We start from the raw sequence: 113,427 nt of genomic DNA, 5'->3' as shown, positions 1-113,427 counted from the left end.
CCCGGCCTGCGGATACGGCGTGCGCGGAAACAGGTAAAGCTCCCGCATGAAAGCCGCGAGATTCGACTCCGGCAGCAGCTCCATCCAGGCGGGGTTCAGAATCCACGAATCGCAGACGAATGCGCGGATCTCCTTTTTGAAGTATTTGCGGAAAAACGCCGCCGCCTCCCGGAGCGATGCCCCGGCCAGCTCCGCCGTCATGCCGCCGCCGCCCGGGATATGGACGCTCGGCACCCATTCATGCGGAGTGAGTACCGGTTCGTACACCTCCAGATCGATCGTGCGGCGTACGCCCGGCAGAGCACGCCCCGAGGCCGGGTCGATCGGTGTGCCGGTCAGCATGGAGCCGTCCCATTCCAGAAAGGTCCGTTCCCCCCCTTCCTCCACCCGGAATCCGCCGCCGTCGATCCTCCAGTCGTCGCGGCAGAGCGCAAGCACGCCGCCGTCGGCCCGGCTGCGGTAGACGGCCGGAACCCAATCCGGCACGGTATGCACCAGATATTCGAAGCGGCCGACCCGGAAAAGCCGGCGCTCGATCGAAAAACGGAGCCAGTGGATCTGCTGCAGATTCGTCCCGGCAAAACCGTCGTGCGCGGCCTTGTAGATCGTGACGGTCCCGGCGATCCAGCCCGCCACGCCGCGCCAGCAGGACTCCGGCAGCCCGAGCTCCGCCTGCGACTTCCGGATGCGGGGCAGTGCCGCCAGCGCCAGCAGCAGCGAGAAGAGTCCGGCCCCCTCTTCCCCGAGACGCCCGACCGGCAGCGGCAGCCGCGCTCCGTCGGGACCCAGTTCGCCGCCGAGCAGCCAGCGGTCGAGCAGATTCGCATAGATGCGCAGCGCCGGATGTTTTTTCACCTCCGCGACAAGCGCGTCGACACGGGAAGCAGGTGATTCCCGGAGCCCGAGCAGCGGCTCGTATTCCCGGAAAAAACCGCCGTCGAGGAATTCCGGCATCGTTTCGAGCGCCGGGTCCTCCCTCCACCACGGCGCGAGCAGTTCGCCGACCTCCGGAGAAAAACCGCCGTCCTTTAAAAATTCCGTCAAATTCATTGTGTTTTCTCCTGATTTCCGCTTGAAATTACGGTAACTTCTGTTATTTTATAAAGATTGTTGATTTCATGCATAAGCAAAAGAACTTTGATAATATAACCTGCAAAACGGAGTTGTGCAAAATGAAAAAGGACATCCATCCGAAGTACGAAGATGCCGTCGTGACCTGCGCGTGCGGTGAAGTCTGGCATATCAAATCCACCCGCCCCGAGTACAAGGTCGGTATCTGCGCGAAGTGCCACCCGTTTTTCACCGGCAAGCAGAAATTCGTCGACACGGCGGGCCGTATCGACAAATTCAACCGCCGTTACAAGAAGGCGTAATCGCCGTTTTGAAACCGATTTCCCGGGCTTGCCGGAACGTCCGCGTTCTGCAAGCCCTTTTTTGAGTGACGGCCCCGGAGCATTCACCGCGCTCCGGCGGCCGTGAGTTCGGAATTGGAGCATTATGGAACCAGAAGACATCGCCGGATATATCGATAACCTGCGCGGCCGTTTCGCCGAGCTTGAGGAACGCATGGCCGACCCGGCCATCTACGCCAGGGGAGCGGAATTCCGCAGTGTTTCCCAGGAGCACCGCAAACTCGGCGCGCTCTTTGAAAAATTCGAAAGCTGGAAGAAGGCCCTCTCCGAACTCGCCGACAACCGCGAAATGCTGACCGTCGAGGAGGACGGCGAAATGCGCGACCTTCTCACCGCCGACATCGCGTCGCTCGAAGAAAAGTCGACGAAGCTCGAGGAAGAGATTCAGGTCTCCCTGCTGCCGCCCGATCCGAATGACGCCAAAAACATCATCGTCGAGATCAAACCGGCCGCGGGCGGCGACGAAGCCGCCCTCTTCGCGGGGGAGCTTTTCCGCGCTTATCTGCACTTTGCCGAAAAACAGGGTTGGAAGGTTGAGATTCTCGACCAGTCCGACACGGATCTCGGCGGCATCAAGGACGTGTCGTTCTCGCTCTCCGGATGCGACGTCTTTTCGCTGATGAAATACGAATCCGGCGTCCACCGGGTTCAACGGGTTCCGGCGACCGAGGCGGGCGGGCGCATCCACACCTCGACGGTCACGGTCGCGGTCATGCCGGAGGCCGAGGAGGTCGAACTCGACATCCGGCCGGAAGACCTGCGTTTCGACGTGTTCCGTTCGAGCGGCCCCGGCGGCCAGTGCGTGAACACGACCGACTCGGCCGTGCGGGTAACCCACATCCCGACCGGACTCTCCGTGGCGAGCCAGCAGGAGAAGTCCCAGCACCGCAACAAGGAGATCGCACTGCGCATTCTGTACGCCCGGATGCTTGAGCACAAACAGCAGGAAGAGGCCAGCAAGCAGGCCGCCGACAAACGCTCCCAGGTCGGCACCGGCGACCGCAGCGAGCGAATCCGCACCTACAACTTCCCGCAGAACCGCGTCACCGATCACCGCTACAACGTCAGTACCTTCGACCTGCCGAAGCTGATGGAGGGCGAGCTGAACCTGATTCTCGACCAGATTCTCATGATCGTCTGCGAACAGCGCCTCGAACAGCTCCGCCACGCCTGACCTCTCCCGAAAATGCTTTTTGCAGAACCGGCATTTCCCTGTCCGGTTCCGGCTTCGGGCGGTATGTCGACAAATTTCCTGTTTTTTTTGCCGAATTCCCTTGACATTGCGGGTCGATTCAGGTATAATTAACAGTGAATAATACAGTGACTAATACACAGCGAGATCAATATGAAGCCGGACAAACTGACCATCGTGCGGAACAAGATCCTCGATCTGCTGGAATCCGGCGAGGTTCCCGCGTGCGAAAAACTGCCGGTGACCCGCGACCTGGCGGCGGCGACCGGAATCTCCCTGCTCATCGTGCAGAGCGCAGTGGAGTCGCTGTCGAACGAAGGAGTGCTCTACAAAGTTCCGCGCCACGGCGTATACGTCCATCCGGATTGGCGGGACCGCGTCCTGCAGCGGAACGTCTTCTTCTTCGACCCGCTCTACGAACTGCCCTACCGCGAAGAGCTGATCGGCCGGATGAGGAGTGAATTTCCGAATCTCCGGGTGGTTACCGGCTTCCGGCGCGGAATCTTCGAACTGCGCACGACCGGATACCTGCAGTCGCATCATGCGGAATACGCGGACCTTACCGAAATCTTCCGGGCGGTGTTTCCCGACGATGCGGATTTCACCGGCACGCCGTTCGAAGCATGCCGGATGAACGGCAGGCAGATCGGACTGCCGCTGATTTTCTCTCCCCGCGTCATGTTCTACAATCCGAAGCTGCTCGCTGCCGCAAACGTGCCCGAACCGGTTCCCGGCTGGAGCTGGGAACAGTTCCGCACCTCGCTGGCAGCCTTCCGGCCGCTGCTGCCGCCGGAAAAACGCTACTATTGGAAAGCGGAACCGTTTCTCTGGATGAACTACATCCGGCGGGCGGGCGGAACGCTGATCGATCCCTCCGCCGCCGACCCGGTGCGGATCGATACGGAGGAGACGCGACGCGGACTTTCCGCCATTCGTACGCTCCTGCGGGAAAACGATATCCCGTTCGTACCGCAGCTGCCGAATTACTGGGAGCGTTTCATCGGCGGCGAACTGCCGTTCCTCATGCAGCCGCGCGAATTTCTGCCCCTGCTCGACCGCGCCGGCTGCCGGGACTGGAAAACCGCGCCGCTGCCGGCATTTCCCGGCGGAATCGACACCACGGTCCAGGCGACTGACATCTTCTGCGTCCGCCGCGAATGCGCCGACATGCACACGGCCGCCGGGCTGGTGCGGCTGCTGCTCGGCAAAAGCTTCCAGAACTACCTGGCCGGAATCCGTTACGGCATCCCGATCCGGATTTCCGCCATGCGGCGGTCGCTCAATCCGCTCGAGCCGGCCGACCGGCTTTTCCTGACGGAAATTCCGAAGATGACCACGACCTACAATCTCTACGACAGCACCCTGTACCACCTGGCGGTGACCGGCATCAACCGGATTCTGGCCGGAGAAAACGATATCGCCGGCGGGACCTCTGAACTGGCCGCCATGACCCGCACCTTCCTCAAACTGCGGCCGCCGGCCGGCCGCATCCCGCAGCAGGGTCCGGTCCGCAGCGAACTGTTTTTTTCATAAGCATGCCGGAGCCGAACCGGTTATCATGACAATCGAAACAGGAGGATGTACCGTACCGAAACAGATGCTGTCGACCTGAACAACCAACCATGACAAGACGAAAGGGACGATAATGAAAGCGGAAAAATTCACCCTGATCGAACTGCTGGTAGTTATTGCGATCATCGCGATTCTCGCTGCCATGCTGCTCCCGGCCCTCTCGCAGGCGCGGGAACGCGGGCGCAGCGCAAACTGCATCGGCAACCTGAAGCAGCAGGCAACGGCGCTGCGCTCCTATGCCGCGGACAACCGGGAAATTCTGCCGCCTTTTGACGGCGGCGGCGTGGCGGACATCGCCTGGCGTTATGTGAAATGGCAGGACTTCATTTATCCGTACATGGGTTACGGCGGCCCGGTGCGGCAGCAGATTTCCCTGAACGAAGACCATTCGCAGCCGCTGCCGCAGTTCGCCTGCCCGGCACAGGCGGACGATCTCATGTACCACTACGGCCTCAACTACTATCTGGGACAGGCCGAGAACGGCAGCGGAAAATGTTCCGGACACATCCTCAAGGTGAAATTCGCTTCGATGCGCATGCTGATCATGGACCGCGACGACGCCATGTCGAATTCGTCCTACCGCAAAAAAACCTATGTTCACGAAAATATGGCCTGGGAATCCGGGATGCCGGTGCCGCTTCTGCGGCATCCGCGCGGCAGCCGGAACGCGGCTTTCCTCGACGGCCATGTCGGAAACATTGATTATTATGCCATGCCGTCCAACCGCGAAACCTCGTTCTGGGGAGCCAATGCCGCAGCGAAAGGATACGCTTTCTGATGAAAATGCTGTTCTGTCTTCTGTTCTCCGCCGTACTGTCCGGCGTTCTGCCGGCCGCTGCCGCCGAACTGCCGGAAATCGTTTATGTCAGCCCGGGAGGCTCCGGCTCCCGGACCGGCGCCGATCCCGAAAACGCCTGCGCCTCCATCGCCGCGGCATGGGAGCTGGCCGCGCCGGGCGGAACGGTTTTCGTAGCCCCCGGCGTCTATGCCGATCAGAGTTTGGTCATCACCGCCGGCAACGGCGGACGCGAGGGAAAGGTCAAAAAACTGATCGGCCGGAAAGGCGCAGACGGCTATCCGCGCTTCACGGCAAACTGGGAAAAGCAGGAGCCGTCCAAAGGACGCGACTTCATTCAGCTTCGCAAAGGAGCCTCCCACATCGAAATCGACGGATTCCTGGTCACGGATTACCGGGAAGGCGTCATGGGGTTCGGCGACAACAGCAGTCTCGTGATCCGCAACTGCGACTTCACCCGCATCCGGGACGGCATTTACCTGAACGGAGGAACCGGAATCCGGATCGAAAACTGCACCATGACGGGCTTCTCCAAGCGCGGCGTGCGGCTGCAGGGCGGAATCACGCAGGCCGTTGTCCGCAGCGTCATCTCCGACGCCGGCGGCAGAGAGTTCGCCACGGAAAAATTCCAGATGTGTTTCGGCACGGGCGGCGTCAAAGGGACGATCGACTCGGATATCCGGTTTGAAGACTGCGTCGCCCGCAACGCCTATGACGATGCCGGAGACAAATACTGGAATGCGGACGGCTTCTGCGCCGAGGCGAACACCCGCAGCATCACCTGGGTCAACTGCCGCGCCTTCGACTGCACCGACGGCGGCTGGGACATCAAAACCCGCAACGCCGTACTGATAAACTGCATCGCCCTGCGCAACAAGCGCAATTTCCGCATCTGGGGCGATGCGGAACTCCGCAACTGCCTCGGCGGCTATGCGGAAAAGCGCGGCGGAAGCGGAACCGAAGCCGGACTTCACGTCTGCGGCGGCGGCAGGGCGGCGGCCGTCGGCTGCACATTCATCGGCAACGCGATCGCCGTGGATGCCGACCAGAAGGGCGAAGCCCGGCTTGCCGCATGTCTCATCGCTCCGACCACGACGGCGGCCGCGGCATTCACCGCCGAAACGGAGGCGAAAGTGGCCGGACTCGACACCTGCCGGCTCCTGACGCCCGAGGAGACCGCCGAAGCCCTGCCGCAGGCATCCGCCGGCCGGGACGGAATCGGCACCGCATTCGACGCGCCGCCCGGAGAAAAAGCGGGCTACCGGAACCGCGGCACGGAATGAATTCCGTTTTTCTGCGGCCCGGGCCTTGAAAGTTTTCCTCCGGAATGTTATGTTTCATTTCAGGCGTTCCAGCGCACGATACTGTTCGGCAAATGATTACAATACCGTGCATAATGCGGGAAACAGCCTGTTCCGCAAAAAAATCCGTGCAATATTCAGCCCGGACGGATCGGAGAGGAGGCGGATTATGATCTGGCAGGAGGAGTCGATTCCGGCGGTCCGGAATTTTTCCCTGAAACGTTATCTCGGGCGCTGGTACGAAATCGCACGGCTGCCCCACCGGTTCGAGCGGGGCATGTCCTGCGTCCGGGCCGATTACGCCGAAGCGGCGGACGGTCTGGTTGCAATCGAAAACAGCGGCGTGCGCAACGGAAAATTTCACAGCATCTCCGGCAAAGCCAGGCCGAAAGGCGACGAGACGGTCGGAGAGCTGATGGTCAACTTCTTCGGTCCGTTCGAAGGCGAATACCGCATCATCCGTCTCGACCCGGCGTACACGCGGGCGGTCGTTGCCGGAGCCGGCCGGAAATACCTGTGGTTCCTCGCCCGCGAACCGTATTTGAAGCTCGACGAACTCGAAGAGCTGCGCGAATTCGCCCTGACCAACGGTTTCGACATCGACGAACTCGAATATCCGCCGCAGCGGTTCTGCCTCGAAACGCCATGATTCACGCGACAGTCACCGTCCATGACCGGATGCAGCCGAATTACCGCTATCTCCTCTCCGAGCCGGAAGGGGAACACTTCGACGAACGTTTCTCCCCGGAACTGACTCCGAAAGAGATGCTCGCGCTCGGCGTCTTCGGCGGAAAATACATGACCGACTGCCGCAGCGAGTTCCCGGCCGACTGGTTCCGGGAGGCGCGGCTCTGCCCGGAGCGGCACGACCCGGCTCTGAACTGCTTCGGCGTCCTCGCATCGCAGCCGCTCTCCGTCTGGCGCGCAAAGGGGTGGATTCATCCCGACGACCCGCGCGGCTGGTTCCAGTGGTACTGCCGTTACTACCTCGGGCGGAGAAGCGGCGACGACGACCGCCAGATCCGGCGCTGGGCCGCCATGAGCCGCCATGTCGCGCAGCTCGTGAAAAACTGCCGCGCCGGAGACGCCGCCTGCCGCGCGCGCCAGCGGCAGGCGCTCCTGCAATGGGCCTACGACAGCCGCCGTTACTGAGCGCCGAGGCTCCGCCGCAGGCTCCGCAGCGAGTCGACGGGGTCACCCTCGCGGATTTCCAGAAACATCGGCGACGGGTTGACCCGGCCGCGCCGCCAGGCCAGAAACAGAGAAGCGAGCGAAATCAGCGTGCCGAACGGCTCCGTCAACGGCATATGGTTATGCAGAGTCCCGTCCCCGTCCTGCACGACCTGATGCAGATGGAAGCCGTTGATCTCATCGCCGAGCTCCGCATACCAGTCGCTGATCGTGTGGCGGCCCGCCAGCTCCCCGTTGTTGCGGGCATGGCCGAGATCGAAGTGAAAACCGATCCGCGAACAGCAGTCGAGCTTCCAGCGCAGAAGCTCGATCCACTCGCGGCACTCCTCCGGCACATAACCGAAATTGCGCGTCTCCGGCGCTTCGCCCGGAGTCAGGTGCAGATTTTCAATGCCGATTTCGATCCCGGCGTCGAGCAGCATGCGCGCGACCGGCTCCGCCGCCCTCTGCAGAGCCTCCGCCGCCCCGGGGAATTCCGCGGCGGCAATGCGCGGCACATGCCAGGTGACCCGCGAACAGCCGAGATCGACGGCCTGCTTCGCGGCCCGCCGCAGTTCCGGCACTCCGCGAATCTCTCCGTCCCGGAGCGCGAGGTCCGGAAGATGGAGCGAAAGGCAACCGCCGCCGCCGGCGCGCCATCGGCCGAGCGCGGCGCTCAGCGCCGGGTCCGACAGCGATTCCGCGCCGGCGTAACGCAGCTCGAACACCGGCATTCCGGCAGCCGTTCCGCGACCGAGAACGCCGACAGGGTCCTTCATGCCGGAACAGCCGAGCCTTGCGAAAAATGCGCTGCGCTCCGCCTCCGGCCAGACGCGCGGATCGGCGGCATCGAATACGACGTCCTCGCGCGCCGCGCCGTCGAACATCACAAGCGCCGGCGCGCCGCCCCGCGCTTTGTCGGGGTCAAGCCCGCGAACGAGTTCGATCCGCTCGAAGCTGCCGTCGATGTGCCGATGTCCGGCGGCAAGCCGGGCGACCCGGCCGGACGAAAACGCCCGTTCCAGCAGCCGCCGGTCCTCCTCCGGCCACGCATCGGGAGGACAGTGGGTCACGGCGAGTACGCCCGCCGGAACCGGACGCCCCAGCAGTACGCGCGCCTCCTCCGACAGCCGCCCCCGGGAGGTGTCGAGCAGCAGGAGCCCGTCATCCTCGACCGGAGTCCGCAGAATGTCCCGGACCCTCGCCCGTTCGACCGGAGTCCGAAGTTCGGCGTTGCCGGGCGTCAGCAGGAACGGGATGCCGGTGCTTTCAAGGCGGCGGCGCAGCCGTCCGGCGGCGCGAACCGTTCCTGTGGCGGTCAGGTCTCCGGCGCCGACGATGCGGTCGGCGCCCAGCCGGACCGCGGCCGAAAGAGCCCAGTCGAGCACCTCCTCTTTGACGGTACGCTCCGAATCCGGCAGATGCAGGTCGGCCAGCAGTGCGATTTTCATCTCCCTCCTCCTTTCGGACGGTCCCGGAGGGCCGCAATTAAAATAGAAACTCGTCCCCGTCGTGCGCCAGCGCAACCGGAAACGGCAGCGCCGAGGCCAGACGGCGGAACTCCGCCTCTCCCTCCCCGCCGTGCCAGCGGTCGGCGACATGCGTGCAGACCAGTTTGCGGACCGGCAGGGCACCCAGCACCTCCACCGCCCGTTCCAACGGAAAATGCGTGCATTCGCAGATGCAGCCGGCGGGCTGTTTGAACTCGCCTCGCGGAAAATCGGCGAAATCGAACCGGAGATCCCCGGTATAAATCACGCGGCTCCCCTCCGACTCGATACAGAAGCCGAAGCTCGGCACGCCGGAAAGCCCCTCGTTCTCCATATGCCGGGTCGGAACGGCCCGGACCGTCACGCCGTTTTCCCGGTACACGGCGCCGGGAGAGAGCACGTCGAACCCGACCAGCTCCTCCGGCGGCATCCGGTGCGTCGCGCGAAGGAAACCGAGAATCGCTTCGATACCGGCCTCCTCCGGCAGATGCACCGTCAGCCTCTGCCCAGGGACCGGATACTTGACGAACGACTTCAGCAGCCCCGGAATCCCGCCGATATGATCTTCATGCATATGGGTCACGAACAAATGCCGGAGCCTTCCGAACGGCACCCCGCGCCGGATCAGCAGCGCATTGACCGGAGCGCCCGCATCGAACAGAATTCCGCACTCCTCGGCGTCGAGCAGCGTCGACGTGTTGAAGCGTTCGCGCGTCGGATCGCCGTGGCTCGTGCCGAGGGTGACAAATTTCATCATAATTCCCTCTTCCCTTCTTCCGCCGGCATATCCGGCGACGGAAGCAGCCGCACCCTCCGCCCCCCGAACGGGAAGCGGATCTGAAACACGGTGCCTTTGCCGGGAATCGACCGCAGCCCGAATTCCGCGCCGTGTTCGCGGCAGATCCGCTCGACGACCATCGTGCCGATGCCGTTCCCGCCGGAACGGTTCGATTTGAAAGCGAGAAACATGGTGCTGAGCTCCTCCGGTGTGATGCCGCAGCCGGAATCGACGAACTCAACCGTCAGATACTCCGGATCGGCATAGCTCCGGATCAGCAGCGTTCCGCCGTTCTGCATCGCCTGTACCGCGTTGCGGATCACGTTGTAGAACACCTGCTTGAGCTGCCCGGCATCTCCCTGGACCGTCTGCTTGCCCTTCCCCCATTCGCAGGTGACGGTGACCAGCCGCGCCTCGATCTCCGGACGCATGAAGTTCAACACCTCCAGAACAAGTCCGGCAATATCCACCGGCGCAAACTGCGGCCTGCCCGGACGCAGCGCGGTCAGAAAGCCCTGAATGATGCTGTCGAGCCGCTCCACTTCGGATTTGCAGGCGTTGATCATATCCGCCGCCTCGCCCTTCGACAACTCCTCGCCGCCCGCAAAGGCGCGGTCGAGCATCTGCAAATTCAGATAGAGGCTGTTGAGCGGATTGCCGATCTCATGGGCGACGCCGGCCGCCAGCATCGATACCGCCTGCCCCTTTTCGTTCTCAAGATCGCTCATGGTGCGGGCGCGGCTCTCGGTCACGTCGCGGACGATCACCGTGGCAAGCGCCGCATCTTCCGGATACGGAACCAGATAGAATTGAATAAACCGGCGCACAGGATACATGATCTCGAGCTCCTGGCGCGCGACCTTCACCCACTCCTTTTCATCGGAGCCGAGAATCCGCAGCCAGTCGACCCCCTGCAGCAGCTGCGACACCCGGACTTCGGACAGGTCGTCCGGCAGCGCCAGAATCTCCCGCGCCGCCCGGTTGTGATAGCGGATCAGCAAATGGCGGTCGATCACGAGGATTCCCTCCTCGATCGCGTTGAAAACCGTCTCGAGAAATCCGCGTTCCTTCATGAGCCGCAGAATATACGCCTGCCGGCTGCCGGCGTCGATATCGTCGAGCCGGGCGCTGAAGCGATCCAGAAAATTTTTCGTTACCGCCATTTGCAATCATCCCTGTTTGGTGCCATACTATTATAATAGCATATTATGGTGGAATCTCAAACAGTTGAGGGAGATTATGCGTGCCTTTCCGACTTTTTCGCTGCTGGCGTCGGCCGTGCTGCTGTTCGGAGCGGCCGATGTGCCGCCGATTCCGTTCGAAGAGGAGACGGAGCGTCCGGCCGTCGCCGAAACCGGCCGGCTGCTCGAACTGAAGGATCCGGCGGCGGACAACCGAGGGAACACGCCGCCCGGCGCCCTCGCCTCGCTGGTCGCCAGGCCCGGCGTGGTCTACGACTGGGCGCCGTCGCCGGACCGGAGCCGCATCACGGGGGGCGCGGACCTGATCGACGCCTTCCTCTCCACCGATGAAACGCTGCTGGTCGTGCTCGAAAAGGTGGGCGGAAAAGAGGGGCCGAATGCGACGCGGGTGATCTGCTGCAACCTGCGCAACGGCAAGATCGTCCGCGGCTTCACGATTCCGGAGCGGAAGCTCGCCGGAGCCGCGCCGGTGCCGGGCAGCACGCTCTTCGTCGCCCCGCAGGCGGCGCAGGAGGCGTTCGAACAGCCGGACCGTCTGGTCTCCGTCGATCTCCGCAGCGGGAGGCTCCGGGAAGAGTCGCAGCCCTTCGAACGGCCGGTCCGTTCATTCGCCGTCACGGCGGGGAGCACCTACGTCACGCTTGAGGGCGGGGACTCCGTCCTGGCGATTCCGCACGAAGCGTTCACGGAGACTCCGAAGCAGATGAAAACCCTGGTTCCGGAGCCGCGCGTCGCCGCCTCTCCGGACGGTTCGCTCCTGATCGTCTACGGAAAGGGCCGGTGCGAAATTTACAGCACGGGGACGGAACCGCCGGAGCTGCTCTCGAGCCGGGAACTGCCGCCGGACTTCAATCCGGAGTGGGCGCTGCTGCCGGGCAACAGCGCGGATCTGCTGATCTTAGCGGAAAACTCCGGGCAAGCGCTGCTGTTCTCCGGCGAAATTTCCCGGCCGCTGACCGACAAATTCGCCGGGACCGGCTGCGTCCGGACGGCGGACCGGCTGCTGTTCCTCGCGCAGGATCCGAAGGAGGCGATCGGCGTTTACCATCTTCCGACCGAGGTCGTTCCGTCGATCACGGTTTCGCCGGGAGAGCTGCGCCCGTTTTCGCGCGGCCGGAACTTCCGGCTCTTCGTGCTGACGACGTCGGGAGAACCGGAACTGCTCCTGATCGACAGCCACGCCAACATCGCATGGCTGACGGTAAAACCGCGCCGCTGGCAGAAAGAACTGCTGTTCGCCGCCCCGAAATGAAGCTCCCGGCCGGGGCGGGATTCCGGGAAGCGCGGAACCTCCCCCCGGCGGGATAAAGGCGCACGCGGGAAATTTCAGATCAATGGGCAGTCGGTGCAGAATTCGCGGCGGCCGCATTGATCGCAATGGGCGCCGCGCCAGACGTCGTCGAACTGCGTTTCAAGCGGAACCAGCAACGCCGGATCGTCGGTCAGGATGCCGTTCTCGAAATTCCGGCGCGTCCGGCCTTTGGCCCCCATCCCGGCGCCGGTCAGGTTCGCGCTGCCGAAATAGGCGAGTCTTCCGTCGATGATGATGCATTTGAAATGGACGCGCGGGCAAAGCACCCGCTCAAGCCCCTCCCACAAACGCGGGTATTTATCGAAATCCTTCCGGAATGCCGGGCCGGGCTCCTTCGCGTGAATCAGCCGGATCTCGACATTTCTCCGCAGCAGCTCCGACAGAATCTGCAGAAACGGCACCATCGACGCGGCGCCCCTGCCCTGCTTTTCGACATACATGTCCTTGATATCGGCCGTGGCGATCCAGAGCCGCTCCTGCGCCAGCGGCACCGGCACGCGGATGACCTTCTCATAAATCTGCCTGTCCGCAACAAACTCTGTCACCGGCTGTTCTCCATGGCGTTCCGGAGCACGATGCCGGAGAGGATCGTGACCGTCACATCGTCAAGCGCACCGACAAACGGAATCGAATCCGGAATCAGGTCGACCGGCAGCAGCACCCAGACGACCGCCGCCAGCAGCGTGAAAATGACGCGCGGCCAGACCGAGAGCCCGCCGAGCAGCGTCTCGCAGCGGCAGAGGTTCGGCGCCGGAATCAGGAACACGCCGTCGGCGCCTCCCGACAGGTGCATGATCCGGTACTCGTAGAGAATCCGGCCGGTCAGCTCCGACGCGATGCAGCCGAACTCCGCGGCGGAAAAATTCCCGAGGGAGCCGTATTCACTTTTGACGATGCGCCGGACTCCCTCCTCCGAAACCCGGCCGTCCTCGCGTCCCTGCGCCGCGATCCGCAGAATCGCCCGCAGCGCCGATTCGTCGCACGGAGCGGCCGAAAGCCGGTCGACGACATTCTCGTAATAGACGATGCGGTCGCAGCGGCAGAACTGCAGCCCCATGCCTGCCAGCAGGCAGATCGTCCCTCCGAGCAGCCAGTCCGGCGCCGAACCTCTTCCGGCGAACACCGCGAAAAACTCGATCGCCAGCAGCAGAACCAGCAGCGACAGCCGCACCCCGGTCCGGCGGAAGCTCAGCGCTCCCATGACAACCATGAAGAACAGCGTGACCTGCCAGTTCGCAAAGAGGTCGCGAATCCAGAACGGAATGTACTCGAGCAGCCGGCCGATGCCGAGCCACTGCCGGAATTTCCCGATTCCGTCCACCGTCAGCGAGATCACTCCGACATCGGCCGGAGGCATGGAGGGCGCCGCCGTGATCCGGGCGACAAACAGAAAAGCGGGCAGGCACATCATGAACTGCAGCAGCAGGTTCGCGCCGCGCGGCGGCCCGAACAGCATCATCTCCCAGCAGAGCGCCGCCACAATCACAAAGGCGAGCAGCAGCGTCACCATTCCCTGCTGGTACGAGAAAGCGCCGCCGCGCAGGAAGAACGGGTCGCGGACCAGCAGCAGGAATCCGCCGAGATAGAACGCAAGCACCGCCCAGAATTTCCAGCAGCGGAAACCCGCAATGCCGAAATCGTTTCCGGCCGGTGCGCACAGCCACTCCCGCGCACGCCCGGCCGAAGCCGCCGCAAGACGTTTCATGGCAATCCCCCTTCCCCGGCGGGCAGCCGCCGCAGAATCGCCTCCCGCTTCGCCTCCAGAGGCATCCGCGCGGAATGCGGTTTCCCGCTCCAGTAAATTGTATTGAGCAGACTGTCCTGCTCCAGCAGCACGTCGAGAATGAAAAGCTGGAGCTTCAGAAAAGCGAGCGCGGAGCGGTCGTCCTCATGCTTCCGGGTCAGAAGCCACGCCTCCTCCCGCGCTTCGACGCCGGGTTTGCCGGCATCGTCGGGGAAAGCGGCCCCGCCCCGTCCGCCTTCCAGCATCCAGGCGAAAACCAGGAATTCGGCCTCCCACAGATCGAGCTGCTTCATGATCTCCGCCTCGTCGCCGGGCGGCGTTCTCAATTCCCGCACCTTGCCGCGCAGATCGCGCAGGTCGCCGATCGCCAGGCCGACTTCGCCGAGCCGCAGCCGCCAGTCCTCGCAGCGCTGTCTGCGGAGCGTGTCGTAAAACTCCCGGCAGCCGCCCAGGTGCCGCCGTTCGAGCAGAAGCTTGAAATAGCGCCACTGCAGATTGTCCGGATCGGCTTTCACCAGCTCCTCCGCGAACGACCGCGCCCGCGTCCAGTCCGTAAACCGCGAAACGGTCCGCCCGCACGAGACGAAGTAAATGTAGAACAGTTCATCCTGGCCGGCGAAGGAACGCTCCCACAGCATCACACCGAGCGGATCATTCAAGGTCCGGATCACCGCTTCGCCGCGGCCTGCGTCGAAGTCGGCCCGCGCCTTGCGGTAAAGCGCATAATACGGTGAATCCGGCATCAGGCGCGGCCCCTCGTAGCGCCATTCGAATTTGAACGGCAGCGCCGGCAGCGGCTTCGGGAAATACGCATGGACGAACCAGGCCGCTCCGGCCAGCGCCAGGGCGATCACGATCACCTCGACCCGCCGGTAGCCGCGCCGGGAATTTCGCTGCCGGGCAGCCACGGTCCCGGCGACGTCGGCGGGCAGACAGGCCGAAACCGCCTCCAGAAACGGGGCGGAGCCGGGCTCCGCCCGCCGTGTCTCCGGCAGGCGGACTTCGCCGTCCCGCGCGGCGGGAACACCGGCCGGGGCCGGACCGCCGGGAATATTTTCGAGCTTGTCGTGCATGGCCGATCATCCTGACTGAAAAGGCACCGGGTAAAAATACATCCCGGCGCGTCTTTTTACAAGCACCCCGACGCAGATTCCGGTGCCGGAAACAAAAAACGCGCCCGGGAGTCCGACTCCCGCGACGCGCCGGCCCATGTCCCGGAGCCGTTACCGGCTGAACGGCCTGATCATGCCGAGCAGGTCGTCCACCGAAGCGGTGGCCAGACACTCGACCGTGTCGGCGCCGCCGTAGTAGATCTTGACTTCGCCGCTCTCTTCGAGGATCATGCCTCCCGGGAAGATCACGCTGCCGCGGAACCCCTCGAGCTCATACTTCTCGGTCGCCCGGATGAGCGGCTCCGGCGCAAGGCCGATGACCTTCTGCGGATTCTCGAGATCGAGCAGCATAAGCCCGGCGAGGTACTCCTTGTTCCAGGTTGCGTCCGGATTATTCGCGGCCTCCCAGCCGAACAGATTCCGGTTCCTGTCCTTGTAAGTTGCATGGAAGGTGCAGAGCCATCCCTTCGGCGTCTTGACCGGCGGCGCGGCCGGACCGATCTTCGCGTTCGCGTACGGAACGTCCTCCATGCCGAGCACGAGCTCCGTATCGCCCCAGTAGCGGCAGTCCGGCGATTTCGACGACCAGATGTCGAATTTCTCCTGATAGCCGCGGCTGTATTCCGGGAACGGCCGCTCGAGCCGCATGAAAAGGCCGCCGATCTTTTCCGGGAACAGCACCATGTTGCGGTTGTCCGGCGCGGACATCGAAAGGATTTCGAACTTGTCGAAATCGTCGGTCACGGCGATTCCGCCGCGCACGCCGTGCCGGGTGTCGACCGCAAAGCAGAGATAGCAGCGACCGTCGATGACCGTCAGCCGCGGATCGTAAAAACGGATGATTTCGGGGCTGGAGTCGACGATCTGCGCCGCAACTTTCCACGGTTCCGGCTGCACGTCCCACTTCACGCCGTCATTGCTGTAAGCGATCCCGAGATTCGTGTACACCTTGCTGCGGTCGTAACCGCCCGCGGCAAAGCCGACGTCGTTGCGGAACACCATGACGTACCTGCCGTTGAATTTGCAGACTCCCGCATTGAAGATCAGCGAGGCATCGAACGGAATATCCGACGCCGACAATACCGGGTTGGAAGCGCAGCGAACCAGTGCCATCTTTCGGCTCCTTCTCTACATGGTAAGTATGAATTCCCTGGATATGAAACCGTTTCACATCCCTGCGGTATACTATAATGCCGAAAAACGGTTTTTCCAGCCGGGAAAACGGCTTTCCGGGAGAAAAGGTGAAATCGTCCCGGAATCGGCTTGACAAAACGGGAATTGTGATGTAAGTTCAATCCCATATGATTCAGGAACTAAACCCGGAAACAAACAGCAGCCATGGACAGAAAAACTTTAACAACCGTCACGCCCGATATCCGCGCCGCCTACAAGAAAGCCGTTCATCTCCCGAATGAGAATGAGCGGCTCCTCGCCCTGAAGGACCTGGTCATAGCGGAACCCGGGTTCGTCGAGGCCCGCAGCAAGCTCCGCGACCTAGAACGCAAGAAGATCATGAGCGTCTCCGGGCTCAGCCGCTTCTTCGCCCGTCTCGGCAGTCCGTCCGGCAAAGTGAAATCGCTGACCAAAAACAATCCGGTGAAGGCCATGGCGCTCTGCGAGGAGACGCTGGCCAAAACGCTCGACAACCTGCCGATCCTCAACCTCCTGGCCGAAGCCGCCGACAAGGCGAATGCCCCCTTCATCGCCGCGGAAGCGATGGAGCGCGCCGCGGAGCTGCGTCCGGACGAGTACCAGTATATGATTAAAATGGCGACCTACCTGCAGAAAGCAGGGCGCGCCGAAGAGGCGATGAAGCGTCTTCACGCCGTGGCGACCCATTATCCGGACAACAAGGAGATTCAGGACGCCTACCGTGCCGCGATCAATGCGGACGCCAAGCAGCGCGAGCAGGCCAAGAGCGTCGGCATGGCGGTCATTGAAAAGGGCGGCGGCTCCAACGCGATCGGCAGCCGCTCCGCTGCGATCCTCCAGCTGCTCGAAAACACCATTCACGATGCGGCGCAGGCCAAGCTCGTGGCGATCGAGCTGCAGAAGATCCTCGATGGCGGCGAGTCGATGGACGTCCGCCGCAAGCTCGCTTCGGCCTATATCATCATGGGCGAATTCGACAAGGCGATTCAGGAGCTCAACAAGGTCATCGCCTCCACCAGCGCCTACGACCCGACGCTCGACAAGCGGCTGGAAGAGGCCGAAATCGGCAAGATCGACAAGGAAATCGCGCAGATCAAGCGCCGCCCGCCGAAGGATCTTGAGGACCCGGCCGCCCGTATCGCCGAACTTCAGGCGGAACGCGACCAGCTGAGGCTCGACCACGCGCTGAGCCGCATCGAACACTATCCGAACGATATCGGCCTTGTGTTCGACCTCGGCAAGCTCCGGCTGGAGCGCGGCGAATACGATCTCGCCATCGAGCAGTTCATGGAGTCGCGCCAGTCGGCGCGCTGTGAAATCATCTCGCGCATGGCGCTGGCGGAATGCTATGAAAAACAGGGCAGATACGACGAAGCCGTCTCCGAGCTCGAAACCGTGCTTTCGGTGCTGCCGCGCCTCGACAAGGAGCGGCTGCCCACGACCTACTCCCTCGCGCAGATCATGGAGACAACCGGCAACAAAGAGCGCGCGCTCGCCTTGTACAAGGAGCTTCATGAGCTCGAACCGCGTTTCCGCGACGTGAGCGCCCGGATCAAGGCGCTCGAAGAGAGCAAGGCTCCGGCGGCGGAAGCGGCCGGCGAAGAAACTGCAAAGGAATAATCGCATGGCGGATCAATCGGTTCCCTCCGCATTCGAACTCGCGCTGCGCCTGATCGTCTGCCTGCTCTTTCCGCCGCTGGCGGTGATCGACAAGGGGTGCGGCGTCATTCTCCTGACGCTGCTGCTGACTTTGTTCGGCTGGATTCCCGGCACGATCTTTGCGATGGTCATCTGCCTGCGCCGCTGATCCGTCCTTTCGAGCGCACAGGGAGAGCCGCCCGGAATATTCCGGACGGCTCTTTTCCTGTCCGCACGCCCCGGATTATTTCAGCGCCGGCAGCATCCGCGAGGCAAGTTGGAGCGCGGCCGACGCGAGAGAATCCTTGGCTGCGATCACATAACTCGGCCCTGCGACGGTCTCCTTCTGGCGGTCGACAGCCAACACCTGCTCTTTTCCCTTATAAAGCGTCAGTTCGACCCGGGCCGTCGCACTGGTAAATCTCTGATAGTTCCCGGAATCGGCCGCCACGCCCTCCCCGATCAGCGCATAATCCGCTTCGGCCCGGCTGCCGACCACGGCAAACCCGAGCGTGACCAGCAGCTTCTTGATTTCGGTCTCCGCAGCCGGATCGGCGGCCGGCATCCCGATCGTCTCGGTGATTTTCACATACACCTTGCGGTTGTTCCCCTTGACGACGGCGGACAGCGCACCGGCGACGGAAAGCACGGTCCGCGGCGGCGGCAGAATGACAGCCCCTTTCGTCCGCAGCAAATCCGCGATTTTTTCGCACAGCTCCGGCACCAGGTCGGTCGCATCGACGATTCCATTGCTCGCGGCGGCCAGCACACGGCCGGTTTCGGTGCCGATCACCTTCGCCACGATGAAATTCTTGTCTCCGGAAGTGAAGACGGAACCGGCGACCAGCACCCGCGCACCGGTCAGCCGCCCGAGGTTGAGCCGGGACTGCGGATCGATCAGGCCGGAGGCCGAGAGCTGAAGCTCCGTCAGGATCTTCTCAAGTTCCGCGCGCTCGACCAGATCGAACTCCCCCCTGGACATCAGCTCGACGGAGATAAGCTCCGCGATCGACTTGCCGAGTTCCTCGTTCTGAACCCGCGTGCCGCGCGAGGAAAACGGCAGGACCGCGATCGTCGGAACCGGGATCGATGCCCCCGCCTCCGGCGCCGGAGGCGGTTCCTCCGCAGCCGGCAGCATCAGCACGGCTGTTATCGCCAATACAAGCGCACTCCAGAATTTTTTCATTTTTTCGCCTCCTTGACAATCTGTTGAATGATCAGCATATTCTCCGCACTGGATAAATCGAATCCGGGATCGAAGATGAATATTCTCTGATTCCGCGCGGTGGCGACTTCGATATAAGTCGCCCGCCCGCCCGTATCGACCCGGAAATCCTCTTTCACTTTCTGAACGGAAAGCGTTCCGGCATTTTTCGTGCGGTGCAGCGCCACCGTCCGCCAGTCGTCCGGAATTTTCCACGGCAGCCCGTTCCGGGGCGGGAAGAAAAAGACAACGGATTCTCCGGCCGCTCCGAACGAATCAGTAAATACGACTTGCGCCGCCGCCGCCTTCACGATCCCCGCCTCGGAAAGCGCAGCGCGGCGCGGCCCGGCCAGGGCCGTCCGCGCCCGCAGCCCCGGCAGAAGCAGCGGATGGTGAAAGACAAGATCGCGACTCCGGCCGTCCCACTCGATCACCGCCTCGACCCGACCGCCTTTCTCCAGCTCCGGCACCTGGACGGTGAGCTGCCCGGCTCCGACTCCGGAGCCCAGAATCCGCCCATGCCGGGTGCGGATGACGAACTCGCCCTTCACCTCGAAGGGCAAAAGCTGGGGGCGTCCCGCATAAAGGTGCGCGGCATTTTCCCCGGGTCCGGCGTCGGGTGCGGCCGCCCCGAAGACGAACAGGAACAGCAGCAAAAAACTCAAGCGCTTCATCGTCTCCTCCTATCCGGTTCTCCGCCCGGCCGAATGCCGGGGAGAGGGCTGTCTGCAAAATCCCGGGATGCCGTTCCGCATCCCATCATATCCTCACGAGCTCGCGCCGGATGCGAAGCCCGTTCAGCTTCGTCACGCGGGCCGAATCCGGCCCGGCCCCCACCACCAGCTCGGAAAGCTGCAGCTCCTTTCCGTCCGGTAGCCGCAGCAGCAGATTCGCGTCGAGCACGTCGGAGCCGTCACTGGCCTTCGTCGTCACGATCTCCCCCCTGAGCGCCTGCGTGTCGATCGCTGCAAAATCGTTTCCGCTGAATGCGAGTTCGAACTCGCCGCGGGGCGTCATATTCCTGTCGAAGACCGAAAGCCTGAGTATGCGGTCCGGCCGCTCCCCGGACTGCCGCGAAAACGTGAAAATCTCATCGCCGATATAACCGACGCCGACCTGTTCCTCGAAAAGAGAAACCGTTTCACGCAACCTGTCCGGCGCTTCCTTCACAAACCGGCTGCACCGGGAATCCAGTCCGGCGGCGGGCTGCCCATTCTCCGAAACCATTTCGACGACCACCAGACTGCCGAAAGCCAGCAGGACCGCGGCCGCCGCCGCAACGCGGAAGAAGCGCGTGCCGGTCCAGCCGTTCTTTCCGGCCGGCGCCTCGTGCCGGGCGCGCTCAAAAAACTCCCGCTTGAACGCCTCGGGCGGACCGAATGCATCGGTGCGCTTCTCCTTCAGACGCTCCAATCCCTTTTCCAGACAGTCCCTACTCATTGCAAACCTCTTTCATCGCCTTGCGCAGCAGCGTCTTGGCCTTGAATATTCTCTGATACAGCGTGTTGGCCGAACACCCGAGTCTGTCGGCGGCATCGGCTCCGTCGAGCCCGGAAAGGACGCCGACCTGGATCGCTTCCCGGTACAACTCCGGCAGTTTGCCGATCTCCAGCTCAAGCCTCCGGAACCGGTCCTCATCCGGCTCCTCCGCGGCATCGGCATTCTCGGCATATTGCGCAATCTTTTCAGCCTCGCGGCGGCGGTTGCGCAGAATATTGTACGACTCGTTGACCGTGATCCGGTAGATCCAGCTCGACATGCGCGAGCAGCCGCGGAACGTATCGAACTTCCGCCAGGCGGCCAGCATCGCCTGCTGAATCGCCTCATCCGCATCGGCGCAGTTTCCGACAATGCGGTACGCAACCGAGCGCAGCATCGGCAGATTCCGGTCTATGCATTCGTTAAAGCAGCTTTCCCGATCCATTCTCCATCCATATCGGCCGGATGCGGCCTTCGGCATTGTTTCCGATTTTCACTACCAGTAAGACGCAGCCCGGCCTGACTTTCTTATTTACGATATCACATTTTTCAAAAAAAAAGAACTTAATGACGATCCGATCTGGCAAAATCGCGTTTTCGGAGTATATTCCTGCACGCATGATCCACATGAATTCAACCCCGGGAAAGAAAAAACCGATGTCCCCTGCTCTGAAGCGTTTTGCCGCCCTGTCCGTTATTCCGTGCCTCGCCCTGTCCGGCTGCGTGTCGGACAAGGCAGAACCGGCTCCGCCGCCCGCCCCCGAAAGCAGCCCGGCGCCGGAAACATGCGTACCGGTTCAGCCGGAAACCGGACTCCACCCGCAGGCTGCGGAATTCCTCCGGCGGCAGCCGGCCGAACTCGCCGCGCGGCAGATGGAAGCGATCCGCGAAGCGCGCAACGGAAATCCCGCCGCGCTGGCCCCCTGGCGCCTGACCGAAGAACCGCTCCTGCCGGAGGGAGTGAAAATCCTGAATCTCGAATATGAATCCGAAGCAGGCCCGCGGGCTTTGCGACTCTTCCTGCCCGAATCCGCCGCCGAAACTCCCCGCGCCGCCGTCCTCTATCTGCACGGCGGCGGCTGGGTGCTCGGCAGCATACAGCGCTGTTCGTCGTTCTGCGCGGAGCTGGCGCTGAAAACCGGCGCGGCGGTCGCGGCGCCGGACTACCGGCTCGCCCCGGAAGCCCCCTGGCCCGCCGCCCTCGACGACGTGCTTGCCGCCTACAACTACCTGACCACGAATGCGGATGATTACAATATCGATCCGGACCGGCTCGTACTGGCCGGAGACAGCGCCGGCGGCCAACTGGCCGCCACCGCCGCCCTGAAGGAGTTCGAAACCACCGAGGAAAAACCGGCCGGCCTGATTCTGTTCTACCCGGTCGTGACGCTCGAGCCGGACAGCCGCGAGTCGTGGAAGCGCTGCGGCAAAGGCTTCAACCTCGATGCGGACCTGATGGAAGAATTCAACGCCGCCTATGTGCCGGACCCGGCCCAGCGGAAGGAACCGCTCGTCTCCCCGCTGAACGCCGCGCCGGAGAGCTTTCCGCCGGTTCTGCTCGTGACTGCCGAATACGATATCCTGCGCGATCAGGCGACGGATTTCGCGGCAGGGCTCCGCAAAGCCGGAGTGCCGGTCCGGGTGCGCCGTTACCGCGGAGCAGTTCACGGTTTCATCACCTTCCCGGGACTGGAGATCTTCTTCCGGCAGGGAGTGGAAGACGCTGCGTCATTCCTCGACGGGCTCGGCCGGTGAGCCGTCCAGCTTCCGCAGCGCCGCTTCGATCATCGGGCGGAAGCCGAAGAAGTCCGGCTCCGCCAGCGCCCGGCGATAGAGTTGCCGGGCCTCATCCCGCTTCCCCTGCCGCAGGGCGGTTTCCGCGCACAGAAAATAGTATTTGACCGACAGGTCGTCAAGCCGGGCCGGTTCGACCTGCCGCAGCAGCACCTCCGCACCGGCCGGATCGCCGCGCTCGAGCTCCAGCATCGCGCCGTAATAACGGAGCAGCGACGGATTAACCCGGCCGCCCGGCAGGGCATCGGCGATCAGACGTTCCGCCGCATCGTATTCACGCAGCTCGATCAGCCGGATCAGGAGATTCATCGCGGTGGATTCGCTGCCGCTCAAACGGTATCCCTCCACAAGCGTCGCCAGCGACTCCGCATTCACCCGGCCGCCCGGCTGCTCCAGCGCCAGGGCCCAGGCGACGAAATCGGAGGAGCGCCAGAACCGTCCTTTCGGGATCGGATTGATCAGAAATGCACCGGCCAGCACCGCCACAGCGATCACTCCCCACCGCCGGCGCGGCCGGGAGAACCCGATCCGCACAGCCTCCACCGCCAGCAGCGCGAACGGCGCCAGGAGGATCAGCCGGTAACGCCCCATCGGATGATTCGCGCAGATCGGCAGCGCCAGGGAAAACAGCGCCAGAAGAATCACTCCGTCCCGCTTCAGGAAGCGCCCCGAGACGACCGCCAGCACCATGCCGGCCAGGGCGAACGGCACCAGCAGCCCGGGACCGATCAACAGCTTCAGCTCCGGGAAATAGTCGCGGATGAAGTAGTAATTCAGATTGTCCGGAATTTCATGCGCCAGAAAAACGTTCGGCAGCCGCGAAAGAGCGTTCACCCCGATCCGGAAGAGAACCGCAACCGGCGAGGAGTTCACCGCCGGAGCCGGAGCCGCGGCGACTGCCTGATCCGCCGCCGGAGCGGCGGCATTGACGGTGGCGGAATAGCCGAATACATTGAAAAACGGCCCGTAATATTCCGAAAAATGCCAGTTGAACGCGCTGACGAGCACCCATACCGCCAGCACACCTCCGGCGACGGCCCCGACCCGGCGCAGCCTCCCCCGCCTCCAGGCGGCATAACCGCACCAGGCCAGCGCGGCGAACACCCAAAGCAGCGCGGTCGGCCTTCCGCAAGAAGCCAGGCCGAGAAGCGCGCCGGCCGTCAGCGCGTACGAAAGCGAAAAGCCGTGCTTCCGCGCCCGGAGAATCCCGGCCAGGCTCGCGGTAAATGCAAAAAGCTGCAGCGTCTCCTGCAGCATCGAAAGTTCATACATGGCCGCGGGCGCATAAAACGCGGCGATCAGGCCGGCCGCCAGAGCGGCGCGCCTTCGTCCCCAGAGCCGGAACGCGGCATAGGCGGTCAACACGGCCGTCGCCGTTCCGCACAGCAGCTGAATCACCGCCAGCGTCTCCACCAGATGCTCCGCGCCGCAGCAGAGGCGGATCGAGGCAATCAGAACCCGGTGAAGGGAAAAAAGCGGCCTGACCGCTCCGGTATCCCACGCGCCGTACCGCAGCAGCGACTGCATGTCCAGCCCCGGAACCAGATGGAAATTGCGCAGCGGCGAGGAGAGCCAGCCGATGAACAGCACAGCCCGCACCGCCAACGCCGCCGCGGCGACGACGCCGAGCGTCCGCCACTCCCGCCCGGCGGCAAGCCGGCGGGGTGGGGTATTGTCCGTTTGTTGTGACATAGTTCAGAAAATATAATCCGGCTTGCCCGGAATTGCAACCCTCCCGAGGAGCCCGGAAGCGCAATCCGCCGCAAAAAACGGCGCCCGGAACCGAACGGAAGGCTCCTGGAAAAAAAATCGCGGAAGGCTCTTGTATATTCGCCGGAGATGGCTATATTAAGAACGGTACGCCGGTTGCGGGCAATCGCGGCCGGAGCGGATTCATCTCCGTTCCGGTTGAGGAAAGTCCGGACTGCATAGAGCGGGGAGTCCTTTTGAAAAGAAGGATACTGCGGACGATACGCCGCAGGAAGGCCAGTGCAACAGAAAGGATACCGCCCGGAGCAATCCGGGTAAGGGTGAAAGGGTGGGGTAAGAGCCCACCGGGCGCGTCAGCGAGAGCGGCGCCGCATGGTAAACCCCTCCCGCAGCAAGACCAAATAGAGGGTGAGTCGCTGCTCGCGGCGTCAGGAACCCCGGGTTCTGGTCGCACAGACAGATGATTGCCCATTCGCCGCAGGGCGGAGGACAGAATCCGGCTTACAGCAATCTGCGTACCTCTTTGATTTGTTTTTTATTTGGGATATGGCAGATAAACCTTTCCGCGCCGGTCCCGGGCGGCGGAACGGAAGCGGGGCGCGAAATCGCCGCGATGCTTCCGATAAAGAACTGGAGATGTTGAAAAAAGATGGCAAAGTACGCAATCCTCAGTGACATCCACTCCAACTACGATGCATTGAAGGTCGTTCTGGAGAAATGCCGTGAGCTGGAAATCGACCATTATGTTTCGCTCGGCGACATCGTCGGCTACAATGCGGATCCGCAGCGTTGCGTGCGCGAGGTGTATGAACTGAACTGCGTGGCCCGGGTCCGCGGCAACCATGACGAGTACACCTCCAACGGCAACATCGAGATGTCCGGCTTCAATCCGCACGCGAAGAAGGCGATCGAGTGGACGCGCGCGCATCTCGACGAGGACGAACGCGCCTGGATCGGCAGCGCCCCGTTCCGCTCCACGATGCAGGAATGCAATACGACGCTCGTCCACGCAACGCTCGACTCTCCCGAAAACTGGGGATATATTTTCGACGCCCACCATGCCGCCGACAACTTCAACTACCAGTTCACCTCGCTGTGCTTCTGCGGCCACTCGCACGTGCCGGTCGCCTTCTGCAAAAAGCCGATCGCAACCAATCTCGAGGAGCTCGAAGAGTGGAACTACAACCCCGAGATCGAAGACGACAATTTCGATTACACGCTGGCCGACGAACTTCCGGTCGAAGTGAAAGTCGGTTATAAATATCTGTTCAACGTCGGCAGCATCGGGCAGCCGCGCAACCGCGACCCGCGCGCCAGCTTCGCCGTACTCGACACGGTGTCGCGTTACGTCACGCGCTACCGGCTGCCGTACGACATTGCGAGCCAGCAGCAGAAGATCCTCGACGCCGGGCTGCCCGAACGCCTTGCGCTGCGCCTCGCCAACGGCAGCTAGAACCGGATGCCCGGATGAATCCCCGATTCAAGTGAAAAAAACGGTAAAACGCATTCTGGTGGTCAAGCCGAGCAGCCTGGGAGACATCCTGCATGTTTTCCCCGCGCTGGAGCTGCTGCACCGTAATTTCCCGGGAGCGGAGCTCGATTACCTCGTGCATCCGGCGTTTGCGGAAATCCTCGATTACAGCCCGTTCCCGGTTTCGCGCCGGATTCTCTTCAACCGGAAACGGCTCGGCAAGCTGCCGACCCTGATCCCGGAGTTCCTGCACCTTGTGCGGGAGATCCGCCGGAATCGCTACGACCTGGTCATCGACTTCCAGGGGCTGACCCGCAGCGCGATCTTTGCGGCCGCGGCCAAAGGCGGCCCGGTGATCGGCTTCGCCCGTCCGCGCGAACCGGCGGCCCGGCTCGGCTACCGCCGGAGCTTCGACGTGCCGGCCGGGCATGCGGTCGAGCGTAACGCAGCTCTCGTCAATGCGCTCACCGGCGGGAACGCCCCGGTTCCGATGCTGGTCCTTCCGGAAAATCCGGCCAATGCCGCCGCGTTCCGCCGGCTGGCCGGAGCCGTGCCGGCGGAACTGGTCGTCCTGCTGCCCGGCAGCCGGTGGAAGACCAAGAAGTTCCCCCCCGCCCTGTTTGCCGATGTGATCCGCCGGGTCCATGCGGAAAAACCGGAATGCGTGTTCGCCGTCCTCGGAGCATCGTCCGACCGGAAAGAACAGGAGATGATACGTCAGGAAGTCGGTCCCGGTTTTCCGCTCCTCGAGCTGGCGGGCAGGACTTCGCTCGGCGTCATGATGGAAGCGCTCCGCAGCGCCCGGCTCGTTCTCAGCAACGATTCAGGGCCGATGCACGCGGCGGCGGCGCTCAACAAACCGGTGTTCGGCTTCTTCGGCCCCACCGATCCGGCCAAGACCGGTCCGTACGGGAAAATACACCGCATCTACCAGCGTCGCCCGGGCTGTCTGAACTGCCTGAAGCGCAGCTGTCCGAAGGGTGAACTCTCCTGTCACCGGCTCGACACCGTCCAAATCGCCAACGACTGCATCCAAATTCTGACCACAGGAGATTAACGAATCATGTTCAAGTCGCTCGCTCTCGCCATATTGATCGTCTGTACCGCCGCCACGGCGTCGGCGCAGATGGGGATGGATCTGACCCTCAACCGCTCCATGTACATGCAGTATGAACCGATCTATGCCTGCGTGACGCTCCGGAACGACACGGGGCGCCCGCTGGTGTTCGGCAAGAATCCGAAGCTGCAGGGTTTTCTTCTTTTCGAAGTGACCGACCAGCGGGGAAACGTCGTGCCGAAACGTCCGGGGGCCGAGCTTTCCGTGACCGGTCTCATACTCTCGCCGGGGCAGATCAAACGCATGATCGTGCCGATCAACCGCTACTACCAGCTCGACCGGATCGGCGTCTACCGCGTTCACGCCTACGTTTCTCATTCGCAGCTTCCGTATGAATATAAGACGAAAGACCTGAAATTCAATGTGGAGCCCGGCGTCACGGTCTGGAAGCGTTCCGTCGGCCTGCCGAATCTCCAGCCGGAGCAGCCGGTCTCCGAGGTCGCCAAAGCGCGCACCTACAGCCTCCGTTCCATCATCGAAGGTTCCACCAAAGCGTATTACCTCGTCATTGACGACGATAAGATGATCTATTCGGTCATCCGGGTCGGCAAGGCGGTCGGCTATGAGAAATTCACGGCTGAAACCGATATGCTGAGCCGGCTCCACCTGCTGATGCCGATTTCGCCGAAGGTGTTCCATTACCTCGCGTTCTCGCCGGACGGGAAGAAATTCGCGGACGAATACCGCAAGACCTCCGGAACCATCCCGATGCTGATGCGCGATCCGGATACCGGCATCGTCACGCTTCTCGGCGGGGAGACCGCCCGGGCCGGAGTGGATTTCGCCGATCCGAACGCGGGGCTGGTCCGGGTAGCGGACCTCGAATCCGCCGACGATGCACAGGCGACCGGCAATCCGGTCGCCGCGCCGCAGCCGGCAAAGGACACCGGGCTGGTCGATCTCGGCCAGAACCTCTGACGCGGCCGAAAAAAGCCGCTCGGGAGTTCGGCAGCGATCCCGAGCCGGCTTTACGATTCCTGCAATCATTTGCAAAGCCTGATGCTTCCCGGAGCAGCTCCGAAAAGCATCAGGCTTTTTATTCAGCAATATCAGAATTTTACAACCGGGTAGAGTCCGGGATCCTTCCCGTCGCCGAGCCCGGGTGATATGGCAAGGCAGCTCTCGCGCCCGCCGCCGTCATTGTCGTTGACCAGCAGGTTGAAGCGGAATCCGGCCCGGCCCGCCTCTTCCGAAAGCCCGACGGCCGCCAATGAAATGCGCGCTTCGTCGCGAGCAGTCTCAAGCCCGATGCGGGCGGCGGTCTCCCGCGCTTCAGTCCCATCCGGCATACTCCACAGGAAAACCTCGCCGCGTCCCGTATTTCCCCGGATCAGGCCGATCTCCCAATACCCCGCCTGCCGGGGAGCGCCAGAGCCAGCTGCACATTGTCTCCCTTCCAGAAAATCTTCATCGCGCCTCCGGTGATGCGGCTGATCGCGCCTGCCCCACGAATGACCCGGCCAATGCCCCGATGTGCCTAACCGGGCCGCTCAGGAATCGCGAACGGTGTGAATATCGAACAAGAGAAACGCCAGGAGCCGGTCCGCATTATTGTCGAAGTAGAGCACGACGTAATTGTGCTTTTCGAGCAACTCCTCGGCGGAACCTCGGAATGCCGAGCTATTCAGCCTGCTCCAATACTCCATTCCCGGCAACGATGGTGTCGGCAGCATCGATCAGGATCGACTGCCCGGCCCCAAGCTCCTTCAACGAATCGGACATCACCTGTTGATTACGCTTTTCGTATTTCCGCACATTTAGGGGATCAAGTTTAATTTCTGCCATTTCCTGAGCTCCTTTTATTTTTAAAAGAAGCTTTCCGAGTATTATTTTTAATGGAAAAACGTAATAAAAGCAGTTCGAATTGTTCCTTCATGGGATACCACTTGAACCACTGGAGTCCCTGTCGAAGCAATTCGACGACGGGCACTGCAGCATCTTCTCCGGGAAGACTCCCGCATTGCGGGAGAGGCCTAAGTCGCCGTAGCAGAGCGTCCGCCAGCAGGTGCCGCGACCGCCGGTCGGCAGCTGGACGACGCAGCAGCCGTCGTACGCATCAGCATAGATGATCTGTCCCTGCATCGACTATTTGAGGTTGTTCCGGCAGAAGGCGCCGCGGGCCCTCTCCCGCGCCAGATTCATTTCGGTATCGTTCACAGCCGAAGAGAAATCTTCCGGGAATAAAAAAAATGCCCCGGCGGTACTTTGCAGCACCTGCGGAGGCATTTTCAGGACAAAAAAATGGTGCGCTCACGGGGACTCGAACCCAGGACCCAGTGATTAAGAGTCACTTGCTCTACCAACTGAGCTATGAGCGCATCATGTTATATAATATGCTCCGGAATTTATTTTTTTCAAGCAGAAAATTGAAAAAAAATCCCGTTTTATTCCTCAAGCTCCGGTCAACGCGGCGTAAATCCGCGGCCGCAGGCGGTTCAGGAACTCCGCGTCGCGCGGATAATCGGTCATGCTGAACGCCTCGCCGCGCCCTTCCCGAAGGAAAGCCAGCGTCCGCTCCCGGCCGATCTTCTTCTCAAGCAGCCGCAATGCGCGGAGATCCTGCAGCCCGTCCGCGAACACCTCGTGGCGGATCGAGTCGAGCGGTTCGCCGTTCTCCCCCGGATACACGATGAACGGGTCTCCGGCCGGAAACGCCCCGCCGGCATCGGTGCAGGCGAACGGGTCGATGAACCGCCGCGAATACTGCGAATAGTAGAAGTTGAACCCCCACTGCAGGAAACCGGCCAGATCGTAAACGTAACAGAGCGTCCCCATGATCCGGTTCCGCGCCGACGGCATCGCAATCATCCGGTTCGGAACCAGGTGCTGCTGTCCGCAGCAGTAGTAGCTCCACAACCCGGCGACGTTGCCGACGAAGGGCTCGATGTGGTTGTTCGCCGGGACCGGGTGCTTCACAAGGCCGCGTTCGTAAAAATCGTAGTTGGAAAGCGCCTCGATGGTCGGGAGTCCCTCCAGCAGCGGCGTCACAAGCTCCACGGCCCGCCTGTAGCTGTCGAAATGCTCCATTGACGGCTCGTCGGAGACGGAGAAGAAGCACATCTCCCCTGCCCCGTTCCCGCACAGGAACGCGAGCAGCCCCGGCATCAGTGCCTTCAGGAACTCCGCATAGGACGGGTCCTCCGAGCTGACATGCCAGCCGAAACGCTTCACTTCACTGCCGTCCGGCAGCGTGCAGACGATCTTCGGCGTGAAACGCGCCCCCCACTGCGTGAACAGATGGCTCATGCCGAAGCGGCGGAAACCAAGCCGTTTTCCCATCTCGAGAAAGCGCCCGAGCCGATCGAAATTGAAGGTGTAACCGCCGGTTGCCGGATCGTAGCCGATCTCCAGCAGCTGGCAGGTCGGCCGTTCGGCGCCGACTTCGGTGTCGAGCGGCGGCGTCCAGAGCGGCGTGTAAAGCGCGTTGATTCCGTGACGAACCGCATTCCGGGCGAAAGCTTCGAGGATCTCCCAGTGTTTTTCGCTCCAGCTTTCCACGCCGTAATACGCGGCGAGGCAGTCGGAATGGAACCACTCGTAGCGGATCAGTTCCTGCGGCGGCAGCGTGACATCGACCGTCTGAAGCGTGAACACGCACCGGGCGCACAGCTCTTCCCCCTGCCTGGAGAAAAACGAAAAGCCGAGTTCATATTCGCCCGGCACGCAATCCTCCGGCACCGGGACCGTCACCCAGAGTACGCGCGGCTGGCGCGGAAGAATCCGGAAGCTGTCGCCGTCCTCGAGACGGTTCAGGAGATCCGGGTAGAGCCCCGGCGCCGTCCGCAGAAAATACGGTTCCTCATTGTCCGCGGCAAGGCGGACCGGAACCGAATCGACCGTCCGTATCCGGGCGTTGAGCGCTCCGTCGAGCACAACCCGGTACCAGCCCGGCTCCCCGGTCAGGACGATCTGGAAGGAGTACACTTCCCCCTTCGCCGCGACATCCCGTTCGATGACCGGAAACACCGGAGAACCGGCATCGTCAAAAATCTTCTCAAGCGAGGTCGTTACCTTGCACTGCATCGTCTGTCCTCCCGAATTGGTTGTCTCAATATAGACGCAAATCGCGGGATAGCCAATGGACAAGGAAAGATTTTCTATGGATTTTTCGGCATCGGCGCCTCTTCCGGCACTTTTTCCGCATCCGGCTTCACGATGATCACCCGTTCGGGCTCCGTCTCGCGGCGCAGGTGTCTGTGCAGCGGCGAAAAGCCGCCCTTCGACCAGATGACGACCGCAGCCATGCAGCAGAGCTGAAATCCCCCCCAGACTGCGAGAATGGTCAGGAAAGTCGTCGCCGTCCGCACCCAGTTCACGCCGTAGCGGCGGCCGAAATAGAAGCGGATCGCGCTCCAGACCGCTGCCAGCATCGCCAGGTCGAATACGCCGAGCGCCAGCGCCTGGTGCCGTTCGACGAGCATATGGACCAGCGCCGAATCCTGCAGGCCGAACAGCCAGGAGACCAGGCCGACGATCTCAAGCGGCAGATAGGCCAGAAACAGAAGGAACCAGGTAGCAAACCCCTCCGGCCGGTTCGCGCCGAGCTCGTAGGTCTGCCGGAAGCTCGCGATCATCGCGATCACGATCAGCAGCGCCAGAATTCCGGCGCAGAGGTCGAAGCGGCGGTTCACCCGCTGGAGCCGCTCGCGCCCGCGGCTGCTCGCCGAAGCGCGGTACTTCGTCTTTTTAACTGCCGTGCTCATCACCGCCTCCTTCCGTTGTCGCGCATGCCGATCTGTTTGACCAGGAGATAGGTCACATAGCCGATCACGACCATGACCAGCACGAGCGCGCTGTACGCATGCGGCCACCAGATGCCTTCGGTCATCATCGTGAACTCCGACATGCCGCCGAGCCCGGTGATGACCGTCAGCGGCATGAACACCACGTTGATGATCGCCAGATATTTCATGATCCCGGCGAGGTTGTTGCTGACCACCGACACGCGCGCGTCGGACATGCCGGTCAGAATCCCCGCATAAATGCCGGCGAGGTTGTCGCACTGCTTGTTTTCGACGGTGATGTCGTCGAGAAAATCGATCTCCTCCTCGTTGAAGCCGATCTTGTTCGCATCGTTCCGCAGCTTGATGAGCAGCAACTGGTTCGCGCTCGTGGCGCTCTCGTAATAGGTCAGGCTCTTCAACAGCGAAAACATGTTCACGAGCGACTTGTTCGTCACTGCGAACTCGATCTTGTTCTCGATTTCATCCGAGATGTTGCGGATGATCCGCAGATGCTGCAGAAAGTGATGGGTCGAATGATGCAGCAGCCGCAGCAGCACCCCCTGGATCGTGTTTCCGCGCAGCGGCATGCGGCCGTGCTCGAAAAGCGGCATCGGCTCGGCCTGCAGCACGATGATGCGGTCCTTGAACAGAAACGCCCCGATCGACGACACCTTGAAGGCCATCGTCCGGTCGACCTGAAAATTGCGCGGCCGTTTCAGAATGACCGCAATGTGATTGTGCTCGTACTCCACACGCGAAATCTCATCCTCGTCGAGCGAAGAGATGAGCGTGTGCTCGTCGATTCCGCACTGATCGACGAGATAGCGCTTCTCCTCCTCGGTCGGAGCGCTGTAAACCTGAATGATGCCGAGTTGTCCCTCCGGGCAGCTCTGCACGCGGCCGTCCACCAGATCGTAACATCTGAACATGGGCAATCCATCCTGTCTTTGAAGGTTTCAACATTGCCGGAAGCGACTTCCGGAAACCTGATCCGTCGAACCCGAATTTGCAGGCGTGAAACCGCGCATGGACCGCCTCCGTCCCCGCCGGAAGCGGAACGGAATCGGTGGGGCGTTCTTTGCCGGAAAGCGTCAGCGGGAAAACACGAAAGAAAGAGCGCCCGGCACGGCTTCACGCCATCGGGGTCCAGGATCCTCGCTGATCTTACTCTTTTTCCGTTTTTCTTTCATATTTCCTGACTGCTGTTGTGTGAAAAGGCCTCCGCGCGACCGCGGGGCTCCGCATAACCGATATTTAAATATACCGCGCCGGACCGGCTTTGTCAACCGGAACCCGCCGGGGAATCCGGAAAACCGCGAAAAATTCCGCATTTTTCCCCTTTGCAGTATTGACAATGGAAGGTATTTACGGTATAATTCCTCTTAACATGTTAATCGGATTCAACCATCCGGAAAGGAATCTACGGTCACCATGAACGGCAGAAAGGCAAGCTGCAGCATCCGGGACCTGGCGCGTTACGTGGGGCTCTCGACCTGCACGGTATCGAAGGTGCTGAACAACCGCAGCGACTTCAAAATTCAGGAGGAGACCCGGCAGCGGGTCCTCGAGGCGGCGCGTACGCTCAATTACGTGCCCAACGTCAACGCGCAGCGGCTGTTCCAGAAGAAGTCCGGCATCATCGGGCTCCTGATCCCGTCGCAGACCGACGGAGACAACGCCTTCGCCGACAATCACTTCGTGAATATGCTGGCCGGACTTGAGCGGCCGCTGCTCGAAAGCGGCTACAACCTCCTGCTCCAATTCAACGACCCCGAACTTAAAAAGGAGAGCCGTTATCTGAATCTGTTCCGGGCGGGCAGCCTCGACGGGCTGCTGATCTGGGGCGCGCACCGCTCCGACCGCTGCTACGAGGAGCTGATCGCCTACGGCGCGCCGCACCTCTTCATCACGAGCTTTCCGCACCGGGACAGCGACGAGGCGATCAGCTTCGTCGCCGCCGACTACCGGGAGAATTCGGAACAAATGACGCGCGACCTGATCGCCGACGGCGCCCGGAGCATCCTCTATCTCGCCGGCCCCGAGGAGAATTCGGTCGTCGAGCTCATGACCGCCGGCATCGAGGCGGGAATCCGCGGCACGGCCGCAACGCTCTTCACGACCCACGGACTCTTTTCGCAGAATGACACCTACAGGCAGGTGCTGCGGCAGGCCGCCTCGCGTGAATTCGATTCGATCATCTCCGCCAGCGCGCTGATGGCGATCGGCGCGTCCCATGCGCTCAGAGAGCTGGGGATGGCTCCGGAGTCGAAACGCTGGGTTCTGCTCGACTCCGCCTCACGCACGGAGGTCCTGCCTTATCCGCACCGCCGCGCGCTGATGAACGACCAGAGAATCGGCAGCGAAGCGATCAGCGGCCTCATCGACCTGATCGAAGGACGCTGCGCCAGAGTCAGGAAGACCGTGCCTATCTCCATTTGCTGATCAATTCTTCCGGCAGCCCCGAAAGTACCATGAATGCACCGGAAATCCCATTGCTTTCCGTGATGAAGGACACTATAATTATAGAAGCCGAAACGAAATAACCCAGCAGTTCAAGGAGCAGAAGAAGCGTATGATCAGGACTTTTCTCGCAGCCGGAGCGGCCGTGTTCACGCTGGCCGCGGCAGCCGCAGCGGATATTCCGCCGTTCAATCCGCCGCCGGAGCCGATCGCCCCGGCCGGCACGACGATCGGGCCGGACAAGGTCCGCTTCACCCCGCCCGGCGGCCCGGAGATCGACAGCGGCCGCTTCGCCGCCGTCCGTTCGCTGAACGGAGAATGGCTCTGCTCGGGGCTTGAACGCTCCGCCACGCCGTTTCCGGCCGGAACCGATGCCGGCAAAGGCTGCGAGAAGCCCGGTTTCGACGATTCGAAGTGGGACAAAATCGCCGTTCCGCTCAACTGGTACCGGAAATACCCGAAGATCTATAAAGAGGACGAGCCCTATGTAAAAGGCTGGTACCGCAAAACCATCGACCTCACCGCCGCCGAACTCAGGAACAAGGCGGTCCTGCTGCGGTTCGGAACCGTCGGCTACGAAGCCACGCTCTGGGTCAACGGCGAAAAGGCCGGCAGCCACCACGGCGACTTCGTTCCGTGGGAGATCGACATCACCCGGTTCCTGAAGCCCGGAAAAAACCTTCTCGCCCTGCAGGTTTTCTCCGACTTCGGGCCGGCCCGGAGCAAAATCCGGCTCGGCGCCCGCACCTACGGTTCCCAGTGGAGCGTCAGCAACATCAAGGGCGGCATCTGGCAGGATGTCGATCTTGTCTTCACGACGCCGGTCCGCATCGAGCGGCTGCTGGTCACCCCGCATCTCGCCGACGACACGGTCGAGCTTGATTACCGGATCGAAAATCCGGCCGACAGGCCGGTCGACGTCGAAATCGGCGCCGCGGTCACCACCGCGCTGAAAACCGGGCCGAACAAGCTCAATGCCGCCGCCGCGCCCGAAACGCTCCGGCTCAGGCCCGGCAGGAACGCCGGCAGCATCTCCGTCAGGCTGAAGGACCCGGTCAGATGGGAGCCCGGCAACCCGTTCCTCTACTATGCGACCCTCTATCTGCTGCAGGACGGCAGACCGCTCACGGCCCGTTCGGAGCGGTTCGGCTTCCGCGACTTCACGATCCGGAACGGCAAATTCCATCTGAACGGCAGGCGCATCTACCTTTTCGGTGAAAATCTCCGCTCGGTCAATTTCGGCGGCCTCGGCGACGAAGAAGCGAACCGGAAGCACCTCATCGACAAGCTGCAGGGTTTCAAGAGCCTCGGATACAACATCATCCGCAACGCCCACATGCCGGCGCTGCCGGAACTTTACCGGTATGCCGACGAAATCGGCCTCATGATCTACGACGAGTGGGGCTGGTGCTTCACGAATTTCATCGACGAACCCGAATTCTCGAAACGCAATCCGGTTGAACTCGAAGAGTGGCTCGTGCGCGACTACAACCATCCGTCGGTCGTCCTGTGGTCGTGCGGCAACGAGGTCGTGCACCGCGACAACCCGTCCGTGCAGCGGCAGCTCGACCGGCAGGTCGAACTCGTCCGCGCCTTCGACAAGCAGAAGCGGCCGGCCGGGTCGTTCTCCGGCTCCGCCAGCTGGACCAGCTACGGGCGCGACCCGAGGACGACCGACTTCCTCGATCTGCACAGCTACATCGGCAACGGCGGCAGCCCGTGGACCATCTGGAACCGGAACTTCGATACGATGTACAACGGCTCGCTCCGGGATTACAAGATCGACGGCAGCCGGCTCCCGATGCCGTACATCATCTGGGAGTGCGTCGGCTTCTCCTGGGGCGGCATGACCGACCGGAGCTTCCGGCCGAACGACATGAAACAGTATGCGAAATACGCCGCCAAACCGACCAGCTGGGGCGAGCCGAACGGAATCGGCTACTCCGGCACGATCGGCCTGGCCAAAGCGCTGCAGCCCGGTTCAATGGATTACGCCAAGGAGGTTTACGGCAAACGGCTGCTCGAACTCATGCGCCAGGATGAGCGGATCGACGGCTTCGCGCCGTGGTTCCACGGCTACCGGCTCAAGGCCGCGACCCTCTGGAATCAGCCGGTTCTGGTCGGCCTGCGCGATGAGCAGTCGATCATGCCGCGCGGGCTCTTTTCCGGCCGCGAGAACGACTTCACGCTCTACATCGCCGACAGCACGGACCGGCCGGTGCCGGCCGGAACGGCCGAACTGACCTGCGTCACCGCCGACGGGCGGGAGCTTCCGGCCGGAACCTTCCCGACGCCGGCCGCAGAACCGTTCAGGGTCGCGACCGCGCCGGTCCGCTTCCGGGTGCCGGACGGCGTCCGCGGCGACGCTCAGCTCCGTCTCGTGCTGAAAGTGAACGGCAGAGAGATCAGCCGGAACTTCTACGACTGTTTCGTGCAGGACCCGGCGATCCTGACGGTTCCGGTCAGGACCGCCAAACGGGTCGTCGTCCTCGACACGGGCAGCCGCGAAGACGCCGGCCGGACCGGGGCGGTCCTGAAACAGCTGGGAATCCCCTTCGCAATCGTCCCCGGCAGCGCGTCACCCGGCAAGGCGGATGTCGCAATCATCCCGGCGGCGGAAGAAAACGCCGAACCGATGAAAATCGACCGCAAGGCCCTCTTCGACTGGGTGCGGCAGGGCGGAACGCTGCTCGTGCTGGAACAAAGCTACGTCACCGGCCCTGCCGTCAACGATATGGCCGTCCTGACGAGCAGCAACACGTTCGTCGACCTCGTCCACCCGGCCCATCCGGTATTCAAAGGGCTCTCTCAGAAGAATTTCGACACCTGGAGCGGGGCAAAGGACGGCTTCGTGATCTCGGGCGGCATCGCGCCGTTCTCGGTCAATGCGCTGGCCGTCAAGGGGCCGATGCTCGGCGGACGCAGCATCGAGACCGCGATCCTCGAAGCGGCCGTCGGCAAGGGCGCCATCTTCTGGACGCAGCTCAACGCGATCGCGCTCTGGGGCAAGGAGAGCTCGGCATCGACCTACCTGCGCAACGTGCTCGAATACGTGCTCGGAACCGGACGTTTCGACAAAATCGAGCCGCTCGCGGCCAATCAGGACGGCAGTTTTCCGGCAGTCGAAAAGAACCTCGTTCCGCTCGACCTGACCGGACATGCGAACCGCAGCTTCACCGACGAAGCCGACAACGACGGCAAGGGCGGCTGGACCGATCAGGGCAGCAACGACTTCCGCAACATGCCGCTCGGCCGGCAGAAGGCCGCCGGCGTGCTGTTCGAAATCATCGATCCGGCGAAGAACGGCGGCAAAAGCTGCATCGTCCTCCGCGGCACCGAACGCCCGAATTTCCCGGACGCGGCGCGCGGCATCCCGGTCAACGGCAGATTCAGCCGCCTCTTCTTCCTGCACACCGCCGCATGGGACGGCGCCGAAGCGGGCCGCTACCGCATGCACTATGCGGACGGAAGCACCGTCGACTATCCGCTGATTCCGGGCGTCAACATCGGAGACTGGTGGAACTGCGGCTATCTCTCCAACGCGATGCCGGGCATTCTGCGCCCGAATCTGTCGAAGGAGGTCGGCACTTATGTCGCCGCGTGGGAAAACCCGTTTCCGGAGAAGGAGATCAAAACGATGGACTTCCTCTCCGCCTCCTGTCCCGACGCGAACACGATCAACTTCGACCCGAGCAAAACGCCGGTGCCGGTTCTCATCGCCGCAACCGGGGAGAGAGCGAATCCCGCGCCGCTCGCGATCGACACGGCGGCGAAGCCGGGCGTCTGGAGCAAAGGCGGCAATACGGTCAAAGGCGCTCCCCTGCCGGTACAGTCGGATAAAACGGCCGTGCTTCCCGACGGTTCGACCGGCCGGGTGCGGGAAATCACCTTCCCGAAGGCATCCGGGCAGGAGGCTCCCTACACCTTCGTGAAATTCGATCCCTCCCCGTGGGACGGCCGCGAATATCATTACCTGACCTTCTGGCTCAAAACGCCGACGGCGGGCGCGCTCGACCTCGCCGTGGCCGAAAAGGATTGGGAAAGCGCGCTCCGCAAGTCGGTCACGGTCGGCGGCGACGGGCCGGAGTGGCGGAAAATCCGCATTCCGCTCCCGCAGATGGGCCTCGACAAGATGAAGGGCAGACAGCTGCGCGGCGAATTCTTCCTTTACAACGGCAGCAACCGCCGCTTCCGGTATCCGCGCCCGGCGATCACATTCCAGATCACCGGCATCGAACTGGAATAACCGCTCCGCACAGTTCCGGGCCGCCCGTCTGCCGCGGGCGGCTTTTTTTATCAGTCCCGGAATTTGCAAAATCGGCGACACCATGCTAGATTACTTCCATACCATATGGAGGAACCTGTCGATATGAAAAAACAGATTTGCCTGAGTTTATTGTGCGCAGCCGCGCTGGCGGCAATTCCGGCCGTCGCCGGAGAAGCGGCTCCGGCCGAACAGCCGAAAGCCGAAACCGTCCCGGCCGAAGTGCTGAAAAAGACCACGCACGGCCGCAGCATGCTGGCCCGGGAGGAGAACGACCCCGAAGCGGGCCGGTTCACCCGCGCGCTTTCGGCCTGCATCCGCTACTACACCGGCAGCAATAAGTAAGGAATCCGGATCATGAACAAGCAGACGAATCAGCCAGCGGAGAAGAAGAAAAATCCGCTTTCCGCCATTATCATTGTCCTTGTCGTCCTCGCCGTGCTCGGGGCCGCCGCCATGATCGGCATGAGAATTCCGGACACGATGGAGCTCGAACGGAAGATGGACGTCGCCGCGGCATCGATCAACGCGGACGGCGTCACCGCGCTCGCGGCCGCGATCGAACAGCATCCGCAGGCCGCGAACCTCGCCGACGCCAGACGGCTCGCCGACGAGATGATCAAGGTCGCCATCGACGAAGCGACCGCCGCGACCGACTACCGCACGCTCGAAGCCTTCACCGCCGCGCTGAAGGAGAACACCGCCTGGAAGCCGTATGCGACCGAAGAAAACCAGAAGAAACTTGCCGACGCATGGGCCGAAACGCTCCGGCGCATGCAGAAGGATCAGGATCAGCTCAATGAGCTCAAAGCCGTCGCCGCCCGGATCGTGAATGCTCCGGCTCTCGTGCCTGCCGACATCGGCGCCGTGGCCGACTTCAGACTCCCGGTCGGGCTCGCCGGTTCCGAGGAAACCCGGATCGCCGCGGTCTATGCCGCCGCGATCGCCCTGAAGGCGCAGGATCTCGCGGATTCCACGCTTGCCCTGGCGGCCGACAAGGAGAAGGTCCGGGCCGGCACCGAAGAGCCGTGCGAAGAGTGCGGCAGGCAGGGTACGGTCCCGTGCCAGAGCTGCGTCCGCAATCCCGGCAAATGCCCGTCCTGCAACGGTACCGGAGTCATGAAAGCCACGAAGCTCGTCGGCAAGAAGTTCGAATCGGTCGATCAGCCCTGCACGCGCTGCGACGGTTCCGGCCAGTGCGCGGCCTGCAAAGGCACCGGCAAGCGGGAATGCTTCTACTGCAAGGGAACGACGAAACGGGTCAACACCCAGCTCGCGGTCCGGAGCATGAAGGAGAACCTCAAACAGCTCATTGCCGACATCGACCGGCAGGGAGCGGAGCTTGAGCGCCTGAAAGCCGCCGCCGCGCGCTGACGGAAACACAACAGCCATGCCGTTGGAATGCGTACAGATCCCGCCGGGAACCATCCTGGCCGGTTACCGTGTCGAGTCCGAGCTCGGCCGGGGCAACAACGGCGTGGTCTACCTGGCCGAGCAGCAGTCGCTCGGCCGCCAGGTCGCCTTCAAAATCCTGCTGCCGGAGCTGGCGGCCGAGCCCGGTTATGTGGAGAGCTTCCTGCGGGAAGCCCGGCTTGCCGCGCGGCTCGACCACCCGTACATCGTTCAGGCCTACGATGCCGGAGCGACGCCGGAGGGATATTACTATTTTGCAATGGAGCTCGTGATCGGGCCGTCGCTTGAGGATGTGCGCCGCAATTCGCCGGAGCTGCTGACCTTCGAACTCATCTTCCGGCTTTCGATCGAACTGGCCGAGGCGCTTGATTACGCATGGACCGTCCACAAGATGACCCACGGCGACATCAAGCCCGGCAATCTGCTGATCTCCGAGGAGACCGGCGAGCTGAAACTGACCGACCTCGGGCTGGCCCGGGTCAGCGGCAGCAACACCGGCGACGACATCATGGCGACGCCGCTTTACGCGGCCCCCGAAGTAATCCGGGGCGAAACCGCCGACGTCGGTGTCAGGAGCGACCTTTACAGCTTCGGCATCATGCTGTACGAGCTGCTCTGCGGTTCTCCGCCGTTCGTCGGCAGTCCGCAGAAGGTTCTTGAACAACACCTTTTCAGCCTCCCCCGGCCGCTGGCGGAGCGCAATCCGGACCTTGATCCGGCGCTGGTCGCCTTCGTCGAAAAACTGATCGACAAGAATCCGGCCAACCGGCCGGGGAGCTGGCTTGAAGTGCGCGACTTTCTCGCCACGCTGCTGGAGGGGCTGCAGAACCGGCCGCCGGTCACCCTGCGGGAACTTGAGCCGCCGGAGTTCCGGCGCAAACGGCACCGGCGCGTTTTTCTTTTCTGGGTCGGCGGAATCCTTCTGGCGGCCGGCCTTGCGGCCGCGGTCCTGCTGGCGCTCCGCATGATGCGGTTCGAGCCGACTCCGCTGGAACTTCCGCCGGAACCGGCGGCAACGGAGTTGCCGCCGCAGGAAGAAGCGGAGAAAGAGAGGGTGCCGGAACTGGCGGTCCGTTTCTCTTCTCCGGCGGCGACACCGCCGGAGAGCAGACCGGCCGCTCCGATTCCGGAATCCCAGACCGGATCCGTGCCCGTCCCGGCGGCCGTCGCCGCCCCGAAACCGGCTCCGCCGGCCGAGGCCTCCCCTGCGCCGGAAAAAAACGATATCGTGCGGACGGCCGTCTCCACGGCGGAACCGCGCATCCCCCGGGCCCGGCGGCAGCGCGGCTTCCTGAGCTTCGACCCGCCGGTCAACGAGCCTGTCCTGCAGCAGCGGAGCCGGCACACGGTCAAACTGCTGTCAAACTTCGGCAACCGCCTGAACGACGAGTGGACCAGAGAGGCGGAGGCGGTCATCACGGAAAGCTACCGGCTGATGATGCAGCTTGAAACACGCGGACTCCTCACAAAAGAGATCGACCGGATCGACCTGCTCCCGAGCGGACAGGGAGGCTCCTCCTGGGTTTCGAACGGTCCTTCCGGCGGCGTGCTCCGCATCGCTCCGGACGTGCCGCCGCTCCGGATCGCAAGGGAGCTCGGCCGCGGAATCTTCGAAGCCAACCGCCGCAGGTACGACCTGCCGAACGGCCTGCGCCGGGAATTCGGCGACGCTTTCCAGTACTTCGTGCAGCAGCGGCTCTACGGCAAAGCGGAGGCGCAGCCGCAAAACCGGGTTCTCCGTCACTGCAACCACTCCCTGGCCACCTTCGTCCTGATGTTCAAGGATCTGAAGATGCTTCGGCAGCTCCGCAGCCGCCGGTAGGAGGAGCCGGGCGGCCGGAGCGACTTCACAAGCCCGCCGTCAAGCCGGCGGGCTCCCGGTTTTCCAGCCTCGGCCCGGGCTGCTCCCGGAGAACTTTTTCCGCATCCGGGGAGCGCACACATCTGCCGCAGCTCCCCGGGCTCCCCTCCCCTGCCCGGGAAAGAGATCAGACCAGCGCAGAAGCGTTTTCGAGGATTTTCACCCCGGCCGCGCAAGCCGGGCAATCGCACCACTTGGCCCCCTGCTCCTTGATTTCGCGTGCGTGCGCCGCCATGGCTTCGGCGCGCTCCGCTCCGAAAATCTGCGCACCGAGCTCCGATTCGAAGAAAGGAATCGTCTGGTCAAGCGTGCAGACATCCTCCCTGATTTCCTGCAGCAGTGCCGCTGCCGCCGCTTTTTCCGCATCGGTGCCGAGCGCATTCAGGTAATTCTGTCCGGCGGCCTTGAGCTCCTGACAGCAGGAAGGGGCGGCAATCATCTCTTTTACGGTCCGGGTGAGTTCAGTCTTGTTCATTTTCCATCTCCTGTCAATTGTCTGGGATATTAACCGGGAGCACGGCAATGCACCGTCCCGGAAATTTCCACGTTTCATTTCTTCCGGCTCATCTCCGCGCCGCGCACGTTATCCAGCACCCGTTCCAGAAACTCCTCCAGCCGCGTAATCTCTTCGACGGTAAACCCCTGATACGTCAATTCAGTCATCCGGTCGGTCACCGCCCGATATTCCTTCTCCAGAGAACGCGCCTTCGGGGTCAGGGCAATCAGATGCTTCCGGCGGTCATTGGAGTCCGGCGTCCGCCGGATCAGCTGTTTCTGTTCCATGCGGTCGAGCATACTGGTCAGCGTGGTATTGGCCAGACCGGTCCCCGTCGCCAGCTCCTGAATGGAGATGAAGTCGTGATTCCACAAGACATACAGAATACGCCCCTGCGGACCGTTGAACTCGTGAATGCCCTGATCAAACAGCATTTTGTCCAGCAAACGGCCAAGATGCTGTTTGATCAGGGTGATCTGCATGCCTATTTTTCTATCCGCCATATGCGTCCCCGGCTTGATTCACTGATATGCTCTCCCATATAACATATTACTATATAGAAATATTTCAAGAGAGATGCCGAATTTTTCCTGAAAAATTTCCGCAAAATCCGTTCCGGCTTCATTTTTCCGTTTCAGCAGAAATCATTTTCACCATTTTTTGAGCGCAGAACCATATTTTTTTCATTTCTTTGCGAAACTGCCGTTGAACTACAGTTGCTCTAACGATTACATTGAACGGCAGAGAAACAGAATTTCATCCCCTCTGAAACGGACGATGAAAGTAATGAAGAAAACAAAAAATCTGAAATAACAGCACCAGTGCAGCTTCCGGCTCTCAGTGCAGGCCGGAGACCGGGGGCTGTCAAAAAAAAATGGAGAAAACGCATTATGGGTAAAAAAGTATTGATTCTATCCTCCAGTCCCCGCAGGAACGGCAACTCCGATCTGCTTTGCGACCGGTTCGCCGAAGGCGCCGGCAAAGCCGGTCATCAGGTGGAGAAAATCCGCCTCGCCGAAAAGAAGATCGGGTATTGCACCGCCTGTTACGCCTGCCGGAATGGAAAATGTCCGCAACAGGACGACGCGCCGGAGATTCTGGAAAAAATGCTTGCGGCGGACGTGATCGTGCTGGCCACGCCGGTCTACTTCTACACCATGTGCGCCCAGCTCAAGGCGTTGCTCGACCGCACTGTCGCGATCTTTCCGCGCCTGACGGACAAGAAATACTACTACATCATGACGATGGCCGACACCAATCGGGAGATGCTGAAGGGGACGATCGAAGCCCTGCGCGGTTTCCTCGACTGCTACGAAGGCTCCGTCGAAGCCGGAATGATCTGCGGACTCGGCGTTTACGAAAAAGGCGAAGTCCGGGAACAGCCGGTATGGGAAGAGGCTTACCGCGCCGGACTCCAGATCTGAAACGGTGCGAAAGGAGAGCTTTCCGATGGAAAGGATTCAGCCGGAAAGACTGAAGGAGGCAAAGACAGTGATACAGAAACTCTTTGCGCGGAACCGGTTCATTCAAATCGTGGCGGAAGGAAAAACCGCCCGGATCAGAACCGATGAAAACAGTTTCATTCCGGTTATGATGAAGCGCGACGTCATCGTTCCCGTGCTTCAGGATGCCGGATTCGATCACGTCGCGCTGGATCTGGAAGGCGTTTCCGCAGTCCGCCGCGGGAACTGAAAACAGCCGGGAATATCAATCCCATTGCAGGACATGGTTGTGCGGCAACCATGTTCCGCTTTTCATGCTTCACTCCCGAGACGGCAAAACATTGCCTTTGTATTCCATGCCGTACAGATCAAGTCCGTCGGCCCAGTAATCCTTTTTTATCTCATTCAATACGAAACCCCGCTTCTGATAAAAACGGTAAGCCGCCTGCGAAGTCCGGACTGTAATTCTCCGGATGCCGGCGATGGATTTGAGTTTTTCGAGCCTGAATTGAAGCAGACGAGTGCCCAGGGATTTTCTCTGCCAGGCGGGATGAATGATGTCCCAGCTGATCTTTCCCGTCGTGTGATGATCCGCAAAATTGATTCCCCCGCACCCCACGATTTCCCCACCTGTTTCCAGCACATAATAAAGCTCTCTCCAGCGATCCAGATATTCACTCAGATCCGCTTCCTCTTCCGGGGCAAAGTACTCGGGCGTATTCAGCCGGATCAGATTCATCACCCTTCTTTTGTCGTCAGGCATATATTCTCTGATGATAACCGCATGATCCATTTGACAATCACCAATTTATCTGCAAATCACTTATTCCGGCGTAACGGCAGGCTCCTGCACGATGACATGGGTGCGCGGATTGCAGTAGTCGTTTTCCGGATTTCTGATCTTCTCCTTGTAGTAATTCTCCTTGTACTTCAGGACCTCCATCTGCCGCTGCAGCTCCCTGATCTGCTGCTGGAGCACTTTTTTCTGCCGGAAGATCATTTCGCCGCGCTCGCGGATGGTGGAGTCCCCTTTCTGGCACAACCGGATATAGTGCCGGACCTGCTCCACCGGCAGCCCGGTCGTGCGCAGGCAGTGCACCAGATGCAGCCAGCTTACCGCGTAGTCGGAGAACAGCCGTGCGTTCCCTTCGGTCCGGTCCAGGCCGGGAATCAGCCCGGCATTGTCATAATAGCGGATCGTATAGGAGGAAAGCCCCGTCATCTCCGACACCTCCTTGACGGAATATTTCGGAGTACGGTCGTAAGACGGTTTGAACGGGCGAATCGGCGGTATCATAAGATCTTCTCCCTGCGTTCTGATTCCTTAGAGTTTCTCTAACTATACAGCAGAAAAGGGAAAAATGCAACTTCCCGTTGAAAATTTCATATCGTCCGCCCGGAGAAAGGGAGCGGCAAATTATCCCTGCCCGCCGAACTTCTCCCGAATCCGCTCGAGAAAGGCTTCGGCGGCTCTGGAAAAGACCTGATACTTTTTCCAGACGATGCTGGAACCGGATTCCAGCGGCGGATTCAACGGGCGGAAACAGAGTTTGTCGCGCACCACATTTTTCGGTTCGAGAGTGAGCGCATTGCCCAGCCCCCTTTCCACCAGCAGCGAAGCGTTGTGGACCAGATTGTGCACCGCCACCACATTCAATTTGTCAAAATATCCTCCGAACCACTCGGCATAAGGGTTCCGGACGGATTTGTTGCGGAGGTCGCGCCTCGAACAGATCAGCGGAAGTTCCTTCAGGTCTTCCGGCGTAACGGAGTCCTTTCCGGCCAGCGGGTTATCCCGGCGCATCAGCACGCCCCATTTATCTTTGGCCGGCAGAGCGACGCTGTCGTATCTGGCAATATCGACCGGCTGAAGCAGAACGCCGAAGTCGAGCAGTCCGTTGTCGAGACGTTCCATGACGTCGCCTGCGACTCCGGTGTATATGTGGTATCGAATGTCCGGATACGCCTCATGGAGTTCGGTGATCGCGTCGGCGACCAGATTCATCGCTTCCGATTCTCCGCCGCCGATGTAGATGTCCCCGGCGATATTTTCTCCGATGGAGTTGAATTCGGCTTCGGTTTTCTGCACCATCGCCAGAATCTCCTCGGCGCGTTTGCGCAGAAGCATCCCCTCCGGCGTCAGAGTGATGTAGTGGGTTTCGCGGTTCAGAAGTTTCTGACCGAGTTCCTCTTCCAGATCCATCAGCTGCCGTGAAAGGGTCGGCTGGGTGATATGAAGATACTTCGCCGCCCTGGTGAAGCTGTTTTCCCGCGCCACCGCCAAAAAATAACGTAACAATCTGAGTTCCATGGTACAATCTCCTTCCGGTCCGGGAAATACTATATCCCTCCAAATCATGCCCGTCAAGCATCAACTCCCATAGAAAGAAAGTATTTGCTATAATTATCTTTCACATTATATTGATTAACGGAAACCCAAACCAGCCAAAGGAGGTGAACCGGGTGACTGAACCTGACGGAAAGACCGTCCTGCTCCTGCGCAATCTGAAAGACGCAGGCTGCGATACGGCAATGACGGAACAATTTCTGGCGTATGAACGCGAGAAAAAAACCCAGGCACAGCGGCGGCTCCTGCTCCGGCAGAGAAATTCGCTGCTCCGGGCCGTTCACGAGAATCAGGAGCGGATCGACTGTCTCGATTTCCTGCTGTATTCCGTGGAAGGAAAAATCAAAACAGCAAAAGGAGAAAAGTAACATGACCGGAAAAGCAATGGCGTGCATGATGGCAGGTGCAGTGTTTTCGATGTTCGGATGTTCCGCGGAAGACCGGGCTTCCGCGGCAGAAGTGACGGCGGAACCGGGAAGGATTCTGATCGCGTATTATTCTTACAGCGGCAACACCCGGTTCGCGGCGGAGCAGATTCAGAAGGCGACCGGCGGCGAACTTTTCGAAATCAAGCCGGTCACGCCGTATCCGGCCGACTATAACGCCTGTGTCGATCAGGCGAAAAAAGAGATCGCCGCCGGAGTGAAACCGGAATTGGCGGAGAAAGTGAAGGAGTTCGGCAAATACGAGGTGATCTTCGTCGGCACGCCGAACTGGTGGAGCACGATGGCGCCGCCGGTGCTGGCGTTTCTCTCCAGCTATGAGTTCAGCGGAAAAACCGTCATCCCGTTCGTGACCCACGGCGGCGGCGGCATGGCGCGGTGCGAAACGGATATGCGCAAGGCGGTTCCGAAAGCGAAATTCGGCAAAGGCCGCGCGTTCTCCGGCGGAAGCATCAGGCATTCCGGCGACGCCATAACCAACTGGGCCAATGAAACCGTCACCGTCAGGAAGTGAGGAATACCATGAAAAAAATCGCTTTATTCGGAGTTCTGCTCGCTTTTTTCTGCATCGTCAACCACACGGAGGCCAATGATAACATGAACGCATTGAACGCAAAGGAACAGAAAATCGTCGCTATCGCCGCATATACGGCACGCGGAGACATGCCGAAACTGAAAACCGCGCTGGCGGCAGGGCTTGACGCCGGTCTGACCGTAAACGAGATCAAGGAGGTTCTGACTCAGCTCTATGCCTACTGCGGTTTCCCGCGCAGCCTGAATGCGCTCGGCTGCTACATGGTTCTGCTGAAAGAGCGGGAAGCAGCGGGTATCAGGGATGCACAAGGCAGGCAGCCAGGCCCGCTTCCGGCGGGAAAAAGCATCGATTTCGGCGCCGCCAACCAGACGAAACTCTGCGGCGCGCCGGTCAGGGGTGCACTCTTTGAATTCGCTCCGGCAATCGACGAATATCTCAAGGCGCACCTGTTCGGCGACATCTTCGGGCGCGACAACCTCGACTGGAGAACCCGCGAAATCGCCACCATCGCCGCGCTCACCGCGATGCCGAGCGTGGAGAGCCAGTTGAACTCCCACATCGCCATCGGCAAACACAACGGCGTCACCGATGCGCAGGTCGCGGAAATTCTGGAAACCGTCAGAAGCAGCACCGTCAGCGCCTTTCCGCGCGGCGGCGAGAACACGGCATACGCAAAATACTTCAGCGGCAAATCCTATCTCGCCCGCCTGACGGAAGACGGCCGCCTGAACGTTCCGGTCGCCAATGTCACGTTCGAACCGGGCTGCCGCAACAACTGGCACAGCCACACCGGCGGTCAAATGCTGATCGCGGTCGGCGGAATCGGCTACTATCAGGAACGCGGCAAGACGGCGCGGCGTCTGGTTCCCGGCGACGTGGTGGAGATTCCGCCGGACGTCGATCACTGGCACGGAGCCGCACCGGACAGCTGGTTCTCGCATCTGGCGATCGAATGCAATCCGGCGACCAACAAAAACACCTGGCTGGAACCGGTCAGCGACGCCGACTACAAAGCGGCGACCTCCGGCAAATGAACGGGAGACGGCAGGATGAGGCGTCTTCCGACGAAATGGCTCCTGCCGGCGGCGGCGATTCTGCTTTCGCCCGTGATGCCGGGGACCGCCGCCCGTACCTCTGAAAAAGGGGAAGACATGAAACATGAAAACACAGCGAAGGTGACGGAGGAAAGCATTGTACGGCTGTCCAGAATCACCGTTGACCCGGACCGTCTTGCGGAATATCTCGTATTTGCGACTGAATGCGGGAGACGGTCCATGGCGGACGAACCGGGCGTGCTGATGATGTATTCGATGCAGGACAAGGCGCATCCGGAACAGATCACCATCCTCGAGATCTATGCGGACCGCGCCGCCTATGAGCGTCACATCAAAACCCCGCACTTTCAGAAATACAAACAAGGGACGCTGGCCATGGTCCGGAAACTGGAACTGCTGGACCAGATACCGCTGATCCCGGAAATGAAAATGAAGTGACAATATGAACCGACGCGAATTTCTCAAAACATCTCTGGCGGTAACGGCGGCGGCCGCCGGAACCGCGTTTCTCGGCGGCTCCCTGCTGACCGCGGCATCGGCGCAAAATTCCAACACTGGAGTAAGAAACGGCAAAATGAAAATACTGGTCATCACGGGCAGCCCCCGGAAAAACGGCAATTCCAACACCCTCGCGGAACACTTCATCAAGGGAGCGCAGGAGGCCGGACACGAAGTCGTCCGTTTCGATGCGGCGTTCAAAGAGGTGCATCCCTGCATCGGCTGCAACCGCTGCGGCATGAACGGCCCATGCGTATTCAAGGATGATTTTGAATTCATCCGCAAACATATTGTCGATGCGGACCTGGTGGCTTTTGCGACGCCGATGTACTATTTCGGCATCTCGGCGCAGATCAAGGCGGTGATCGACCGTTTCTATGCGATCAACGGGCGGATTCACGTTCCGAAGAAGGCGGTGCTGATGATGACGTATGCGGACAACTCCAGAAAGAAGGAAAGCGCGATCATCAGCCATTACGAAGTGCTGCTGGACTATCTCGGCTGGACCGATGCCGGACAGATCATCGCCCCGGGCGTCTGGCCGGTCGGCGCGATCAATCACACGGACTACCCGGAACAGGCGTACCGGCTCGGAAAGAGCGTATAAGGAAAAAATTCATGGACAGACGCGATTTTATCAAGACGCTCGGCATCGCGGGCGGCACAATGCTGTTGGCCGGAACGGCCGGCGCGGCAGCGGCCAAGACGACGGCGCCCCGGAAAAACAGCAGGATCGATCCGCTGCTGTCCGGAATCTGCGACATTCACATACACTGTTCGCCGGACACCCGGCCGCGCTGCATCGATGAATTCACGCTGGCGGAACAGGCGAAGCAGGCCGGCTACCGGGCGGTCATGTACAAGTCGAACGACTGGAGTTGTCACGACCGCGCTTACCTGATCCGGCAGGCGCTCCCGGATTTTGAAGTATTCGGAAGCCTCTGCATGAACCGCGTTCACGGAGACAAAGTCAATGCGTATGCGGCGGTACAGGCGGTCAAGACCTCCGGCGGCCTCTGCCGCTGCATCTGGATGCCGACCCTCTCCGCAGCTTATCAGCATCAATGCGACAAACTCCCGGGGCCGGGAATCCCGGTGCTTGACCCGCAGGGCAAAGTCCTGCCGGAAGTGATCCGGGTCATGGAAATCTGCGCTGAGGCGAATATTATTTTCGCATCGGGACACAGTTCCCCGCGAGAGAGCCTGATTCTGGCGAAAAAAGCGCGGGAGGTCGGTGTGAAAAAGTTCGTCGTCACCCACGTCAACTCGCTGATCTGGAAGATGACGCCGGACCAGATCAAACAGGCGGTCGACTTCGGAGCCTTTGTGGAGTACTGCTATCTGCCCCGCCTCTGGGGTCCCGGCACCGGCAATCCGCAGTTCGAACGGCAAAGCCGTGAAGAATTTCTGAACTATATCAAAATCATCCCCGAACGCAGCTTCATTTCGACCGATCTCGGACAACGCGGAAATCCGAATCCGATCGACGGAATGCGGCAGTGCGTCCGCGAACTGCTCGACGACGGGATTCCGCAAAAAGCGATTGACCAGATGGTGCGAAGCAATCCGGCGCACCTGATCGGTTTGGCTGCATAAGAAACAAGAAGGAAACACCATGAACCGACGTGAATTTCTGAAATCAGCGGCGTTGATGACCACCGCCGGAGCGATGTTCGGCAAAGGAGCGGTTCTGAAAGCGGCGGAGAGTGCCGCCGTACCCCCCCAAGGTCCGGTTTTGAATTTCAATCCCCAGATGCAGTATCGCCCGATGGGGCGCACCGGCGTCAATGTCTCCGCGCTCGGCTTCGGCCTCCTGCGGCTGCCGATGCTCGCAGACGGCAAGACCGTGGACGCGGCGCAGAGCGTCGCCATGATCCGTCGCGCAATCGAAGGCGGCGTGAACTACATCGACACCGGCCGGGTCTACCTCGGCGGACAGAGCGAAGCGGTTGCAGGAAAAGCTCTCAAGGGGAACTGGCGCGACCGGGTCTACGTGACTTCCAAGTCGCCGTGGTGGATCATGGAGCGGCCGGAGGATTTCGAGAAATTTTTCGACGAGTCCCGCCGGGCGATCGGAACCGACGTGATCGACTTCTACCACATCCACATGATCATGCACCGGGGCTGGAAGGAGAAGGTGATCCCGTTCAAACTGATCGACAGGATCATGAAGCTCAAGGAGCAGGGAAAAATCCGTTTCGCGGGCTTTTCGTTCCACGACCGGCTCGGACTGTTCAAGGAGGTGGTCGAATCCGCCCCCTGGGACTTCTGCCTGATCCAGCACAATTATCTCGACTATGAATATGAAGCAGGATGTCTCGGCCCGAAGTACGCCGCCGCCAACGGCATGGGACTGGCCGTGATGAAGCCGGTCCGCACCGGATTTCTCGCAAACCTGCCGCCGGCGATGCGCGAAGCCCTGCGCTCAACGGGAGTTGTCAAACCCGACGTGGAGTGGGCGCTCGACTACCTGTGGGATATCCCGGAGGTCAGCGTCGCGGTCAGCGGCATGGGCTCGATGGCGGATGTCGAAGCCAACCTCCGCTACGCCTCCAAAGCGAAGCCGAACATGCTCACGCCGGATGAACGCAAGGCGCTCGGAGCGGCGATCAGGGCGTTCCGGCAGGCCCCCGGCCACATCGACTGCACCGGCTGCTATCAGTGCATTCCGTGTCCGCACAACGTGGCGATCGGTTACATTTTCGCTTACGTCTACAACAACTATCTGCTGCACAAGAACAAAAAGAAGGCGCTGTTCGACTACACGGTCTCCATGTCGCCGATCCAGCGCGGCGCGCCCGCGTCGGCGTGCGTGAACTGCGGCGCCTGCCTCGCAAAATGTCCGCAGAAGCTCAACATCCCGGAGCTGCTGAAACGGGTCAGAAACGATCTCGAAGCGTAATCATAAGAAGGAGAAATTCACCATGTCGCTCGGTTTTACGGAAATCATTCTGATCGCACTCTTTATCCTGATCGTCTTCGGCGCAAAACGCATCCCCGAACTCGCCCGCGCGATGGGCCGGGCCTCCTATGAATTCAAAAAGGCGAAGGAGTCCCTGAATTCAGAGAGCCGGGAGTTGACGGCTGCAAAGGGAAATACCGCCGAAAGCGAAGAAAAAAATGCCTGAATCGGGCCGGAAGGTCACTCCTTTCCGCCTCCCCCGACGGCTTCTTCGGGAACGGCAAGAGGGATGAGTGGTGATCCATTCTCCCTCGGATATCAGTTTTTTCCGGCTCAAATAAATTTTTCCGCATTTTTTGAAAAAGCATCATTGACTTAGAGTAACTGTAACCGTTATCTTGAATGGAGGAAAGGCCGGAAACGAATCGCCCCGGAGAGAGCAAAATGAAAAGACAATCGTTATGGAAACCGCTGCGAATCGCCGCCGCCGCGTTTTTTCTGCTGGGTTGCGGAGCCGCATTTGCCGGAATCGGCGGCGGTATTGCAGAAATGCTGCATGTGCAGTTCGGTCCGGCATTGATGAGGTGCCTTGCGGCATTTTCCGCCGGGGCACTCGCGACCGCGCTCGGAATCGCGGCGTTCACGTTTCTGTTCGGACGGTTCTACTGCGCGGTGCTTTGCCCGTTCGGCATCCTGCAGGATGCGATCGGCTTCCTCTCCCGGCGAAAGGGAACGGCGGTTCCGAATTTCCGCAGAACCCGCTACGCCGTCGCCGGAACCGCGTTCGGAATGCTGGCGTTCGGCTGGACGGCGCTGTTTCTGCTGCTCGATCCCTATTCCAATTTCGGGCGGATCGCCGGTTCGTTCACCGCCGGAAGCGTGATCCCGCTGATTGTGATTGTGATCCTCGCCGTCTGGAAAAAACGGATTTACTACACCGCGATCTGCCCGGTCGGAACTTTGCTCGGCCTGATCGCAAAGCACGGGGTTTTCCGGCTGCGCCTGACCGACCGGTGCGTCAAATGCGGCATGTGCGTGAAGGTCTGTCCGGCGGGATGCATCGACCCTCACAACGGAACGCTTGACAACGAACGCTGCGTCCGCTGCATGAATTGCGTTTCCGCCTGCCGGCTCCAGGCGGTGAAGTTCGCGCTGCCGGAGCGGAAAACTCCGCCGGTCGATCAGGCGCGCCGGGCGTTTCTGATCAACGGCGGCGTGCTGGTCGCCGGAGTCGCCGCCGGGATGGTGCTGGCGAAAACCGGCATGGGCAAACTGGCGGAGTATGCGAAACGGTTCCTGATCCTGCCGCCCGGCGCGGGGGATGCGGAGCGGTTCGCCGCCAGATGCACGGCGTGCCAGCTCTGCACGGCGAACTGTCCGGCGAAGATCATCGTTCCGGCTCCCGGCGGCGACGGTCCGGTATCGCTGGATCTCTCGCGCGGCGCCTGCCGATTCGACTGCAACCGGTGCTCGCAGGTCTGTCCGACGGGGGCGATCCGTTCGCTGACGCTCGCCGCCAAACGGAAAACGAAGATTGCGGAGGCGAAATTCAATCCGCGAAGCTGCATCGTCTTTCAGGATGGGGAAAAATGCGGGAAATGCGCGGCCGCCTGTCCGACCGGCGCAATCACGCTCCGGGCCAACGGCACGCCGCGCCCGGTGAATGCCGCGCTGTGCATCGGCTGCGGCGCCTGTCAGGCGGTCTGCCCGGCTCCCGGAAAGGCGATGACCGTTCATGAAATCGAAAGGCAGATCGTGCTGAATGGAAAGGGGGCGATATGACGGACAACAATCGGGAAGCAGCCGACAAGCTGCCGGGCAATAAAACATCCAACGACCGGAGGAAAGAAAAGTGAAATTTGTATTTTCGACCATCGCGCTCATCCTGTCCGGCGTGTTCGCCGGCTGCGCTTCCGCGCCGGAACCCGGCCTCGAAGCCGCCCGGAGGATGATTCTGGACGGCCGGGCCGAGTGCGTGCTGGTGAAGGACGGCCGGATTCTGGCGCAGGAGAGCGGCGGCGGCGTCAGCCCGCTGCTGACCATCTACGAAACCCGGAAAGGCGATATGGCCGATGCCGTGATCGTCGACAAAGTCGTCGGCCGCGCCGCCGCGGCAATCGCCATCTGCGGGAAAGCCCGGCACGTCCACGGCGAAGTCATGAGCGAGGATGCGGCGGAGTTTCTGAAAGCGCACGGCATCACTTCCGGCTGCACGCTGCCGGTGCCGCGCATCTTGAACCGGAAACGCGACGGGCTCTGTCCGCTGGAGCAGTCGGTCGCCGGCATCGACGATCCGGAACAAGCCCTCGCCGCCCTGAAGAATAAAATCGAATCATTCAGAAAGAACCGGAACTGAAAACAAACCGCAGGAGGTATAACATGTCGCTCGGATTTACGGAAATCATCCTGATCGTGCTCTTTATCCTGATCGTATTCGGCGCAAAGCGCATCCCGGAGCTGGCTCGTGCGATGGGGCGCGCATCGTATGAATTCAAAAAGGCGAAGAACGCCTTGTCCACCGAAGGACAGGAGTTGATGAACGCGGCGGAAAAAGCCGCGGCAAAGGAAGAAAAGCAGGAAAAAGAACAGGCATGAACGATTCCGAAAACACCCTGATCGCCCATCTGGACGCATTGCGCCGCACCCTTCTGCGCTGCGTGACGGTTACGGCACTCCTGTATCCGGTCGGATATCTGGCGTCGCCGTATGTCATCAATGCGCTGGCGCAGTGGTGTTTTCCCGAATCGGCCGGCAAACTGCACTACTTTGCGCCGATGGAGGTGTTCTGGGTGCAGCTCAAACTTGCGCTGATTCTGGCGCTGGCGCTGGCGTATCCGTGGAACATGCTGCAGCTCTGGCGCTTCCTGCTCCCCGCGCTTTACGACGGGGAGCGGAGGGTTCTCGGATGGTGGATCGTTTTTTCATCGGTTTTATTCTTCGGCGGGGTGGCGTTCTGCACGGGAGTGATCCTGCCGATGCTGATGAACTTTTCCGGAGGCTTCGCCACGCCGGAGCTTCAGCCGATCCTCGGACTGGCGAACTTCCTGAACCTCGCCGGCTGGCTGATGCTCGCCTTCGGCGTCATGTTCCAGGCGCCGATTGCAGTGCTGCTGGCGGTCCGTTTCGACGCGATTTCCACAGAGTCGCTGAAGCGTAAAAGACCGTATGTGATGACGGCGATCCTGATCCTCGCCGCGATCCTGACACCGCCGGATATCGTCAGCCAGGTGGCGCTGGCCATCCCGACCTGGCTGCTCTTTGAACTCGGCCTATTTCTCGCCGGACAGATGAAACGAAAAGGAGAACAGGAATATGAACAGGCGTGAATTTCTGAAAAGCGCGTTGACCATTGCCGCGCTCGCACCCGTCACCCGCCTTGCGGCGGGGGCCGGAGCCGACGGCGACAAAACATCCGATGCGGCCGAAGGGGCGCAGGTCACCCGCCGCCGCTATAAAAACACCGCCCTTACAGTGCCGCTGCTCGGATTCGGCTGCATGCGGCTGCCGCGGCTTTCGCCGGACAGACCGGATATCGACCAGGCCACCGTGAAAAAGATGATCGACCGCGCGATGAAGGCGGGCTGCAACTACTTCGACACGGCTTACATGTATCATGACGGACTGAGCGAACGCTGCCTCGGCGAGCTGTTGCAGGCGTATCCGCGCGACTCCTATTACCTGACCGACAAGATGCCGGTGTGGTTCGCAAAGAATCCCGGAGACATCGAAAAGATTTTCCGGGAACAGCTTGCGCGGTGCAAAACCGACTATTTCGATTTCTACATGCTCCACGCGCTCGATACGGCGAACTGGAAATTGGCGCAAACCTATGAAGCCTGTGAGTTCCTCGCCCGGATGAAGAAGGAGGGCAAAATCCGCAAGCTCGGCTTTTCCTTCCACGACACGCCGGAGGTATTGCAGCAGATCGTCGATGCGCAGGAGTGGGATTTCGCGCAGATCCAGCTTAATTACCTCGACTGGGAGCTGTACCGCTCGCGGGAACAGTATGAGATCCTGACGAAAGCCGGAATCCCGGTGATCGTGATGGAGCCGCTGCGCGGCGGTTCGCTTGCGACGCTTTCCCCGGATGCGACGGAAATCCTGAAAACTGCCGATCCCGGTTCGAGCAACGCGGCGTGGGCGCTCCGCTATGTGGCGAGTCTGCCGAATGTGCTGTGCGTTCTCTCCGGCATGACGCTGCCGGAACACATGGAGGATAACCTCAAAACCTTCTCTCCGCTGAAACCGCTGACGGACAGCGAACGCAAAACGCTGGATCTGGCGCTGGCGGCGTACCGGAAACGCCTGGCGGTCCCCTGTACGGCCTGCCGCTACTGCATGCCGTGTCCGGTCGGGGTGGAGATTCCCAGAATCTTCGGCCTTTACAATCAGTATAAGATCACCGGCAACAAGTGGCTGTTCCTCAACAACTACAATGCGATTCCGGAAGACTCTGGAGCCTCCGCCTGCGTCAACTGCGGCAGGTGCGTGAAGCACTGTCCGCAGAAAATCGACATCCCTGCGCAATTGAAAAAGATCGCGGCGGAGATCGCATAGAAAAACAAACCGGCGGCCGGATGGATTCCGGATATATCCGGCCGAACCGGAAGCAAGGCGGAACGCCGTCGCTTCCCGACGGCAATTTCGCCGCAGGAACAGTCAGGGAACAGACAGCCTCACACGCACACCTGCTGCGGTCCGGCATGGAAAGATTCCATGCCGGACCGCAGTTTTTACAGGCGAATCCGCACGGTTTTCATGCTTTTGCCGTTTTGTGCTAACATTGCAGTGAAAAATACAGACAACATCGTCCATTTTGTACTATAATATAGGATAGATCAACCCGGAACACGAAACCAAGGGAGACGACGATGAAAAGGGATTCCAGACCGACTGCGCTGCCGGACGGCAGGCTGTACCGTTTTACGCTGATTGAACTTCTGGTGGTGATTGCGATTATCACGATTTTGGCAGCAATGTTGTTGCCTGCATTGAATAAGTCACGTGCGGCAGCGCAGAGCACCCAATGCACTTCCGACCTCAAGCAGATGGGACTAGGTTTTGCAGTGTATGCCAGTGATTTTAATGATTATATTGCGCCTCCATGGGTTGGTTCCTGGGCTGTAGGCCAAAGTATGAAATACACCATTTGGGGGAGAGATAAAGATGACGGGCCACTGGCATCTTATTTTCCCTATAAAGTTTCCAGACTCGGCTGTCCGACATTTTTACCGGCCTCTGATAACCCTTATACAAGCAGTTACGCGTATAACAACGGCGGTCTCTGCAATACCAGCAGCGACGAATGCAAAGGCACCATTACCAAATGGCATCGCCTCACCGAGGCAAATGCCCCGGCACAGACTGTCACGGTTTTTGACGGCGCTGTAGGCGGCTGGGGATGGCTAGCTGTGCGTGGAACAGACGATGGAAATAGCGGTTGCTATGCAATTTACAAATACCGCTATCCACATAACAGGCACGCTAATATTGCGTGGCTTGACGGACATGTAAATGCAATGACGGAAAGGGAACTATTCAGAGGAGGAACACATGTAGCTTGGATGACGTGGAAACAATATTACTACTTCAGGTTAGTCAAATAAAGGAAGAAATACTGATGAGATCTCTCTTTCACATAAATTGCAGCTTGCTGATAGTTACATATTTACTGCCTTGGATAAGTTGGGCAGGGGTAGCAACAATCTCTGAAAATTCTCAAGAAATCGTTATCGACAACAGTAATTATAAAATCCAGTTGTCAAAGCGCAACGGCGGCATCAAGAAAATCAGTAGCAGGGGAACCGATATTTCCCTGAGTAATGAGAATGGCGGCTGCCTGTGGGTGGCTGGAAGTGAAAATTCCAGCCAGTACTCGCCTGACGGCAAAAAGAAGATGTCCTATGCCATCAATGATGACCGCGTGCAATTTTCCTTTGACTCGGAGAAAATCAACGTCGATGTCACAATTGTGCCGCAGAACGATTATATCGATTTTCGTGCCGCAGTTACCCCCAAAGGAAACGATATTGGCCAATTCATGCTTCCCGGCAAATTGACATTTTCGCCGCAGGCGGTGGATGGCGTCACCCTGCATCTGGACTGGCCGCGCAATGTCGGCATGACCCTGAACAAGCAGTTCTTCATGGATCGCACCGCCTCCAACTCGTCCGGGAACATCTATGTCAAGGGGCGGATGCACAGCGGCGCGGCATATCACACCATCTTCGGCTCCGATGGCAATTCGGATAATCGTTCGTTTGCCTCGAGCAACCTGCGCCCCGGCAAGGATGCCGCCGACTGGCTGGGTGAAGATTTGTCCAAGACCATTGACGGCGTCCCGGTGACCGCCAACCGGACCTTCGCCGACGGACAGGCGGAGATTGTCATCGGCGACTCCGACAAGGGGGTGTTCTTCGGAGCCTCCCGCCTGGGTGGCAAGGGGTATTTCTTTCGGGTCGGCGGCGGCGCCGGCAACAAGCCCAAGGTCGCCAATGGCGCCAATGCAAAAGATGTCGCTTTCAACATGATTCTGGCCGCAATGCGCCGGGTCTCCGAAGAAGCGAAGGCCGACGGCCGCTCCACGATCGCGGTGATCCGTGTCAAGAATGGTCCGGCGATGGGCTGGGCGGCCTGGGCCACTGTGGCGGAATGGTGCGACAAACTCAAGAGCATGGGCGGCAATTACCTGGAGATCAAGAACGAGGACGAGCTGGTCGCAGCAATGGACAACCCGGATACCGCCCTGATCGTCAATCCCTATGGCGAGATGTGCCTCATGCCCAATGGCATGACTCCGCCGCAATTCGGTCATGCCATCAGGAGATATGTCAGAGGCGGCGGATCGTGGCTGGAAACTGCCGGATACCCCTTCTGGTATCAGCTTGACGGACGCTTTCTGGAACTGCGGGACCGCCCGGTGCCGTCGGCCTTCGCCGACTTCTTCCACTTCAAGCTCAAAGGCCGTGAGTTGGCCATCTACAGCGTCCAGCCGATGGACTACGAGCCGTTCGCCGGCAAGCACGACCTCACCAAGATCTTCACGCCGTCCAAATATTCCATCGGCGGCAATGAAAATGGCGGATTCCTGGAGCGGCCGTTTGATTTCATGATTGCCAAGGAGACGACCTGGCAAAGCCCCGTCGTCCGGCTGCGCTTCGGACAGAACATCATGGAGTCGTGCAACTCCTTCTGCGCCGACAACAAGATAGCCCGGAAGCTGTCGGACAAGATGCCGCCGGAAAAACTGGAGAGATTGAAGTCGTCGGTACTCTATCGCTGTTTCGCCAGGAATATCAAGGACGAGTTCAAGACCCTGGAGCGGCTGCCCAAGCCGGGGATCTTCCACCTGTTCCAGTATTGCCGGTACGGCCATGACCACGGCTATCCTGATTTGCTGCCTCCGAAGCCAAGCTATGCCAGTCCCGAGGAGTTCAAGCGATACATCGACGAGGTACATGCCTCAGGCTCACTGTTCATGCCTTACACCAACAACACCTGGTGGTGCCCGCCCGGTCCGACCTTTGCACGGGTGGGGAAGGCCGCACTGGTAGCCAAAGCAGATGGCAGTTCAATCAGCGAAAGCTGGGGATCCGGCGGAGCCACGGTCACCATGTGGCATGATGAAGTCCGCAAGGCCAACGACGAAATGATCAGGCTCTTCACTGAGGATTATCCCTCCGACATTGTGTTCCAAGACCAAGTCTGTTCCCGCACGGCCATCCGTGATTACAATCCTGCGTCCCCAACGCCCTCCGCATATATCGAGGGACTTGCCTCGACGGTGCGTCGCGACGGACGGCGAATCCCGCTGTCATCGGAAGACTTGTGGTGGGGGATGGTCGACAGTGTAATTCTAGGTTGCGGACACTCCTTCGGCATCATCCCCTCGGAGGACTGGTATGACTCCATACACAAGGATTTGCCGAACTCAGTCTGGAATTTCTATCCGCTGATCGCCGCCATGACCCATGACAAGGTGATCTTCACCCAGCATGACCTGGGCGGCGCAGTGGACAACATGTACCAGATGTCGCTCTCGCTGGCCTTCGGCTTCTCCATGATCAATTACGGCTGGACGGAGAAATATGACGACCGGCAGAACCTGGAGTGGGTGAAGTGGCTGGATCGCGTCCAGAAAAGCGTCTGCGCCGCCTACGCCGGAGTCCCGCTTAAATCCTTCAGCCACGACTGGAATCTCTATGGCAAGGAACACGAAGGCGTGATGCTCCGCAGGTCATACATTCCCAAGGGCAGACACACCATCCGCGAATACCGGGAAAACACCAACGACGGAGTAGTGAAAACCGCCTACGGACCAGTGGAAATCACCGCCAACCTGGGTCCCGCACCCCTGCAGGACGGAAATAACCTGATTGCGCCATACGGATTCATCGCCAAGGGGACGGACTTCGTGGCCGGCGTGGTCAAGGCCTGGGGGAACATACAGGCCCAGGACGACTTCAGTTTCGTGGTCGGCGCGGACGGTGCCGGAACCGCGGCATGGTTGTATGCCAAGCCGGAAACATCGGTCACTTTCCCGCTGCCACTAGGATTTGCCTTGAAAAAAGCGGTTCTGGAGTCGGGTGCGGAACTGAAATTCAAGACCACGCAACAATTCGTCACGTTGAAAATGCCGGCTTCCACTGACAAATGCCGGATATTGTGGAAAGTTAATCTTTTCTCACGTTGATAATCATCGAAGGTATGGTACTTCTGGATTTTCGGCTCCCCCAGTACCATACCTCGCCAATATAAAAATCTATGTTGATCGGCCCACAAACATTTCTCGACGCAGGCGTTCCGCTCGAAGCGATTATTTGGGGATTTTCGCCGCTATTGACGATATGCGTGCGCAATTATTCTGCTGAAAATCAAAAGCGGCCGGCTCACCGCCGTGCATGATCATCTCGGCAGAGAAGTGAAACTGTCGCCGGAAAATTCCGTGCTCACCTTTTCCGCCTCTCCCGGCATTCTCTACTTTTCCGGAGTGGAATTATAAAGCTTGCCGGCTCTCCGGCACGCTGCGGTTTGACTTATTGCGGAACCGCGTGTATCATAAGCATTGAAAAACAGGAAAGAGGATATCCGTGCTGCGCCCTTACATCGCCAATGAAAACAACCCCCATATGCACCCGGCGGGTGAAGAATGGAGGGGGGAGAAACTTTACGACTTCCGCTTTTATGAACTGGAGATCGTCTCCTACTCCCTGCCGCTGGCGGTGTTCCGCTGGGATACCTACGCCCGGAACGACTCCTTTCACCGCCACTGCGACTTCTACGAGCTGGTTCTCGTGTACCGGGGCTCCGCCCGGAACGACAACGGGACCGGCAGGCTCGAGACCGTCACGGTCGGCAATGTTTTCCTGCTGCCGCCGGGAAGCATCCACCGTTATCAGGCGATTCATGAATTCGCGCACTTCAACATCCTCTTCCGGCCGGAACTGCTGAATCAGGTCCGGTTCGATCTTGAGGAGCTGCCGGGATTCCAGACGCTGTTCCGGAGCTTCGGCGCGGCGGGAGACCCCGCCGCGGTTTCGCCGTGTCTCTTCCTGCCGGAGACCGAGATGGCGAACGTCATGCTGATGCTCGAGGAGTGCCGCCGGGAACTTGACGAACTCGAACCGGGATTCCAGAGCGCCGCGGTGGCGTCGTTTCTGCGCGCGCTCACCGCGATCTGCCGCCGGGCGCGGGTGCAGGGCGGACGCGGCGACGAGAGTTCGTTCCGGATCAGCCGGGTGGTCGAGCAGCTGAACAGCCGGTATCCGGAGGGGTTCAACGTTCCGCAGATGGCGAAACTCGCCGGGATGTCCGCCTCCAATTTCCGCCACCGTTTCTCCGAGGTGATGGGAGTCTCTCCGGTCGAGTACCTGACCCGGCTCCGGCTGAAGATGGCGGCTCCGCTGCTGACGACCCCCGAAAACATCACGAACATCGCGTTCCGGGTGGGCTTCGAGGACAGCAACTATTTCGCGCGCCAGTTCCGCAAATACGCCGGGCTCACGCCGACGGAATTCCGCCGCCGCTTCAGCAACGGCGAAATCACGCTGCAGGAGCTGGACACCCGGCTTTTCGTCCTGCCGCGCTCCCAGCCGGGAAACCGGGTCTGAGGCCGGAGCCGCAGAGCTCCCCCGGTTCCCGCGGCCCACGGCCGGAAAGCGGGTCCGGGTTAACTCCGGCTGCCGCGCCGACGCGCGTCGAGTTCCCGCTTCACCTCCGCCATGCGGCCGGCGTTGAGCCGGTAGCCGGCCATCAGCAGAATTGCGGTCAGCATGCCGGAGGCGGGGACCGTGACGGCGAGAACGCGCATCAGAAAGACCGTTCCCTCCGGCTGGCCGGCGCCGAACTTCACATCGAACCCGGTGCAGACCAGGAGCAGCCCGGAGAGAGCGAGCGCGATGGTCAGACCCACCTTCGTGAACCATCCGTAGATCGCTCCGAACATCGCCTCGCGGCGAACGCCGCCGCGCAGCTCGTCAAGGTCGCAGATGTCCGCCAGCATCGAGTCGCAGAGCATGAGCACGCAGCTGATGCCGGGTCCGTAAAGGATGGAGGGCAGCACCTGCAGCCACGGCCGTTCCGGATCGATGCACCACCAGCCGCCGACTGCGCCGAACAGCGAAAGGATCATCGAGACGACAAAGGTGTTCCGCTTGTCGAACCTCCGGCTGATGAGCACGATGACCGGGAGCGCGGCCAGCGACGAAACCTTCCAGAGTGTGCCGCTGAGCCCGACATAGGTCGAAGCGTCCTTCTCGACGCCGCCGAAGATGTAGTAGATGTTCAGGTACATGCCGAGCGCGCTCGATGCGTAAAACCCGAAGAACATCAGCGTCACCGACAGCGTCAGCAGCAGGAACGGGCGGTTGCGCATGGTTTCGGCGATTCCCTTCAGGATCGGCACCTTCTCCTGGCGGGCGATGCTCCGGTCGTAACGCTCCCGGCAGAAACAGAGCGGAATCGCCGCGAAGAGGATGATCCAGACGGCCAGCCCGAGGCTCAGGACCCGAGTGCCGTGCAGTGTGCTTTCGAAGCACGGGCGGGTCACCAGCCAGTAGAACCACGGAATCAGGAATCCGCCGAGCGCATCAACCACCGCTTTGTAGGCGAAGAGGTTCGTGCGCTCCCGGTAATCGTCGCTGAGCGCGAGCCCGAGCCCGGTGTACGGCACGAGAAACAGCGTATTGCCGGTGTAGAACACCAGCGAAACCGCGATGAGGTAGAGGAACTTCGAATACTCCCCCCAGACCGGCGGAACCAGCCAGATCGCGATGAGGCTCAACGCGGAAATCAGGGCGCCGAGCACCATGAACGGCTTCCGGCGCCCCCAGCGCGACCGGAAGTTGTCCGACAGCGAACCGACGACCGGATCGGTCACCGCATCCCACAGCCGCGGAATCGCCGTCGCGTAGCCGACCAGCGCCGGGCTCACGCCGAGCGCGATGTTGTAGATCGGATTCAGGAGAACGTTCAGGATGTTGTTCATCAGGAGGTTGTTCATATTCCCGGCTCCGAAGGCGAGCTTTTCGCCGAGGCCGAGCTTATCCCCCTGGCTGCTTTGCCCGCTCATCTTCCGGTCCGCCCCTTCCCCGGAGTCAGCCGGAACGACCAGACGCGCGGATCGCGGTGCCGGATCGTCAGCGTGCCGGAACCGCGTTCCACCCCGTCGAGGCTGCCGGCGACCGGATTGCCCTCCGCGTCAAGCGCAACGACCTCCGCCGGTTCGAAGCCGGACGCCGCAAGGTCGATCGAGACGAATCCCATCTGCTTCTGCGGAAAGAAGCGGATTCTCCGGGAGCCGTCCGCCTCCCTCATGACTGCGACGGCGGTATCCGTCGCAAGCGGACCGTGCTTCACGACCGCGTCGCCGCGGTTCGCAAACTGCGGTTCGGCCCCCTCCGGCCCGCGTCCCATCGCGGCGGTTCCCTTCGGTTCCATCAGCCAGTCGTAGTTGCGGGCGTTCAGGAAGCAGCCGTCCGCATCGCCGTACCAGTCGAACCAGAGGCCGTCCTTCCGGCCGGTTTCGGCTTCGAAGCCGGGGCCGGATGCATAAAAGCCGAGCGGTTCGATCTGCCTGCCGCCGATCACCCAGGGCTTGTCCGAGAAGTTCAGATACAGTTCGGAACCGTCGGCGAAGGTTTCGCGCAGCCGCTGAATCTCCGCCTTCGGGCGAAGCACCGCTTCGCTGGAGGTCAGGCATCCGCCGCCGGCCGTATAATAAGCGATCTCCGTGACGGGCTGCGGATTCAGACGGTGAACCAGCCGCCGCTTCTGGTAATAGTTGACTGCGGCGGGCAGGATTTCGCGTTTGATCTTGTCATCCATGGTCGGAGCGGTCAGGAAAGCGACCTCCTGCAGGGAGTAGCGGGCGTATTCGGGAGCCGGCAGCGGGCAGTTCTGCCAGTCGGCGACATAGCCGCGCGGATTCCAGCGCTCGAAGTAACCGGCACCGTGCCAGGTTGCCAGCGGCCGGATCTTCATCAGCAGAAAGTCCAGGATCAGGCTGGAGTTGTGTTTTGCCTGCCCCATGACCGAATCGATGTTGCCGGAGTGAATCCAGCTCGAGAGCGCGTAGGACTCCCCGAACACCGGCCCGCCGTAGACATCGCGCGCCAGCTGCCAGAGCCGGTTGGTCGGCAGAAGCGTCCCCCGCATGGTCCCCGCTCCGGGCGCGCCGGGCCGGAAATCGACCCGCCACCACGGCAGATGCGTACTGTGGACGTCGAGAAAACAGCCGTTCGTGCCGATCTCCCGCCTGATCCGGTTCATCATCGGCTCGGCGTATTTGCGGATTTTCGACGGCGCCAGCTCCTTGGAGTCGGCCCAGGCATCCTGGTACGTGCCGTCGTGCCGGACGAGCAGATCGGCTTCGTTCCACTGCGGAGAGTCCGGGTAGAAATCCTTGTAGTTCTCGTGCAGTGCGAGCGTCTGCCCGTTCCGCCGGGCAACGGCGGCGGCGGCGCGCAGCGATTCGAGCCCGCCGCGCGACGGCGACGGCGGCATGACCGAAGGATATTTGCGGTCGAACCCGGCATTCTGCCAGCGGTGCATCAGGACGACCAGATTGTCCATACCGTAGCGATGATATTGTTCGAGCAGCTCGGACAACTCGTCGAAATGGCCGTACCAGAACTCCATGACCATCGAACCGGCGATCTGCGCGCGGTACGGCGAGACCGGATTCGGAATGGTCGGCAGCACCTTCGGCAGCGCGTCGGAGAGCGTGATGGCGATGGTCTCCTTCAACGGAGCGGTCTTTCCCCCCGCCGGGGCATAATGGAGCTCCGGATAGGGCGCCGTACTGTTGGATTTCGTCCAATCCACGTAATATGAGTAGAACTGCCGCGTACCGGCCACAAAGAAAAGGTCGCCGGAGAAGCCGAGGAACGCAACCGGGTCCATGCCGCGCATCGCCGTGTCGTGCGCATCGGAGAGCTTCAGCACGCCGGAGAGTTCCGGCGTGTCGATCGCAACCGGCCCGCCCTGTTCCGAAGCGAGCTCGAGACAGAGCGTGCCGCCGGAGAGCGACAGGACGACCTGCACCGGGAAAACCTGCGTCGGCGTCGTCCAGTCGTAAGCGAGCAGCACACGGCCGCCGGAGAGCTCCGCCAGCCTGAGCTTCCAGCCGACCGGTTCCCCGCCGAGCCGGAACGACCAGCCGCGGCCGACGGCGAGCGGCGCCGCGCCGTTGGTCCGGGCCGTGAGGGAAGCGAGTCCCGCCGCCGCATCCAGCGTATAGGAGTAAGCGGTTCCGTCCACCTCGTTTTCGAGCGTGAAAACGTCGCCGTGCCGGGAAACGGCCGGTTTCCCCGCCGGGCGCTGCGGCGCGACATTGGCGGCCCCGGCGCTTCCGAGCAGGGCGACATCGACCTTCCGCGGCTCGGGAGCCGTGATTTCAAGCGGCTCCGCCCCCTCGACGATCGACAGGTCGTCGAGGGAGAACTCCGGGATGGAGCCCGCCGTGAGGTTGCTGCGGCTGAATTCGACTTTTTTGATCCGGCCGAATTCGCCGGAGTTCTCGAAACCGACGAAATAATCCGCCCAGGTCCCGTTGCCGGAGGGGTCGCCCTGCCCGTTCTGCTCGATTTCCCGGAGCGTTTCTCCGTCCGCGTCGACGAACCGCACCTTGACGGTCCCGGTCATGAACTGGAGCACGAAGCCGGCCGCTTTGACCGGCCGGTCGAAAGTGATCGAAGCCGTGACCGTCTTCTCCCGCCCGGCACCGACGAGCGCATTCGGCGCGGAGATGAAGTATCCGGCCTTCGAGGCGCGGCGGAATCCGCTGAAAACCATGCGGTTGACTCCGATATCGACCGTTTCCGGGTGTTCCGGAAATGAATCCGAATCGAAGTTCAGCGTGAACCGTTCCCGGATCGCCCGGAATTTTTCGAGCGGGAGGTTGCCGAGCTCCCCGTCCACCTGATCGACGCCGGGCGGAGCAATGGCCCCTCCCCTGAGCGTTTCCGCCGGAATCCGAAAGTCCGCGGCAGCCAGGACACAAACCGCGCCGAGGAAGGAGACGCCGGTTGCAATATGCTTGAGTCTCATCGTTGAAAATCCTTGACAATTGATGGCCCGCCCTCCTCCCGGAAACCGGACGGAGGCGCGGCGACAGAGCTTACCAGCCCCACTTTTCCGAAAAGATCAGCTCGTCGTTATTGTTGACCTGCATGATTTTCGACTGCACGAGGGCGCCGACATGGCCATCGGCAAAGCCGATCACGCTGCGGCCGCCATGCGGAGAAAGCGCCGGCTGGATGATGGAGCTTTTCTCACATTTATTCAAGGTGTTCGCATTGGCGATCACACTGCGCTCTTCCGCGTTGTATCCGCTGGCCAGGGAGTAATTCGCGTCACCGACCAGAAACGTGATGCCGGGCTTCACAATCTTCTTGAGCGGAAGCTTTTCAGAGTGGTTGTTACTGCAGAGATACGCATTTTCCGCATAGGAAACAGCAACGACTTCGTCAAGAATCATATACTGATGCTTCTCCCGAAAAGAATCAGAAGGACATGCAAACATCTTGTTCGGGATATACCCGCCCTCGATCAGCAGCCGAATCCAGCTCAGGTTGGCCTCCATCTCCGAATCATAGGCATTCGCATAGGGAATGCGGTTTCCCCTGTCGGCATCCGCATACATCAGCTGGGCGGTCGCCATCTGCTTCAAATTGCCGGTGCAGTTGGATTGTTTGGCCGCTGCCCGGGCGCGGTTCAGCGCGGGCAGCAGCATCGAGGCCAGAATCGCGATGATCGCAATGACGACCAGCAATTCGATCAACGTGAAGCGGGGGGTGAAATGTCCGGTTCTTTCAAACATGTTGCAATCCTTTCAAGTTCAATCATTCAGAGTGTTGTTTTACGGTGAAACGCGCCGGAGGGAATGTGTGGCCAATCACCTTCACCGGGGCGCGCCAATGTTTTCAGGGCTGCGAAAGAGTTCGCACCGACTTCCGCTCAATCAGGGTCGGGCGGACGCGGTAGCGGGGTGCCGTCCCTTCGGGAAGAGGCGGCAGTTCCCGGTTCCGGCCGAAGCCGGAGACCATCAGCCGCGCCGCGAGCCTGCCCATTCCGGCGAAGTCATGCGCGACGGTGGTCAGCGGAACCGGCAGCCAGCCGGAGCAGTCGATGTTGTCGAATCCGATCAGCGAAAGCTGCCCGGGAATCTTCACGCCCGTCTCGGCGGCGATCCGGAACAGTTCGATGGCGATGAAGTCGTGGCTCGTAAAGAGCGCAGTCGGCCGCTCCGCCTCCGGCAGGGCGAGCATCCGCTTGAAAGCTTCCCGCAAAAATTCGCTCCGGTGCGCCGGAATCTTCTCCGTCGGCAGCTGCGGATCGTTCGGGATGACCTCGACCAGCCGCGGGTCGAAAGTCAGGCAGTGCCGGGTCGAAGCGGCGATGAATCCGGCGAGCCGTTCCGCCAGGCTGCTGCGGTCCGGCGTCAGCGTCAGGTAGCCGATGCGGCGGTGTCCGTGCGCGACGAGGCAGTCGACCGCGGTTTCGGCCCCCGCGAAGTTGTCGGTGCCGATGAATTCGCCCTGATATTCGGGAAAGAAGCTGTCAAGCAGAATCAGCGGGAAACCGGCCGCCTGAAGTTTGCCGACCGCCTCGCAGAAGCGCTTCGACTCCCGCGGCCAGAGGATGTAGCCGGCGCAGTTGTCGGATTCGGCCTTGCCGAGCTCGGCGAGAATTTCATCCTCATTGCCGCAGAAGGCGATGCCGGTCTGATAGGGGGTGTTCTTGAGTTCGGCGCAGACCCCCTGAAGCAGGGCGTTGCTTGCAAACGACTGCTCGTAGATCGCCCCCGGCAGGATGCACTTGATGACCGGAATTTCGCTTTTGCTGTCGATCGCCTCGAATTTCTGGCTGCAGACGAAGGTTCCCTTGCCGCGGATGCGCTTGATGATCCCCGCCTCGATGAGTTCGGTCAGCCCCTTGCTGACGGTCATGCGGCTGACGTTGAATTCGTTGACCATCTCAAGTTCGGTCGGCAGCTGGCTGCCGAGCGGATACACGCCCTCGTTGATCCGCCGGCGGATGGTCTCGCCGAGTCTTTTGTATACCGGTGTTTCCATATTGTCTATCTCTTATCGGGTTATTTCGTTTGTATATATTATGGACATTTCAAAGCAAAATGTCAATAGCAATTCGATAAAAAAGAGCATTTTTTTCATAAAAAACAGACAAATCCCCGGAAACCCACCCTTTTCCGAACCGGACACGCTTCGTACTGCAATACAAAATGCAAATCAAATTGTCTATATACATTCTATACATATTATATGCTTTTATCATAAAAAAACACAAGAAATACAGAGTAGACAATTTGCCTTTCGCACGATCCTCTGCTATACTTTACAGCAACACGCGGAATCAACAGCCGGAAGAAAGGACCGATCATGAGAATCACCGCAACGTTCCTCGATGAAATTTCGTTCGACATCCCGCATCACAACTGGGGACGCGACGAGTGGGACCGCGATTTTGCCGCCATGAAAGCGATGGGCATCCGCCGGGTCGTGCTGATCCGCTGCGCCAGCGGATATTTCATGGCCTACCCGTCGGAGGTGATTCCGCGCCGCGGCGTCAAGCACCGGCCCCCGATCGACCTTGTGGACCTCTTCCTCGAACTCTCCGAAAAACACGGCTTCGAATTCTTCGCCGGCACCTGGCACTGCAACCCCGGCAACTGCATCGACTGGAGCCGGGAGCAGTACCTCGATGAAATCAGGATCAACCTCGACGTCATCGACGAGCTGCAGGCCAGGTACGGTCACCGCAAGGCGTTCGCCGGCTGGTATCTGACGCATGAGGTCTGCTCGAACGAGCCCGGCACGATCGAACTGTTCCAGACCCTCGGCAGCCACGCCAAGAAGGTCTCCGGCAACAAGCCGACGCTGATCTCCCCGTATTTCGCCGGCGTCAAGGCCGCCGCCGCGACCTGCGACCCGAACGCGCTGCGGCTGACGCCGGAGCTTCACGCCGAACACTGGGGCCGGATCTTCCGCGACATCGCCGGCGCGGTCGACATCACCGCGTTCCAGGACGGCCACGTCGACTATCCCGAGCTCGCCGAATACCTGACCGTCACCCGCGAACTCGCCGATGCGAACCATATCCGCTGCTGGAGCAACATCGAGAGCTTCGACCGCGACATGCCGTGGCGTTTCCCGCCGATCAAGTGGGAAAAATTTCTCTGGAAGCTCGAATCCGCCGAAGCCGCCGGAATCAGCGAAGGGATCACCTTCGAGTTTTCGCACTTCATGAGCCCGAACAGCATGTATCCGGCCGCCGGCGCGCTCTTCGACCGCTACTGCGAATACTGCGGACTCGCCGCCCGCAGCCGCGACCTGCGCGGGAGCTGACGCCATTCCCGGCGGTCTTGCAAAAAATCCGGCGACGGGACTTGACAACCGGGCGCGGGGCGGTTATCTTGATATAAATATGGAGAACGATATGGCCAAACCCCAGGTTTTCAGCATTCCCGCTCTCAAGCGCCTCCCGGCCTACCTGCGCGAACTCAAGAAGCTGCAGGCCGCCGGCCGGCTGCACGCCACGAGCCCGGTCCTGGCCCGCGCGCTCCGGATCGACGCGATCAGCGTGCGCAAAGACCTCGAGATGATCGGAGCCGCCGGTTCGCCCGGCGTCGGTTATCAGGTCGAACCGCTCATCGACGCGCTCGAGAGCTTTCTCGGCTGGAAAAACGCCTCCGAAGCGTTCCTGGTCGGTACCGGCCACCTCGGCACGGCGCTGCTCGGCTACCGCGGCTTCGCGGACTACGGGCTCAAAATCATCGCGGCCTTCGACAAGGGACCGGTTCCGAAAGATACGCTCGTTCACGATGTGCCGGTCTTCGACTTCGCTGAATTTCCGCACCTGACGCGGCGGCTTCAGATCCGCATGGCGATTCTCTGCGTGCCGGACGATGCCGCCCAGGAGGTCGCCGAAAAGATGGTCGAGGCCGGAATTCTCGCCATCTGGAATTTCACCGGGCACACACTGCTGCTGCCGGAGGATATCATCCGGCAGAAGGTCAATCTCGCCGGTGATTTCGCGGTGCTGTCGGTCAAACTGGCCCGGAGACTGCGCGAAATCGACGGCTGCGGGGAGGATAAGCAATGAAACACACGATCACCATCTGCATGGGCAGCTCCTGTTTCGCGCGCGGCAACAAGCGCAATCTGAAAATCATCGAGGAGTATCTCGCCAGATACAAGATCGACTGCGCGCTCAACGGCCGCGGCTGCGTCGGCAGATGCCGTTCCGGCCCGAACCTCTCGATCGACGGCGAAGCATTCGAGCAGGTCGACTCCGAAACCCTGATCGACCTGCTCGATTCCAAGCTGAGGAAGGATGCGCCATGAATCACACCTACCCCGTCTACACCATCGAAGCCGAATGTCAGGACTGCTACAAGTGCGTCCGCCACTGTCCGGTCAAGGCGATCCGCGTGCGCGACGGCCATGCGGCCGTCCTGCCGGAACTCTGCGTCGCCTGCGGCAAATGCGTCGAGGTCTGCCCGGTCAAGGCCAAGCAGGTCCGCAACGACACCGGGCGGCTGAAGCGGCTGCTCGCGGAACCGGCACCGGTCTACGCCTCGCTCGCCCCCTCGTGGGTCAGCGAATTCAAGAACGTCACGCCGGGTCAGCTGATCCGGGCGCTGAAGCTTCTCGGTTTTGCCGGAGTCAGCGAAACCGCGCTCGGCGCCCAGCTCGTCTCGGCGCAGGTCGCCGGGGAGCTTGACGGCGGCAAACCCGGGCTGCTGCTCTCCTCCGCCTGCCCGACCGCGGTCGACTATATCCGCAAATACATTCCGCGCCTCGCGTCGAACATCACGCCGGTCGGTTCGCCGCTCATGGCCCACTGCCGGCTGCTGCGCGACACCTTCGGGAACGACATCCGGGTGGTCTTCGTCGGGCCGTGCATCAGCAAGAAGAACGAGGCGGACCGCAATCCGGCGCTGCTGAATCTGGCCATCACCTACCCTGAACTCAAACAGCTGCTGCGCGAAAACAAGATCGAGCCGGAGCGGCTGACTCCGGAGGAGGACGACCGCTTCATTCCCGAAACGGCCGAGGAAGGCGCACAGTATCCGGTCGAAGGCGGCATGAACGACACGATCCAGTTCCAGAGCAGAAACAAGCGCGTACACTATTTCACGCTGACCGGGCTGGACAACCTGAAGCTCGCGCTCGACGGACTGGATGACATTCCGGAAGACGAAATCATCTTCATCGAAACCCTCGCCTGCCCCGGCGGCTGCGTTCACGGCCCCTGCACGGAACACGATTCGCCGGGACTGCTCGAACGGCTCCGGGTGCTCGGCAAGACCCGTTACCCCGCGGCGCCGAAACGGCGGGAGACCGCCGGAGAGATCGCGGCAGCATTCCCGGAAGATGCGGTTCCGGCCCCCGCGCCGGGCGCCGCCGACGTGCAGGCCGCGCTCCGCAGCATCGGCAAGACCACCCCCGAGGACGAATTGAACTGCGACGGATGCGGCTACGACACGTGCCGGAACTTCGCGCAGGCGCTCATCGCCGGGCATGCGGAGCCGTCGATGTGCGTGTCGTACCTGAAAAAGCAGGCGCAGAAAAAAGCGAACGCCCTGCTGCGCAGCATGTCCTCCGGCGCCGTGATCGTCGACAAGAAGATGCAGATCATCGAGTGCAACCGGAACTTCGCAAAGCTTTTCGGCGAAGAGATCCTCGATGCGTTCGACGCCTGTCCCGGCATGGCCGGCGCGGACCTGACCCGGATCGTCCCGTTCGCCAACCTCTTCGAATCGTCGCTCCAGAGCGGCCGCGACATCCGGCGCGACTCGCTGAAGGTCGGCAAACGGCTGTTCAGCGTGAACATCTTCAACATCGACCCCGGCGAAGTCATCGGCGGCGTGGTTTTCGACGTGACCAAGACCGAACTCAGGCGCGAACAGATCGCCGCCCGCGCCCGCGAGGTCATCGACCGCAACATCGCAACCGTGCAGGAGATCGCCTGCCGTCTCGGCGAACAGATGGCCGACACCGAGCTGCTGCTCCGTTCGATCGCCGACGACTATGCCGACGACCGGGATCTCATGAGCGACCCCAAAGATCCGGAGCAGGAAAAATGAGTCCGACCCCAGTCCGGCAGAAAATGAATCTCGCCACCGAGAATCTGTTCATCGACACCGGTTACAGCCAGTGCTGCCACTACGACGAGAAAGCGTGCGGCGACGCGGTCGCCTTCAAACGCATTCCGGCCGAGGAGCGGCTGCTCGCCGTGCTGGCCGACGGACTCGGCCACGGGCTCAAGGCCAACATCCTTGCCCTGATGACGACCACGATGGCGCTGCGATTCAGCGCGGAAGACCGTGAAATCGTCCACTCCGCCGAAATCATCATGGATTCGCTGCCGGTCTGCCGGGTGCGCCAGATCAGCTACGCGACCTTCACGATCGTCGACACCCGGCTCGGCGGGATCACCCGCGTGGTCGAGATGGGCAATCCGGAGTTCCTGCTGTTCCGCGGCGGCGACGAACTGCCGGTCAAAGGCGACGAATTCGCGTCCCCCAAATATCAGGACCGGACGATGACCGCCTACACCTTCCAGGCCCAGCCGAACGACCGGGTGCTCTTCTTCTCGGACGGAGTCACGCAGGCGGGGCTCGGCAGTCCTCGCTTTCCGCTCGGCTGGCGCAACTCCGGCGTCAGCGACTATGTGAAGGCGCAGCTGGCCGCCTCGCCGGATATCTCGGCTCAGGAGCTCACCGAACGGATCCTCCGCGAAGCGATTGCCCATGAACCGGGGCTGCGGCCGGCGGACGACATCACGGCGGCCTGCCTCTATTTCCGCAAACCGCACCGCATGCTGCTGTTCACCGGCCCCCCGTTCGACCAGGCGCGCGATGCGGAGTGCGCCGGGCTGTTCCGCGACTTCGCGGGAACCAAGGTCATCTGCGGCGGAACTTCGGCCGAAATCATCTCCCGCGAGCTCGGCACGCCGCTCGAACTCGTGCTCGACACGATTACGAGCGACCTGCCGCCGATGTCGAAGATGGCGGGTGCCGACCTCGTGACGGAGGGCATCTTCACGCTTTCACGCGCCGCGACCTATCTCGAAAACGGCGAACACGGCAGGAACGACCCGGCCGGACAGCTCGTCGAACTCATGCGCCGGAACGACATCATCGATTTTCTGGTCGGCACCCGGATCAACGAAGCGCACCAGGACCCGAATCTGCCGGTCGACCTCGAGCTTCGGCGCAACATCGTCAAGCGCCTGGCGGAGGCGCTGCGCAACCGTTACATGAAGGAGGTGCGGATCACCTTTGTCTGATACGGTTTCCGGCCGCGGGAAGAGGCGTCGCCGGAGCGGATACTGAATTTCATAACAATCGAATCACGCCCCGGAGGGCGTGCCGTTATTTCCAAATAACCCCATATACGCAATGAGGAGGCATATCATGGCGGACGACATGCAAATCAGAAAATTGATGGCGGAGCAGGATCTGGAACAATATAACGATCTGCTGCGCTACGCATTTCAGGTCACGGAGAAACAACTGCTCGACTACGGTTGGGAGAACGAGGACATCCGGCAGTCGAAAAGGCCGGTGCTGGAGAAAGCCCGGGTGATCGGCTGGTTCGACCACGGGCACCTGGCCTCGCAATTCGCGGTATATCCCCTGAAGATGAATATCTTCGGCCATATCTGCCGGATCGGCTTCATCACCAGCGTGGCGACCTATCCGGAGTATACCGGGCTCGGACTGATGTCGCGGCTGATGCGGCGCAGCCTTGAAGAGATGCGCGAACTCGGCGAGTGTCTGGCGATCCTCTACCCGTTCTCCATTCCGCTCTACCGGCACCGGGGCTGGGAGATCATCTCCGACAAGATGTCCTTCCGGATCAAGGACAACCAGCTGCCGCGCAAAATCAGCATCGGCGGCTATGTGCGCCGGGTGGAGGAGAACAATCCCGACCTCAAACGGCTGCACAACATCTTCGCCGCGCAGACTCACGGCTGCCTGCTGCGCAACGACCTGGCGTGGGAGGAGTACTGGCGCTGGGATGTGGACGACACCACCGTCGCCCTCTACTACGACGATCACGACACCCCGACCGGATACATGGTGTATCTGCTGAAAGACAACATCATGCACATCAAGGAAATGATTTATCTCGACATCGACGCCTGGAAAGGGCTGTGGAAATACATCAGCGCCCATGAGTCCATGGTCGATGAAGTTGTGGGCAACAACTACTCCAACGAATCCATCGCCTTCTGGCTCGAGGACAGCGACATCCGCGAAACGATCCGCCCCTACATCATGGGACGGATCGTGGATGTGGCCCAGTTTCTCGAACAATACCGGTTTGCCAACTGCCGGGGCGGCGAGGAACTCACGTTCCGGGTGCATGACCCGTTCCTCGAGTGGAACAACCGCACCTTCTCCATCCGCCTTGCGGAAAATGGAGCGGTCGAGCTGCTCCCGGAGGAGTCCGTCCGCCCGGTCGAACTCGATATCGGCACACTGACGGCGCTGCTGCTCAGCTACAAGAGCCCCTCCTACCTGCAGAAGATGGGACGGCTCAAAACCGACGAGGAGACGCTGAAGTTGCTGAATAATCTGATCCCGAAGGAGAAAGCCTATATCTCCGACTACATCTGAAGCGCGCCGGTCCGCCGGAAGGAGATAAAAAAAAAAAGGAGGCGGAAACAGCCTCCTTTTTCGTATCTCCCCGCCGGCGCTCAGCGGGCGAGCGAGCATGGGCCGCCGACACAGCCGCCGGCGCACGCCATGACTTCGACGAAATTGCCGGGCAGTTTTCCCTTGGCGTAGAGCTTCAGCAGATTGACGGACTTGCGGTCGAGACCGTTGATGAACTTCTCGTCGATCTTCGGGCGCGTCCCGTTGTCCCCCTCCTTGCCGATCTCCTGCAGAATCGCCTGCGAAACTCCGCAGCTCTTCGCAAAGTTCCGCGCGTAACTCGCGGCCGGACACTCGAGCGGCGGAGCTTCAAGCGAAATCACGTCGATCTCCAGCGCCGCCAGCAGCGCGCCGAGCTCCTCGAAGGTCATGACGAAATCGACATTCGGGTCCTGCTGCGCCTCGCGCCGCTTCGCAATACAGGGGCCGATGAACACCTTGACCGCATCCGGATGCTCTTTCGCGGTCAGCTGCCCGGCATAAGCCATCGGGCTCGGCGTGGAGGAGACGAACGGCAGGATCTCGGGAACATGCCGCTTCGCCGCCTCGACCCAGGCCGGACAGCAGCTGCTGGTCATGAGCTTGTCGCCCTTGCCCATGCGTTCAAAGAACTCCTCTGCCTCGTGCTCGGTGGTCAGCTCAGCGCCGAGCGCGACCTCCATGATATCCGAAAAGCCGGCGATCTTGAGCGCCTTGAACAACTGCTCGATGGTGCCGGGGAACTGGTCGGTGATCGACGGCGCGACCATCGCAATAACCTTTTTCCCCTCCTTCATCGCTTCGAGAATGCCGGTCAGCTGCGAACGCTCCATAATCGCGCTGAACGGACAGGAGCGGAAGCATTTGCCGCAATAGATGCAGCGGTCGAAGTCGATCCGGACAAGGCCGTCCTCCCCCTTCCCGATCGCGCCGACCGGACAGGCGTCCTCGCACGGCAGCGGGTTGCGGATGATCGCATGGTACGGGCAGACCGTCATGCACTTGCCGCAGTTGATGCACTTGGTCCGGTCGATGGTCGAGCGGCCCTTCACAACGGAAATCGCCTGCTTCGGGCAGGCGCCGACGCACGGCCGCGCAAAGCAGCCGACGCAGCTGTTCGAAACCTGCACATGGCTGTCGACGCAGCCGTGGCAGCCGACGGAGCAGACCGTAAGCACCGGATCGGTATTGTTGTTCCCGGCCTTCGCGTCGACCAGATACTCCTTCAGCTGGCGCGTCTCATCGGTCTCTTCCTCCATGCCGAACCCCATCAGCGCCATCAGCCGGTATTTCAGCATGGCGCGGTCCTTGTAGATGCAGCAGCGGTTCGGCTCGTAATCGCGCGGACGCATTTCAACCGGAATCCGGTCGATGTTCTGCTCCAATGTCCCGTCATAGAAGTCCTGAACGAAACGGATCATGAGCTGACGGCGCGTCCTCTCGGCATTATTCATTCAGCACCTCCCGCGAAATACTCTTCGCGAAGAATGTCGATGACCTTTTCGATCGTCGCATTGTCGACGATGCGCTTTTCATCGATCCGGACAAACGGGGCGTTGCCGTAGTTGCGGTCGTGGCAGACGTCGAGGCAGGCACAGCCCACCACTTCCACCCGGTCTTTGAATTCGGGCGGCAACTGCTCTTCCAGCGCCGAAAGCCGGAACGACCCGAGAACATAACAGGTGGTTCCGAGACAGATCTCCACTTTGATCTTATTCGCCATGCTGCATTTTCCTTTCTAAAAAAATCGCAATAGTACGCGTTTCCGATATTTGCTTTCAAGCACCGTCTTGAGCCGCTTGACGATGTTGCGGCGGATTTCGAGGTCCACGGGCAGGCTCGGGTCCTGGTGCGCTTCGTTGACCTTCGTGCCGACCACGAACTCGATTTCGTCGCTCTGGCGGAAAAGCTCGATCATCTGCCGAGCCGCCAGCGGCACGTTGCCGGAGAGCGCCGACCCCGATTCGAGCCGCTGCGCCACATCAGTCAGCGTGAGAATGCCCTCCGTCACGAGGTCCACTCCTTCGAGTCTGGCCGGCGGCGGCAGCGAACCGGCCTTCAGCATCAGCTTCATATCGACCTCAACCGGGCGCTTGAGCTCGCGCGACACGATGTTGGCCGTCGTGCCGCCGCAGAGAATGCACTTGCCGTCGAAGTTCTTCACCAGCGAAGCGTAAGCCGCGTCGGACTCCGGACGGAACGGCGGCCCGGTCAGCAGCCGCAGCCGCCGCGGCTGCCGCAGGTAGATGACCATGCAGCTGATGTCGTCGATGCAGCGGTTGTCCTTGTTGCGCATTCGCGCGGCGGCGACGACCGCCTGCGACAGATCGCGCGCCGAAATATCCGGGCACTCCGCAACCTTCTGCTGGATAAAGGCGAGGCACCCCTCGCGCCGCCAGCCGAATTTATAGCCGGGCTGCCCGAGGCCGGCCTGCGTCACCCCGTCCGAAAACGCGATGAGCCGGTCGCCGGTGATCGCGTAAAGCTCGGCCAGCTGCACCCGCCGGTCCGGCCAGCGCTCGGAGACCATGCTCTGGCGCTTGACCTGAAGATCCTTGTTGTTGCGCAGGTGGATGAACGGCGGATTGTCCATCTCGATAATACGGGATTTCCCTCCGATCTGAAGGTCGAAAACCGTGAAGGTCGCGTAGCTGATCTTGCGGATCTCGCAGACCGGCAGCGTATCCATGATGATCTCGGCCGACTGCAGGACATCCATGTCGGAGCGGATGAACTTCATCGCCATCGTCGTGGTCATCGATGCGAGCAGATTCGCCTTGATCCCGCTGCCGAGCCCGTCGGAGAGCACGGCGAGGTGCCGGTTCTCCGCCTCGAGCCGCTCGAACAGAAAATCGTCGCCGCAGACCTCCTCCCCGTCGTGAAAGAGCTGGCTGCACTCCATTTCGACAAATACATCGTTCGACATCTTCGGCTCACTTCTTGATTTCGGTGTAACTGCCGGCGACCTCGCGCAGCAGGATTTCGGTCTCGGCCATATGTTCGCCGAGGTCGCGGGCGATCTTCTGGCAGGTGATGATGTTCTTCTGGATCACCTTGCGCGCCTTCTCCGAAACCTGTTCGCGATGGAGCTCGAGGCTCGTCACGTCCTGAATGATCGCGCCGACGCTCTGGTTCTGCGCGATGCAGAATACGCTGATGTTCAGAATCTTGTCGCCGCACACCTGGTTGTGCCGCTCGACCTCGCCGCCGGAAATCAGCGCCGCCGCCACGAGGTCGCTGAAATCGGCGAACGCGCCGAGCTCCGCGCCGGTCAGCCCGCCGCACGAATCGTAGGCGAGCACCGTATCCTCGTCGAACAGCTCCGCAAAACGGCGGTTGCATTCGACGATCTTCATGTGGCGGTCGACGATCACGACGCCGGCCGGAATATAGCGGATCAGCGCGTTGCTCTTCTTCTGCGCGAGCTGCCGCAGGTGCGACACGCACATGCCGACCTCGGCCTTGTTGGCCAGCAGCGCTTTCGCGAAATCGCGGCAGCTGAAGTAGCCGCAGCCGCCGCAGTTCAACTCATCCGCAGGAGTGAATTTCCCGACAGAAGCGAGGGCGTTCTTGATGTCCTCCTCGGTCACCTCCGGATCGGTCTGCGGTTCGGCGATGATCCGTTCGTCGATCGGAACGTCGACCGTGCGCGCAAGACTGTTCGTCCCGTCATAACCGCGGGCCACCTGGACGATCGACGACAGGGTGCCGGCATCGTTCTGCGGCATCACCGGGCCGTTCACGCAGCCGCCGGAACAGGCGAGACACTCGATGAAAAGCTTGCAGCTGCCGGTATCGATCTTTTCCGGCGGGTCCTTCAGCAGCCGGGCCAGATTGTGCAGCCCGGAGACGGCGTGATAGCGGATATCACCGCCCTTCGGGTCGCGCAGCGTGTCGTTCATACCGCCTTCGACAGCATAGATCTTCCCTTCCCGCGCGGTTTCGGGAACCATTTTCGCGTAATCAGCGGCGTTGATCCGGGCCGGATCGATGTTCTCGGCGGAGAGCCATTCGGCGAGATCGTCGAAAGTCAGCGCCAGGTCGAGCAGATCGGCGTGCCGGTCCGCCTCGTTCTTCTTCGCGGCGCAGGGGCCGAAGAACACGATGCCGATATCGTCGCCGAACTCCCTGCGCAGCAGCCTTGCATGCGACAGGAGCGGCGAAAGCACCGACGTGATGTTGCCGACATAGGCCGGCGCATATTTCTTCACATAATCCACGACCGCCGGACAGGCGCTCGAAAGGTAGATGCCGGGCTTCGCCTGCGCGAGAAACGCGCCGGTCTCGGCGCTGACCGCCTGCGCGCCGAGCGCGGTCTCGCTGACGCCGGCAAAACCGAGACGCTTCAGCGCCGCAACAAGCGCTCCCGGCTCGTACTGCTTGAAGAAGCTCACGAACGACGGCGCCAGCGATGCATAGACCTTTTTCCCGCTGCCGAGCAGATAACGCGCACGCGCCAGGTCGGGACGGATCTTCTTCGCGTGGGCCGGGCAGACCTTCACGCACATGCCGCAGGCCACGCAGAGCTCCTGAATGACTCCGGCGCGGCCGTCGACGATGCGGATTGCCTTGCACGGGCAATGGCGGATGCACTTGTAACAGTCGTGACATATGTTTTCGGTGGTGAACACCGGGAAATGCAGATTCATTTCAATTTTCTCCATGCTGGGTTGCGCGGGAAAACCGCAGACCGTTCCTGTCAGGCCCGGGGCGGCAGCAGCCGTTTCAGCAGATCGAGCATCACGCCGGGATCCACCTTGCTGTAAAACTCGCCGTCGATAATCACATTCGGACCGTCGGCGCAACGCCCCTGGCAGAGCGTTCCGGAGAGTTCGACGTCGACATCGTCCTGATAGGAGTTCGCGGAGAGGTAATTCTCCACGACCTTGATGTTCTCTTCGTTGCCGCGTGCAAAACAGGAACTTCCGAGACAGATCACAATTTTAGATTTCGCCATTTTCCCGCCCTGGTTTCAATTCGCAAATATCGTAGTCAATGTACAGTTTTCCGGAGCGAATTTCAAGGGTCCCGTCAGAAAAAATGGGGATAAATGAATGAAGAAAGAAAAAAGGCGGACACAAAGGGGCGCCGCCCCTCCGCATCCGCCCGGATGGGAATTACATTGCCGCCGGTTTTTCACCGGGAAGCTCGGCCCGCCGGCCGGCGTACTCTTCGCCGTAGTAGACCTTCAGCAGAATCTCCTTGAGCTCGGAGACCAGCGGATAGCGCGGATTCGCGCCGGTGCACTGGTCGTCGAACGCCTTGAGGGCGAGTTCGTCGAGCTGCGCGAGGAAGGTCGCCTCGTCGATGCCGTACTCCTTGATGCTCTTCGGAATTTCGAGCTCGGCCTTCAGCTTCTCGATCGCGGCGATCAGCTTTTCGACCTTCTCGTCGTCGGACCTGCCGCCGAAGCCGCAGTAGGTCGCGATATTCGCATAAGCGGCCTTCGCATTCGGATACTTGTACTGCGGGAAGGTCCCCTGCTTGGTCGGAACGTCGGTCGCATTGAAGCGGATCACCTCGCAGATCAGCATCGCGTTCGCAAGGCCGTGCGGAATGTGGTACATGCCGCCGAGCTTGTGCGCCATCGAGTGGCAGACGCCGAGGAACGCGTTCGCGAACGCCATGCCGGCCATGGTCGAGGCGTTGTGCATATGCTCGCGCGCCTCCTCATCCATCGCGCCGTTGTTGAAGCAGCGCGGCAGGTATTCGAAGACGAGCTTGGCCGCTTCGTTCGCAAGGGAGTTCGTATAGTCGCTGGCCATGACCGAGACGCGCGCCTCAAGGGCGTGGGTCAGGGCGTCGATGCCGCTGTACGCGGTCAGCCGCTTCGGCATCTTCATGACGAGCTGCGTATCGATGATCGCCATTTTCGGAGTCAGCGCATAATCCGCGAGCGGGTACTTGTTGCCGGTGTCGGCATCGGTGATGACCGCGAACGGCGTGACTTCCGAACCGGTGCCGGAAGTGGTCGGGATCGCGACCATCGTCGCCTTCTTGCCGAGCTCCGGCAGCTTCACGATGCGCTTGCGGATATCCATGAACCGCATCGCGACATCCTCGAAGCTGATCTCCGGCAGCTCATACATGAGCCACATGATCTTGGCCGCGTCAATCGGGCTGCCGCCGCCGACCGCGATGATCGCGTCGGGCTGAAACGAGTTGATCCGCTCAAGCCCCTTGCGGGCCAGCTGAATGGTCGGGTCGGGCTCGACGTCCGCGAACACCTCGGTCGCAATGCCCATCGAATCGAGCTTGTGCAGCAGATCGGCGAGGATGCCGGTCGAGTAGAGGAACTTGTCCGTCACGATGAATGCGCGCTTGCGCCCTTCGAGGTCGCCGAGCGCGACCGGCAAACAGCCGTATTTGAAGTAGACCTTCTCCGGAATGCGGACCCACAGCATATTCTCTCTCCGTTTCGCAATCGTTTTGATGTTCAGCAGCTGTTCCGGCGTGACGTTCTCGCTGACCGAATTGCCGCCCCAGCTGCCGCAGCCGAGGGTCAGCGACGGATTCAGCGCGAAGTTGTAGATGTCGCCGATCGCGCCCTGGCTGGAGGGCATGTTGACCAGCGTGCGCGAGGACATCATGACATGTCCGTAATATTTCGCGCGGTCGAAATTCTGGGAATTCGTGTAGAGCACGCTGGTATGGCCGAGCCCCCCGTACTCAAGCAGCTTCTTCGCATTCTCGACGGCGGCCTCGAAGTCCTTCGCCTTGTAGAGGGCGAGCACCGGGGAGAGCTTTTCGCGGCTGAACGGGTAATCCGGGCCGACGCCGTCGGTCTCCGCAATCAGCACCTTCGTGTCGGAGGGGACGGTGACGCCGGCCATCTCGGCGATCCTGTAGGCGCTCTGGCCGACGATTTTCGGGTTGAGCTTGCCGTCGATCTGGATCACGTTGCCGACCTTCTCCGCCTCTGCCCTGGTGAGGATGTGGGCGCCGCGGTAGGCAAACTCCTTCTTGACCGCGTCATAGATCGACGCGACCGCCGTCACCGACTGCTCGGAGGCGCAGATCATGCCGTTGTCGAAGGTCTTGCTCTGCAGGACCGAGCTCACAGCCATCTTGATGTCGCAGGTTTCACCCATGACGACCGGGGTGTTGCCGGGGCCGACACCGACCGCCGGAGTACCGCTCGAATAAGCCGCTTTGACCATGCCGGGGCCGCCGGTGGCGAGAATCAGGCTGATGTCCGGATGGCTCATCAGGTGGCCGGAGAGCGCAACGGTCGGATTCTCGATCCAGCCGATGATATCCTCCGGAGCACCGGCCTTGACGGCCGCCTCGAGCACGATGCGGGCCGCCTCGATGGTGCTCTTCTTGGCACGCGGGTGCGGGCTGAAAATGATGCCGTTGCGGGTCTTCAGCGCCAGCAGCGACTTGAAGATCGCGGTCGAGGTCGGGTTCGTGGTCGGAACGATGCCGGCGATGACGCCGACCGGCTCCGCGACCTTCGCGATGCCCATCGCCTCGTTTTCCTCGATGACGCCGCAGGTTTTCATGTCGCGGTATTTATTGTAGATGTATTCGGAGGCGAAGTGATTCTTGATCACTTTGTCTTCCACCACGCCCATACCGGATTCGGCGACCGCCATCTGCGCCAGCGGAATCCGCGCATTGTTCGCGGCAAGCGCCGCCGCTGCGAAAATCCTGTCGACCTGTTCCTGCGTGTACTCCGCGTACCTGACCTGCGCGGCCTTGACGCGGGCGATCAGCGCATTGAGCATCTCGCGGTCCTGCTCCTCCCGAAGCTTTGCCTGCTCGGGATCCAACACTTCTTTCTTCTTGTCAGCCATGATCAGTTCCTCCCATCCTCGTGGAAACTTCATTGTCGAGTTTTGATATCTTAATATCGATATTTAAACATCGATATTTTTTTATCTAGACCTAATATAAATCTGCTTTAGGAAATTGCAAGCGGGATTTTTCAATTTTTCCGGAAAAATAACATTGCTTTCGGTGCGGACCGGAATTATACTATCAGAATACGGTAAAAACAGCGGAACGGGAGGTAACAGCGATGCCGGGAGTCAAGGAGCTGACGCAGAAAGCCGAAGAACTGATGAAGAAGGAGGCCGTCCTGGTCACGGCGGCCGAATACAAGGACGGCGTGGCCGAACGGATTCAGGTCTATTTCTGGGACGAGCGCGAAGCGGCGATGGACATCATCAGCAAGGACGATCTCGTGCAGGGTTTCCCGGAAGCCGGAGCCTACTCGCTGACCGACCACGGACTCAAGCGGATCGAGATGTTCGAAGGCGCGGAGGACATGTTCTTCCGCATTGACGGCACACACGAGGAAACCGACTGTTTCGGTCCCCTCCCCTCGGTCCGCTTCCTCGAAACCGTCGAAGCGATTTCGCAGCTCCGCGACAAAACCAGACTTTGACGGCGGCGGCTCCGCCGTTCCGTCATTTTTTCCGGAACACTCCGTCCGTCACTTCCAGCACGACCGCCCTGGCCCGGTTCCCCTTCGCCTGCGGATCGAAAATATGCCAGGCGACCAGCAGTTTCACCCGGTCTGCCGTGCCGCCCAGCGGAATCACTCCCACCGTGGTGGCGTAGTCGTAACGTTCCCTGATCCGGAACTGCTCGTCGGTCCGGATGCAGAAATTCGGTTTCCCGTAGCAGCCGAGCCAGAACGAGCCGGCCGCGTATTTGATCGTCTGCACCCCGAGATGCGACGACACCGGGATCACATGCCGCTTTACGAAGCGGAACTTCGCATCGTATTCGTAAATGTAATTCTCCCCCTTCCCGTCCGGCAATCCGCCGCCGACATAGAACTTCCCGCTGCGGAATTCAATGCAGCCCGCGCCGTACACGACTTCCGGGACATGGTGTTCGCCGGTCAGCTCAAGCTCCGCATTGTAAACGCGGATGAAATTGCGTGACTCCGCATCCCCGATCTCCCGGTTCCACGAGCCGCCGCCGTACGGGACATAGAGCGCCCCGTCCGCCCAGCACGGATCGCCGCAATGGTATGGGACCGGGACGCTCTTCAACACTTTCCCGTTCAGGTCCGTCTTGACCAGCGTCGATGCAAACGACCAGTAGATCGCCTCCCCGTCGGTGGCCATTCCCTGAATATGGTCCCCGTAACTGCCTTCGCAGGCGATGACGCTGCCGACCGGCAGTTCCACCAGGGAAGCGGCGGAGAGATTGACGGCTGCCCAGACGACGGCCAGAAGCAAACAGATGATTTCGGTTCTGCAATTCATTTGATCTTAATAAGCCTTTGCATAATAATAACGTTCGTCGAATGCTTTCAGATAATCGGAAACCGGCTCGGTGCTGAAAAATGCGTTCCGCTTCGGCAGAACCGCCGCATCGATCAGATTCTCCTTCAGCACCCGCGGGGGAACCGGGTCATCGCAGACCGCGATCAGCGGCATGCGTTCCGCCCGGCCGCGCCGGAGTTCGCGAACGCCCCGAAGGTCCCGGGGCAATCCGACCAGCGAAACGACTGCGTCATCCGCCGCCTCCTCCAGCACACGGCGAAACTCGCCGGCATCAAGCCGGCCGGCCCCGGTAAGTGCCGCGGGATGAGCCAGCGCAACGGTGCGGATCGCAATATCGCCGCACTCCCCGAACCGGGCCAGAACGCGCCGGAACTCCTCGACCTCTTCCGTCTCCTTCAGTTCCTCGAAAACCAGGAGCGTAACCCGTCCGGAAGCGTTGCGCTCCTTGAGTGCCACCCCGATCCTGGCGGCCTGCGAAGCGTAGTAATCGCGTTCCCTGGCGGCGAAATCGCGGTCTTCGGAACGCATGAGCCCGAAAACGGTGCTGAGCAGAAGCACGGCGAAGCAGACGCCGGCGGCGATCCGGCCGGCCGGCCTTTCGCTGCGGCGGCCGATCAGGAATCCGGCGAACGCCGTCAGACTGACAATCAGATAAAGCCACATGGCGATTTTCTCCCGTACCGCTCAGAACGAGGCCCAGCCGGAAAGCACCTTGCCGCTCATGACCTGATAGGGCGACGCGTAGACGTTCCGGTTCCCGGCGAGATCCTCGTACCGCAGCGTGCGGACGCTGCCGTCCACAAATCCGAAGTTTCCGCTGCGGTTCGGGTGGCGCAGCGCATGAATTCCCCAGCTGTAAGTGGCCGGTCCGCGCGCCGGATACCAGAACTGCGTCGCCACATTGCCGGAGAGCGTCCAGAGATGGCAGCCGCCGTTGGCGTTGACCATTTTCGGCACGCTGTCCCCGAACACATACGGATTCGAACCCGGATAGTTCGCCATGGCCTGCAGGACCGTGCCGCGCTTCACCGCGTTGCCGACCTGGGAGTTGCAGCCGGAGAGATTCGTATAAGGCTCATACCCCCAGGTGCAGATGGCGATGCCGTAACTCGTGTCCTTGCCGTCCTTGTTGTTCTTTTCATCCCAGGCGAACTGCGGCTCCTCGGGGCAGCGGAACAGTTTCGGATTGTGCGTATAAAGCCGGTCCAGCACGTTCGTCCAGTTGCCCCATCCCCCGGTGGCGGGAGTATAAAGAAAACGTCCCGGAATCTGATAGTCGTTATAGTCGTCGGCGTAGAACGCCATGGCAACACCGATCTGCTTCTCATTGTTGATGCAGGCGGTATTCCTCCCGGCGGAACGGGCGCGCCCCAGCGCGGGCATCAGCATCCCCGCCAGAATCGCGATGATCGCAATCACGACCAATAATTCGACCAGAGTGAAATGTCTTCTCATCATGCTTTCTCCTGATGTTCCCCAAACAGTTGCCATCCTTCCTCCTTCGCCGAGGCTGCGGAGGACAAGTCGGGCTTGTCATCCGCAGCGCTTGCGCGGCGGATGGTACTTTTCGGGGGCCCCGCTCTCTGAGGAGACCATGCCCGACACTGTGTGTCGGGCTCGTCTCAAAAGACCATGCCCGACACTGTGTGTCGTGCTCGTCTCAAAAGACCATGCCCGACACTGCGTGTCGGGCTCGTCTCAAAAGACCATGCCCGACACTGTGTGTCGGGCTCGTCTCAAAAGACCATGCCCGACACTGTGTGTCGGGCTCGTCTCAAAAGACCATGCCCGACACTGTGTGTCGTGCTCGTCTCCGGTGTTCCGTGCAACTCCGCCGTACTCACACCTTCGAGAGAGGAATTGTTAATATTCCGATGGTATTAACATACCATCTTCTTTCCCGTATGCCGTATAACATATCCCGCAATTGTTAAAACCGGATTCAGGCAAAATGACAATCAGGTTAGAACATCGGAACCGGGAAGATGAAGAATAGCGTGATGAGGCGGCAACGGACAAAACGGACAAAATTCAGTAAAACAGGACCAAAATAACGATTCGTCCGTTAAATCCGTCAAGTCCGTTGAATCCGTCAGAAATTTGTTTCGCAATGGGGACTTTGAAGGCGCGTCAGCGCTGCATCCGGCCCAGCCCTGCGCGCTCCCTCCCCGAAGAGCGGCAGGGCAGCCCTGACGCCTGGACAGCCGCGTTACGCCATGAAATGGCGCGCGTAGCGTTCCGGTATATCACGCATATCGAGCAGGATCAGAAAATCGATCGTTCCGAACTCCCGGTCATAAGCCGGCGCGCCGCAGATCTTCGCTCCGAGCTTGACGTACCCCTTGAAAAGCGGCGGCAGCGTCCGGATTATTCCGCCGCCGGTCTCTTCAAGCCGTCGTTCGACCTCCTCCGCCGAAACCGGGTCGAGCTCGAAACCGGCCCGCGGCTTCGCCTGCAATCGGTCGCTCAGCAATCCGTTCCGCCGGAAATACTCGTAAAGCGCCATCGCCGCCGCCTGGTCGGTCTCCTCAAGACTCACGCAGCCGAACAGGTAATGAAACGCGCAGCTGCTTCCCGGCCGTCTCCGCCGCGCATACCGCACCAGCAGAGAGCGCGACGGTTTCGGGCGGCGGCGCAGCGCGGCAAGTCCGCTCCAGAGCAAACCGACCACCGCCCCGCTGCGGAACTCCGGCGCCACGCAGGAACGGCCGACCTCGCAGACCTCGTGCCGGATCGCCTGAAGCCCCCGAATCGAAAACTCTTCCTCCGAATAGAAGTTTCCGGCCGACGCCGCCCCGCCCCCGGAAAGCACGCGGTAGGTGCCGACCACGTTTTCCGTCGCCTTGTCGATCACGAGCAGATGGCGGCAGTAACGGTCGAACCGGTCGCGGTCGATTCCCCCGCAGCAGTTCGCCAGCCGTCCCTGCTCCTCCTTGAACACCCGATAGCGGAGGCGCAGCGCCGCCTCGACCTCGGCCGGGCTTTCGGCCAGTTTCAAACGAAAATTCTCCTGCTCGGCCAGCACCGAGGATTCCCGGCCTGCCGGCAGATGCAGCAAGTGCCCGATATTCCCCCGTACCTTATCCGAACGCAGCGTTTCCATAATCGTCGTCATCATGATAGAGCTCCCTTCCTTTGGAGTTGTGGCTTTCTGACAATCCTAACAGCAATCGGCGTGCCAAGATAAAGGAAAGCAACATATGACATTATCCTCCAACAAGTTATATTTCATCGTACCTTCGACACGCCCGCATGAAAACCGGCATAAAACGTACAATAGAAAGCATAATATGCACAACCGCGTACCATTTTACTGAATCCCGCCGCGGTCCTGCCGATAACATACCGCGGAATTGCAAAAACGAAAGATCCGGCCGATTAGAAGAAGGTCAGGATCAGGTAAGCGCACGGTCAGCATAAAAAAGCGCGCACCGGGAAAACGGCGCGCGCAGCGGGACTTTTCCGGCATCGGCTTTCAGCGGACGGCCCGGGCTCCTTCGGGCCGCGCCTCCGGCTCCGGCTCGAGATAGTCGTCATGATCTTTGGTCAGGTTCAGGATCGTGTAGATGACCGGCTCGCGGCCGGTCACGATTGCAAATTCAGCGCTCGAACCGAGCCGGAGCGGGCGGCCCTGCGCGTCGATCGTGATCTCGACCGGATAGCGCGTCGCATTCGTGGCGGGGTCCTGAACCGGCGTATCGTAGATGCGGTCCACCTTGCCGTAGAACGAACCGTACTCGAGGCGGTTGAAAACGCCGCTCGAAATCCGGACGTTCTGGTTGCGGCGCACCTTGCGCACGACGTTCTCGTCGACGTAGGCAAGCCCCTTGACCGTTTCGCCGGAGGACATTTTCACGGCAACGTCGCCCTTCTGGACATACCGCGTGTATTTGCACGGAATGCTGACCAGCCGGCCGTCGTTCGGCGCAACGATCCGGCACTCCCGAATCCGGCGTTCGACCAGCTTCAGCTCCTCCTTGCGCCCCTCGATCTTGGCGCGCACGAGGTCGATGTCGCGTTCGGCCTTTTCAATGTTGCGTTCGCCGATCCCGCTCTTGACCTTCGCCAGATTCTCCCGGGCGCGGGCCAGCTCCCCCTGCACTTTGATGTTTTCGATCTCGGCATCCTCGAATTCGCGCTTCGAAATCGCGTTGCTGCTCGACAGCTGCAGCGAACGGTTCAGCCTCGCCTGCGTCCGCTTCGCCTTGTCCTCGCTCTCCTTCAGGTTCGTCTCCGCATACCAGAGTTCCTTCGGCAGCGGATTGGTCCTGAGCGCTTCGAGTTCGGCCTTCTTCACCTCGAGCTCGGCCTCGTATTCCCGGAGCTCGGCCTCGATGCGGACCCGCTGCTCGTCGTACAGGATCGTGTCGAGCAGCGCGATGACTTCACCGGCCTCCACATCGTCTCCTTCCTCGAAATTCAGCCTGATGACCCGGCCGTCCATATGGCCGATGATGTCGTAGGCGATCTCCGAAGCGATCTTGCCGCGCGCGTAAATCACGTCTTCGATATCGAACAGAAACAACGCGACGATGCCGCCGCAGACCAGCAGCACCAGCGAAAAACCGATGATGGTCAGCAGCCGGAGCTTTCCCCGCAATCCCGCCGTCTTGTGCGTCATTTTCTACTCCTCCGGATCCTCGAGGCCGAAACGCCCCGCCGCATAGTTGGGTGAATCCTGCTCCTTCTGCTCCTTGAGCTGCATGGCGTAGAGCCGGCGGTACGGCCCATCCTGGCAGAGCAGCTCCTCGTGGCGGCCGCTCTGGGCGATGCGGCCGTCCTTCAGGACGACGATGCGGTCCGCGTTGCGCACGGTCGAGAGCCGGTGCGCGATGATGATCGTGGTCCGGTTCGCCATGAGCTTGTCGAGCGCCTGCTGCACGACCGCTTCCGAGATCGTATCGAGCGCGCTCGTCGCCTCGTCGAGAATCAGCACCGACGGGTTGTGCAGCACAGTGCGCGCGATGGCGATCCGCTGCTTCTGCCCGCCGGAAAGCGAAACGCCGTTTTCCCCGACCTCGGTCCTGAAGCCGAGCGGCAGCTCGCGGATGAACTCGTATGCATTGGCCATTTTAGCGGCTTCGACGACCTCCTCAAAGCTCGTCTCCTGCTTGCCGTAGCGGATATTTTCCTCGATCGTGCCGGAGAACAGGAACGACTCCTGCAGCACGATGCCGACATTGCGGCGCAGCGAATCGAGCGACAGGTCGCGGATATCCTCGCCGTCGAGCAGAATCCGCCCGTTCGTCACATCGAAAAAGCGCATGAGCAGACTCGCGATGGTGGACTTCCCGGAGCCGGACGGCCCGACCAGCGCGACCTTGAGCCCGGGCTCGACATCGAGATCGAACTCCTGAAGCACCATCCGGTTCGGAGCGTAGCCGAACGAGACGTTCTCGAAGCGGACATGCCCCTTCGCGTGGTACATGTGAATCGCGTGCTCGCGCTCCTTGATCTCGGGAACATAGGCCATGAGGGTCAGCAGCCGTTCGGCGCTGACCGCGCCTTCGCTGATCGCCGGCGCAAAACCGGTCAGCTGGACCACCGGGCCGAAGAACATCTGCATATAAGTGTAGAACGCGACGAGCTCTCCGAGCGTCATCCTCCCCTGCGACACGAGGTAGCCGCCGAAGCCGAGCACGGCCACCGACGTGTAGATCGAAATCTGGTCCATGACGATGTTCAGCATGAAACCGCGCATCGAAAGCTTCAGCGACATGTCGAAGGTCGGCTTGAGCCGCTCCATGAAGCTGCGGTTCTCGGAACGCTCCTTGCCGAACGACTTCACGACCTTGATGCCGTTGATGACTTCGGCGAGGTTGGCGGAGACCTCGGACATATGCTCGCGCAGCATCATCGAACGCTCCCGCAGGATCTTCCGGAAACGCGAGAACACCAGATAGACCACCGGCAGCACCACCAGGCAGATCAGCGACAGCGTCGGGCTCAGCACCACGAGCATGACGCCGACGAACAGCAGCGAGAACAAGTTCGACGCGATGCCGACGATCACGGTCGAAATCATCGACTGCAGCGCGGCCACGTCAGTCAGGATGTTCGAAATCAGCTTGCCGGTCCGGTACTCCTGGTAAAAACGCAGCGACAGGCTCTGCAGGTGCTTGAAGAGCTTCACGCGCAAATCAAGCAGCATGCGGTGGATCGGGTAATAAGTCAGGTAGTTGCAGGTGTAGAAGAAGAACGCCCGGACCCAGTAGAGCAGGATCACGCCGGCCAGCAGCACATAGAGCAGACTCAGGTCCGACCCGCCGAGCGCCTTGTCGATGATGATCTTCAGCACCAGCGGCATCAGCAGCCCGAGACACGTGCAGACCACGTGAAACACGGCGGCCACGGTGAGCATCGTCTGATACGGTTTTACGAAGCGGTACAGTTCTTTGAACTTATGCGTGTCTTTGGTAGACATGGTACGTTTCAGCTCTCGGAAGCCCCTCCCCGGTCACGTATTTCACAAATTAATGTTCGAGCCAATTTCAAAGGATTGAAATCGGCTCTTCATTTAAGATATGCGCTTGTCGGAAAAGATCAACCGGTTTTCCGATTTTTTTCCGTTTTTCTTTCCCCGGGCGGAATTGCCCCGGTTTCCGCGACGAACAGGGTCACGCCTTTCAGCGCGGCGCGCGAGACGGCGTAATCGCGAAGCTTGTCCGGAACTCCGCCCGGCAGCAGCAGCGGAAAATCCGGCAGCAGCTCGATGAAACCGTTCACCGTCTCTTCCGTGAGCGGGCAGCCGCCGATCACGACGAGCGCCGCACGGCTCCGCTCCGGATGATCGTACAGATACTGGGAGAACGCGATCAGCGCCGACGCCGATCCGCAGAGATCGACCCGCAGCAGATAACGCCCGCTCCCGGAAAGTTCATATGCGGTGAAACCGAAATCTCCGCGGGAAAAAGCGAAGCAGGAATCGGCCGGGCGCAGCTCCGCGGCGGCTTCCCGCACAACCGGCCGCTCCCGTTCCGGAAGCGGCGCGGCATGATAAGGCATCATCATTTTCACGCCCTCCCGAGAAGCATGCCGTCATAACCGACCAGCATGCCGTATGGCCTGAAATACGCCTCGAGCTCCTCATGGGTCGCTCCGACATGGTGGCTGATATGGGTCACGGCGACCTGCGTGGAAGCGGTCACCGCGCCGAGTTCCGCCAGCCGGTCGCGGAAAGCGATCGCGGCCTTCGCGCCGAGATGAAACCCGCGCTCCTCTGCGTACGGCATGCGGATTCCCATGCTGATTTCGATGACGGCGACGTCGAGCCGCCGGCCGCGCAGCAGCTCCCACGACTCTTCCGGCCACCAGCCGGTGTCGTTCGCGATGAGAATGCGCGACTCATCGCGCCCGGAAAGGAGGAAGTTCAACGCGCACTCCTTCGGCGCATGGGAGGCGCGGACCGGCAGGATCTCCAGCTCCCCGTCCCGCACCGGAACGCCGGGCCTGAGCTCCCGCACATCGAGCCGCAGGGCGTCGAGCGAACGCCCCATCGAGCACTCCCGCACCCGCGCATCGAGTTCGGCGATCACGGCGGCATTCGCCAGAAAACCGAGCCGCCTGCCGGTAACGCTGAAATTTTCGCTGCGCCACAGCAGTTCGACCGGATTGAAATGATCGACATGCGAATGGGTCACCAGCAGCCGTTCGATCTTCGCGGGGTCGATCCCGAACTCCTTCATCTGCCAGTTCGCGTCGGGACCGAAATCAACGAGGGTGCTTCCGCCTGCCAGATACGAGGTCCGGCGCCGCAGGTTCCTGCCGCCGAGCGCCGCCGCCTTCCGGCAGTTCGGGCACTCGCACCAGAGCGCCGGAATCGCCTCCGACGCCGCGCTGCCGAGAAACAGGAGGTTCATCGCGCCACCGCCTTCCGGTACGCGCCGAGCGTTTTCACGCATTCGGTGCAGATGCAGTCGTGATGCCAGAACTGGACCCAGTCGACCCGGTTCCGGCGAGCCAATTCGATCTGTTCGGCGAGCGGCAGGCATTTGCGTTCGCAACTGCCCATCTGCCCCTCCCAGGCGCCGAAACCGGCCGTACGCGCGCTCTTTGCGAACAGGCGCATCATCGGGTGGTCCGGGTTGTTGCAGATGCCGTCCCAGCCGAGCCAGAGCCCCATCGGGACGACGACGGCTCCGTTTTTTTTCGCCTGCGCGACGGCATAACCGAGAATCGCCGTGCTCTCGGTCAGGTCGCGGCGGTTGCCCTCCGCATCGGCGCCGAACCAGTCGGTATAGGCGATCCCGAGCGGCATATCCGGAAAATGGCGCAGGAAAATATCGATGACGCGGCAGCAGAACTCAATATAAAGCTTCTGGGAAGGCCGGTCATATTTCAGAGCATCGAAATCCTTTTTGCCGAGCGGGATATAGAGTTCCAAGCCGTTGCCGAACGGGAAACCGGTCACCGGAACATAGTTGATCCGGTCGCGGTTCGGGTCGGCATGGAGCCGTTCCGAAAACTCCTTGACCGTCTGCTCCCATACCTCGAGGAACGGAGTGTTCAGCACGCGGCGGCCGCCGGTTTCGAGCCACGGCAGGTAGCCGCCGCGATTCTGCACGGTATCGTAAACCACGCGCGGAATGCCGGCCTTTTCATAGACCCAGTCCGGCGTGTGGATTCCAGCCAGAATCCCGTAGGAGAGGAACTTGCCGCTATCGACGGCTTCCCGCATCATCCGGTCGAGCCCGGGATAACGCACACTCTCCTCCGCCGGCCGGACCATACGCCAGGTCACGTAATTCGTAACGCCGTCAACCGGAGTTTCGAAGAGGTTGATCCGTTTCCCGTCCTTCTGCACCCAGTTGCAGGTGTTGGTCAGCGCATAGATGCCCGGCTTCGGTTTGCCGTCGAGCGCCGGGAGTTCTCCGGCCGTTCCGTTCGATACAGCTGCAATCAGCATGATGACTCCCGTCAAAATGGTGAGATGTTTCATTTTCCGCTCCTTCAGTTCGCCGACCAGTCGAGAGTTTTGCTGTTCGCGGCCATATCCTTCTCCGGCCGCGCGCTGCCGTCGACGCAGACGACATTGAAATATCCGAAGTGGCGCGGTGCGAACCACGGCGTCGCCGCATAAGGGCTGATGTAATGCCCGCTCATGTCGATATCGAGAATCAGCGGCTTATGCTTTCCCCTCCCCCAGACGTCGCGGCGGACCGGTTTGCCGACGCCGCCCGACGCCGCGTAGGTACGATAGTTCATGCCGTACGACCACGACGGACGCGCACCGATCGCCGACGGACACTGAAGCACTTTCAAACTGCCGTAGATTCCGGCCGAATTCGCGTCGGTCCGCTTCCCGGCCAGATAACCGACGATATCGGTCTTCCAGTTCTTTTCGGGCGAATTCCCGGACCAGGCGGCCGGATAGTAGCCGTAATCACCGGCATACATCGCCGTCGCGGTGTGAAGCTGCTTCAGGTTATTGATGCACGAGATCGACTTGGCGCGCTCTCGCGCCTGCTGCAGCGCCGGCAGCAGCATCGAGGCCAGGATCGCTATGATCGCAATGACGACCAGCAGTTCGATCAGGGTGAATGTTCGGCGTTTTCTTTCCATTTTCTCGCAATTCCTCTCTTTCGGATTTGATTGCAACGCCGAACCGATGTATGTTAATACGGTTTGGCGTTCCGTTGACGCGGGATACTCAAACTTGGGGCCGGGCGGTGTTGCAGCACTGTCCGGCCTCTTTTTTTCAGGCGGGCGCACCTCCTCCCGCCGACTCCCGCCAGATGAAGCGGCCCGGGCATGCGCGGCCGGTGAATTCGCCCGGAGGAAGCGGTGACGCCAGCAGTTCGCGCAGAAGCACATACAGCTCCCGCGCGATCGCCCGGTACGACACCTCGATCGAAGCGAGCGGCGGATCGCACTCGGCGCACTGCGCCTCATTGTTGAGTCCGATCACGGCGACGTCGTCCGGAACCCGGACGCCCGCTTTTCTCAGCGCGCCGAGCACGCCGAACGCACGCTGGTCGGTGCCGCAGAGAATCGCGTCGAAACGCAGCCCCTCCTCCAGCATCCGCCGCGCCGCCCACTCGCCGTCGGACATGCTCGGCGGACAAAAGCGGTAAAGCCCGGCGATGAACGGGAGCCCCGCCTGTTCCAGCGCCCGCCGGAACATCCGATACCGCATGATCGGGTAGCCGTAATGCGGTATCTGCGGCAGCTCCGGCGACCAGGAGTCCAGCAGCGCGATCCGCTTCCGGCCGGTTCCGGCCAGGTGCTTCACCGCCAGCAGAAACGCATTTTCCATGTCGAACCAGACGCTGTGGCAGAAATCGGCCCTTCCGAAATAGCGTCCGACGCAGGTTTTCCCGGCCGCGGTCAGCCGTTCGATGATCGGCGCGTGCTCCGGCACCAGCGACGAAAACAGAAAAGCCGGAACGTCGGCGCGATTCAGCAGCTTCTCGGCCTCATCCGGCGAATGGCGGTCATGGTCGAGGAAAACAACGTTCAGGATAAAATTATCCTCCCGCGCCGCATCCGCGAAATATTCGAGCGTATACTGGTGGTTGAACCAGTTCGGAGTCTCCTTCGCGTTCAGCAGGTGCAAAGACGGCATGACCGCCGTGATCATGCGCGCCGGAACCGCCGGTTTCGGCGGCGCGGGCGGCTCGGCCACAAAAGTGCCGACCCCGTTGCGCCGATAGATGAGCCCGCGCGACATCAGATTGAAGTAGACCTTATGCATGGTCGTGCGCGACGTGTTGAGCCGGTCGGCCATCTCCTGTTCGGACGGAATCCGTTCACCGGGCCGGAAGCGCGGCAGGACCTCGCGCAGCAGATGCTGTTCGAGCAATTCCGATTTCGAGCAGTTTTCCATTCTGTATTCTCCTGTCGCCGGCAAGCTGCTTAGCTGCTTATCCGGTTCGCTTATAATTATACCGGAAAACCAAGCCGATGTCAAGAGGGGAAACAATGAAAAAACGGTTTTTATACAAAATCGAAATCCGGAGAGTTCTTAACAAAGCCTTGACGTCCCTGCGGGTTCAGGAACAGAAAAGAGGCGCAGACATTCCTGATTTGATTTTTGCCTTGTCGCGCAGGAAGCACGAGGAATCGTGCAAGGCCGCAAGGCGCAAAGCAAACCGGAAGGGCAAAGACGGCTCCATGCCTGAAAGTGAAACAGCATGAAACTCAGTTCCGCGCGCCGTTCTCCGCTCCGCCGCCGGCCAGCTCGAACAGCCGCCGGATTCGCTCCCGGATCGGCGGATGGGTGGAGAACCAGCCGTCCGCGCCGCTGCGCAGTTCGACTTTCGGATTCACGATATAGAGCGGCGCCGTCGCCCGGCTCGCCTCATACGGCGTCCGGTCGCCGGAAATCTTGGAAAGCGCCCGCGCAAGTCCGCTCGGGTTGCGGGTGAATTCCACGGCCGATGCGTCCGCCAGATACTCGCGCTGGCGGCTCATCGCCATCTGGATCAGCATGGTGACGAGAGGCGCAAGCAACGCCAGCACCACACCGGCCAGCAGCAGAACGAGCTGCGCGGCGCCGTCTCCTTTGCCGCCGCGCCGCCTGCCCCCGCCGAAACGGAACGAAACACGCAGAAACGCATCGGCCAGCATCACGATCGCACCGGCCAGCACCGCCATCAGCATCGTATAACGGATGTCGAAGTTGCGGATGTGGCCGATCTCGTGGGCCATGACCCCCTGCAGCTCTTCCCGGGTCAGCTTTTCCCGCAGCCCTTCGGTGATCGCCACGGCCGCATGGGCGGGGTCGATCCCGGTAGCAAACGCATTCGGCGCGGCGGAATCGATGACGTAGATTTTCGGCATCGGGATTCCGGCCGCGATGGACATCTCCTCGACCACATTGAAGAGCTGCGGATCATCCGCCTTCTCCAGACGGCGCGCGCCACTGACGGCCAGCAGCGTCCCCGATCCGCCGAACCAGGCGGCCAGGAACACGATAACCGCCGTCACCGCCGCGATCAGCAATCCCCACTCGAAACCTCCGTAGGCGCCGCCGAAAACAGCGCCGAGCAGCAGCAGGAACGCGAACATGCCGGCAATCAGGAACACGCTGTTGCGCTTGTTCGCCGCAATCAGCTGCTGAAACGTCTGCCGGGGCCGCATCGTCAGAATTTGACCTTCGGGGCTTCACGCTCGGACGCATCGGTGATCTGCCAGAGCTCCGCGTCGCGGAAATGGAACATGCCGGCGATGACGCTGGCCGGAAACACCGCGATCGCGGTATTGAAGTTCGTCGCCGTATCGTTGTAGTGCTGACGCGCGAACGAAATCTTGTTTTCCGTGGCGGTCAGCTCCTCCTGAAGCTGCAGGAAATTTTCGTTCGCCTTGAGCTGCGGATAGGCCTCCACCTGAATCATCAGGCTCCTGATCGCGCCGGAGAGTTCGGTTTCGGCCGAGATCTTCGCGCCGGTGTCGGAAGAGCTTGCGGACATCGCATTCGAACGCGCCCGCGTCACATTCTCAAGCACCGCGGATTCGTGACCGGCGTACCCCTTGACCGTTTCGACCAGATTCGGGATGAGGTCGTACCGGCGCTTGAGCTGCACGTCGATCTGCGACCAGGCGTTTTCGACCTGTTTTTTCGCCCGCACCAGTCCGTTGTACATGCCGATCACAATCAGAACCAGAACAACCGCAGCAGCAAGAACAATCAATCCGGCAATCATCGCCAACCTCCCATCGTTTCAAGTGACCAGTCGCCGTCGGATATTATACCGGGAATCGGGCGAAAAACAAGCGGAAAAACCGCACGGCGCGATATTTTCCGCAAAAAAACTCCCTGCCTCCGGCGGTTCAGCCGGCATGTTCCAGCCCGCGGGTGTCGATCAGGATGGCCGACAGCGCGAGGACGAGATTCTCGAGATGGCGCTTCCACTCCGGAAATTCGCTGTCCCTCACCGCCGCAGCCGCCGGATCGCACTCGTAGCGCAGCACGGCGGCGAACCGGTCGTCCGGTTCAAGCGCCTCCCAGTCGATGCCGAGCGCGCGCACGAGACAGCATTCGCGCAGCTTGTCCCGCACCATCTCCTGCCCGGGCGCCCAGCCGACGAAGCAGTCGAGCAGCTCCTCGCCGTCCTCCCCGTGCCAGAGAACCTGAAAGCAGGCCCCCTGCCGGCCGTCGAAACAGGCGATCCGGTAAAAGAGCCCTTTGTACAGCCCGGTCCCCTCCCGTACGGCCGGATACAGAAACTCCCGGAGCGACGGAGCGACGGCGTTCGCGCCGACTTCGCAGACCTCGCCGGAATTACAGTCGATCAGTTGAAAACAGTTCATGATTACTCCTCCTCTTTATCTCCCTCCGGATGAATGACGTTCTCCCGCTTTCCCCTGCCGTCAATATATCACGGTTGCGGAAATTGTCAATTCCGCATCATCGCAAAAGACGCAACGCGCGGACCGGCCGCATCGCGGGCAGTGCCGGTCAGTCGCGAAGTTTCCGCAGATACTCGCTCGGAGAGCAGCCGACCACCTTGCGGAAGCAGCGGCTGAAAACCGCCTGCGAGGTGAAACCGGACTCCCCGGCGACCTCCGCAATCAGCATATTGTTCGCATTCAGGAGTTTGATCGCCCGCTTGATCCGGAGCGTCCGGATATATTCGCCGGGATTGCAGCCGACCAGCGAGTGAAACAGGAGATACATCGACGGAATCGAAATGCCGAACTCGTCCGACAATGCGGCAACCGAAAGCGCGGGATCGGCAATTCCGCCGGAGATGCGGCGGCTCATCCGTTCGAAGAGCTCAATCCGGTGCTGCCGCGGAGGCAACGCACCGCCGGGCCGCCCCTCCTCCCCGCAGCGGCCCAGCCGCAGCTCAAGCAAAAGCGCATAGAGCGTCGTCTGGAGCAATCCTTCGCGCACCCGCTCCGCCGAACCGGCCAGCAGTTCGAGATAGAGCTCCACCATGCGGGCCGTCAGCCGCCAGGCGAACGGAGAAAGTTCAAAGCTGCGCAGCATGAGATCCGGCAGGAACGCGTTCTCCATGTGGAAAGTCGCCACCAGCCAGAAAAAATTTTCCTGCTCGACCACATAATGATGCCCCTGAAACGGGTAGACCAGAGTTGCGCCTCCCTCCGGAATACGGCAGGTATGCTCTGCCGCGCAGACCAGCCCCTCCTCCTGCAGGCTGACGGTCAGCACATAACAGCGGTGCAGCAGCTGCATCGGCTGCGGCGTCCGGTTGATCGGATAATCGCGATTCCGCTGCAGCAGGACGATGTCGCCGGGCAGATCCGGCAGCGTTCCGCCGACTCCCTTCAGATACCGGAGCGGTTCGGCGATCGCCCGGCATTTCTCCCTGATTTCACCGATCAGCCGTTCCGTCTGCGTCATCATATGGTTCCGCCTCCGCTTTTACTCTATCCGGCAATTGCATAAATTCAAGTTATTTTGCAAATTATATTCCTTTTTTTCTTCATTTTCGGATTCAAGCCGGATATCCTTATAAAAAATGCAAAAACTTTTATTTTTTTTGCAAACACTTCCGTATTGCTTTTCACGGCCGGATTCACTATAATTAACGTATCGAACGCAATCGAAAGGAACCTGAAAGATGATTTCGCCCATCAACCATGCCGCCGGAGTCTGGCCGGTCGTGCTTACTCCGTTCCGGCCGGACGGGAAAATCGATTTCCCGGCCTACCGGAAGCTGCTTGAATACTATATCGCCGAAGGGGTCGCCGGATTGTTCGCCGTCTGTCTCAGCAGCGAACTGTACCAGCTGACGCCGTCCGAACGGCTCGAACTCGCCCGGGAAGCTGTTGCCGTAAGCGGCGGCCGCGTTCCGGTCGTCGCCTGCGGATATCTCGGCAATACCGAGGCGGAAAAGCTCCAGTCTGTCTTCGACATGGCCGCGCTCGGCATGGATGCCGTGGTAATTCCGGTCTGCCTCCTGGTCCCGCAGGAAGCGGGGGACGAGGCGCTGTTCGCGGCGTTCGAAACCCTGCTGGCGCAGACGGCGGAGATCCGGCTCGGCATCTACGAGTGTCCGCTTCCGTATCATCGGCTCATTCCTCCGCAGCTGCTCGGGCGCATGGCACATCTTGCCGGGGAGCGTCTCGCGTTCCTGAAGGACACCTGCTGCGACCCGGCCGCGATTGCCGGGAAGCTCCGCGCCTGCGCCGGAACCAGCCTCAGGCTTTACAATGCGAACCTGACGACCTGCCTCGAGTCGCTGAAGCTCGGCGCGGCGGGATACAGCGGCACTTCGGCCAATTTCTATCCGGGACTGCTCGCGGAATTGTGCCGCTGTTTCCGGGACGACCCGGAGCGCGCGCGGGAACTGCAGCAATTTTTCAATCTGGTCCAGCGTCACGTCGAATTCAAATATCCGCGTTCGGCCAAGCACTTTCTGAACCGCTGCGGAGTGCCGATGGATGATTTCTGCCGGGTCGGCTGCGACCGTCTTTCCGCGGAACAGCTGCTTCAGCAGGAAGCGTTGCGGAATTACATCGAACGGTTCGCAATCCGCGAAAAATCTGCGGAGAATCATTGAATAACAACATATTTGCCGTATTGTCCTAATTGAAACGGGAGAAGTGAGATGAAAAAATATTTTACGCTGATCGAACTCCTCGTCGTGATCGCCATCATCGCGATTCTCGCGGCCATGCTGCTCCCGGCGCTGAATTCGGCGCGGGCGCGGGCCCATACGATCTCCTGCGCCTCCAACCTCAAGCAGATCGGCACCGTCTTCATCCAGTACACCGGCGACAACAGCGACTTCATGCCGATCCTGGGGGGGAATGACGCCACCCGCTGGCACAAAGTCGCCTTCGCTCCCTACTTCGGGTTCGAGCCGGTCACGTCGTGGAAAGGCAAGCTGCCCGAAATCTACCGGTGTCCGGCCGACCCCGGGTTCAACAGCAACGGGACGCCCAATGTCTATGACGCCAACGAACCCTCTTACGGGTATAACGATTCAACGCTCGGTGGAATCGACGGGACGGAGGCCGGTAATCCGTACGCGTTCCGGAAAATCTCCCGTATCCGCAAAGCCACGCAACTCATTGCCTTCGGCGACAGCGGACACACGCCGGAAGACGGCGCCGTCGCCATGCGCCTCAAGAGTAAAATCGAAAATCCGTATGACAACCCGTACGGTCTCTACCCGCGCCACAAACCCTCCAACTCCAATATCGCCTTTGCCGACGGACATGCCGAGGGTACCATCTGGAAAGTAATCAGTGAAGATGCCAAAGCATGGTATGAATTCTAACAGGAAGGGATTGCCGATGAAACGACTGACCGCACTTCTCGCACCGTTCGCGCTCGCCGCCGGCATCGCTGCGGCGGAACCGCCTTCTCCGATCGAGTGGCGCCCCCCCGCTTCGTTCGATGCGTCAAAGCCGGGCCTCGGGCTGGAACCTCTCGAGGGAATCACTTCGGAACTGCTCTACGACCCGAAACCCTCGAACGCCTCGCCCGAAACCGGCGGAGTCTACGAAAGTGTGCTGCACGGCACCTACAATCACCATCAGCAATTCGTGGTCGCAGGAGAATACGTCATCGTCTACTGGACCAACCATGTGCAGGATGAAAACGGGCCGGGCCAGCGGATTCTCGCCCGGGTCGGCACCTTCCGCGACGGCGGCAGCCGGATCGACTGGGGGAAACCGGAAGAGATCGTCGAACTCGCCCCGCCCGCCATGCCAGCCGGACGCCGCCCGGCTTCGGACGATTCGGACCTGATCACCGGCGCCTTCATGGACGGCACGCTTCAACTGATCGGCGGACGCCTGTTCCTGCGCGGCCGGCTGCTGCTCTGCGACGGCTGGACCGATTCAATGCTCTACCACCACAGCGCCAACCGGAGCCCGGTACCGGACAAGCATTACCGTCACACCCGTCAGGCCCGGTTCCGGTTCGACATCTACTGGATACTCATGCACTTCGTACAGGAGTGGAAGCTCGAAAACGGCCGTCTCCTCCCAGCCTCCGAGCTCTATATTTCGGGTGAGCGCGCCCCGGCCGAACTGCAGGTCACGCCGACCATCCGCAAGAAGATGGGTCCCTTCAACCCGCCCTATGACACCGCGAAGCCGCTGGAAGAATCTCCGTTGGATTTCCGACAGGCGCTGACGGGGAAACAGATCCGTTTCCAGCGTTATCCCAAATATGCACCCGGGACCGCTAAACTGGCCGCGAACGGCAAAAACGGGCTCGCCCACCACGCCGAGTTCCTCCGGCCGGACGGCAGCAGTGTGGCCATCCGCGACAATCTGCTCGACCCGACTACCTACTATGCAGCCGAGAAAAACCATCCGGACGAAGCCTACAGCCCCGGCGTCAAAACCAATCTGTTCGGCACCGCCATGCCGGCCGCCGGAGAGCTGCCGGACGGCACCGTCTGGATCGCAGGCAGCGACATGAAGAGATTCAATACCTTCATCACATGGTCGAAAGACGGCCGGGTATTTGACCGGACAAAATTGCTGATATACCAACGACACAAGGCGATACCCGGCATCAGCAAACCGGCTGAAGCAGGAGCGCAGTATTTTCAGGCGATCAGCCGCGGCGGAACTATCTATCTGGTGTACAGCATCGCCAAGGAGCAGATCGGCATCACCCGAATTCCGATGGAGACGTTGAAATGAAACTGCTCTTCTGCCTTGCCGCCCTCCTTGTTCTGACCCCGGGCAGTGCCGAGCTGCCGAATCGTGAGGCGCTCTTCGCACTCCCCAACTGGAGCACCGCGCCCGGTTATGAACCGGCCGGAACCGACGGAATCCGCGGCATCTTCTACGACGGGCTGCCGTACCGCGGCAAGCCGACCCGTGTTTTCGCCTGGTACGGTAAACCGGCTGGAGCCGAAGAGCCGCTGCCCGCCGTCATTCTTATCCACGGCGGCGGCGGAACCGCATTCCGCTACTGGGCCGCTCTCTGGGTCAAGCGCGGTTACGCGGTACTGGCCATGGACACCAACGGCGGCGTACCGGCCAACAACGGAGATTCCGGCAGCGACGGAAGCATCCGCCATCCCGACGGAGGACCCGGCCTCAGCCGTATCTTCCGCGACATCGACCTCCCGCCGCAGGAGCAATGGCCGTATCACGCAGTTGGGGCGGTAATCCGCGCCAATACGCTGCTGCGGAGTTTCCCGGAAATCGATCCGGAACGGATCGGAGTTACCGGAATCTCCTGGGGCGCGGTAATCGGGGAGCTCGCGGTCAGCGTCGACAGTCGCTTCCGGTTCGCCGCAATGGTTTACGGATGCGGTTTCCTCGCCGAAAGCTCGTCATGGAGCCAAACCGAATTCGCCAGGCTGACGCCGAAACAGGTTGAACGCTGGACGCTGCTCTGGGACCCCGCCTCGTACCTCGCGGGGAACACCGTGCCGATCCTCTTCTGCAACTGGGTTTCGGACAAACATTTCCGTCCCGATTCTTGGAAGAAGACCTGCCGCCTCGTCAAGCCGGAGCTTCGCCATACCGCTTACCGTATCCGGATGGGGCACGCCCATCCGCCGAGCGGCGATCCGCCCGAAGTCGCCGTCTTCGCCGACGCGATGGCGAAAAACGGCGAACCGCTGCCGCGCCTGTTTTCCCGGACAAGCGACTGTGCCGTCTACACCAGTAGCGTACCACTGAAACAGGCGGAGTTTCACTACACCGAGGACGCCGGAGACTGGACTGGACGCCGCTGGCAAACCGCACCGGCCGCGCTCGACCGCGAAAACCGGACTGTCCGAGCAGAAATCCCGGCCCGGGCGACCGCCTGGTTCTTCAGCATCACCGACAGTCGGAACTGTATCGGCAGCAGTGAAATGGAAGAGCGCAAATGATCCGGCCCGCCGACCTGTTCATCCTGCTGCTCTTCCTCGCCGGAATGGCGGCGATGGGCGTCTTCTTCTCGAAGCGCAACAACAGCACCGAGGAGTATTTTCTCGGCAACCGCGCCTTCCCGGGCTGGGCAGTCGGGCTCTCGATGCTCGGGACCTCGATCAGCTCAGTCACCTTTCTCGCGCTGCCGGCGGCGGCTTTCGTGCTCGACTACCGGCAGCTCGTGCCGAACCTGACGCTGCCGGCCGTCGCGCTGCTCGCGGCATGGATCATCATCCCGTTCTTCCGGCAGGGTGCGGCGGTCAGCGCATTCGAGTACCTTGAGAAACGATACGGCGGCGCAATCCGCTTCTACGCCGCCTTCAGCTTTGTACTGCTGCAGCAGTTCCGGCTGTCGACCGTGCTCTATCTCGTATCGATTCCGCTGGCTGAAATGCTCGGTGTCGGCATCGGCTGGATCATCCTCGCCGGGGGGATCGTCGTCGTATTCTACACGGCGCTCGGCGGTATCGAGGCCGTGATCTGGACCGATGTGGCCCAGACCATCGTGCTGCTGCTCGGCGGACTGCTCTGCGTGGCGCTCGTCGTCCTGCGGCTGCCGGAGGGGTTCGCGGATGTGTTCCGCATCGGTGCGGAGTTCGACAAATTCAGCCTCGGCCCGCTCGAAACCGGCTTCGGCGAGCGTACGCTCACAGTCATGATCATACTCGGATTCATCAATTTCGGAACCGAATACACGAGCAACCAGAACGTGGTCCAGCGCTATCTCGCCGCCCGGAGCACGCGCGAGGCGCGCAAGGCGACTCTGCTCTGCGCTGTGATGAGCGTACCGACCTGGCTGTCGTTCTTCTTTGTCGGCAGCTGCCTCTTCGCGTTTTACCACGTCTACCCGAAACTGCTGCCGGAGGGCATTCCGGCCGACGCGGTCCTGCCGCACTTCATCCTGCACGAGACGCCGCCCGGCGTGGCCGGAATCATCATCGCAGCCTGTCTGGCCGCCGCCATGAGCACGCTGTCGAGCTCAGTCAACGCGGTTTCGACCGTCTCGACCGTCGACTTCGTCAAACGGTTCCGCCGGGACTGCAGCGACGCGGAATCGCTCGGCGCGGCAAAGTTCTTCTCGTGGCTCTCGGGCGCGCTCATGATCGCCGGAGCGCTGGTCATCGACTTCATTCCGCGCGAGAGCATGACGGATTTCACGCTGATCCTCGGTTCGATCTTCGGCGGCGGCATGCTGGCGATCTACCTGCTCGGCTTCTTCACGCAGCGGGTCGGCAACGCGGCGCTGCTGACCGGCGTCGGATTCGGGCTCGTCCTCAACGGCTGGCTGATGCTCAACACCTTCGAACTCCTGCCGGAGACGTGGCGACTGACCGTCCATCCATACTGGACCACGATCCTCGTCAACGCGCTCATTCTCGCCGCCGCGCTGCTCGCGTCGCTCCTCTTCCCGAACCGGAAGAACCTCGCGCGCCTGACCGTCTGGACCCGCGAACCGGAAGAAAACCGGCAAGAAAAAACCTCATAATCCACTTTAGTTCAATGGTTTTCTTCAACCTCATCGGATTTCGAGCAAAATTCGGACCAGCCGTTCAGCGCCTCATACTCCGCCATCAGCATGGTGAATCGGTGCGGATAATCCACCGCGAAAGAGCGAATGCCGAGGTCGAGCAGCGCAAACAGCTCCCGACGGCTGAACTCCATGACGAAGAGCTGCAGCAGGACACCGGCCTTTTCTGTCAATGCCAGAGCGCAGCGGATCTCCTCCGGAGCAAGCGCATAAGGCCACTCCTGTCCCGATTTCGGAGCCAGGTGGAGCTGAATCTGTTCGAATCCCCCGAAATTTCGCTCCGCCATCCCGTAAAATCGCCGCAGGATCGCCTCCCTCGGACCGCCGATCCAGATCTTGATCCGAACCTTCGGTGCAAGGCGGCGGAATTCCGCCGCGACGGTTTCATCGGTGGTGGCGAACGTAACCTGACGTTCCACGCCGTATGCGCGGATCAGCGCAGCCAGCCGCCCGAGGGGAGCCGCCTTGTAATCGATGATGATCTCTTTGGCCGGATCCGTGCGCAAACGGGCCAGCAACTCATCGATGGCGGGCACGTGCTGACCCGGCCACATGTCGTTGCCGATATCGACGGAACGCACTTCGCTGCTCAGAAGCCCGGAGAGCGGTTTCCCTCTCCACTCTTCCTTCAATACGCGCGCCGTACGGTCGAGCGTGCCATCATGAAGGCTCATCATAACGCCGTCGCTCGTCACATTCACGTCCGCCTCCGGAACGCCGCCGAGACGCCATGCGTATTCAAAGCCGGCCGGCGTACTTTCCGGTAACTCACGCCCTCCGCCGCCGCGATGCGCTTCCCACAGAACCACAAAATCCGATTTCATTTCAGTCCACCGCTCCTTTCCGGTTTGTGGTAATATATCATCCGCCTGCCTGTATCGCAACATTACTATATTAAAATTTTATTTATTTTTTCGATACAGTCTTGACTTTTTACAGGAAATGGATCATAATATACACAGACAACACTTATGCTGGGACAATGAGAACATGGCGCAATTAAAATACGAAGTAGTGAAAGATTTTCTACTCGAAGAGATCCGGAAACCGCATTCGCTTAACCGCATGCCTTCAGTGCGGCAACTGATGGAGCGGTTCAGCGTCTCGATGGCGACCGTGAACCGGGCGCTGACGGAGCTGGAAAATCAGCAAATGATCATACGCCGTCCGCGAGTCGGGATCACCGTCAATCGCCGGCCGACCGCAATCGGCCGTACGGAATTCTCGCAGACCAAATGCGAAACGACAATCGTCGTAGCCTACACAGATTATCCGGACGAAGGAATCTGGAGCAAGGTCTACATGATCGAACAGTATTGCCGCCAGAACGATATCGCCGTGGTGAACTGCAAGCTCAACCGCGAAACGCACGCCTCCGAAATCGCAGATTTCGCCCGAAGCCGGAAAAATTGCGCGGGCGTGATCCTGAAACACGGCGCGGGGCAACTCTCCGCCGAAGAACTTCGGGAACTCGGCACATTGAATATGCCGATCGTGCTCTATGAATCCTCCATGCTCTACGACGATGCACCAAACAACATCTACCGGCTGATGCCGGACGCCCTCGACGGCGGCGCACTGATGGCGGAAGTGCTGCTGCGAAACGGCCACCGGCGGATCGGTTATCTCCGCAGCGAACCAGCCAACAATGCCAACGAGCTTCAACTGAAGGGAGTCTCCCGGCGGCTGAAAATGGCCGGGGTGGAACTGCCTCCGGAACAGATTTTCTCTTCCGGCATCAGCCCGTGGGAGAGCTCTCTCGACGCAACGCGCAAACAACTGGAGAAAAACCTCGACGTGATCCGCAGTCGGCAGCTGACCGGACTGATCGTCACCTCCGGCGCCTGCGCCCTCGTGGCGCACCAGACGCTGGCTGAATTCGGGATCCGCGTGCCGGACAAGGTCAGCGTGATCGGCGAAGGTGACCGTACCTTCTGCCGCTATGTCCACCCGCGCCTGACGGTGATCGACTGTGACTTCATGGCCATGAGCAAGCTGGCAGTAGAAATCGCCGCCGGGCGCAAAACACCGGACGAACGCCGGATTTCGTTCCCCCACCACGTCATCGGACGCGAAAGTGTCAAAGATCTGACGCCGAAACCGTAATCATAGATGCATCAACAGAAAGGACGATCCGCCCCATGTGCAGAAAAACCTTTACCCTGATCGAGCTCCTGATCGTGATTGCGATCATCGCCATCCTTGCCTCAATGCTGCTGCCCGCCCTGAACCGGGCGCGGGAAAAGGCGCGGGGCACCAGCTGCCTGAACCAGCAAAAGCAGCTCGGCCTCGCCCAGATCCAATACGCGCAGGACAACCGCGAGATCATCTCCTGGCAGTGGGTCTCCACCCGGGATGGTGCGGTCTACGGTTATGCCCGGGCACTGAACGACCTCGGCTACATGCAGTTCGGAGACTACTACAAAGCGGCCCGCTGCCCGACCTCCATCCCGATCGAAGCCGGCGAAACCCACCCGTGGTACTTTGTGTACGGGCTCGGCTGGAACGACGGTACCCTGCCGGAAAAGGCCGTCATCTATCCGACCGGTGGCGGCAAGTATATTTTCGTGAAGCGATTCCGCGACCCCATGCAATTGCCGCTGGCGATGGATACGCTATCGCGGAACCACTCCAACCGCATGTACATTCAGTACATGTTCGGCGGCGGCTATTGGTGCATGCCGGCGGAATACCATTCCCGCGGGCGCGTCAATATGATGTTCGTCGACGGCCATGCCGAGGCGGGGGACGCGAAGCGGTTGAACCAGCTTAACGAAGGCGTCCGGATTCCGCAGCTGCCGACGCAGGTTTACACTCCCGACGGCATTCCCAGGAACATCTGATATGAAAGATCTGACGACCATCCTCTTTGCCGCCGGAGCGATGTCCGCCCTGCTGCTGTTTCCGCTTTCCGGCGCGTCGTTCCGTGTGGAATCCTCCTCCGGGGTACCGCAACTGACCCGGGACGGCGTCCCGGTACGCAGCCGCATGTTCTGGGGGCACACATTTTACAGCGCCGGGAGTACCGAGCTGCGGCCGGACTGGAGCGTTACCAGCTTCGAATTCCCCGCATACGAAGATTGTTCCGTCGGAGCGCTTCACCTTCGCTTCGGCGAGGAGACCGGAAGCGTCTTTTTCAGCCGGATTGATATCGAGGACCTGACAACCGGCAATATGCTCAAATCGTGCCGGTTCGATGACGGATTCCAAGCCGAGTGGAGATTCTGGAGCGCCGGAATCGACCGGAAGCCGCCGCTGAACTTCACAACCCAGTCCGGCATCCTCAGGATCGACATGACGACCGATCCCCGGCTGCGTGGCTTTCACATGTACCTGCCAGGGCTGAAGTTCGCGAAAGGACACCGCTACCGAGTAACGATCCGCGGGCGGGCAGACGCCCCGCGCCCATTCCGTCCGACCGTTCACCGCCAGAAGGACAACCATCAACTGCTCGGCGGCCTGCCTTCCGCGCTGCCGGACCAGGTAAAGCTTGCCGCGAAATCCGGTGTTAATATCGTCTCCTTCAAATGCACCGGTATCTGGGTTCCTCCGGGCGGCAGGCCGGATTATTCCGAACTGGACCGCTTCTGCCGCCAGATTCTGGAAGCCAACCCCGGTGCATACCTGCTGCCCCGGATCAAGCTCGATCCGCCCGCCTGGTGGCTCAGGCGGAATCCGGACGAACTGATGCAATTCGACGACGGCAGATGCGGTGCCTCCCCCAGCCTCGCCTCCAGGAAATACCGCAAAGACGCCGCCGAGGCGCTCCGGCTGCTGATCGACTACTGCGAGAAGAGCTTTCCCGACCGCATGGCCGGCTACCATCCGGCCGGCGGCAACACCGATGAATGGTTCTACGTGGATACCTGGAAAAAGCCGCTGAACGGCTATGACCCGGCTACCCTCTCCGCCTGGCGCGCCTGGCTGAAAAACAAATACCGGGATGACGCACGGCTGCGAAAAGCGTGGAATGATCCGACGGCCCGCCTAGAAACAGCCAGTGTCCCCGACAGAAAAACCCGTCGTGGAACGCCGGGGCGGGCGCTGCGCCTTCCGGCTGAAGAGGGCGCTGCGCTGGACTTCGCCTTCTTCCAGCAGGATACTGTTGCGGAGACGATTCTCGCCTTGGCGCGAACCGTCCGGGAAGCGGCCGGACCGGACCGGCTCTGCGTCTTCTTCTACGGCTATTCGTTCGAATTCGCGGCGGTTCCGAACGGTCCCGCCGCATCAGGCCATTACGCGCTGCGGAAGATTCTCGATTCGCCCGACATCGACATCCTGGCTGGTCCGCAATCCTATCAGGACCGACACCTTGGCGGCGGCGGTACAACAATGGGCCCCGCCGAAAGCGTAACGCTCTCCGGCAAGCTCTGGTTCAATGAGGACGACACCAGTACACACATTGCCGCCCGGACCGGAAACCGTGCTCCGGGGTGGGAGAACGGCGCACACACGCAGGAGGAGAGCCGCCTGCTGCTGCGGCGCAACCTCGCAATCGCCGCAGCACACAACTACGGAACCTGGTGGATGGATCTCGGTGGAACCGGCTGGTTCAACGATCGGTCCCTATGGAAAGTCATGGACGAGTTCCGTCCGATCGAGGAAAAGCTGCTGCGAAATCCCGCGCCGTTCCGCCCCGAAATCGCGCTGCTGACAGACGAGCGCTCCATGTGCCACATAGCCGGGGAAGATGCTTCTCTGACGACCACGGCCCCGCTGGCGAGTCAGGTCCGGGCCTCCCTGAACCGGGTGGGCGCTCCCGCCGGGCTGTACCTGCTTGACGACCTGCTCGCGGAACGCATTGCGCCGAAACTCAACCTCTTCACCTCGGTCTACGCACTCGACCGGATAACGAGAACGCGTCTGCGAAAGCTTGCGGAGAAGAGCGGAGCCGTCTGGTGCTGGGCGCCGGGCTGCATCGACCTTGACCGGGGAACATTCTCCATACAGGCAGTCCGGGAGACGACCGGTTTCACCGTCGAAGAACTCGAAGCAGGCACCTTTCAGGTCATTTCAACCGAAGCCGGAAGGCGGGCGGGCCTGCCGGACCAATTCGGCCCCGACGCTGATCAGAAACCGCGGCTGGCCGTCCGTCCGGAAAAGGGAGACATCGTCCTCGCGACCTACCGCGACGGAAAGCCCGCCGTGGTTCTACGCCCCGGAACGGCACCGCAGCTTTTCTGCGGTACGACGGAACTGCCGCCCCCCCTGCTGCGCCATATGGCCGAATTATCCGGCGTACAGATCTTCACGGATCGGCCGGCCAACGTGTACGCCAATCCGCATTTCCGTGCGGTGAACGCCCCGGAAGACGGAATTTACCGAGCAGGAGAACGGCAGCTCCACCTGAAAAAAGGCGAAACCGCAATCCTGCCCTGATCCGGTGCCTTTCCTCCCGGCAGGGAAGCTATTTGCCCCCGCCGGCAAGGTTGCGGACGGATTGGCGTTCGATCAGGCCCGCCGGTACGGTCCGGATTCCGAAGCGCCCGCCGCAGAACAGCTCCTCAAGGCCCTCGCGGATGGCGCGGACGCTGCCCGGCAGATCGTCCGCGATCGTGGTGAGCGGCGGGAAAAAGCAGGCCGCGCTGGCAATGTTGCCGGCTCCGATGACGCTGATCTCCTCCGGAACTCCGTAACCGCACTCCCGGCAGGCGCTCACCACACCGAACGCGGAGTAGTCGCTGGTGGCGAAACAGCCGGAGAAATCCGCCCCGTACCTCCTGAAGTATGCCGTCATCCGGTCATGCGTCTTGGCGCAGGAGGCTTCCCCGCTGCGGACCTCGCAGTCAATGATCCGCGGGGAAACCCCGTGCAGCCGGAGGTAGGCGAGGAATGCATCGTTCCGCCGCCAGGAACCGACGCTCTGCGGCTCCGAGAGAATCAGCGCGATCCGGCGATGTCCATTGCGGAGCAGGCACTCCGCCGCCCGCATGCCGGCCTCCTCCGGGAGAGAATCGATCGCATTGACGCCTTCGCACAGAATATCGTTGCCCAGGAAAATCATCGGGGTCGGCAGTCCCAGAATCTCCGCAATCTCCTGCTGCCCCAGGCGGAAAAACGGCAGAATCAGCAAAATCGCGTCCCCATGCACCTTCTTCAGGAATTCCACAAAGCGGATTTCGGAATCCGGGCTGAAGAAAGCGCGGGAAAATACCCACCCCGGATGCGTCTTCACCTCTTTCTCGATCGCCGTATCGAGCTTCTGCAGATACTCCGCCGGCCAGTCGTAATGGACCGACGTGATGATGCGCGTATTGCGCCTGCGCTCGCAGACGAAGATTCCTCTGGCCGGTTCGATCCTGATCTGCTCCTCTTTCTCAAGCCTTGCGAGCACCTTCTCGACGATCCGCCGCGATACCCGGTGCCGGCGGATCAGCTCGCGGATCGAGAAAAAACGCTGCGACACGACAAAACGGTCCAGCTCCGACTGCAGCGTTTCGTACAGGCGATCCGCCCGATGCTGAATATCACGTGACACGGCTTCCGCTCCCTCCGCTCGTTTCTGAAACAGTTCTTACAATACTGTGTCACGGAGAATTGTCAAGGGAAGTATGCTGCCACCTGTAAATTTCCGGTTGAATTTCTTTTTTCGGATGATATCTCAAAATCAAAATGACACAGTTTGTTTAATCTGTGTACATCCGGTATAATTATACCAGTTAAATCGCTTTTCCATCGAAAAGACAACAACCGCAATGTGGAGACAGAAATCATGAACCGATCGAAATTCACCCTGATCGAATTGCTGGTAGTGATCGCCATCATCGCCATTCTCGCCGGAATGCTGCTGCCCGCGCTGAACCGGGCGCGGGAAAGCGCCCGGACCAGCAGTTGCGTCAACAACCAGAAACAGTGCATGACGGCGCTGTTGATGTACGCCGACGACTACGGAGCAATCGCCGGCACCATTCAGGACGGCGGCGGCAGCAAGACCTGGGGGTACCGGCTTTCGCTCCTGAACTACCTTCCGCGCGGCCCGGTGCTCGAGTGTCCCGCCATGAACGGCACCGCCGGAAAAATCAATCCGGCCGGCAGCGGCAATTTCTATTTCATGTATGGAATCTACCGCAGCTGGACGGACGATATCGAGGGCGGCAACCATTACACAGCCAACCTGAAGCCGGAGCTGGGAGATTTCGCCCGGAGCATTCCGTACCATACCTTTTACCTGCTTCCCGGCCAGATGCGGCGCCCTTCTGCAACCATGGTTCTGGCGGATAGCGTCGAGATGGCGGGAACCGGTCTGAAAGGAAACTGCGCCGCCTTCGGTTCAACTGAATTCCTCTGGCTCGGACATGGCGACAGACTCAATACCGCCTTCGGGGACGGACATGTCAAAACGATGAACGTCAATGATTTGAAAAGTTCCCCCATGAAAGTGAAAAAGGTCAGAAGAGCCGACGGAACCGAACTGACGCTCTGACCAGACGCCCCTTCCCCAACCCTATCAGGAGTAAAACAACGGAATGAACAGAAGATTCGGATGGATAAGCGCCGTCGCAGCAGCGGCCGGATTGTCGCTGTCGGCCGCACCGGCAGTATTGGAAGAACCGTACGGGATTTGCGCCCACGTCAGCCGCGACGTGGAACGCCCCATCGCGGCGCAGGAGTTCGACAGCATGCGTGAAGCGGGCATCACCCATGTCCGCACCGACTTCGACTGGGGGATGGTCCATCGGCGGCAGAATGCTCTCTGGACCTTCGGGCACCTCGATGACCTGATGAAAACCGCCGCCCGGAAAAAGATGAACATCCTGCCCATTCTAGACTACTCAGTCCCCTGGGCGTCTCCTGCCTGGAAGCACCCAGAAGCGTGGCGCGAATATGTGAACAAAATCGTCTCCCGCTATGCCGGGCAACTTCGGTACTGGGAAGTGTGGAACGAACAGAATCTCAACAGTTTCGGGCCGGAGCCTGACGGAAAAACCTATGCAGCCTTTCTGAAACGCACCTGGGAAGAGATCAAAAAAATCGACCCGAAGCTGACCGTTCTTTACGGCGGCACCTCCGGTGTACCGTATGAGTTCATCGAGGAGTCGTTTGCAGCCGGAGCGGGGGCGTGGTTCGATGTCATGAATATCCATCCTTACTTCAGCAAAGATGTGCCGGAGCGGCTCGTTCCGCAACTGGCGCGTCTGAAGGAACTGATGAACCAGTACAAAATCGCCGACAAACCGATATGGATCACGGAAATCGGCTGGCCTACCGCCCAGGGGACCTCGCTCGTCAGCGACGTGCTGCCCCATGCGCTCGAACAAATCGGACTGCGCGTTGCGGAGACTCCGGTCGTCATTGTTGACGACAACCGGAGAGGCTTCAGTCACGGCATCAACGTCGCCATCCGCCATCTGAAAAGTTTCCGGGAAGTGAAGCATATCGACCTGGACGATATCGCCCGGCTGGATGTGTACCGATACCCGGTTCTGATGCCGACCGGAGGGGAAGATTTTCCTGTCGAATACTTTCCGGAGGTGGTAAAGTACGTGAAACGGGGCGGTACGCTGCTGCTGCCTTCCGGACTGCCGTTCTACTACGACCACTCGCTCGACGGCAACGGCGCATTCGTCAAACTGATCCAGCACGACAGCAGGCCGCTCCTGACAAGCCTCCACATCGGCTGGGACGCCTGGTGGACCCGTGACGGCATTCCGAGGGAGGAGACGTACCAGAAACCGGCAGCGGTCTTCGAAGGGAAATTCAAGGTCGAATTTGCCCCCGCTTCCCGTTTCCTGCACGACCGCAACCTGAAGCCGGGAGATACGTTCCTTCCGATCGTGGAGGCTGGGGCTGACGGTTACCGAGGTGCGGTCGCCGCTCTTTACAAGCTCAACAGTGATCTCAAAGGGAACGTCATCGTCTTCACCAGGCGCGGTGAAAACGAATACACCCCGGAGGAGCGCCAGGCGGAACTGCTGCCGCGCGCCTATCTGCTCGCGTTCTCAAACGGCGTCTCACGCTGCTTCTGGTACAACTTCCGTTCCGGAGAGTGGGCGCGGGACGACCACGAAGCGCATTTCGGAATCGTCCGCAAGAATCTGGAACCCAAGCCGGCCTTCCGGGCCTATCAGGTTCTCAGCAACCTCTGCCCCTCCGGATCGACCATTCCGGTCATGACCCGGCGGGGGAATGTCTACATGGTGCACTGGGTGCGGCCCGACGGAGAAAAGGTCTGGGCGATCTGGACTCCGACACTTCCCGAAACCGTATCGCTGACGATCAGCGGAACCGTTACCGAAGCAGTAAACCATCTCGGCGAAAAACAGGCGATTCCGCAAAATACCCTGACCGCCTCTCCCGTGCTCCTCTACCTCCGAGGCCCCGAACGGGTGATACTGCACTGAACCAGACGGCAGCCGGTCCGATGCGAAATTCGGCGGAGGGAGCTTGCAAAACGGCCGGACCGGCGCTATCATAATCGGAAAGCAGTTCCGGCGGCATATCCGGCCGCCCGGAAGAAAAAACCGATCAGATGGACCTAAATCCGTGAAATAACAGGTAAAATTAAAGTTAAAACAGAGGCAAACCTCTTGGGTTGCAGTATATTACATGAGAATACAACATAACGAATGGACTCAACCCGATAGGAGAAACGATGGCAAC

General features: G+C 60.9%; 105 protein-coding genes, 1 tRNA gene, 1 other RNA gene and 1 pseudogene (1 of these 108 only partly in view). 57 read left to right on the top strand and 51 right to left on the bottom strand.

Annotated features, from left to right (window positions below; genetic code table 11):
- Positions 1-1,050: the 5' portion of a hypothetical protein gene (locus FYJ85_RS10790; RefSeq protein WP_154418427.1), read on the bottom strand. 177 nt of this gene lie to the left of the window's left edge; 1,050 of the gene's 1,227 nt are visible here — the first part of the coding sequence; it begins with the start codon at positions 1,048-1,050; its stop codon lies off the left edge, out of view.
- 122 nt (positions 1,051-1,172) lie between these two features.
- On the opposite strand from FYJ85_RS10790, the gene rpmE reads away from it, so the two are divergent.
- From rpmE to FYJ85_RS10755, 7 genes are all read left to right on the top strand, one after another.
- Positions 1,173-1,373, top strand: coding sequence for a 50S ribosomal protein L31 (gene rpmE / locus FYJ85_RS10785; protein WP_106051968.1), 201 nt, complete (start codon positions 1,173-1,175; stop codon positions 1,371-1,373).
- Positions 1,374-1,497: 124 nt separating this feature from the next.
- Positions 1,498-2,586 (top strand): peptide chain release factor 1, encoded by a 1,089-nt coding sequence (gene prfA / locus FYJ85_RS10780; RefSeq protein ID WP_154418425.1) that lies wholly within the window; start codon positions 1,498-1,500, stop codon positions 2,584-2,586.
- 171 nt (positions 2,587-2,757) lie between these two features.
- Positions 2,758-4,137: a GntR family transcriptional regulator gene (locus FYJ85_RS10775; protein WP_106051970.1), complete on the top strand. Its 1,380-nt coding sequence runs from the start codon at positions 2,758-2,760 to the stop codon at positions 4,135-4,137.
- A 112-nt stretch (positions 4,138-4,249) separates the two neighbouring features.
- Positions 4,250-4,954 (top strand): DUF1559 family PulG-like putative transporter, encoded by a 705-nt coding sequence (locus FYJ85_RS10770; RefSeq protein WP_106051972.1) that lies wholly within the window; start codon positions 4,250-4,252, stop codon positions 4,952-4,954.
- Positions 4,954-6,255: a right-handed parallel beta-helix repeat-containing protein gene (locus FYJ85_RS10765; RefSeq protein ID WP_106051974.1), complete on the top strand. Its 1,302-nt coding sequence runs from the start codon at positions 4,954-4,956 to the stop codon at positions 6,253-6,255. Before FYJ85_RS10770 ends, FYJ85_RS10765 begins: the two co-directional genes overlap by 1 nt.
- Positions 6,256-6,442: 187 nt before the next feature.
- Positions 6,443-6,922, top strand: a complete 480-nt coding sequence (locus FYJ85_RS10760) for a lipocalin family protein (RefSeq protein WP_158703717.1) — start codon at positions 6,443-6,445, stop codon at positions 6,920-6,922.
- A complete protein-coding gene (locus FYJ85_RS10755) occupies positions 6,919-7,425 on the top strand; it encodes a hypothetical protein (protein WP_106051978.1) in 507 nt (168 codons plus the stop codon). Before FYJ85_RS10760 ends, FYJ85_RS10755 begins: the two co-directional genes overlap by 4 nt.
- On the opposite strand, the gene FYJ85_RS10750 is transcribed toward FYJ85_RS10755, so the two are convergent.
- Genes FYJ85_RS10750 through FYJ85_RS10740 form a run of 3 tightly spaced genes read right to left on the bottom strand, consistent with a single transcriptional unit; the run spans position 7,419 to position 10,874 of the window.
- A complete protein-coding gene (locus FYJ85_RS10750; RefSeq protein WP_206213112.1) occupies positions 7,419-8,894 on the bottom strand; it encodes a TIM barrel protein in 1,476 nt (491 codons plus the stop codon). The genes FYJ85_RS10755 and FYJ85_RS10750 overlap by 7 nt on opposite strands.
- Positions 8,895-8,931: 37 nt before the next feature.
- Positions 8,932-9,690 carry an MBL fold metallo-hydrolase gene (locus FYJ85_RS10745; protein WP_106051982.1) on the bottom strand — a complete coding sequence of 253 codons (759 nt, stop codon included), beginning with the start codon at positions 9,688-9,690 and terminating at the stop codon, positions 8,932-8,934.
- On the bottom strand, positions 9,687-10,874 hold the full coding sequence (locus FYJ85_RS10740) for a sensor histidine kinase (protein WP_106051984.1): 1,188 nt from the start codon (positions 10,872-10,874) through the stop codon (positions 9,687-9,689). The genes FYJ85_RS10745 and FYJ85_RS10740 overlap by 4 nt, the downstream gene beginning before the upstream one ends.
- Before the next feature lie 76 nt (positions 10,875-10,950).
- On the opposite strand from FYJ85_RS10740, the gene FYJ85_RS10735 reads away from it, so the two are divergent.
- Positions 10,951-12,165, top strand: coding sequence for a hypothetical protein (locus FYJ85_RS10735; protein WP_154418421.1), 1,215 nt, complete (start codon positions 10,951-10,953; stop codon positions 12,163-12,165).
- 74 nt (positions 12,166-12,239) lie between these two features.
- Here the strand turns inward: FYJ85_RS10735 and FYJ85_RS10730 are convergent, their stop codons facing one another.
- The 4 genes from FYJ85_RS10730 to FYJ85_RS10715 all read right to left on the bottom strand — a co-directional run bounded on the left by FYJ85_RS10730 (position 12,240) and on the right by FYJ85_RS10715 (position 16,194).
- Positions 12,240-12,770: a phospholipase D family protein gene (locus tag FYJ85_RS10730; protein WP_106051988.1), complete on the bottom strand. Its 531-nt coding sequence runs from the start codon at positions 12,768-12,770 to the stop codon at positions 12,240-12,242.
- On the bottom strand, positions 12,767-13,930 hold the full coding sequence (locus tag FYJ85_RS10725; RefSeq protein WP_154418419.1) for a YkvA family protein: 1,164 nt from the start codon (positions 13,928-13,930) through the stop codon (positions 12,767-12,769). The genes FYJ85_RS10730 and FYJ85_RS10725 overlap by 4 nt, the downstream gene beginning before the upstream one ends.
- Positions 13,927-15,042 (bottom strand): hypothetical protein, encoded by a 1,116-nt coding sequence (locus FYJ85_RS10720; RefSeq protein WP_154418417.1) that lies wholly within the window; start codon positions 15,040-15,042, stop codon positions 13,927-13,929. The genes FYJ85_RS10725 and FYJ85_RS10720 overlap by 4 nt, the downstream gene beginning before the upstream one ends.
- A gap of 150 nt (positions 15,043-15,192) precedes the next feature.
- The gene (locus FYJ85_RS10715; protein ID WP_106051994.1) at positions 15,193-16,194 is read right to left on the bottom strand and encodes a glycoside hydrolase family 130 protein; all 1,002 of its coding nucleotides are present in this window, start codon (positions 16,192-16,194) and stop codon (positions 15,193-15,195) included.
- A gap of 225 nt (positions 16,195-16,419) precedes the next feature.
- On the opposite strand from FYJ85_RS10715, the gene FYJ85_RS10710 reads away from it, so the two are divergent.
- Together FYJ85_RS10710 and FYJ85_RS10705 are read left to right on the top strand one after the other, a co-directional pair.
- The gene (locus FYJ85_RS10710; RefSeq protein WP_106051996.1) at positions 16,420-17,853 is read left to right on the top strand and encodes a tetratricopeptide repeat protein; all 1,434 of its coding nucleotides are present in this window, start codon (positions 16,420-16,422) and stop codon (positions 17,851-17,853) included.
- A 4-nt stretch (positions 17,854-17,857) separates the two neighbouring features.
- Entirely contained in the window at positions 17,858-18,040 is a 183-nt protein-coding gene (locus tag FYJ85_RS10705; RefSeq protein WP_106051998.1) for a YqaE/Pmp3 family membrane protein, read from the top strand.
- Between the two features lie 75 nt (positions 18,041-18,115).
- Here the strand turns inward: FYJ85_RS10705 and FYJ85_RS10700 are convergent, their stop codons facing one another.
- The 4 genes from FYJ85_RS10700 to FYJ85_RS10685 form a co-directional block, all read right to left on the bottom strand.
- On the bottom strand, positions 18,116-19,057 hold the full coding sequence (locus FYJ85_RS10700) for a CsgG/HfaB family protein (RefSeq protein ID WP_154418415.1): 942 nt from the start codon (positions 19,055-19,057) through the stop codon (positions 18,116-18,118).
- The gene (locus FYJ85_RS10695) at positions 19,054-19,749 is read right to left on the bottom strand and encodes a hypothetical protein (protein WP_106052001.1); all 696 of its coding nucleotides are present in this window, start codon (positions 19,747-19,749) and stop codon (positions 19,054-19,056) included. The genes FYJ85_RS10700 and FYJ85_RS10695 overlap by 4 nt, the downstream gene beginning before the upstream one ends.
- An 85-nt stretch (positions 19,750-19,834) precedes the next feature.
- Positions 19,835-20,515, bottom strand: coding sequence for a hypothetical protein (locus tag FYJ85_RS10690; protein ID WP_154418413.1), 681 nt, complete (start codon positions 20,513-20,515; stop codon positions 19,835-19,837).
- Positions 20,508-20,999, bottom strand: coding sequence for an RNA polymerase sigma factor (locus tag FYJ85_RS10685; RefSeq protein WP_268878753.1), 492 nt, complete (start codon positions 20,997-20,999; stop codon positions 20,508-20,510). The genes FYJ85_RS10690 and FYJ85_RS10685 overlap by 8 nt, the downstream gene beginning before the upstream one ends.
- 212 nt (positions 21,000-21,211) lie before the next feature.
- On the opposite strand from FYJ85_RS10685, the gene FYJ85_RS10680 reads away from it, so the two are divergent.
- Positions 21,212-22,309 (top strand): alpha/beta hydrolase, encoded by a 1,098-nt coding sequence (locus FYJ85_RS10680; RefSeq protein WP_206213111.1) that lies wholly within the window; start codon positions 21,212-21,214, stop codon positions 22,307-22,309.
- On the opposite strand, the gene FYJ85_RS10675 is transcribed toward FYJ85_RS10680, so the two are convergent.
- Positions 22,283-24,040: a glycosyltransferase family 39 protein gene (locus FYJ85_RS10675; RefSeq protein ID WP_154418409.1), complete on the bottom strand. Its 1,758-nt coding sequence runs from the start codon at positions 24,038-24,040 to the stop codon at positions 22,283-22,285. The genes FYJ85_RS10680 and FYJ85_RS10675 overlap by 27 nt on opposite strands.
- A 168-nt stretch (positions 24,041-24,208) precedes the next feature.
- Between FYJ85_RS10675 and rnpB the strand changes: the two genes are divergently transcribed.
- The 4 genes from rnpB (at position 24,209) to FYJ85_RS10655 (ending at position 27,564) form a co-directional block, all read left to right on the top strand.
- Positions 24,209-24,578: RNase P RNA component class A (gene rnpB, locus FYJ85_RS10670), an RNA gene on the top strand.
- 129 nt (positions 24,579-24,707) lie between these two features.
- Entirely contained in the window at positions 24,708-25,511 is an 804-nt protein-coding gene (locus FYJ85_RS10665) for a metallophosphoesterase family protein (RefSeq protein WP_106052008.1), read from the top strand.
- Between the two features lie 31 nt (positions 25,512-25,542).
- Complete coding sequence (locus tag FYJ85_RS10660; protein ID WP_206213110.1) at positions 25,543-26,586, top strand: glycosyltransferase family 9 protein; 1,044 nt, start codon at positions 25,543-25,545, stop codon at positions 26,584-26,586.
- A gap of 6 nt (positions 26,587-26,592) precedes the next feature.
- Positions 26,593-27,564 carry a hypothetical protein gene (locus FYJ85_RS10655; RefSeq protein WP_106052011.1) on the top strand — a complete coding sequence of 324 codons (972 nt, stop codon included), beginning with the start codon at positions 26,593-26,595 and terminating at the stop codon, positions 27,562-27,564.
- 131 nt (positions 27,565-27,695) lie between these two features.
- Here FYJ85_RS10655 and FYJ85_RS10650 read toward each other — a convergent pair whose 3' ends face one another.
- From FYJ85_RS10650 to FYJ85_RS10625, 6 genes are all read right to left on the bottom strand, one after another.
- Entirely contained in the window at positions 27,696-27,935 is a 240-nt protein-coding gene (locus tag FYJ85_RS10650) for a DOMON domain-containing protein (protein ID WP_154418405.1), read from the bottom strand.
- 331 nt (positions 27,936-28,266) lie between these two features.
- Complete coding sequence (locus FYJ85_RS10645; RefSeq protein ID WP_154418403.1) at positions 28,267-28,431, bottom strand: ParB N-terminal domain-containing protein; 165 nt, start codon at positions 28,429-28,431, stop codon at positions 28,267-28,269.
- Positions 28,432-28,888: 457 nt separating this feature from the next.
- Positions 28,889-28,964 (bottom strand) — tRNA-Lys (locus tag FYJ85_RS10640).
- Positions 28,965-29,037: 73 nt separating this feature from the next.
- A complete protein-coding gene (locus FYJ85_RS10635; protein ID WP_154418401.1) occupies positions 29,038-30,669 on the bottom strand; it encodes a DUF4091 domain-containing protein in 1,632 nt (543 codons plus the stop codon).
- A 74-nt stretch (positions 30,670-30,743) separates the two neighbouring features.
- On the bottom strand, positions 30,744-31,349 hold the full coding sequence (locus tag FYJ85_RS10630; protein ID WP_106055449.1) for a DUF2157 domain-containing protein: 606 nt from the start codon (positions 31,347-31,349) through the stop codon (positions 30,744-30,746).
- Positions 31,349-32,299: a magnesium transporter CorA family protein gene (locus tag FYJ85_RS10625; RefSeq protein ID WP_106055448.1), complete on the bottom strand. Its 951-nt coding sequence runs from the start codon at positions 32,297-32,299 to the stop codon at positions 31,349-31,351. The genes FYJ85_RS10630 and FYJ85_RS10625 overlap by 1 nt, the downstream gene beginning before the upstream one ends.
- 502 nt (positions 32,300-32,801) lie before the next feature.
- On the opposite strand from FYJ85_RS10625, the gene FYJ85_RS10620 reads away from it, so the two are divergent.
- From FYJ85_RS10620 to FYJ85_RS10600, 5 genes are all read left to right on the top strand, one after another.
- A complete protein-coding gene (locus FYJ85_RS10620) occupies positions 32,802-33,812 on the top strand; it encodes a LacI family DNA-binding transcriptional regulator (protein ID WP_106055447.1) in 1,011 nt (336 codons plus the stop codon).
- A 130-nt stretch (positions 33,813-33,942) separates the two neighbouring features.
- Complete coding sequence (locus FYJ85_RS10615; protein ID WP_154418399.1) at positions 33,943-38,076, top strand: glycoside hydrolase family 2 protein; 4,134 nt, start codon at positions 33,943-33,945, stop codon at positions 38,074-38,076.
- A 123-nt stretch (positions 38,077-38,199) separates the two neighbouring features.
- A complete protein-coding gene (locus tag FYJ85_RS10610; protein ID WP_106055445.1) occupies positions 38,200-38,439 on the top strand; it encodes a hypothetical protein in 240 nt (79 codons plus the stop codon).
- A 12-nt stretch (positions 38,440-38,451) separates the two neighbouring features.
- Positions 38,452-39,468: a zinc finger-like domain-containing protein gene (locus tag FYJ85_RS10605; RefSeq protein WP_106055444.1), complete on the top strand. Its 1,017-nt coding sequence runs from the start codon at positions 38,452-38,454 to the stop codon at positions 39,466-39,468.
- Positions 39,469-39,484: 16 nt separating this feature from the next.
- Positions 39,485-41,329, top strand: a complete 1,845-nt coding sequence (locus FYJ85_RS10600; RefSeq protein WP_154418397.1) for a serine/threonine-protein kinase — start codon at positions 39,485-39,487, stop codon at positions 41,327-41,329.
- A 166-nt stretch (positions 41,330-41,495) separates the two neighbouring features.
- Here the strand turns inward: FYJ85_RS10600 and FYJ85_RS10595 are convergent, their stop codons facing one another.
- Positions 41,496-41,843, bottom strand: a complete 348-nt coding sequence (locus FYJ85_RS10595) for a hypothetical protein (protein WP_106055442.1) — start codon at positions 41,841-41,843, stop codon at positions 41,496-41,498.
- A gap of 74 nt (positions 41,844-41,917) precedes the next feature.
- Positions 41,918-42,367, bottom strand: a complete 450-nt coding sequence (locus FYJ85_RS10590; RefSeq protein WP_206213109.1) for a MarR family transcriptional regulator — start codon at positions 42,365-42,367, stop codon at positions 41,918-41,920.
- Positions 42,368-42,754: 387 nt separating this feature from the next.
- Between FYJ85_RS10590 and FYJ85_RS10585 the strand changes: the two genes are divergently transcribed.
- Positions 42,755-43,288 carry a flavodoxin family protein gene (locus FYJ85_RS10585; protein WP_154418395.1) on the top strand — a complete coding sequence of 178 codons (534 nt, stop codon included), beginning with the start codon at positions 42,755-42,757 and terminating at the stop codon, positions 43,286-43,288.
- A 67-nt stretch (positions 43,289-43,355) separates the two neighbouring features.
- Positions 43,356-43,556 (top strand): hypothetical protein, encoded by a 201-nt coding sequence (locus FYJ85_RS10580; RefSeq protein ID WP_154418393.1) that lies wholly within the window; start codon positions 43,356-43,358, stop codon positions 43,554-43,556.
- 69 nt (positions 43,557-43,625) lie between these two features.
- Here FYJ85_RS10580 and FYJ85_RS10575 read toward each other — a convergent pair whose 3' ends face one another.
- The 3 genes from FYJ85_RS10575 to FYJ85_RS10565 all read right to left on the bottom strand — a co-directional run bounded on the left by FYJ85_RS10575 (position 43,626) and on the right by FYJ85_RS10565 (position 45,617).
- On the bottom strand, positions 43,626-44,099 hold the full coding sequence (locus FYJ85_RS10575; protein WP_106055438.1) for a GNAT family N-acetyltransferase: 474 nt from the start codon (positions 44,097-44,099) through the stop codon (positions 43,626-43,628).
- Between the two features lie 30 nt (positions 44,100-44,129).
- Complete coding sequence (locus FYJ85_RS10570; protein ID WP_154418391.1) at positions 44,130-44,603, bottom strand: MerR family transcriptional regulator; 474 nt, start codon at positions 44,601-44,603, stop codon at positions 44,130-44,132.
- A gap of 120 nt (positions 44,604-44,723) precedes the next feature.
- Positions 44,724-45,617, bottom strand: coding sequence for a LysR family transcriptional regulator (locus FYJ85_RS10565; protein ID WP_106055436.1), 894 nt, complete (start codon positions 45,615-45,617; stop codon positions 44,724-44,726).
- A 152-nt stretch (positions 45,618-45,769) separates the two neighbouring features.
- Between FYJ85_RS10565 and FYJ85_RS10560 the strand changes: the two genes are divergently transcribed.
- The 17 genes and pseudogenes from FYJ85_RS10560 (at position 45,770) to FYJ85_RS10485 (ending at position 61,195) form a co-directional block, all read left to right on the top strand.
- On the top strand, positions 45,770-46,021 hold the full coding sequence (locus tag FYJ85_RS10560) for a hypothetical protein (protein WP_154418389.1): 252 nt from the start codon (positions 45,770-45,772) through the stop codon (positions 46,019-46,021).
- Position 46,022: 1 nt separating this feature from the next.
- Positions 46,023-46,610 (top strand): flavodoxin, encoded by a 588-nt coding sequence (locus FYJ85_RS10555; RefSeq protein WP_206213108.1) that lies wholly within the window; start codon positions 46,023-46,025, stop codon positions 46,608-46,610.
- An 8-nt stretch (positions 46,611-46,618) separates the two neighbouring features.
- Positions 46,619-47,665: a carboxymuconolactone decarboxylase family protein gene (locus FYJ85_RS10550; RefSeq protein WP_206213107.1), complete on the top strand. Its 1,047-nt coding sequence runs from the start codon at positions 46,619-46,621 to the stop codon at positions 47,663-47,665.
- A gap of 15 nt (positions 47,666-47,680) precedes the next feature.
- The gene (locus FYJ85_RS10545; RefSeq protein WP_106055433.1) at positions 47,681-48,124 is read left to right on the top strand and encodes a putative quinol monooxygenase; all 444 of its coding nucleotides are present in this window, start codon (positions 47,681-47,683) and stop codon (positions 48,122-48,124) included.
- Position 48,125: 1 nt separating this feature from the next.
- Positions 48,126-48,182, top strand: a pseudogene (locus tag FYJ85_RS24405) (twin-arginine translocation signal domain-containing protein); the annotation flags it as partial.
- Between the two features lie 78 nt (positions 48,183-48,260).
- A complete protein-coding gene (locus tag FYJ85_RS10540; RefSeq protein ID WP_420856474.1) occupies positions 48,261-48,791 on the top strand; it encodes a flavodoxin family protein in 531 nt (176 codons plus the stop codon).
- 11 nt (positions 48,792-48,802) lie between these two features.
- The gene (locus tag FYJ85_RS10535) at positions 48,803-49,780 is read left to right on the top strand and encodes a DUF6282 family protein (RefSeq protein WP_154418385.1); all 978 of its coding nucleotides are present in this window, start codon (positions 48,803-48,805) and stop codon (positions 49,778-49,780) included.
- 19 nt (positions 49,781-49,799) lie between these two features.
- Positions 49,800-51,086 (top strand): aldo/keto reductase, encoded by a 1,287-nt coding sequence (locus FYJ85_RS10530; RefSeq protein WP_206213106.1) that lies wholly within the window; start codon positions 49,800-49,802, stop codon positions 51,084-51,086.
- 22 nt (positions 51,087-51,108) lie between these two features.
- The gene (gene tatA, locus FYJ85_RS10525; RefSeq protein ID WP_106055430.1) at positions 51,109-51,312 is read left to right on the top strand and encodes a twin-arginine translocase TatA/TatE family subunit; all 204 of its coding nucleotides are present in this window, start codon (positions 51,109-51,111) and stop codon (positions 51,310-51,312) included.
- Positions 51,313-51,530: 218 nt separating this feature from the next.
- The gene (locus FYJ85_RS10520; protein WP_206213105.1) at positions 51,531-52,868 is read left to right on the top strand and encodes a 4Fe-4S binding protein; all 1,338 of its coding nucleotides are present in this window, start codon (positions 51,531-51,533) and stop codon (positions 52,866-52,868) included.
- Positions 52,869-52,938: 70 nt separating this feature from the next.
- Positions 52,939-53,442 (top strand): DUF1893 domain-containing protein, encoded by a 504-nt coding sequence (locus FYJ85_RS10515; protein WP_154418381.1) that lies wholly within the window; start codon positions 52,939-52,941, stop codon positions 53,440-53,442.
- Positions 53,443-53,465: 23 nt separating this feature from the next.
- Positions 53,466-53,681: a twin-arginine translocase TatA/TatE family subunit gene (gene tatA, locus FYJ85_RS10510; RefSeq protein ID WP_106055427.1), complete on the top strand. Its 216-nt coding sequence runs from the start codon at positions 53,466-53,468 to the stop codon at positions 53,679-53,681.
- Entirely contained in the window at positions 53,678-54,412 is a 735-nt protein-coding gene (gene tatC / locus FYJ85_RS10505) for a twin-arginine translocase subunit TatC (RefSeq protein WP_154418379.1), read from the top strand. Before tatA (FYJ85_RS10510) ends, tatC begins: the two co-directional genes overlap by 4 nt.
- Positions 54,399-55,643, top strand: a complete 1,245-nt coding sequence (locus FYJ85_RS10500) for an aldo/keto reductase (protein WP_206213104.1) — start codon at positions 54,399-54,401, stop codon at positions 55,641-55,643. The genes tatC and FYJ85_RS10500 overlap by 14 nt, the downstream gene beginning before the upstream one ends.
- A gap of 314 nt (positions 55,644-55,957) precedes the next feature.
- The gene (locus tag FYJ85_RS10495; protein ID WP_106055424.1) at positions 55,958-56,692 is read left to right on the top strand and encodes a prepilin-type N-terminal cleavage/methylation domain-containing protein; all 735 of its coding nucleotides are present in this window, start codon (positions 55,958-55,960) and stop codon (positions 56,690-56,692) included.
- 14 nt (positions 56,693-56,706) lie between these two features.
- Positions 56,707-59,778 (top strand): DUF6259 domain-containing protein, encoded by a 3,072-nt coding sequence (locus FYJ85_RS10490; protein WP_154418377.1) that lies wholly within the window; start codon positions 56,707-56,709, stop codon positions 59,776-59,778.
- A 397-nt stretch (positions 59,779-60,175) separates the two neighbouring features.
- Positions 60,176-61,195 (top strand): AraC family transcriptional regulator, encoded by a 1,020-nt coding sequence (locus FYJ85_RS10485; RefSeq protein WP_154418375.1) that lies wholly within the window; start codon positions 60,176-60,178, stop codon positions 61,193-61,195.
- Positions 61,196-61,254: 59 nt separating this feature from the next.
- Here the strand turns inward: FYJ85_RS10485 and FYJ85_RS10480 are convergent, their stop codons facing one another.
- The 4 genes from FYJ85_RS10480 to FYJ85_RS10465 all read right to left on the bottom strand — a co-directional run bounded on the left by FYJ85_RS10480 (position 61,255) and on the right by FYJ85_RS10465 (position 67,660).
- A complete protein-coding gene (locus tag FYJ85_RS10480; protein ID WP_106055421.1) occupies positions 61,255-62,655 on the bottom strand; it encodes an MFS transporter in 1,401 nt (466 codons plus the stop codon).
- Positions 62,652-65,633 (bottom strand): DUF5696 domain-containing protein, encoded by a 2,982-nt coding sequence (locus FYJ85_RS10475; RefSeq protein ID WP_154418373.1) that lies wholly within the window; start codon positions 65,631-65,633, stop codon positions 62,652-62,654. Before FYJ85_RS10475 ends, FYJ85_RS10480 begins: the two co-directional genes overlap by 4 nt.
- 70 nt (positions 65,634-65,703) lie before the next feature.
- Entirely contained in the window at positions 65,704-66,405 is a 702-nt protein-coding gene (locus FYJ85_RS23105) for a type II secretion system protein (protein WP_206213103.1), read from the bottom strand.
- A gap of 103 nt (positions 66,406-66,508) precedes the next feature.
- On the bottom strand, positions 66,509-67,660 hold the full coding sequence (locus FYJ85_RS10465) for a GntR family transcriptional regulator (protein ID WP_154418371.1): 1,152 nt from the start codon (positions 67,658-67,660) through the stop codon (positions 66,509-66,511).
- Positions 67,661-67,984: 324 nt separating this feature from the next.
- Between FYJ85_RS10465 and FYJ85_RS10460 the strand changes: the two genes are divergently transcribed.
- From FYJ85_RS10460 to FYJ85_RS10435, 6 genes are all read left to right on the top strand, one after another.
- Positions 67,985-68,950 carry a DUF4434 domain-containing protein gene (locus FYJ85_RS10460; RefSeq protein WP_154418368.1) on the top strand — a complete coding sequence of 322 codons (966 nt, stop codon included), beginning with the start codon at positions 67,985-67,987 and terminating at the stop codon, positions 68,948-68,950.
- A 91-nt stretch (positions 68,951-69,041) separates the two neighbouring features.
- Positions 69,042-69,707: a redox-sensing transcriptional repressor Rex gene (locus tag FYJ85_RS10455; RefSeq protein ID WP_158704349.1), complete on the top strand. Its 666-nt coding sequence runs from the start codon at positions 69,042-69,044 to the stop codon at positions 69,705-69,707.
- On the top strand, positions 69,704-69,949 hold the full coding sequence (locus FYJ85_RS10450) for a (2Fe-2S) ferredoxin domain-containing protein (RefSeq protein ID WP_106055415.1): 246 nt from the start codon (positions 69,704-69,706) through the stop codon (positions 69,947-69,949). Before FYJ85_RS10455 ends, FYJ85_RS10450 begins: the two co-directional genes overlap by 4 nt.
- The gene (locus tag FYJ85_RS10445; protein WP_154418366.1) at positions 69,946-71,694 is read left to right on the top strand and encodes a [Fe-Fe] hydrogenase large subunit C-terminal domain-containing protein; all 1,749 of its coding nucleotides are present in this window, start codon (positions 69,946-69,948) and stop codon (positions 71,692-71,694) included. Before FYJ85_RS10450 ends, FYJ85_RS10445 begins: the two co-directional genes overlap by 4 nt.
- Positions 71,691-72,899: a SpoIIE family protein phosphatase gene (locus tag FYJ85_RS10440; protein ID WP_206213102.1), complete on the top strand. Its 1,209-nt coding sequence runs from the start codon at positions 71,691-71,693 to the stop codon at positions 72,897-72,899. The genes FYJ85_RS10445 and FYJ85_RS10440 overlap by 4 nt, the downstream gene beginning before the upstream one ends.
- 127 nt (positions 72,900-73,026) lie before the next feature.
- The gene (locus tag FYJ85_RS10435; RefSeq protein WP_206213101.1) at positions 73,027-74,235 is read left to right on the top strand and encodes a GNAT family N-acetyltransferase; all 1,209 of its coding nucleotides are present in this window, start codon (positions 73,027-73,029) and stop codon (positions 74,233-74,235) included.
- Positions 74,236-74,315: 80 nt separating this feature from the next.
- Here FYJ85_RS10435 and FYJ85_RS10430 read toward each other — a convergent pair whose 3' ends face one another.
- The 6 genes from FYJ85_RS10430 to adhE all read right to left on the bottom strand — a co-directional run bounded on the left by FYJ85_RS10430 (position 74,316) and on the right by adhE (position 82,052).
- A complete protein-coding gene (locus FYJ85_RS10430; protein ID WP_154418364.1) occupies positions 74,316-75,707 on the bottom strand; it encodes a monomeric [FeFe] hydrogenase in 1,392 nt (463 codons plus the stop codon).
- Positions 75,704-75,976: a (2Fe-2S) ferredoxin domain-containing protein gene (locus tag FYJ85_RS10425; protein WP_106055410.1), complete on the bottom strand. Its 273-nt coding sequence runs from the start codon at positions 75,974-75,976 to the stop codon at positions 75,704-75,706. The genes FYJ85_RS10430 and FYJ85_RS10425 overlap by 4 nt, the downstream gene beginning before the upstream one ends.
- Before the next feature lie 15 nt (positions 75,977-75,991).
- Entirely contained in the window at positions 75,992-77,179 is a 1,188-nt protein-coding gene (locus FYJ85_RS10420; protein ID WP_154418362.1) for a SpoIIE family protein phosphatase, read from the bottom strand.
- A 7-nt stretch (positions 77,180-77,186) separates the two neighbouring features.
- The gene (locus FYJ85_RS10415; protein ID WP_206213100.1) at positions 77,187-78,902 is read right to left on the bottom strand and encodes a [Fe-Fe] hydrogenase large subunit C-terminal domain-containing protein; all 1,716 of its coding nucleotides are present in this window, start codon (positions 78,900-78,902) and stop codon (positions 77,187-77,189) included.
- 50 nt (positions 78,903-78,952) lie between these two features.
- Positions 78,953-79,210 carry a (2Fe-2S) ferredoxin domain-containing protein gene (locus FYJ85_RS10410; protein WP_106055407.1) on the bottom strand — a complete coding sequence of 86 codons (258 nt, stop codon included), beginning with the start codon at positions 79,208-79,210 and terminating at the stop codon, positions 78,953-78,955.
- Positions 79,211-79,370: 160 nt separating this feature from the next.
- Entirely contained in the window at positions 79,371-82,052 is a 2,682-nt protein-coding gene (gene adhE / locus FYJ85_RS10405) for a bifunctional acetaldehyde-CoA/alcohol dehydrogenase (protein ID WP_154418360.1), read from the bottom strand.
- A 224-nt stretch (positions 82,053-82,276) separates the two neighbouring features.
- Between adhE and FYJ85_RS10400 the strand changes: the two genes are divergently transcribed.
- Positions 82,277-82,645 (top strand): hypothetical protein, encoded by a 369-nt coding sequence (locus FYJ85_RS10400; RefSeq protein ID WP_106055405.1) that lies wholly within the window; start codon positions 82,277-82,279, stop codon positions 82,643-82,645.
- Positions 82,646-82,667: 22 nt separating this feature from the next.
- Here the strand turns inward: FYJ85_RS10400 and FYJ85_RS10395 are convergent, their stop codons facing one another.
- The 11 genes from FYJ85_RS10395 to FYJ85_RS10350 all read right to left on the bottom strand — a co-directional run bounded on the left by FYJ85_RS10395 (position 82,668) and on the right by FYJ85_RS10350 (position 94,323).
- Positions 82,668-83,477, bottom strand: coding sequence for a hypothetical protein (locus FYJ85_RS10395; RefSeq protein ID WP_154418359.1), 810 nt, complete (start codon positions 83,475-83,477; stop codon positions 82,668-82,670).
- Between the two features lie 6 nt (positions 83,478-83,483).
- Entirely contained in the window at positions 83,484-84,161 is a 678-nt protein-coding gene (locus FYJ85_RS10390; RefSeq protein WP_154418358.1) for a hypothetical protein, read from the bottom strand.
- 21 nt (positions 84,162-84,182) lie between these two features.
- Complete coding sequence (locus FYJ85_RS23100; RefSeq protein ID WP_158704347.1) at positions 84,183-84,956, bottom strand: type II secretion system protein; 774 nt, start codon at positions 84,954-84,956, stop codon at positions 84,183-84,185.
- A gap of 751 nt (positions 84,957-85,707) precedes the next feature.
- Positions 85,708-86,616, bottom strand: a complete 909-nt coding sequence (locus FYJ85_RS10380) for a GNAT family N-acetyltransferase (RefSeq protein ID WP_154418357.1) — start codon at positions 86,614-86,616, stop codon at positions 85,708-85,710.
- 357 nt (positions 86,617-86,973) lie between these two features.
- A complete protein-coding gene (locus tag FYJ85_RS10375) occupies positions 86,974-88,119 on the bottom strand; it encodes an HlyD family secretion protein (protein ID WP_106055400.1) in 1,146 nt (381 codons plus the stop codon).
- A gap of 3 nt (positions 88,120-88,122) precedes the next feature.
- Positions 88,123-89,922, bottom strand: a complete 1,800-nt coding sequence (locus tag FYJ85_RS10370; RefSeq protein ID WP_106055399.1) for an ABC transporter ATP-binding protein — start codon at positions 89,920-89,922, stop codon at positions 88,123-88,125.
- A 119-nt stretch (positions 89,923-90,041) separates the two neighbouring features.
- On the bottom strand, positions 90,042-90,509 hold the full coding sequence (locus FYJ85_RS10365) for a hypothetical protein (RefSeq protein ID WP_106055398.1): 468 nt from the start codon (positions 90,507-90,509) through the stop codon (positions 90,042-90,044).
- A gap of 2 nt (positions 90,510-90,511) precedes the next feature.
- Positions 90,512-91,357: an MBL fold metallo-hydrolase gene (locus FYJ85_RS10360; protein ID WP_158704346.1), complete on the bottom strand. Its 846-nt coding sequence runs from the start codon at positions 91,355-91,357 to the stop codon at positions 90,512-90,514.
- Positions 91,354-92,436 (bottom strand): hypothetical protein, encoded by a 1,083-nt coding sequence (locus FYJ85_RS23095; RefSeq protein WP_206213099.1) that lies wholly within the window; start codon positions 92,434-92,436, stop codon positions 91,354-91,356. Before FYJ85_RS23095 ends, FYJ85_RS10360 begins: the two co-directional genes overlap by 4 nt.
- An 11-nt stretch (positions 92,437-92,447) precedes the next feature.
- The gene (locus FYJ85_RS10355; protein WP_106055396.1) at positions 92,448-93,059 is read right to left on the bottom strand and encodes a type II secretion system protein; all 612 of its coding nucleotides are present in this window, start codon (positions 93,057-93,059) and stop codon (positions 92,448-92,450) included.
- A gap of 136 nt (positions 93,060-93,195) precedes the next feature.
- Entirely contained in the window at positions 93,196-94,323 is a 1,128-nt protein-coding gene (locus tag FYJ85_RS10350) for a GntR family transcriptional regulator (RefSeq protein ID WP_106055395.1), read from the bottom strand.
- Between the two features lie 95 nt (positions 94,324-94,418).
- Here FYJ85_RS10350 and FYJ85_RS10345 point away from each other — a divergent pair, with 95 nt between their 5' ends.
- The gene (locus FYJ85_RS10345; protein ID WP_154418355.1) at positions 94,419-94,634 is read left to right on the top strand and encodes a hypothetical protein; all 216 of its coding nucleotides are present in this window, start codon (positions 94,419-94,421) and stop codon (positions 94,632-94,634) included.
- A gap of 3 nt (positions 94,635-94,637) precedes the next feature.
- Here the strand turns inward: FYJ85_RS10345 and FYJ85_RS10340 are convergent, their stop codons facing one another.
- From FYJ85_RS10340 to FYJ85_RS10325, 4 genes are all read right to left on the bottom strand, one after another.
- Positions 94,638-95,579, bottom strand: a complete 942-nt coding sequence (locus FYJ85_RS10340; RefSeq protein ID WP_154418354.1) for a M48 family metallopeptidase — start codon at positions 95,577-95,579, stop codon at positions 94,638-94,640.
- Between the two features lie 2 nt (positions 95,580-95,581).
- Positions 95,582-96,142, bottom strand: coding sequence for a LemA family protein (locus tag FYJ85_RS10335; protein WP_106055392.1), 561 nt, complete (start codon positions 96,140-96,142; stop codon positions 95,582-95,584).
- Between the two features lie 127 nt (positions 96,143-96,269).
- Complete coding sequence (locus FYJ85_RS10330; protein WP_106055391.1) at positions 96,270-96,749, bottom strand: hypothetical protein; 480 nt, start codon at positions 96,747-96,749, stop codon at positions 96,270-96,272.
- 148 nt (positions 96,750-96,897) lie between these two features.
- Complete coding sequence (locus FYJ85_RS10325; protein WP_154418352.1) at positions 96,898-97,809, bottom strand: helix-turn-helix domain-containing protein; 912 nt, start codon at positions 97,807-97,809, stop codon at positions 96,898-96,900.
- Positions 97,810-98,026: 217 nt separating this feature from the next.
- On the opposite strand from FYJ85_RS10325, the gene FYJ85_RS10320 reads away from it, so the two are divergent.
- Genes FYJ85_RS10320 through FYJ85_RS10300 form a run of 5 tightly spaced genes read left to right on the top strand, consistent with a single transcriptional unit; the run spans position 98,027 to position 103,785 of the window.
- Positions 98,027-98,968: a dihydrodipicolinate synthase family protein gene (locus FYJ85_RS10320; protein ID WP_154418350.1), complete on the top strand. Its 942-nt coding sequence runs from the start codon at positions 98,027-98,029 to the stop codon at positions 98,966-98,968.
- A 48-nt stretch (positions 98,969-99,016) separates the two neighbouring features.
- Positions 99,017-99,691, top strand: a complete 675-nt coding sequence (locus FYJ85_RS24030) for a prepilin-type N-terminal cleavage/methylation domain-containing protein (protein WP_106055388.1) — start codon at positions 99,017-99,019, stop codon at positions 99,689-99,691.
- A gap of 16 nt (positions 99,692-99,707) precedes the next feature.
- Complete coding sequence (locus FYJ85_RS10310) at positions 99,708-101,072, top strand: hypothetical protein (RefSeq protein WP_154418348.1); 1,365 nt, start codon at positions 99,708-99,710, stop codon at positions 101,070-101,072.
- Positions 101,069-102,259, top strand: a complete 1,191-nt coding sequence (locus tag FYJ85_RS10305) for an acetylxylan esterase (RefSeq protein WP_154418346.1) — start codon at positions 101,069-101,071, stop codon at positions 102,257-102,259. The genes FYJ85_RS10310 and FYJ85_RS10305 overlap by 4 nt, the downstream gene beginning before the upstream one ends.
- Entirely contained in the window at positions 102,256-103,785 is a 1,530-nt protein-coding gene (locus FYJ85_RS10300; RefSeq protein ID WP_154418344.1) for a sodium:solute symporter family transporter, read from the top strand. Before FYJ85_RS10305 ends, FYJ85_RS10300 begins: the two co-directional genes overlap by 4 nt.
- Before the next feature lie 11 nt (positions 103,786-103,796).
- On the opposite strand, the gene FYJ85_RS10295 is transcribed toward FYJ85_RS10300, so the two are convergent.
- Complete coding sequence (locus FYJ85_RS10295; protein WP_206213098.1) at positions 103,797-104,651, bottom strand: glycerophosphodiester phosphodiesterase family protein; 855 nt, start codon at positions 104,649-104,651, stop codon at positions 103,797-103,799.
- Positions 104,652-104,817: 166 nt separating this feature from the next.
- Between FYJ85_RS10295 and FYJ85_RS10290 the strand changes: the two genes are divergently transcribed.
- The 3 genes from FYJ85_RS10290 to FYJ85_RS10280 are packed head-to-tail and all read left to right on the top strand — an operon-like array spanning position 104,818 to position 109,206.
- A complete protein-coding gene (locus FYJ85_RS10290; protein ID WP_206213097.1) occupies positions 104,818-105,933 on the top strand; it encodes a GntR family transcriptional regulator in 1,116 nt (371 codons plus the stop codon).
- A gap of 35 nt (positions 105,934-105,968) precedes the next feature.
- Entirely contained in the window at positions 105,969-106,670 is a 702-nt protein-coding gene (locus tag FYJ85_RS10285) for a type II secretion system protein (protein ID WP_154418338.1), read from the top strand.
- Between the two features lies 1 nt (position 106,671).
- Positions 106,672-109,206 (top strand): beta-galactosidase, encoded by a 2,535-nt coding sequence (locus tag FYJ85_RS10280; protein WP_154418336.1) that lies wholly within the window; start codon positions 106,672-106,674, stop codon positions 109,204-109,206.
- Positions 109,207-109,234: 28 nt separating this feature from the next.
- On the opposite strand, the gene FYJ85_RS24295 is transcribed toward FYJ85_RS10280, so the two are convergent.
- On the bottom strand, positions 109,235-110,305 hold the full coding sequence (locus FYJ85_RS24295; protein ID WP_154418334.1) for a substrate-binding domain-containing protein: 1,071 nt from the start codon (positions 110,303-110,305) through the stop codon (positions 109,235-109,237).
- 234 nt (positions 110,306-110,539) lie between these two features.
- Between FYJ85_RS24295 and FYJ85_RS10270 the strand changes: the two genes are divergently transcribed.
- Entirely contained in the window at positions 110,540-111,250 is a 711-nt protein-coding gene (locus FYJ85_RS10270) for a type II secretion system protein (protein ID WP_154418332.1), read from the top strand.
- A gap of 43 nt (positions 111,251-111,293) precedes the next feature.
- Positions 111,294-113,168 (top strand): glycoside hydrolase 5 family protein, encoded by a 1,875-nt coding sequence (locus tag FYJ85_RS10265; RefSeq protein ID WP_154418330.1) that lies wholly within the window; start codon positions 111,294-111,296, stop codon positions 113,166-113,168.
- Positions 113,169-113,427: the final 259 nt, after the last annotated feature.

Source organism: Victivallis lenta (assembly GCF_009695545.1).
GTDB lineage: Bacteria > Verrucomicrobiota > Lentisphaeria > Victivallales > Victivallaceae > Victivallis > Victivallis lenta.
This window is presented reverse-complemented; position numbering and strand designations above follow the sequence as displayed.

Excerpts from the sequence above, each read along its gene's own strand:
- rpmE (WP_106051968.1), top strand. The coding sequence starts at position 1,173 with ATGAAAAAGGACATCCATCCGAAGTACGAAGATGCCGTCGTGACCTGC.
- prfA (WP_154418425.1), top strand. The coding sequence starts at position 1,498 with ATGGAACCAGAAGACATCGCCGGATATATCGATAACCTGCGCGGCCGT.
- FYJ85_RS10775 (WP_106051970.1), top strand. The coding sequence starts at position 2,758 with ATGAAGCCGGACAAACTGACCATCGTGCGGAACAAGATCCTCGATCTG.
- FYJ85_RS10770 (WP_106051972.1), top strand. The coding sequence starts at position 4,250 with ATGAAAGCGGAAAAATTCACCCTGATCGAACTGCTGGTAGTTATTGCG.
- FYJ85_RS10765 (WP_106051974.1), top strand. The coding sequence starts at position 4,954 with ATGAAAATGCTGTTCTGTCTTCTGTTCTCCGCCGTACTGTCCGGCGTT.
- FYJ85_RS10760 (WP_158703717.1), top strand. The coding sequence starts at position 6,443 with ATGATCTGGCAGGAGGAGTCGATTCCGGCGGTCCGGAATTTTTCCCTG.
- FYJ85_RS10755 (WP_106051978.1), top strand. The coding sequence starts at position 6,919 with ATGATTCACGCGACAGTCACCGTCCATGACCGGATGCAGCCGAATTAC.
- FYJ85_RS10750 (WP_206213112.1), bottom strand. The coding sequence starts at position 8,894 with ATGAAAATCGCACTGCTGGCCGACCTGCATCTGCCGGATTCGGAGCGT.
- FYJ85_RS10745 (WP_106051982.1), bottom strand. The coding sequence starts at position 9,690 with ATGATGAAATTTGTCACCCTCGGCACGAGCCACGGCGATCCGACGCGC.
- FYJ85_RS10740 (WP_106051984.1), bottom strand. The coding sequence starts at position 10,874 with ATGGCGGTAACGAAAAATTTTCTGGATCGCTTCAGCGCCCGGCTCGAC.
- FYJ85_RS10735 (WP_154418421.1), top strand. The coding sequence starts at position 10,951 with ATGCGTGCCTTTCCGACTTTTTCGCTGCTGGCGTCGGCCGTGCTGCTG.
- FYJ85_RS10725 (WP_154418419.1), bottom strand. The coding sequence starts at position 13,930 with ATGAAACGTCTTGCGGCGGCTTCGGCCGGGCGTGCGCGGGAGTGGCTG.
- FYJ85_RS10720 (WP_154418417.1), bottom strand. The coding sequence starts at position 15,042 with ATGCACGACAAGCTCGAAAATATTCCCGGCGGTCCGGCCCCGGCCGGT.
- FYJ85_RS10715 (WP_106051994.1), bottom strand. The coding sequence starts at position 16,194 with ATGGCACTGGTTCGCTGCGCTTCCAACCCGGTATTGTCGGCGTCGGAT.
- FYJ85_RS10710 (WP_106051996.1), top strand. The coding sequence starts at position 16,420 with ATGGACAGAAAAACTTTAACAACCGTCACGCCCGATATCCGCGCCGCC.
- FYJ85_RS10705 (WP_106051998.1), top strand. The coding sequence starts at position 17,858 with ATGGCGGATCAATCGGTTCCCTCCGCATTCGAACTCGCGCTGCGCCTG.
- FYJ85_RS10700 (WP_154418415.1), bottom strand. The coding sequence starts at position 19,057 with ATGAAAAAATTCTGGAGTGCGCTTGTATTGGCGATAACAGCCGTGCTG.
- FYJ85_RS10695 (WP_106052001.1), bottom strand. The coding sequence starts at position 19,749 with ATGAAGCGCTTGAGTTTTTTGCTGCTGTTCCTGTTCGTCTTCGGGGCG.
- FYJ85_RS10690 (WP_154418413.1), bottom strand. The coding sequence starts at position 20,515 with ATGAGTAGGGACTGTCTGGAAAAGGGATTGGAGCGTCTGAAGGAGAAG.
- FYJ85_RS10685 (WP_268878753.1), bottom strand. The coding sequence starts at position 20,999 with ATGGATCGGGAAAGCTGCTTTAACGAATGCATAGACCGGAATCTGCCG.
- FYJ85_RS10680 (WP_206213111.1), top strand. The coding sequence starts at position 21,212 with ATGTCCCCTGCTCTGAAGCGTTTTGCCGCCCTGTCCGTTATTCCGTGC.
- FYJ85_RS10675 (WP_154418409.1), bottom strand. The coding sequence starts at position 24,040 with ATGTCACAACAAACGGACAATACCCCACCCCGCCGGCTTGCCGCCGGG.
- FYJ85_RS10665 (WP_106052008.1), top strand. The coding sequence starts at position 24,708 with ATGGCAAAGTACGCAATCCTCAGTGACATCCACTCCAACTACGATGCA.
- FYJ85_RS10655 (WP_106052011.1), top strand. The coding sequence starts at position 26,593 with ATGTTCAAGTCGCTCGCTCTCGCCATATTGATCGTCTGTACCGCCGCC.
- FYJ85_RS10650 (WP_154418405.1), bottom strand. The coding sequence starts at position 27,935 with ATGCCGGATGGGACTGAAGCGCGGGAGACCGCCGCCCGCATCGGGCTT.
- FYJ85_RS10645 (WP_154418403.1), bottom strand. The coding sequence starts at position 28,431 with ATGGCAGAAATTAAACTTGATCCCCTAAATGTGCGGAAATACGAAAAG.
- FYJ85_RS10635 (WP_154418401.1), bottom strand. The coding sequence starts at position 30,669 with ATGCAGTGCAAGGTAACGACCTCGCTTGAGAAGATTTTTGACGATGCC.
- FYJ85_RS10630 (WP_106055449.1), bottom strand. The coding sequence starts at position 31,349 with ATGAGCACGGCAGTTAAAAAGACGAAGTACCGCGCTTCGGCGAGCAGC.
- FYJ85_RS10625 (WP_106055448.1), bottom strand. The coding sequence starts at position 32,299 with ATGTTCAGATGTTACGATCTGGTGGACGGCCGCGTGCAGAGCTGCCCG.
- FYJ85_RS10620 (WP_106055447.1), top strand. The coding sequence starts at position 32,802 with ATGAACGGCAGAAAGGCAAGCTGCAGCATCCGGGACCTGGCGCGTTAC.
- FYJ85_RS10615 (WP_154418399.1), top strand. The coding sequence starts at position 33,943 with ATGATCAGGACTTTTCTCGCAGCCGGAGCGGCCGTGTTCACGCTGGCC.
- FYJ85_RS10610 (WP_106055445.1), top strand. The coding sequence starts at position 38,200 with ATGAAAAAACAGATTTGCCTGAGTTTATTGTGCGCAGCCGCGCTGGCG.
- FYJ85_RS10605 (WP_106055444.1), top strand. The coding sequence starts at position 38,452 with ATGAACAAGCAGACGAATCAGCCAGCGGAGAAGAAGAAAAATCCGCTT.
- FYJ85_RS10600 (WP_154418397.1), top strand. The coding sequence starts at position 39,485 with ATGCCGTTGGAATGCGTACAGATCCCGCCGGGAACCATCCTGGCCGGT.
- FYJ85_RS10595 (WP_106055442.1), bottom strand. The coding sequence starts at position 41,843 with ATGAACAAGACTGAACTCACCCGGACCGTAAAAGAGATGATTGCCGCC.
- FYJ85_RS10590 (WP_206213109.1), bottom strand. The coding sequence starts at position 42,367 with ATGGCGGATAGAAAAATAGGCATGCAGATCACCCTGATCAAACAGCAT.
- FYJ85_RS10585 (WP_154418395.1), top strand. The coding sequence starts at position 42,755 with ATGGGTAAAAAAGTATTGATTCTATCCTCCAGTCCCCGCAGGAACGGC.
- FYJ85_RS10575 (WP_106055438.1), bottom strand. The coding sequence starts at position 44,099 with ATGGATCATGCGGTTATCATCAGAGAATATATGCCTGACGACAAAAGA.
- FYJ85_RS10570 (WP_154418391.1), bottom strand. The coding sequence starts at position 44,603 with ATGATACCGCCGATTCGCCCGTTCAAACCGTCTTACGACCGTACTCCG.
- FYJ85_RS10565 (WP_106055436.1), bottom strand. The coding sequence starts at position 45,617 with ATGGAACTCAGATTGTTACGTTATTTTTTGGCGGTGGCGCGGGAAAAC.
- FYJ85_RS10555 (WP_206213108.1), top strand. The coding sequence starts at position 46,023 with ATGACCGGAAAAGCAATGGCGTGCATGATGGCAGGTGCAGTGTTTTCG.
- FYJ85_RS10550 (WP_206213107.1), top strand. The coding sequence starts at position 46,619 with ATGAAAAAAATCGCTTTATTCGGAGTTCTGCTCGCTTTTTTCTGCATC.
- FYJ85_RS10545 (WP_106055433.1), top strand. The coding sequence starts at position 47,681 with ATGAGGCGTCTTCCGACGAAATGGCTCCTGCCGGCGGCGGCGATTCTG.
- FYJ85_RS10540 (WP_420856474.1), top strand. The coding sequence starts at position 48,261 with ATGAAAATACTGGTCATCACGGGCAGCCCCCGGAAAAACGGCAATTCC.
- FYJ85_RS10535 (WP_154418385.1), top strand. The coding sequence starts at position 48,803 with ATGGACAGACGCGATTTTATCAAGACGCTCGGCATCGCGGGCGGCACA.
- FYJ85_RS10530 (WP_206213106.1), top strand. The coding sequence starts at position 49,800 with ATGAACCGACGTGAATTTCTGAAATCAGCGGCGTTGATGACCACCGCC.
- tatA (WP_106055430.1), top strand. The coding sequence starts at position 51,109 with ATGTCGCTCGGTTTTACGGAAATCATTCTGATCGCACTCTTTATCCTG.
- FYJ85_RS10520 (WP_206213105.1), top strand. The coding sequence starts at position 51,531 with ATGAAAAGACAATCGTTATGGAAACCGCTGCGAATCGCCGCCGCCGCG.
- tatA (WP_106055427.1), top strand. The coding sequence starts at position 53,466 with ATGTCGCTCGGATTTACGGAAATCATCCTGATCGTGCTCTTTATCCTG.
- tatC (WP_154418379.1), top strand. The coding sequence starts at position 53,678 with ATGAACGATTCCGAAAACACCCTGATCGCCCATCTGGACGCATTGCGC.
- FYJ85_RS10500 (WP_206213104.1), top strand. The coding sequence starts at position 54,399 with ATGAACAGGCGTGAATTTCTGAAAAGCGCGTTGACCATTGCCGCGCTC.
- FYJ85_RS10495 (WP_106055424.1), top strand. The coding sequence starts at position 55,958 with ATGAAAAGGGATTCCAGACCGACTGCGCTGCCGGACGGCAGGCTGTAC.
- FYJ85_RS10490 (WP_154418377.1), top strand. The coding sequence starts at position 56,707 with ATGAGATCTCTCTTTCACATAAATTGCAGCTTGCTGATAGTTACATAT.
- FYJ85_RS10480 (WP_106055421.1), bottom strand. The coding sequence starts at position 62,655 with ATGAGCGGGCAAAGCAGCCAGGGGGATAAGCTCGGCCTCGGCGAAAAG.
- FYJ85_RS10475 (WP_154418373.1), bottom strand. The coding sequence starts at position 65,633 with ATGAGACTCAAGCATATTGCAACCGGCGTCTCCTTCCTCGGCGCGGTT.
- FYJ85_RS23105 (WP_206213103.1), bottom strand. The coding sequence starts at position 66,405 with ATGTTTGAAAGAACCGGACATTTCACCCCCCGCTTCACGTTGATCGAA.
- FYJ85_RS10465 (WP_154418371.1), bottom strand. The coding sequence starts at position 67,660 with ATGGAAACACCGGTATACAAAAGACTCGGCGAGACCATCCGCCGGCGG.
- FYJ85_RS10460 (WP_154418368.1), top strand. The coding sequence starts at position 67,985 with ATGAGAATCACCGCAACGTTCCTCGATGAAATTTCGTTCGACATCCCG.
- FYJ85_RS10455 (WP_158704349.1), top strand. The coding sequence starts at position 69,042 with ATGGCCAAACCCCAGGTTTTCAGCATTCCCGCTCTCAAGCGCCTCCCG.
- FYJ85_RS10450 (WP_106055415.1), top strand. The coding sequence starts at position 69,704 with ATGAAACACACGATCACCATCTGCATGGGCAGCTCCTGTTTCGCGCGC.
- FYJ85_RS10445 (WP_154418366.1), top strand. The coding sequence starts at position 69,946 with ATGAATCACACCTACCCCGTCTACACCATCGAAGCCGAATGTCAGGAC.
- FYJ85_RS10440 (WP_206213102.1), top strand. The coding sequence starts at position 71,691 with ATGAGTCCGACCCCAGTCCGGCAGAAAATGAATCTCGCCACCGAGAAT.
- FYJ85_RS10435 (WP_206213101.1), top strand. The coding sequence starts at position 73,027 with ATGGCGGACGACATGCAAATCAGAAAATTGATGGCGGAGCAGGATCTG.
- FYJ85_RS10430 (WP_154418364.1), bottom strand. The coding sequence starts at position 75,707 with ATGAATAATGCCGAGAGGACGCGCCGTCAGCTCATGATCCGTTTCGTT.
- FYJ85_RS10425 (WP_106055410.1), bottom strand. The coding sequence starts at position 75,976 with ATGGCGAATAAGATCAAAGTGGAGATCTGTCTCGGAACCACCTGTTAT.
- FYJ85_RS10420 (WP_154418362.1), bottom strand. The coding sequence starts at position 77,179 with ATGTCGAACGATGTATTTGTCGAAATGGAGTGCAGCCAGCTCTTTCAC.
- FYJ85_RS10415 (WP_206213100.1), bottom strand. The coding sequence starts at position 78,902 with ATGAATCTGCATTTCCCGGTGTTCACCACCGAAAACATATGTCACGAC.
- FYJ85_RS10410 (WP_106055407.1), bottom strand. The coding sequence starts at position 79,210 with ATGGCGAAATCTAAAATTGTGATCTGTCTCGGAAGTTCCTGTTTTGCA.
- adhE (WP_154418360.1), bottom strand. The coding sequence starts at position 82,052 with ATGGCTGACAAGAAGAAAGAAGTGTTGGATCCCGAGCAGGCAAAGCTT.
- FYJ85_RS10400 (WP_106055405.1), top strand. The coding sequence starts at position 82,277 with ATGCCGGGAGTCAAGGAGCTGACGCAGAAAGCCGAAGAACTGATGAAG.
- FYJ85_RS10395 (WP_154418359.1), bottom strand. The coding sequence starts at position 83,477 with ATGAATTGCAGAACCGAAATCATCTGTTTGCTTCTGGCCGTCGTCTGG.
- FYJ85_RS10390 (WP_154418358.1), bottom strand. The coding sequence starts at position 84,161 with ATGTGGCTTTATCTGATTGTCAGTCTGACGGCGTTCGCCGGATTCCTG.
- FYJ85_RS23100 (WP_158704347.1), bottom strand. The coding sequence starts at position 84,956 with ATGATGAGAAGACATTTCACTCTGGTCGAATTATTGGTCGTGATTGCG.
- FYJ85_RS10380 (WP_154418357.1), bottom strand. The coding sequence starts at position 86,616 with ATGATGACGACGATTATGGAAACGCTGCGTTCGGATAAGGTACGGGGG.
- FYJ85_RS10375 (WP_106055400.1), bottom strand. The coding sequence starts at position 88,119 with ATGACGCACAAGACGGCGGGATTGCGGGGAAAGCTCCGGCTGCTGACC.
- FYJ85_RS10370 (WP_106055399.1), bottom strand. The coding sequence starts at position 89,922 with ATGTCTACCAAAGACACGCATAAGTTCAAAGAACTGTACCGCTTCGTA.
- FYJ85_RS10365 (WP_106055398.1), bottom strand. The coding sequence starts at position 90,509 with ATGATGATGCCTTATCATGCCGCGCCGCTTCCGGAACGGGAGCGGCCG.
- FYJ85_RS10360 (WP_158704346.1), bottom strand. The coding sequence starts at position 91,357 with ATGAACCTCCTGTTTCTCGGCAGCGCGGCGTCGGAGGCGATTCCGGCG.
- FYJ85_RS23095 (WP_206213099.1), bottom strand. The coding sequence starts at position 92,436 with ATGAAACATCTCACCATTTTGACGGGAGTCATCATGCTGATTGCAGCT.
- FYJ85_RS10355 (WP_106055396.1), bottom strand. The coding sequence starts at position 93,059 with ATGGAAAGAAAACGCCGAACATTCACCCTGATCGAACTGCTGGTCGTC.
- FYJ85_RS10350 (WP_106055395.1), bottom strand. The coding sequence starts at position 94,323 with ATGGAAAACTGCTCGAAATCGGAATTGCTCGAACAGCATCTGCTGCGC.
- FYJ85_RS10345 (WP_154418355.1), top strand. The coding sequence starts at position 94,419 with ATGAAAAAACGGTTTTTATACAAAATCGAAATCCGGAGAGTTCTTAAC.
- FYJ85_RS10340 (WP_154418354.1), bottom strand. The coding sequence starts at position 95,579 with ATGCGGCCCCGGCAGACGTTTCAGCAGCTGATTGCGGCGAACAAGCGC.
- FYJ85_RS10335 (WP_106055392.1), bottom strand. The coding sequence starts at position 96,142 with ATGATTGCCGGATTGATTGTTCTTGCTGCTGCGGTTGTTCTGGTTCTG.
- FYJ85_RS10330 (WP_106055391.1), bottom strand. The coding sequence starts at position 96,749 with ATGAACTGTTTTCAACTGATCGACTGTAATTCCGGCGAGGTCTGCGAA.
- FYJ85_RS10325 (WP_154418352.1), bottom strand. The coding sequence starts at position 97,809 with ATGATGACGCAGACGGAACGGCTGATCGGTGAAATCAGGGAGAAATGC.
- FYJ85_RS10320 (WP_154418350.1), top strand. The coding sequence starts at position 98,027 with ATGATTTCGCCCATCAACCATGCCGCCGGAGTCTGGCCGGTCGTGCTT.
- FYJ85_RS24030 (WP_106055388.1), top strand. The coding sequence starts at position 99,017 with ATGAAAAAATATTTTACGCTGATCGAACTCCTCGTCGTGATCGCCATC.
- FYJ85_RS10310 (WP_154418348.1), top strand. The coding sequence starts at position 99,708 with ATGAAACGACTGACCGCACTTCTCGCACCGTTCGCGCTCGCCGCCGGC.
- FYJ85_RS10305 (WP_154418346.1), top strand. The coding sequence starts at position 101,069 with ATGAAACTGCTCTTCTGCCTTGCCGCCCTCCTTGTTCTGACCCCGGGC.
- FYJ85_RS10300 (WP_154418344.1), top strand. The coding sequence starts at position 102,256 with ATGATCCGGCCCGCCGACCTGTTCATCCTGCTGCTCTTCCTCGCCGGA.
- FYJ85_RS10295 (WP_206213098.1), bottom strand. The coding sequence starts at position 104,651 with ATGAAATCGGATTTTGTGGTTCTGTGGGAAGCGCATCGCGGCGGCGGA.
- FYJ85_RS10290 (WP_206213097.1), top strand. The coding sequence starts at position 104,818 with ATGGCGCAATTAAAATACGAAGTAGTGAAAGATTTTCTACTCGAAGAG.
- FYJ85_RS10285 (WP_154418338.1), top strand. The coding sequence starts at position 105,969 with ATGTGCAGAAAAACCTTTACCCTGATCGAGCTCCTGATCGTGATTGCG.
- FYJ85_RS10280 (WP_154418336.1), top strand. The coding sequence starts at position 106,672 with ATGAAAGATCTGACGACCATCCTCTTTGCCGCCGGAGCGATGTCCGCC.
- FYJ85_RS10270 (WP_154418332.1), top strand. The coding sequence starts at position 110,540 with ATGAACCGATCGAAATTCACCCTGATCGAATTGCTGGTAGTGATCGCC.
- FYJ85_RS10265 (WP_154418330.1), top strand. The coding sequence starts at position 111,294 with ATGAACAGAAGATTCGGATGGATAAGCGCCGTCGCAGCAGCGGCCGGA.